This is a genomic window from Halosimplex aquaticum (genome assembly GCF_028747785.1).
Classification (GTDB): Archaea; Halobacteriota; Halobacteria; order Halobacteriales; family Haloarculaceae; genus Halosimplex; species Halosimplex aquaticum.
The window spans coordinates 1790134-1901548 of sequence record NZ_CP118158.1 but is presented as its reverse complement, the minus strand read 5'-3'; the positions used below and the strand labels follow the sequence as shown (position 1 = coordinate 1901548).

120 protein-coding genes, 1 tRNA gene and 2 pseudogenes (2 of these 123 running past the window's edge) are annotated in these 111415 nt (G+C 64.6%); 61 read left to right on the top strand and 62 right to left on the bottom strand.

What is annotated here, in order from left to right:
- On the top strand, nt 1-37 hold the end of the coding sequence (locus PSC72_RS09600; protein ID WP_274325660.1) for a hypothetical protein. It extends 251 nt beyond the left edge of the window; the window shows 37 of its 288 coding nt (coding positions 252-288); its start codon lies beyond the left edge, outside the window; it ends in the stop codon at nt 35-37.
- Nucleotides 38-214: 177 nt separating this feature from the next.
- Here PSC72_RS09600 and PSC72_RS09595 read toward each other — a convergent pair whose 3' ends face one another.
- Nucleotides 215-1135 carry a HEAT repeat domain-containing protein gene (locus PSC72_RS09595; RefSeq protein WP_274325659.1) on the bottom strand — a complete coding sequence of 307 codons (921 nt, stop codon included), beginning with the start codon at nt 1133-1135 and terminating at the stop codon, nt 215-217.
- A gap of 150 nt (nt 1136-1285) precedes the next feature.
- Here PSC72_RS09595 and PSC72_RS09590 point away from each other — a divergent pair, with 150 nt between their 5' ends.
- Both PSC72_RS09590 and PSC72_RS09585 read left to right on the top strand, forming a co-directional pair.
- The gene (locus tag PSC72_RS09590) at nt 1286-2629 is read left to right on the top strand and encodes a DUF7405 family protein (protein ID WP_274325658.1); all 1344 of its coding nucleotides are present in this window, start codon (nt 1286-1288) and stop codon (nt 2627-2629) included.
- A 4-nt stretch (nt 2630-2633) separates the two neighbouring features.
- Nucleotides 2634-4349 (top strand): CRTAC1 family protein, encoded by a 1716-nt coding sequence (locus PSC72_RS09585; protein ID WP_274325657.1) that lies wholly within the window; start codon nt 2634-2636, stop codon nt 4347-4349.
- A 40-nt stretch (nt 4350-4389) separates the two neighbouring features.
- Here PSC72_RS09585 and PSC72_RS09580 read toward each other — a convergent pair whose 3' ends face one another.
- The gene (locus PSC72_RS09580; protein WP_274325656.1) at nt 4390-4752 is read right to left on the bottom strand and encodes a hypothetical protein; all 363 of its coding nucleotides are present in this window, start codon (nt 4750-4752) and stop codon (nt 4390-4392) included.
- A 247-nt stretch (nt 4753-4999) separates the two neighbouring features.
- Between PSC72_RS09580 and PSC72_RS09575 the strand changes: the two genes are divergently transcribed.
- Complete coding sequence (locus PSC72_RS09575; protein WP_274325655.1) at nt 5000-5944, top strand: M48 family metallopeptidase; 945 nt, start codon at nt 5000-5002, stop codon at nt 5942-5944.
- Between the two features lie 153 nt (nt 5945-6097).
- Nucleotides 6098-7117 (top strand): type I glyceraldehyde-3-phosphate dehydrogenase, encoded by a 1020-nt coding sequence (gene gap / locus PSC72_RS09570; protein WP_274325654.1) that lies wholly within the window; start codon nt 6098-6100, stop codon nt 7115-7117.
- Nucleotides 7118-7169: 52 nt separating this feature from the next.
- On the opposite strand, the gene PSC72_RS09565 is transcribed toward gap, so the two are convergent.
- Entirely contained in the window at nt 7170-7469 is a 300-nt protein-coding gene (locus PSC72_RS09565; protein WP_274325653.1) for a hypothetical protein, read from the bottom strand.
- Between the two features lie 185 nt (nt 7470-7654).
- On the opposite strand from PSC72_RS09565, the gene PSC72_RS09560 reads away from it, so the two are divergent.
- Nucleotides 7655-8869 carry a phosphoglycerate kinase gene (locus PSC72_RS09560; RefSeq protein ID WP_274325652.1) on the top strand — a complete coding sequence of 405 codons (1215 nt, stop codon included), beginning with the start codon at nt 7655-7657 and terminating at the stop codon, nt 8867-8869.
- A 57-nt stretch (nt 8870-8926) separates the two neighbouring features.
- Here PSC72_RS09560 and PSC72_RS09555 read toward each other — a convergent pair whose 3' ends face one another.
- On the bottom strand, nt 8927-9082 hold the full coding sequence (locus PSC72_RS09555) for a hypothetical protein (protein ID WP_274325651.1): 156 nt from the start codon (nt 9080-9082) through the stop codon (nt 8927-8929).
- 126 nt (nt 9083-9208) lie between these two features.
- Nucleotides 9209-10045, bottom strand: a complete 837-nt coding sequence (locus PSC72_RS09550; RefSeq protein WP_274325650.1) for an NAD-dependent epimerase/dehydratase family protein — start codon at nt 10043-10045, stop codon at nt 9209-9211.
- A 102-nt stretch (nt 10046-10147) separates the two neighbouring features.
- Here PSC72_RS09550 and PSC72_RS09545 point away from each other — a divergent pair, with 102 nt between their 5' ends.
- Nucleotides 10148-10642, top strand: a complete 495-nt coding sequence (locus PSC72_RS09545; protein ID WP_274325649.1) for a metallophosphoesterase — start codon at nt 10148-10150, stop codon at nt 10640-10642.
- A gap of 36 nt (nt 10643-10678) precedes the next feature.
- Here PSC72_RS09545 and PSC72_RS09540 read toward each other — a convergent pair whose 3' ends face one another.
- The 3 genes from PSC72_RS09540 to PSC72_RS09530 all read right to left on the bottom strand — a co-directional run bounded on the left by PSC72_RS09540 (nt 10679) and on the right by PSC72_RS09530 (nt 13792).
- On the bottom strand, nt 10679-11767 hold the full coding sequence (locus PSC72_RS09540; protein ID WP_274325648.1) for a type II glyceraldehyde-3-phosphate dehydrogenase: 1089 nt from the start codon (nt 11765-11767) through the stop codon (nt 10679-10681).
- A gap of 154 nt (nt 11768-11921) precedes the next feature.
- On the bottom strand, nt 11922-12896 hold the full coding sequence (locus tag PSC72_RS09535) for a DUF7537 family lipoprotein (RefSeq protein WP_274325647.1): 975 nt from the start codon (nt 12894-12896) through the stop codon (nt 11922-11924).
- On the bottom strand, nt 12893-13792 hold the full coding sequence (locus tag PSC72_RS09530; RefSeq protein ID WP_274325646.1) for a hypothetical protein: 900 nt from the start codon (nt 13790-13792) through the stop codon (nt 12893-12895). Before PSC72_RS09530 ends, PSC72_RS09535 begins: the two co-directional genes overlap by 4 nt.
- 185 nt (nt 13793-13977) lie before the next feature.
- On the opposite strand from PSC72_RS09530, the gene PSC72_RS09525 reads away from it, so the two are divergent.
- Nucleotides 13978-14721: a ribonuclease H-like domain-containing protein gene (locus PSC72_RS09525; RefSeq protein WP_274325645.1), complete on the top strand. Its 744-nt coding sequence runs from the start codon at nt 13978-13980 to the stop codon at nt 14719-14721.
- A 209-nt stretch (nt 14722-14930) separates the two neighbouring features.
- Nucleotides 14931-16577 (top strand): aryl-sulfate sulfotransferase, encoded by a 1647-nt coding sequence (locus tag PSC72_RS09520; protein WP_274325644.1) that lies wholly within the window; start codon nt 14931-14933, stop codon nt 16575-16577.
- A 696-nt stretch (nt 16578-17273) separates the two neighbouring features.
- Here PSC72_RS09520 and PSC72_RS09515 read toward each other — a convergent pair.
- The 4 genes and pseudogenes from PSC72_RS09515 to PSC72_RS09500 form a co-directional block, all read right to left on the bottom strand.
- The gene (locus PSC72_RS09515; protein WP_274325643.1) at nt 17274-19214 is read right to left on the bottom strand and encodes an archaea-specific SMC-related protein; all 1941 of its coding nucleotides are present in this window, start codon (nt 19212-19214) and stop codon (nt 17274-17276) included.
- A 149-nt stretch (nt 19215-19363) separates the two neighbouring features.
- A complete protein-coding gene (rdfA, locus tag PSC72_RS09510; protein WP_274325642.1) occupies nt 19364-19984 on the bottom strand; it encodes a rod-determining factor RdfA in 621 nt (206 codons plus the stop codon).
- 458 nt (nt 19985-20442) lie between these two features.
- Nucleotides 20443-22852, bottom strand: a pseudogene (locus PSC72_RS09505) (heavy metal translocating P-type ATPase).
- Between the two features lie 107 nt (nt 22853-22959).
- Nucleotides 22960-23211, bottom strand: coding sequence for a hypothetical protein (locus tag PSC72_RS09500; protein ID WP_274325641.1), 252 nt, complete (start codon nt 23209-23211; stop codon nt 22960-22962).
- Between the two features lie 117 nt (nt 23212-23328).
- Between PSC72_RS09500 and PSC72_RS09495 the strand changes: the two genes are divergently transcribed.
- Nucleotides 23329-24567, top strand: coding sequence for an ornithine cyclodeaminase, nickel-pincer nucleotide-dependent (locus PSC72_RS09495; RefSeq protein WP_274325640.1), 1239 nt, complete (start codon nt 23329-23331; stop codon nt 24565-24567).
- A 349-nt stretch (nt 24568-24916) separates the two neighbouring features.
- A complete protein-coding gene (locus PSC72_RS09490; RefSeq protein ID WP_274325639.1) occupies nt 24917-26092 on the top strand; it encodes a BGTF surface domain-containing protein in 1176 nt (391 codons plus the stop codon).
- A 95-nt stretch (nt 26093-26187) separates the two neighbouring features.
- On the opposite strand, the gene PSC72_RS09485 is transcribed toward PSC72_RS09490, so the two are convergent.
- The 4 genes from PSC72_RS09485 to PSC72_RS09470 all read right to left on the bottom strand — a co-directional run bounded on the left by PSC72_RS09485 (nt 26188) and on the right by PSC72_RS09470 (nt 28256).
- Nucleotides 26188-26451, bottom strand: a complete 264-nt coding sequence (locus tag PSC72_RS09485; protein WP_274325638.1) for a DUF7553 family protein — start codon at nt 26449-26451, stop codon at nt 26188-26190.
- Between the two features lie 57 nt (nt 26452-26508).
- Nucleotides 26509-26814, bottom strand: coding sequence for a hypothetical protein (locus PSC72_RS09480; RefSeq protein ID WP_274325637.1), 306 nt, complete (start codon nt 26812-26814; stop codon nt 26509-26511).
- Nucleotides 26815-27074: 260 nt separating this feature from the next.
- Nucleotides 27075-27713 (bottom strand): NAD(P)-dependent oxidoreductase, encoded by a 639-nt coding sequence (locus tag PSC72_RS09475; protein ID WP_274325636.1) that lies wholly within the window; start codon nt 27711-27713, stop codon nt 27075-27077.
- A 141-nt stretch (nt 27714-27854) separates the two neighbouring features.
- Complete coding sequence (locus tag PSC72_RS09470; protein WP_274325635.1) at nt 27855-28256, bottom strand: universal stress protein; 402 nt, start codon at nt 28254-28256, stop codon at nt 27855-27857.
- Nucleotides 28257-28376: 120 nt separating this feature from the next.
- Between PSC72_RS09470 and PSC72_RS09465 the strand changes: the two genes are divergently transcribed.
- The gene (locus PSC72_RS09465; RefSeq protein WP_382261556.1) at nt 28377-29690 is read left to right on the top strand and encodes a phosphoribosylamine--glycine ligase; all 1314 of its coding nucleotides are present in this window, start codon (nt 28377-28379) and stop codon (nt 29688-29690) included.
- Nucleotides 29691-29816: 126 nt separating this feature from the next.
- Entirely contained in the window at nt 29817-30854 is a 1038-nt protein-coding gene (locus PSC72_RS09460; protein WP_274325633.1) for an alpha/beta hydrolase, read from the top strand.
- 613 nt (nt 30855-31467) lie between these two features.
- Here the strand turns inward: PSC72_RS09460 and PSC72_RS09455 are convergent.
- The 8 genes from PSC72_RS09455 to PSC72_RS09420 form a co-directional block, all read right to left on the bottom strand.
- The gene (locus tag PSC72_RS09455; protein WP_274325632.1) at nt 31468-31791 is read right to left on the bottom strand and encodes a rhodanese-like domain-containing protein; all 324 of its coding nucleotides are present in this window, start codon (nt 31789-31791) and stop codon (nt 31468-31470) included.
- Between the two features lie 120 nt (nt 31792-31911).
- Nucleotides 31912-32160: a hypothetical protein gene (locus PSC72_RS09450; RefSeq protein WP_274325631.1), complete on the bottom strand. Its 249-nt coding sequence runs from the start codon at nt 32158-32160 to the stop codon at nt 31912-31914.
- Nucleotides 32161-32659: 499 nt separating this feature from the next.
- Nucleotides 32660-33058 (bottom strand): response regulator, encoded by a 399-nt coding sequence (locus tag PSC72_RS09445; RefSeq protein WP_274325630.1) that lies wholly within the window; start codon nt 33056-33058, stop codon nt 32660-32662.
- 185 nt (nt 33059-33243) lie between these two features.
- Complete coding sequence (locus tag PSC72_RS09440) at nt 33244-34356, bottom strand: NADH:flavin oxidoreductase/NADH oxidase (RefSeq protein ID WP_274325629.1); 1113 nt, start codon at nt 34354-34356, stop codon at nt 33244-33246.
- Between the two features lie 159 nt (nt 34357-34515).
- Nucleotides 34516-34701 (bottom strand): hypothetical protein, encoded by a 186-nt coding sequence (locus PSC72_RS09435; protein ID WP_274325628.1) that lies wholly within the window; start codon nt 34699-34701, stop codon nt 34516-34518.
- Between the two features lie 228 nt (nt 34702-34929).
- Nucleotides 34930-35799 carry a bisanhydrobacterioruberin hydratase gene (gene cruF, locus PSC72_RS09430; RefSeq protein ID WP_274325627.1) on the bottom strand — a complete coding sequence of 290 codons (870 nt, stop codon included), beginning with the start codon at nt 35797-35799 and terminating at the stop codon, nt 34930-34932.
- Complete coding sequence (locus tag PSC72_RS09425) at nt 35789-36667, bottom strand: prenyltransferase (RefSeq protein ID WP_274325626.1); 879 nt, start codon at nt 36665-36667, stop codon at nt 35789-35791. Before PSC72_RS09425 ends, cruF begins: the two co-directional genes overlap by 11 nt.
- Nucleotides 36668-36715: 48 nt before the next feature.
- A complete protein-coding gene (locus PSC72_RS09420; protein ID WP_274325625.1) occupies nt 36716-38269 on the bottom strand; it encodes a phytoene desaturase family protein in 1554 nt (517 codons plus the stop codon).
- 232 nt (nt 38270-38501) lie between these two features.
- Between PSC72_RS09420 and PSC72_RS09415 the strand changes: the two genes are divergently transcribed.
- Complete coding sequence (locus PSC72_RS09415) at nt 38502-39377, top strand: ZIP family metal transporter (protein WP_274325624.1); 876 nt, start codon at nt 38502-38504, stop codon at nt 39375-39377.
- Between the two features lie 20 nt (nt 39378-39397).
- Here PSC72_RS09415 and PSC72_RS09410 read toward each other — a convergent pair whose 3' ends face one another.
- Nucleotides 39398-39931, bottom strand: a complete 534-nt coding sequence (locus tag PSC72_RS09410) for a YkgJ family cysteine cluster protein (protein ID WP_274325623.1) — start codon at nt 39929-39931, stop codon at nt 39398-39400.
- 34 nt (nt 39932-39965) lie between these two features.
- Nucleotides 39966-40406 (bottom strand): SHOCT domain-containing protein, encoded by a 441-nt coding sequence (locus PSC72_RS09405; RefSeq protein WP_274325622.1) that lies wholly within the window; start codon nt 40404-40406, stop codon nt 39966-39968.
- 102 nt (nt 40407-40508) lie between these two features.
- Between PSC72_RS09405 and PSC72_RS09400 the strand changes: the two genes are divergently transcribed.
- Nucleotides 40509-40784 carry a MarR family transcriptional regulator gene (locus PSC72_RS09400; protein ID WP_274325621.1) on the top strand — a complete coding sequence of 92 codons (276 nt, stop codon included), beginning with the start codon at nt 40509-40511 and terminating at the stop codon, nt 40782-40784.
- On the opposite strand, the gene PSC72_RS09395 is transcribed toward PSC72_RS09400, so the two are convergent.
- From PSC72_RS09395 to PSC72_RS09375, 5 genes are all read right to left on the bottom strand, one after another.
- The gene (locus PSC72_RS09395) at nt 40781-41104 is read right to left on the bottom strand and encodes a transcription factor S (protein ID WP_274325620.1); all 324 of its coding nucleotides are present in this window, start codon (nt 41102-41104) and stop codon (nt 40781-40783) included. The genes PSC72_RS09400 and PSC72_RS09395 overlap by 4 nt on opposite strands.
- An 82-nt stretch (nt 41105-41186) precedes the next feature.
- The gene (locus tag PSC72_RS09390; RefSeq protein ID WP_274325619.1) at nt 41187-41849 is read right to left on the bottom strand and encodes a hypothetical protein; all 663 of its coding nucleotides are present in this window, start codon (nt 41847-41849) and stop codon (nt 41187-41189) included.
- A 5-nt stretch (nt 41850-41854) separates the two neighbouring features.
- Nucleotides 41855-42697 (bottom strand): hypothetical protein, encoded by an 843-nt coding sequence (locus tag PSC72_RS09385; protein WP_274325618.1) that lies wholly within the window; start codon nt 42695-42697, stop codon nt 41855-41857.
- A gap of 124 nt (nt 42698-42821) precedes the next feature.
- On the bottom strand, nt 42822-43664 hold the full coding sequence (locus PSC72_RS09380) for an RAD55 family ATPase (RefSeq protein ID WP_274325617.1): 843 nt from the start codon (nt 43662-43664) through the stop codon (nt 42822-42824).
- A gap of 89 nt (nt 43665-43753) precedes the next feature.
- Nucleotides 43754-44716: a beta-ribofuranosylaminobenzene 5'-phosphate synthase family protein gene (locus tag PSC72_RS09375; RefSeq protein ID WP_274325616.1), complete on the bottom strand. Its 963-nt coding sequence runs from the start codon at nt 44714-44716 to the stop codon at nt 43754-43756.
- 188 nt (nt 44717-44904) lie between these two features.
- Here PSC72_RS09375 and PSC72_RS09370 point away from each other — a divergent pair, with 188 nt between their 5' ends.
- Nucleotides 44905-46101 (top strand): hypothetical protein, encoded by a 1197-nt coding sequence (locus tag PSC72_RS09370; protein WP_274325615.1) that lies wholly within the window; start codon nt 44905-44907, stop codon nt 46099-46101.
- A 26-nt stretch (nt 46102-46127) separates the two neighbouring features.
- On the opposite strand, the gene PSC72_RS09365 is transcribed toward PSC72_RS09370, so the two are convergent.
- Nucleotides 46128-47126: a glutathione S-transferase family protein gene (locus tag PSC72_RS09365; protein ID WP_274325614.1), complete on the bottom strand. Its 999-nt coding sequence runs from the start codon at nt 47124-47126 to the stop codon at nt 46128-46130.
- Between the two features lie 141 nt (nt 47127-47267).
- Here PSC72_RS09365 and PSC72_RS09360 point away from each other — a divergent pair, with 141 nt between their 5' ends.
- The 3 genes from PSC72_RS09360 (at nt 47268) to PSC72_RS09350 (ending at nt 51263) form a co-directional block, all read left to right on the top strand.
- Nucleotides 47268-49571 (top strand): hypothetical protein, encoded by a 2304-nt coding sequence (locus PSC72_RS09360; protein ID WP_274325613.1) that lies wholly within the window; start codon nt 47268-47270, stop codon nt 49569-49571.
- A 160-nt stretch (nt 49572-49731) separates the two neighbouring features.
- On the top strand, nt 49732-50262 hold the full coding sequence (locus tag PSC72_RS09355) for a 50S ribosomal protein L16 (protein WP_274325612.1): 531 nt from the start codon (nt 49732-49734) through the stop codon (nt 50260-50262).
- 137 nt (nt 50263-50399) lie between these two features.
- On the top strand, nt 50400-51263 hold the full coding sequence (locus PSC72_RS09350) for an ATP-grasp domain-containing protein (protein ID WP_274325611.1): 864 nt from the start codon (nt 50400-50402) through the stop codon (nt 51261-51263).
- A gap of 48 nt (nt 51264-51311) precedes the next feature.
- On the opposite strand, the gene PSC72_RS09345 is transcribed toward PSC72_RS09350, so the two are convergent.
- Entirely contained in the window at nt 51312-51821 is a 510-nt protein-coding gene (locus PSC72_RS09345) for a macro domain-containing protein (RefSeq protein ID WP_274325610.1), read from the bottom strand.
- A gap of 101 nt (nt 51822-51922) precedes the next feature.
- Here PSC72_RS09345 and PSC72_RS09340 point away from each other — a divergent pair.
- From PSC72_RS09340 to PSC72_RS09215, 26 genes are all read left to right on the top strand, one after another.
- A tRNA-Ile gene (locus tag PSC72_RS09340) sits at nt 51923-51997 on the top strand.
- Nucleotides 51998-52181: 184 nt separating this feature from the next.
- Nucleotides 52182-52742, top strand: a complete 561-nt coding sequence (locus PSC72_RS09335; protein WP_274325609.1) for an SWIM zinc finger family protein — start codon at nt 52182-52184, stop codon at nt 52740-52742.
- A gap of 169 nt (nt 52743-52911) precedes the next feature.
- A complete protein-coding gene (locus PSC72_RS09330) occupies nt 52912-53367 on the top strand; it encodes a hypothetical protein (RefSeq protein ID WP_274325608.1) in 456 nt (151 codons plus the stop codon).
- Nucleotides 53360-53641, top strand: coding sequence for a hypothetical protein (locus tag PSC72_RS09325; RefSeq protein ID WP_274325607.1), 282 nt, complete (start codon nt 53360-53362; stop codon nt 53639-53641). Before PSC72_RS09330 ends, PSC72_RS09325 begins: the two co-directional genes overlap by 8 nt.
- Nucleotides 53638-54384 carry a DNA methyltransferase gene (locus PSC72_RS09320; protein WP_274325606.1) on the top strand — a complete coding sequence of 249 codons (747 nt, stop codon included), beginning with the start codon at nt 53638-53640 and terminating at the stop codon, nt 54382-54384. Before PSC72_RS09325 ends, PSC72_RS09320 begins: the two co-directional genes overlap by 4 nt.
- A 185-nt stretch (nt 54385-54569) precedes the next feature.
- A complete protein-coding gene (locus tag PSC72_RS09315) occupies nt 54570-55979 on the top strand; it encodes a hypothetical protein (protein WP_274325605.1) in 1410 nt (469 codons plus the stop codon).
- The gene (locus PSC72_RS09310) at nt 55976-56182 is read left to right on the top strand and encodes a hypothetical protein (protein WP_274325604.1); all 207 of its coding nucleotides are present in this window, start codon (nt 55976-55978) and stop codon (nt 56180-56182) included. The genes PSC72_RS09315 and PSC72_RS09310 overlap by 4 nt, the downstream gene beginning before the upstream one ends.
- Nucleotides 56175-56372, top strand: a complete 198-nt coding sequence (locus PSC72_RS09305; protein WP_274325603.1) for a hypothetical protein — start codon at nt 56175-56177, stop codon at nt 56370-56372. Before PSC72_RS09310 ends, PSC72_RS09305 begins: the two co-directional genes overlap by 8 nt.
- The gene (locus PSC72_RS09300) at nt 56365-57009 is read left to right on the top strand and encodes a hypothetical protein (protein WP_274325602.1); all 645 of its coding nucleotides are present in this window, start codon (nt 56365-56367) and stop codon (nt 57007-57009) included. The genes PSC72_RS09305 and PSC72_RS09300 overlap by 8 nt, the downstream gene beginning before the upstream one ends.
- The gene (locus PSC72_RS09295) at nt 57006-57542 is read left to right on the top strand and encodes a hypothetical protein (protein ID WP_274325601.1); all 537 of its coding nucleotides are present in this window, start codon (nt 57006-57008) and stop codon (nt 57540-57542) included. Before PSC72_RS09300 ends, PSC72_RS09295 begins: the two co-directional genes overlap by 4 nt.
- Before the next feature lies 1 nt (nt 57543).
- Entirely contained in the window at nt 57544-58098 is a 555-nt protein-coding gene (locus PSC72_RS09290) for a hypothetical protein (RefSeq protein WP_274325600.1), read from the top strand.
- 3 nt (nt 58099-58101) lie between these two features.
- Nucleotides 58102-58260, top strand: a complete 159-nt coding sequence (locus tag PSC72_RS09285; protein WP_274325599.1) for a hypothetical protein — start codon at nt 58102-58104, stop codon at nt 58258-58260.
- Complete coding sequence (locus tag PSC72_RS09280; protein WP_274325598.1) at nt 58257-59045, top strand: ATP-binding protein; 789 nt, start codon at nt 58257-58259, stop codon at nt 59043-59045. Before PSC72_RS09285 ends, PSC72_RS09280 begins: the two co-directional genes overlap by 4 nt.
- The gene (locus PSC72_RS09275) at nt 59045-59206 is read left to right on the top strand and encodes a hypothetical protein (protein WP_274325597.1); all 162 of its coding nucleotides are present in this window, start codon (nt 59045-59047) and stop codon (nt 59204-59206) included. Before PSC72_RS09280 ends, PSC72_RS09275 begins: the two co-directional genes overlap by 1 nt.
- A 72-nt stretch (nt 59207-59278) precedes the next feature.
- Nucleotides 59279-59578, top strand: a complete 300-nt coding sequence (locus PSC72_RS09270) for a hypothetical protein (protein ID WP_274325596.1) — start codon at nt 59279-59281, stop codon at nt 59576-59578.
- The gene (locus PSC72_RS09265; protein ID WP_274325595.1) at nt 59578-60099 is read left to right on the top strand and encodes a hypothetical protein; all 522 of its coding nucleotides are present in this window, start codon (nt 59578-59580) and stop codon (nt 60097-60099) included. The genes PSC72_RS09270 and PSC72_RS09265 overlap by 1 nt, the downstream gene beginning before the upstream one ends.
- A gap of 3 nt (nt 60100-60102) precedes the next feature.
- Nucleotides 60103-60849, top strand: coding sequence for a hypothetical protein (locus tag PSC72_RS09260; RefSeq protein ID WP_274325594.1), 747 nt, complete (start codon nt 60103-60105; stop codon nt 60847-60849).
- Nucleotides 60850-60872: 23 nt separating this feature from the next.
- Entirely contained in the window at nt 60873-61133 is a 261-nt protein-coding gene (locus PSC72_RS09255; protein WP_274325593.1) for a hypothetical protein, read from the top strand.
- The gene (locus PSC72_RS09250; protein ID WP_274325592.1) at nt 61130-62587 is read left to right on the top strand and encodes a hypothetical protein; all 1458 of its coding nucleotides are present in this window, start codon (nt 61130-61132) and stop codon (nt 62585-62587) included. The genes PSC72_RS09255 and PSC72_RS09250 overlap by 4 nt, the downstream gene beginning before the upstream one ends.
- Nucleotides 62587-63453 carry a hypothetical protein gene (locus PSC72_RS09245; RefSeq protein ID WP_274325591.1) on the top strand — a complete coding sequence of 289 codons (867 nt, stop codon included), beginning with the start codon at nt 62587-62589 and terminating at the stop codon, nt 63451-63453. Before PSC72_RS09250 ends, PSC72_RS09245 begins: the two co-directional genes overlap by 1 nt.
- A complete protein-coding gene (locus PSC72_RS09240) occupies nt 63450-63647 on the top strand; it encodes a hypothetical protein (protein ID WP_274325590.1) in 198 nt (65 codons plus the stop codon). Before PSC72_RS09245 ends, PSC72_RS09240 begins: the two co-directional genes overlap by 4 nt.
- An 89-nt stretch (nt 63648-63736) precedes the next feature.
- Entirely contained in the window at nt 63737-64096 is a 360-nt protein-coding gene (locus PSC72_RS09235; RefSeq protein ID WP_274325589.1) for a hypothetical protein, read from the top strand.
- Complete coding sequence (locus PSC72_RS09230; protein ID WP_274325588.1) at nt 64097-64546, top strand: hypothetical protein; 450 nt, start codon at nt 64097-64099, stop codon at nt 64544-64546.
- Nucleotides 64543-65376 (top strand): hypothetical protein, encoded by an 834-nt coding sequence (locus PSC72_RS09225; protein WP_274325587.1) that lies wholly within the window; start codon nt 64543-64545, stop codon nt 65374-65376. Before PSC72_RS09230 ends, PSC72_RS09225 begins: the two co-directional genes overlap by 4 nt.
- A 14-nt stretch (nt 65377-65390) precedes the next feature.
- Nucleotides 65391-65720, top strand: coding sequence for a hypothetical protein (locus PSC72_RS09220; RefSeq protein WP_274325586.1), 330 nt, complete (start codon nt 65391-65393; stop codon nt 65718-65720).
- Nucleotides 65720-66136, top strand: a complete 417-nt coding sequence (locus PSC72_RS09215; protein ID WP_274325585.1) for a hypothetical protein — start codon at nt 65720-65722, stop codon at nt 66134-66136. Before PSC72_RS09220 ends, PSC72_RS09215 begins: the two co-directional genes overlap by 1 nt.
- A 250-nt stretch (nt 66137-66386) precedes the next feature.
- Here the strand turns inward: PSC72_RS09215 and PSC72_RS09210 are convergent.
- Nucleotides 66387-67377 (bottom strand): annotated as a pseudogene (locus PSC72_RS09210) (transposase).
- Nucleotides 67378-67434: 57 nt separating this feature from the next.
- Between PSC72_RS09210 and PSC72_RS09205 the strand changes: the two are divergent.
- Together PSC72_RS09205 and PSC72_RS09200 are read left to right on the top strand one after the other, a co-directional pair.
- Nucleotides 67435-67845 (top strand): hypothetical protein, encoded by a 411-nt coding sequence (locus tag PSC72_RS09205; RefSeq protein ID WP_274325584.1) that lies wholly within the window; start codon nt 67435-67437, stop codon nt 67843-67845.
- Nucleotides 67846-68045: 200 nt separating this feature from the next.
- Nucleotides 68046-68492, top strand: a complete 447-nt coding sequence (locus PSC72_RS09200) for a hypothetical protein (protein WP_274325583.1) — start codon at nt 68046-68048, stop codon at nt 68490-68492.
- A gap of 1514 nt (nt 68493-70006) precedes the next feature.
- Here PSC72_RS09200 and PSC72_RS09195 read toward each other — a convergent pair.
- On the bottom strand, nt 70007-71263 hold the full coding sequence (locus PSC72_RS09195; RefSeq protein ID WP_274325582.1) for an RNA-guided endonuclease InsQ/TnpB family protein: 1257 nt from the start codon (nt 71261-71263) through the stop codon (nt 70007-70009).
- A 502-nt stretch (nt 71264-71765) separates the two neighbouring features.
- Nucleotides 71766-72209 carry a hypothetical protein gene (locus tag PSC72_RS09190; RefSeq protein WP_274325581.1) on the bottom strand — a complete coding sequence of 148 codons (444 nt, stop codon included), beginning with the start codon at nt 72207-72209 and terminating at the stop codon, nt 71766-71768.
- 104 nt (nt 72210-72313) lie between these two features.
- Here PSC72_RS09190 and PSC72_RS09185 point away from each other — a divergent pair, with 104 nt between their 5' ends.
- The 3 genes from PSC72_RS09185 to PSC72_RS09175 all read left to right on the top strand — a co-directional run bounded on the left by PSC72_RS09185 (nt 72314) and on the right by PSC72_RS09175 (nt 74703).
- Complete coding sequence (locus PSC72_RS09185; RefSeq protein WP_274325580.1) at nt 72314-72673, top strand: hypothetical protein; 360 nt, start codon at nt 72314-72316, stop codon at nt 72671-72673.
- Nucleotides 72673-73299 carry a hypothetical protein gene (locus PSC72_RS09180; RefSeq protein ID WP_274325579.1) on the top strand — a complete coding sequence of 209 codons (627 nt, stop codon included), beginning with the start codon at nt 72673-72675 and terminating at the stop codon, nt 73297-73299. The genes PSC72_RS09185 and PSC72_RS09180 overlap by 1 nt, the downstream gene beginning before the upstream one ends.
- A 165-nt stretch (nt 73300-73464) precedes the next feature.
- The gene (locus PSC72_RS09175; protein ID WP_274325578.1) at nt 73465-74703 is read left to right on the top strand and encodes an RNA-guided endonuclease InsQ/TnpB family protein; all 1239 of its coding nucleotides are present in this window, start codon (nt 73465-73467) and stop codon (nt 74701-74703) included.
- A gap of 639 nt (nt 74704-75342) precedes the next feature.
- Here the strand turns inward: PSC72_RS09175 and PSC72_RS09170 are convergent.
- The 6 genes from PSC72_RS09170 to PSC72_RS09145 all read right to left on the bottom strand — a co-directional run bounded on the left by PSC72_RS09170 (nt 75343) and on the right by PSC72_RS09145 (nt 81134).
- Complete coding sequence (locus tag PSC72_RS09170; RefSeq protein WP_274325577.1) at nt 75343-75771, bottom strand: hypothetical protein; 429 nt, start codon at nt 75769-75771, stop codon at nt 75343-75345.
- Nucleotides 75768-76553, bottom strand: coding sequence for a ParA family protein (locus tag PSC72_RS09165; RefSeq protein ID WP_274325576.1), 786 nt, complete (start codon nt 76551-76553; stop codon nt 75768-75770). Before PSC72_RS09165 ends, PSC72_RS09170 begins: the two co-directional genes overlap by 4 nt.
- Before the next feature lie 434 nt (nt 76554-76987).
- Entirely contained in the window at nt 76988-78121 is a 1134-nt protein-coding gene (locus tag PSC72_RS09160) for a tyrosine-type recombinase/integrase (protein WP_274325575.1), read from the bottom strand.
- A gap of 421 nt (nt 78122-78542) precedes the next feature.
- Complete coding sequence (locus PSC72_RS09155) at nt 78543-79901, bottom strand: aryl-sulfate sulfotransferase (protein WP_274325574.1); 1359 nt, start codon at nt 79899-79901, stop codon at nt 78543-78545.
- A 144-nt stretch (nt 79902-80045) separates the two neighbouring features.
- Nucleotides 80046-80534 (bottom strand): DUF892 family protein, encoded by a 489-nt coding sequence (locus PSC72_RS09150; protein WP_274325573.1) that lies wholly within the window; start codon nt 80532-80534, stop codon nt 80046-80048.
- A 3-nt stretch (nt 80535-80537) separates the two neighbouring features.
- On the bottom strand, nt 80538-81134 hold the full coding sequence (locus tag PSC72_RS09145) for a hypothetical protein (protein WP_274325572.1): 597 nt from the start codon (nt 81132-81134) through the stop codon (nt 80538-80540).
- A 103-nt stretch (nt 81135-81237) separates the two neighbouring features.
- Between PSC72_RS09145 and PSC72_RS09140 the strand changes: the two genes are divergently transcribed.
- Nucleotides 81238-82587, top strand: coding sequence for an MFS transporter (locus PSC72_RS09140; protein ID WP_274325571.1), 1350 nt, complete (start codon nt 81238-81240; stop codon nt 82585-82587).
- Nucleotides 82588-82773: 186 nt separating this feature from the next.
- Here the strand turns inward: PSC72_RS09140 and PSC72_RS09135 are convergent, their stop codons facing one another.
- The 18 genes from PSC72_RS09135 to PSC72_RS09050 form a co-directional block, all read right to left on the bottom strand.
- Entirely contained in the window at nt 82774-83208 is a 435-nt protein-coding gene (locus tag PSC72_RS09135; protein ID WP_274325570.1) for an arsenate-mycothiol transferase ArsC, read from the bottom strand.
- Complete coding sequence (locus PSC72_RS09130; protein WP_274325569.1) at nt 83205-83600, bottom strand: ArsR/SmtB family transcription factor; 396 nt, start codon at nt 83598-83600, stop codon at nt 83205-83207. Before PSC72_RS09130 ends, PSC72_RS09135 begins: the two co-directional genes overlap by 4 nt.
- Nucleotides 83601-83706: 106 nt before the next feature.
- On the bottom strand, nt 83707-83838 hold the full coding sequence (locus PSC72_RS09125) for a hypothetical protein (RefSeq protein ID WP_274325568.1): 132 nt from the start codon (nt 83836-83838) through the stop codon (nt 83707-83709).
- A gap of 5 nt (nt 83839-83843) precedes the next feature.
- A complete protein-coding gene (gene arsB, locus PSC72_RS09120; protein WP_274325567.1) occupies nt 83844-85028 on the bottom strand; it encodes an ACR3 family arsenite efflux transporter in 1185 nt (394 codons plus the stop codon).
- Nucleotides 85021-85419, bottom strand: a complete 399-nt coding sequence (locus PSC72_RS09115; protein WP_274325566.1) for an ArsR/SmtB family transcription factor — start codon at nt 85417-85419, stop codon at nt 85021-85023. Before PSC72_RS09115 ends, arsB begins: the two co-directional genes overlap by 8 nt.
- A gap of 169 nt (nt 85420-85588) precedes the next feature.
- Entirely contained in the window at nt 85589-85867 is a 279-nt protein-coding gene (locus tag PSC72_RS09110; RefSeq protein ID WP_274325565.1) for a hypothetical protein, read from the bottom strand.
- 151 nt (nt 85868-86018) lie between these two features.
- Nucleotides 86019-87086, bottom strand: a complete 1068-nt coding sequence (locus PSC72_RS09105; protein WP_274325564.1) for an Mrp/NBP35 family ATP-binding protein — start codon at nt 87084-87086, stop codon at nt 86019-86021.
- The gene (locus PSC72_RS09100) at nt 87083-87475 is read right to left on the bottom strand and encodes a hypothetical protein (protein WP_274325563.1); all 393 of its coding nucleotides are present in this window, start codon (nt 87473-87475) and stop codon (nt 87083-87085) included. Before PSC72_RS09100 ends, PSC72_RS09105 begins: the two co-directional genes overlap by 4 nt.
- Before the next feature lie 2 nt (nt 87476-87477).
- Nucleotides 87478-88158, bottom strand: coding sequence for a TorD/DmsD family molecular chaperone (locus tag PSC72_RS09095; protein WP_274325562.1), 681 nt, complete (start codon nt 88156-88158; stop codon nt 87478-87480).
- Nucleotides 88155-89444 carry an NrfD/PsrC family molybdoenzyme membrane anchor subunit gene (nrfD, locus tag PSC72_RS09090; RefSeq protein ID WP_274325561.1) on the bottom strand — a complete coding sequence of 430 codons (1290 nt, stop codon included), beginning with the start codon at nt 89442-89444 and terminating at the stop codon, nt 88155-88157. Before nrfD ends, PSC72_RS09095 begins: the two co-directional genes overlap by 4 nt.
- Nucleotides 89441-90316 (bottom strand): 4Fe-4S dicluster domain-containing protein, encoded by an 876-nt coding sequence (locus tag PSC72_RS09085; RefSeq protein ID WP_274325560.1) that lies wholly within the window; start codon nt 90314-90316, stop codon nt 89441-89443. Before PSC72_RS09085 ends, nrfD begins: the two co-directional genes overlap by 4 nt.
- A complete protein-coding gene (locus tag PSC72_RS09080) occupies nt 90316-93066 on the bottom strand; it encodes a molybdopterin-containing oxidoreductase family protein (protein ID WP_274325559.1) in 2751 nt (916 codons plus the stop codon). The genes PSC72_RS09085 and PSC72_RS09080 overlap by 1 nt, the downstream gene beginning before the upstream one ends.
- Before the next feature lies 1 nt (nt 93067).
- Nucleotides 93068-93301, bottom strand: coding sequence for a 4Fe-4S ferredoxin N-terminal domain-containing protein (locus PSC72_RS09075; protein ID WP_274325558.1), 234 nt, complete (start codon nt 93299-93301; stop codon nt 93068-93070).
- Nucleotides 93302-93477: 176 nt separating this feature from the next.
- Nucleotides 93478-93807, bottom strand: a complete 330-nt coding sequence (locus PSC72_RS09070) for a carboxymuconolactone decarboxylase family protein (RefSeq protein WP_274325557.1) — start codon at nt 93805-93807, stop codon at nt 93478-93480.
- Between the two features lie 88 nt (nt 93808-93895).
- Nucleotides 93896-94153 (bottom strand): CDGSH iron-sulfur domain-containing protein, encoded by a 258-nt coding sequence (locus PSC72_RS09065; protein ID WP_274325556.1) that lies wholly within the window; start codon nt 94151-94153, stop codon nt 93896-93898.
- Nucleotides 94153-94815, bottom strand: a complete 663-nt coding sequence (locus tag PSC72_RS09060; RefSeq protein ID WP_274325555.1) for a helix-turn-helix domain-containing protein — start codon at nt 94813-94815, stop codon at nt 94153-94155. Before PSC72_RS09060 ends, PSC72_RS09065 begins: the two co-directional genes overlap by 1 nt.
- A 148-nt stretch (nt 94816-94963) precedes the next feature.
- Nucleotides 94964-95302: a hypothetical protein gene (locus PSC72_RS09055; protein WP_274325554.1), complete on the bottom strand. Its 339-nt coding sequence runs from the start codon at nt 95300-95302 to the stop codon at nt 94964-94966.
- A 394-nt stretch (nt 95303-95696) separates the two neighbouring features.
- A complete protein-coding gene (locus PSC72_RS09050) occupies nt 95697-96356 on the bottom strand; it encodes a helix-turn-helix domain-containing protein (protein WP_274325553.1) in 660 nt (219 codons plus the stop codon).
- A 178-nt stretch (nt 96357-96534) separates the two neighbouring features.
- Between PSC72_RS09050 and PSC72_RS09045 the strand changes: the two genes are divergently transcribed.
- The 8 genes from PSC72_RS09045 to PSC72_RS09010 all read left to right on the top strand — a co-directional run bounded on the left by PSC72_RS09045 (nt 96535) and on the right by PSC72_RS09010 (nt 106926).
- Nucleotides 96535-98535, top strand: coding sequence for a phosphate ABC transporter substrate-binding protein PstS family protein (locus tag PSC72_RS09045; protein ID WP_274325552.1), 2001 nt, complete (start codon nt 96535-96537; stop codon nt 98533-98535).
- Between the two features lie 277 nt (nt 98536-98812).
- Nucleotides 98813-100177, top strand: a complete 1365-nt coding sequence (tnpC, locus tag PSC72_RS09040; protein WP_382261839.1) for an IS66 family transposase — start codon at nt 98813-98815, stop codon at nt 100175-100177.
- 530 nt (nt 100178-100707) lie between these two features.
- Nucleotides 100708-101790 carry a PstS family phosphate ABC transporter substrate-binding protein gene (locus PSC72_RS09035; protein ID WP_274325551.1) on the top strand — a complete coding sequence of 361 codons (1083 nt, stop codon included), beginning with the start codon at nt 100708-100710 and terminating at the stop codon, nt 101788-101790.
- A gap of 20 nt (nt 101791-101810) precedes the next feature.
- Nucleotides 101811-102791, top strand: coding sequence for a phosphate ABC transporter permease subunit PstC (pstC, locus tag PSC72_RS09030; protein WP_274325550.1), 981 nt, complete (start codon nt 101811-101813; stop codon nt 102789-102791).
- Nucleotides 102791-104410, top strand: a complete 1620-nt coding sequence (gene pstA, locus PSC72_RS09025) for a phosphate ABC transporter permease PstA (protein ID WP_274325549.1) — start codon at nt 102791-102793, stop codon at nt 104408-104410. Before pstC ends, pstA begins: the two co-directional genes overlap by 1 nt.
- Before the next feature lie 2 nt (nt 104411-104412).
- Nucleotides 104413-105252, top strand: coding sequence for a phosphate ABC transporter ATP-binding protein PstB (gene pstB, locus PSC72_RS09020; RefSeq protein ID WP_274325548.1), 840 nt, complete (start codon nt 104413-104415; stop codon nt 105250-105252).
- A gap of 5 nt (nt 105253-105257) precedes the next feature.
- On the top strand, nt 105258-105935 hold the full coding sequence (gene phoU, locus PSC72_RS09015; RefSeq protein ID WP_274325547.1) for a phosphate signaling complex protein PhoU: 678 nt from the start codon (nt 105258-105260) through the stop codon (nt 105933-105935).
- A 1-nt stretch (nt 105936) separates the two neighbouring features.
- Complete coding sequence (locus tag PSC72_RS09010) at nt 105937-106926, top strand: phosphate uptake regulator PhoU (RefSeq protein WP_274325546.1); 990 nt, start codon at nt 105937-105939, stop codon at nt 106924-106926.
- 719 nt (nt 106927-107645) lie between these two features.
- Here the strand turns inward: PSC72_RS09010 and PSC72_RS09005 are convergent.
- Nucleotides 107646-108542 carry a CPBP family intramembrane glutamic endopeptidase gene (locus tag PSC72_RS09005; protein ID WP_274325545.1) on the bottom strand — a complete coding sequence of 299 codons (897 nt, stop codon included), beginning with the start codon at nt 108540-108542 and terminating at the stop codon, nt 107646-107648.
- Nucleotides 108543-108635: 93 nt separating this feature from the next.
- Here PSC72_RS09005 and PSC72_RS09000 point away from each other — a divergent pair, with 93 nt between their 5' ends.
- Both PSC72_RS09000 and PSC72_RS08995 read left to right on the top strand, forming a co-directional pair.
- The gene (locus PSC72_RS09000; protein WP_274325544.1) at nt 108636-109064 is read left to right on the top strand and encodes a universal stress protein; all 429 of its coding nucleotides are present in this window, start codon (nt 108636-108638) and stop codon (nt 109062-109064) included.
- A 93-nt stretch (nt 109065-109157) separates the two neighbouring features.
- Nucleotides 109158-111338 carry a heavy metal translocating P-type ATPase gene (locus PSC72_RS08995; protein WP_382261524.1) on the top strand — a complete coding sequence of 727 codons (2181 nt, stop codon included), beginning with the start codon at nt 109158-109160 and terminating at the stop codon, nt 111336-111338.
- Between the two features lie 15 nt (nt 111339-111353).
- Here the strand turns inward: PSC72_RS08995 and PSC72_RS08990 are convergent, their stop codons facing one another.
- Nucleotides 111354-111415, bottom strand: the final stretch of a protein-coding gene (locus PSC72_RS08990; RefSeq protein ID WP_274325542.1) for a hypothetical protein. It continues 592 nt past the right edge of the window; only the last 62 of its 654 coding nucleotides appear in the window; its start codon lies beyond the right edge, outside the window; its stop codon occupies nt 111354-111356.

Here is a 111415-nt window from a genome sequence, read left to right as displayed (position 1 = left end):
GTACAGAGAGGGCGAGAGCGAGCGAGACGACTCGTAGCCGAAGAACAACCGGGTCATTTTCGAGAACGCGACGATCGAGATGGAGAACGGTCCAGACGGAGACGAGAACCAGTGGGACGTATCTGAGAATCGACGAGTCGTTACCGAGAACCGACGGGCCGTTGTCGAGAACCGACGAAATGGAACGGGAGCCGACGAGAGGTCTCGCCGCCGGTCAGGCCGTTTCGAGGTAGTCGGCCGTCTCCGCGGCGAGGTCGCGGACGTCCTCGTCGTCGTCGGTCTCGGCGACCTCGCGGAGGCGGTCGACAGTCTCGGTCGCCCCCGCGAAGCCGAGCGTCCGGACGGCGCGGGCGCGCAGCATCTCGTCGCCGTGGTCGAGGCAGTCGGCGATCGCGTCGACCGCGGGGGCGACCGCGTCGGGGTCGTCCTCCGCGACAGCGTTGAGCGTGTCGAGGGCGGCGCCGACGACGTTCGGGTCGGGGTCTGCGAGGAGGGCGGCCACTTCGTCGACGAGGCCCGCGACCGCGTCGGGGTCGTCCTCCGCGACGGCGACGACGACGTTGGCGAGCGCGGCCCGCGCGACGACGCGCTTCTGGGCTTCCTCCTTGTTGGCTCGCGCGACGTTCTCGGCGGCCACGTCGTCGGCCGCCTGGGCCGCTTCGGCGTGCTCTTCGAGGTCGGACTGGACGTACGTCCCCTCGGCGTCGGCGACGGCGGCGACCAGTCGCCCCACGTAGGGGGCGACCGCGGCCGGGCGGTCGACGACGACGTTCCCGAGGACTCGGGCACCGACCATGCGGACGCCGCCGAGGTCGCTCTCGGCGAAGTCGACGACGGGATCGAGGTCGCCGCGGACCGCCTCGGGGTGGGCTTCCGAGAGCGACACGAGGGCGGTTCCGGCGTGGCGGGCGACCGCCAGGCTGTCGTCGGCCAGGCGAGCGACGATGTCGTCGGCCAGCGGGCGGACCGCGTCGGCGTCGCGGGCCGCGAGCGTCGCACAGACGCGGGTGCCGCGCTGGCGGACGACGGGGTCGTCCGATCCGAGCGCGGCGCGTACCTCCTCGTCGTCGACGTCGGCCGCGGTCAGCGATTCGAGATCGACATCCGCGAGTGGCGCGGTAGACCCGTCAGACATGTCTACTGCTCACCCCCGGCAGTCGTATATACGTGGCGGTCAGTCCGGTGTGGCTTCCCCGAAGCGGCCGGCCGTCGACGCCGCGAAGTCCCGCAGCGGCGGGTGTGAGTTTGGAAAAGAGTTTTGCCGCGTGAATCGTTACCAGAAGTGATGCAATCGGATCGGGAGCGTGGGATACCACGACGCCAGTTTGTCAGATCGGCAGTGGCTATCGGGGGGTCGAGCGCGTTGTCTGCCTGCCTGTCTCGCGAGCGGTCGCTGCTCGGCGACGAGGAGACGGCGGAACCGACGGCGGAGGACTCGGAGACGGACGCGGGGCCGGAGTCGCGGATGGTCCCCCGGGGCGACCCCTCGGCGCTCCCGGATGCCATCCACAAGTGGAGCGAGTACCTCGTGCTAGACGCGCACGGCAACACCGTCCCTCCGCAGCAGCAGCTGGTACTCGGTCTCTCCTACGAGGGGTCGAACCCGCCGACTGCGGAGGAGCGCGAGCAGGTCGACGCCGCCTTCGAGACGCTGGAGCGGGCCTTCCAGTGGGGCACCGGCGGCGCGACGGGCGCGACGTTCAACCGCGGGCTGCTCTACCTGATCGGCTACGCGCCGCGCTACTTCGAGCGGTTCGGCGACGTGCCGGATTCGCTCCTCCGCCCCGAGACGATGCTGGAGGAGGTCGGCGAGGACCCGGAGAAGACCGACGGGTTCGACGCGACGGTCGTCCTCACCAGCGACGTGGGCTCGGTCGTCCTCGCCGCCGAGGAGGCGCTCATGGGGCGCAAGGAGACCGTCAACGGGATCGAGGTGGAGGGGTCGCTCGACGGCGTCTTCTCCGTGGCCGAGCGCCGGACCGGCTTCGCCGGCAAGGGCATCCCCGCCGACAAACTCGACCACGAGGAGATCCCCGAGAGCGCGCCCCTCTCGATGGGCTTCAAGTCGGGCTTCACCGACAGCCTCCCCAGCGAGGACGGCGTGAAGATAGAGGAGGGGCCCTTCGCCGGCGGGACGACGCTCGCCCTCTCGCGTCTGCGCCTGAACCTCGACGAGTGGTACGACCACGACCACGAGGAGCGCACCGACCGGATGTTCTGCCCCGCCCACTCCTCCGAGGAGGTCGGCCCCGACGGTTCCGGGTTAGGGAGCGACAGCGGGATCACCGAGGAGGACGTCGACAACATCGAGGAGCACGCCGAGGAACACGGCGTCGTCGGCCACTCCCAGAAGGTCGCCCGCGCCCGCGGCGAGGACGACTTCTCGCCGAAGATCCTCCGTCGTTCGGAGGGGTTCGCGACCGACGCGCCCGAGCACACGGGCTTCAACTTCACCTCCGTCCAGCGGCGCCTGGAGTCGTTCGTCGAGGCGCGCAAGGCGATGAACGTCGAGGAGTACGACGTGGACGTGGCGCCCGAGGACCACGGCATCGTGAACTACGTCGAGACGGTGAACCGCGGCACCTACGTCGTCCCGACGCGCGAGAACCGCGCGCTCCCGGAGGGGTGAGTCGATGCGCGCCCTCCGTTCGGCCCGCGATTCCGCTGCTGATTCGACCGCTGGTCGCGTTCGCGCCCCCCTGATCCTCGCCGTCGCCGCGCTGGTCGTCCTCTCGGGGTGTTCCGGTGCGCTCGGCGACCTGGGCGGCGGGGGGAACGACTACCCCTCGGAACCGCTCACCTTCGAGAACGCCACCGCCGAGGCCGGCCTGAACTATCACGGGTCGGGCACGGGCGTCGGCGCCGGCAACAACGCCGTCTACGTCCTCGACTACGACCGCGACGGGTGGGACGACCTGCTCGCCATGGGCGGCGAGCGGCCCGTCCTCTACCACAACGCCGGCGGCGAGTTCGAGCGGGTCGCGTCGTTCCCGAACCTGACCGACTGGCACAAGAGCGCCTCCGTCGTCGACTACGACGGCGACGGGTGGGACGACCTCCTCTTCTTCCGGAAGGAGGCCCCGCCGGTCGCGCTCCACAACGACGACGGCACCTTCGAGCGAGCGGACGTGGGCATCGGCAACCTGACCTACCCGCTCGGGGCCGCCGCGGCCGACTACGACGGCGACGGCGACACCGACCTCTTCGTCTACCAGTCCGGCGACTGGCACGAGGACAAGCCCAAGGGCCACTTCTACCAGTCCGGCCACGTCCCGAACGACAACGGCAACCCGAACTTCCTCTACGAAAATACGGGCGACGGCACGTTCGAGCGCGTCGATGCAGAGGGCATCCGGGGCACTCGCTGGAGCCTCGCCGCGAGCTTCGTCGACTTCGACGGCGACGGCCGGCCGGACATCCACGTCGCGAACGACTACAACAACGACACCATCTACCTCAACCAGGGCGACGGCGAGTTCTCCCAGCGCCTGCTCGGCGGCGCGACGGCCCGCAACGGCATGGCCTCTGAGGTCGCGGACGTCAACGGCGACGGTCGGATGGACGTCTTCGTCACGAACATCTACATCCCCATCGACAAGCAGAAGATGGGCGAGGAGCGCTACGAGCGCCTCAAGCGGTTCCTCTCGTTCGTCATCAAGTCCGGCCGGACGGAGGGCAACACGCTGCTGATCAACCAGGGCGGCGGCGAGTTCGTCGACAAGGCGAGCGAGTACGGCGTCCGCCACGGCGGGTGGGGGTGGTCGGCCAGCCTCACCGACTTCGACAACGACGGCCGCCGGGACCTGATCCACAGCACCCAGCACACGGTGAAGGTCGACTACGAGGACCCGAAGTGGACGGTCCCGCAGGTCTGGCAGCGCAACGAGACCGGCTTCGCCCGCGTCAACAAGTCGGTCCACGGCATGAAACACCAGGACAGCCGCGGCATGACGACGCTCGACTACGACAACGACGGCGACCGCGACATCGTCCTCTCGACCTACGAGGGGCCGACGGTCCTCTACGAGAACACCGTCGACGGCGGCGCCGCCGTCCAGTTCGAGGTCGTCGACGGGGCGGGCGCGACCGCCCTCGGCGCGAACGTCACCGTCTCCGCCGGCGGCGAGGAGGTCGCCGTCGTCCGCCAGACCGACCAGAGCGACTTCCTCTCCCAGGAGAGCCGCGCGCTCCACGTCGGCCTCGGCGGCGCGGAGACGGCCACCCTCGACGTGACCTGGCCCGACGGCACGCAGAAATCCTTCGAGGTCGACGCCGGCGCCCGCTACCGCGTCGGCCCCGACGGCGTCGAGGCCGTGGCGAACCTCACGCACGCCGACGACGGGGACTGAGAGCCGTCGCGTTCGCTCCCGACTTCCGTTTCCCCACCGCTTAGACTCGCTCGCTGTGCATCCGTTCGCGGTCGCCCCGACCGCCGTTCCAGACGATCCGGACGAGCGACCCCTCGCTCGCCTGGACGACCGTGCTCTCGTTCTCGGTGACCGGGTCGGTCCAGTCCGTCGACCGGCTCACGCTGTCGACCGTCACTCTGATCTCCTCCGTCCGGACCGGTTCCCCGCCGGCGTGAGTCACGCGGACGGCGGTGTCGTTGATCCGCTCGACCGTCCAGTCCACATCGGGCGCGTCGCCGCCCGACGCGCCCCCGGCGAAGTTGAGCCCGACCACGACGAGGCCGGCGACGATGGCGAGCACTAGCGCCGCCCCGACCGCGTTCAGCGCCGTGTCGCCGTCCATGCTCTCACCTCTCTGCTGCAGCTAAATCAGCGTGCTGGCTACGAGTAGCTGTGATGGGTGGTTCCGACTCCGGTGGAGAACGAACGTGAACGAGGACAGCACGACAGCCTGCAGGACTCCCGTGACCGCAAACGGCGTGAAAGTCCCCGGTCCCTGCGGTTCCGGGGACACCGCGGTAGATACCCCGACCATTCGCGAGTTCATCTAGCCAGGAAGGGTTTTCAGGGACGCAGACGGACGCTCCGGTATGCGCTGGATACTGCGGGGGCTGATGGTCGTGGTCGGGGTGGTGACCCTGGCGGTGTATCTGGCCGGCGCGTACTTCATCTACCTGTTCGCGCGGTCGGTGTGGGCGCTCAGACCCCCGCTGTCGACGCTGGCGCTCTATCTCGGCGTGGCGACGGTCGTGTTCGCGTTCGTGAGCTACCAGGTGGGAACGGCCCAGATCCTCCGCGACCTGCAGGTCTGGCAGCTCCCGGACGGTCGGGCGCCGGCGCTGTATCGGCGGTTGGGCGCCTACAGCGACCGGATGGGGATCGAACGGCCCGACGTGCTCGTCGCGGAGATGGGCCAGCCGAACGCGCTGGCGCTCGGCGGCGGACTGGGCGCGGGCCACGTGATCGTCGACCGACGGCTGTTCGGACTGCTCACCCTCGACGAACTGTCGGCCATCTGCGCGCACGAACTGGCCCACATCGAGCGCAAGGACAGCCTCGTCCAGACGTTCGGGTACAGCGTCATGCAGACGCTGTCCGGAGTGGTGGTGCTCGTCCTGGCGCCGGTACTGGTGATCGGGGCGGGCGTCGCCCGCGGCGTGGCGTGGATCCGCGGGCGGCCGGAGGCCTGGTCGCGGACGGTCCCGGGGCGGGTCCAGCGGGCGGTGGTGGGGTCGGTCTCGCTGGTCTTCTTCGCGCTGACGCTGGCGCTGCTCGCCCACTCGCGCCGGCGGGAGTTCGCGGCCGACGACCGGGCGGCGGAGGTGACGGGCGACCCGCTCGCGCTGGCGCGGGCGCTGCGGAAGATCGAGCGGGCCAGCACGTCGCCGTGGTCGCTGCTGTCGCCGCTGTACGTCAACGGCGAGGACGAGGGCCCGCTGACGCGGATGCTGTCGACCCACCCCTCCACCGACGAGCGCGTCCAGCGACTCGTCGAGCGCTCGGAGGCCATGCGGCAAGTTCGAATCGAGCGGTGACGTCGGAACCGCCTTCAGGGCGGAGGTTCGTCGGCGTGGGGACCCGTCGAGCGCTTCGCTGCCGACGCGGCCCGATCCGCAGGGCCGAACGCAGACTGGCTCTGTTTCGTCTTCGAAAACCCTATACTCGCATCGGGACACTGACTAGCCAGCATGAGCGGATCTAACGAGGGGACTGTTCGGATCGGGTTGAACGGCTTCGGCCGCATCGGCCGCAACGTATTCCGCGCATCGCTGGGCGACCCGCGGGTCGAAGTCGTCGGTATCAACGACGTGATGGACGACGACGACATGGAGTACCTCGCGAAGTACGACACCGTCATGGGAACTCTCGACGGCGTCACTCTCGACGAGGGCGTGCTCACGGTCGACGGGACCGACTTCGCCGCGTCGATCCACGAGGAGACCGACCCGGCGCAGCTCCCGTGGGACGACCTCGACGTCGACGTGGCATTCGAGTGTACCGGCATCTTCCGCACCTACGACGACGCGAGCAAGCACTTGGAAGCGGGCGCCGACAAGGTCGTCATCTCCGCGCCGCCGAAGGGCGACAAGCCGGTCAAGCAGATCGTCTACGGCGTCAACCACGACGAGTACGACGGCGAGGACGTCGTCTCCAACGCCTCCTGCACGACGAACTCCATCACGCCCGTCGCGAAGGTGCTGGACGAGGAGTTCGGCATCGAGGCCGGCCAGCTGACGACCGTCCACGCCTACACTGGCTCGCAGAACCTCGTCGACGGCCCGAAGGCCAAGACCCGCCGCGGCCGCGCCGCCGCCGAGAACATCGTCCCGACCTCGACGGGCGCCGCGCAGGCCGCCACCGAGGTCCTGCCCGAACTGGAGGGCAAACTCGACGGGATGGCCATCCGCGTGCCCGTCCCGAACGGCTCGATCACGGAGTTCGTCGCCGACCTGAACGACGAGGTGACCGAGGGCGACGTCAACGAGGCGTTCCGCGAGGCCGCCGCGGGCGAACTTGAGGGCGTGCTCGGCGTCACCGACGACGAGGTCGTCTCTTCTGACATCCAGGGGACGCCGTACTCCTCGTACGTCGACCTGCAGTCGACGAACATCGTCAACGGCATGACGAAGATCCTCACTTGGTACGACAACGAGTTCGGTTTCTCCAACCGCATGCTCGACGTCGCCGAGTACGTCGCAGAGGACTGAATCGGCTCCGCGGCCCGACTTCTCTTCGCGCTTCGCCGGTACCCGAGCCGGTTCAGACGCCGTTTTCCGAGACGACCACGGTCACCGCGTCGTCGCTCCGCCCCATCGCCTGGACGGTCCAGCCGCGGGCCTCGACCGCTTCCCGCAGGTCGTCGGGCACGAGGTCCGGGTCGCCCGCGTCGCAGTGGACCCGGGGGAGGTACCGGCGCCAATCCGTCTCGGGTTCGCGGCGATGCTCCTCGGGCAGAGGCACTCGGCCGCTCGCCTCGCTCTCGAAGCCCTCGACGCGGTCGACCGTCTCGTAGCCCAGTTCGTGGAGGTCGTCTAGAATCGCGGCGAGTTCGTCGGACATCGGTGATCCCCTCTCCTGCCCGAACGACGTGTGTGTGAGGATACAAGTATTCCGGTACCCTGGGATCCGTCCGCAGGGACGTCTCGGGCCCGGCCGAGGTGGTACGGTAGTCCGAGTCACCGACTGCGACCCGGCCGGACCACGCGGTTTTTTCTCGTCGCCGGGCGACGCTTCGGACACCAACCATGCCCGCGTTCAAGACGCTCGACGACCTCGACGACGGCCAGCGCGTCCTCGTCCGCCTCGACCTCAACTCGCCGGTCGAGGACGGACAGGTCCAGGACAACCGCCGCTTCGACCGCCACGCCGAGACGGTGCGCGAACTCGCAGACCGGGACTTCGCGGTCGTCCTCATGGCCCACCAGGGCCGACCCGGCCGGGACACCTTCGTCTCGCTCGAACAGCACGCCGACATCCTCGCCGACCACGTCGGCCGCCCGGTCCAGTTCGTCCCCGACACGTTCGGCGACCGGGCCATCTCGGCCATCAACGACCTCGACGGCGGGGAGGTCCTCCTGCTGGAGAACACGCGGATGTGCGACGAGGAACTGCCCGAGGAAGAACCGACGGTCAAAGCCGAGACGGAGTTCGTCCGGGCGCTCGCGCCGGAGTTCGACGCCTACGTCAACGACGCCTACTCGGCGGCCCACCGCTCGCACGCCTCGCTCGTGGGCTTCCCGCTGGCGCTCCCGGCCTACGCGGGTCGGGTCATGGAGACCGAGTACGAGGCCAACACCGCCATCGCCGAGCGCGAGTTCGACGGCAACGTGACGATGGTCGTCGGCGGGACCAAGGCCACGGACGTGATCGACGTGATGACCGCGCTGGAGGACAAGGTGAACGACTTCCTCCTCGGCGGGATCGCCGGCGAACTCTTCCTGCGAGCCGCGGACGTGCCCGTCGGCCGCGACATCGAGGGGATGGATCTCTTCGACGAGCAGTGGGAGGAGAACGAGGAGACCATCGAACACATCCTCGACGAGTACCAGACCCAGATCCACCTCGCGCTCGACCTGGCCTTCGAGGACGAGGACGGCGAGCGCGACGAGATCGAAGTCGAGGACATCGCGGAGAAAGACCGGGCGTTCCTCGACGTGGGGTCGAACACCGTCTCGGAGTACGCCGCGTTCGTCGAGAACTCCGAGGCGGTCTTCGTCAAGGGCGCGCTGGGCCTGTTCGAAGACGAGCGGTTCGCCGACGGCACCGTCGGCGTCCTCGAAGCCATCGCCGAGACCGACTGCTTCTCCGTCGTCGGCGGCGGCGACACCTCCCGCGCCATCGAGATGTACGGGCTGAGCGAGGACGACTTCGACCACGTCTCCATCGCCGGCGGCGCCTACATCCGCGCGCTCACCGGCGAGCGGCTCGTCGGCGTCGAGGCGCTACAAAGCGGGAACTGACCGGAGAGCTGTTCGGTTCGATCTTTTGACTCCGACCCGCCGACGATCCTCTCGACGCTACCGCCGACACCAGGCGTGACGGCTCTCCCAGTCGTCCGCCGGTGGGTCCGCTCTGACGACGCTCTCGCCGTCCGCCGGGTCTCCTTCCTCGCTGTCCTCGCTCGCGTCGAGCCGTGCGTGCCGCCGCGTCCAGTCGTCACCGGTGTCTCGCATACGCCTCCGTTGGGCGACTGCGACTAAATTTCTTTCTCTGAGGGGCGAAATAAAATAACTCGGCGGCGAGTTAATCCCTCGGTGCCGGGCAGCCAGCGGAGAGAACGGACGCCCGGTTCTGGGCGGTCAGTTCGGCGGTTCGTCCCACTCGTCGGCGGAGTCTTCGGGCTCGTATCCGAGCACCTCGCGGGCGTGGTCGATGTCGAACCACCGGTTCCGGTTGTCGCTGACGCCGTAGAAGACGTCGAAGGAGACGGAGTCGTCGTCGAGACAGCGCTCGATCAGTTGAGCGCAGTCCCGTCGGGAGTGCCACATGCAGCGCAGTCGGGCGACCTGTTCGTCGTAGGCGTCCGAGTCGCGCTCGAAACTCCCCCTGTCGACGCCGCGCTCGGCGTCGCCGAAGGGGTGGTCGTACTCGGGGTCGCGCACCGCGCAGATCCGGAGGGCGTACACCGACAGGTCCGAGGACTCGGCGGCCAGCCGGCCCAGGCCCTCGCCGTAGACCTTCTCGACGCCGTACATCGAGTCGGGGCGGGGCTGGACGGTGTGGTCTACCTCGACGTTCGCCCCGTAGTAGATGTCCGGCATGTTCGTCTTCTCGTACATCCCGACGGCGTGGTTCGAGGAGGCGTAGACGAACGTGTCCAGCCCCGTCTCCAGGGCGGCGTTGTACACCGAGGCGTGGAGTCGCAGGTTCTCCAGGTGCTCCTCGCTCCAGACGACGGACTGGTCGCTGGTGCCGCCGACCTCCATCTGGACGCGCGCGAGGTGGACGACGGCGTCGGCGCCGGCGACCTGCTCGCGGACGACCTCCTCGTCGGTCGCGTCGGCGACGACCGACTCGACGTCGGGGTCGGGGTGCTCCTCGACGTCGAGGCTGGTGAACGAGTGCTCGCCGTCCCCGAGGTGGTCGGTGATCGCCGTGCCGATCGTGCCCGCGCCGCCGGTGATGAGTACGTCCATACCGCTCGTTCGGCGCGGCTCTCCTTCAATCCGCGCAATGGAGCGGTCGGCGCCGGTTTCCGAGGGGAAGCCTTGATTGGGCGAGTGGCCGAACGGCCGAGCATGGAACTCGGCATCGTCTCCGACACGCACGACAACCTCGATGCGGTCGAGGAAGCCGTATCGGTCTTCGAACGCGAGGACGTCGACGCCGTCGTCCACTGCGGGGATGTCGTCGCCCCGTTCTCGGCGGCCCCCTTCGACTCGGGGGCCTTCGACTTCTACGCCGTTCGCGGCAACAACGACGGCGAATGGGCGCTCCGGTCGACGGTCGACGAGTTCGGCACCTACCTCGACGAAGTGGGCGATCTGACGCTCGACGGGAGCGAGATCGCGGTGTATCACGGCACCGGCGCACCGCTCGTCGACGCGCTGGTCGAGTGCGGTCGCTACGACTACGTCCTCCACGGACACACCCACGAGTTCGTCCACGAGGACCGCGACGGGACCGTCCGGATCAACCCCGGCGGGATCCCGTTCGGGGGCGACTCCGGCGGCCACTACGCGGTCGTCCTCGACACGGACAGCGGCGAGATAGAGCGGTTCGAACTGTTCTGAGCGCGGCGAGAGAACCTCGAAAAGAGAGCGCGACCGTTACTCGTCGGACTCGCGGCCGCCGTCGGTGAGCGTGGGCGCCTGGGCGACGGGGTCGCGGACTGACCGCCCGATCTGGCCGTCGAGGCCGAGGGCGTCCTCGGTCAGGGCCATGCTGTCTTCCTTGTCGGCGGTGTCGACGACGGCGCGGATGGCGTCGACGTTCTCGGGCACCACGTCGGCCTCCTGGTGGATGGCCTGGAAGCAGTACATGTCGCGGCCGTCGACGGTGATGGAGTCGCCCCAGATGCAGTTCTCCCAGCAGTCCCCGCGCGGGCGGCCGGCGTCCTGGACGAACTCCTTGAGCTTGCCTGCCCCGTCGATGTCCAGTTCCGGCGGCAGGACGAACAGCCGGGACTCGGCGTCGAGCAGTTCGCGGACGGACTCGGCGTCCGTCTCCGACTCCAGGGTCACGTTGACCGCGTGGGTGTGCATCAGCGTCGCGGGCACCTTCATGCCCATCGTGTCGACGCTGATGTCCGGGAAGACGGTGTTCAGGTCCGGGCCGTGGTGCGAGGGGATCTCGACGGGGTCCGGCAGGGTGTCGTTGATCGGGCCGCGGCCCGTCTGGGAGGGGTCGCCGCCGCGGCGGACGAGCGTGACCCGGGCCTTCTCGACGCCGTACTCCTCGACGATCGGCGCGAGCAGTCGCGAGAGCCCCGTCGTGTTACAGGAGACCACGCGGACGTAGTCGGCGCCGCGTGCGGCCTCGTAGTTGGCGCGGGCGTTGAAGCTCACCTCGGCCACGTCGGCGTCTTCGCCGCCCTGGAAGAGCGCGGGCGTGTCGTGTTCGCGGTACAGCTCGGCGTTCTCCGCGCCGATTCCCGCGGGCGTCGCGTCGACCACGACGTCGCTCTCGGCGACGAGTTCGTCGACGGTGCCGGCGACATCGAAGCCCGCCTCCGCGAACTCGTCGGTGCGGTCTTCGTCGACCGCGTAGAGGGGGTAGCCGCGTTCGAGCGCGACTTTCGCTTCGAAGTTCGGACTGGTCTTGGCGACCCCAGCGACGGACATGTCCGGCTGAGCGCGCACCGCGTCCGCGACGCGCTTTCCGATTGTCCCGTATCCGTTGACGCCGACGTGGATCATATCCAATCGTTCGGCGGGCACCGGCATAATTCTTTTCACGATATTTTACGAGAAATTAACTCAGATGCGAAAAAGAAGTTCCGGCACGTCAGCCCCTCACGTGGCCAATGTCACGCAATAGCACGCCACGAGAAACCGGCGGTGTCGGTCGCCGTCACCCGGGGTCCGTGGCGTTCGAGACGGCGGGCCGGGAACCGCGCGAGGGGTCGGGACTCTGGGTCGGCCCCGGCGTGAGCGTCAGTTCCGGCGGCGGTCCGTCGATCGTCGCGTCCGCCGGAGTGCGTGTCGTCCCGTCGGTCGGCGCCCAGGGCGGTCGGTCCACCGTCGTCTCGCCGACTTCGGTGTACGCGTAGCGCCACTCGACGGAGAAACTGCGCTCGGTCCCGACGAGGTCGAACTCGTAGTGGACGGCTTGGACGTACCCCTCCGGGGCGATCCAGAGCGTGGCGGTGAAGTTGCGGAGCGCGTACGCGTCGTAGATCTGGGCGAGTTCCGGCGGCGCCCGCGTGGCGAAGACCCGCGCGTAGCGGCGACCGCCCCGTTCGACGACGTCGAGTTCGTCGTACCCGCTCCGGAGGAACGCGCTCACCTCGAAGGCGACGAGGTGGGCGAACCGCTCCCGGGCCGGGTCGTCGTCGCGGACGGATACCGGCGTGACGACGGTCTTCTCGTCGGTGACGACGCGGCGGTAGGCGCCCTCGGGGCCGACGTACGTCGTCGTGACGTTCCGGGAGCCGACACCCCGGTCGCGGCGGAGGTAGGTGCCGTCGTCCGCGACTTCGACGCGCCGCTCGAACCGGTCGGCGACGGACTGGGTCCCCCCGGCGGTCCAGCGCGCCCACTCGACCGTGTACGACCGGGTCGAGAGGTACGCGACGTGGGCCGACAGCAACCGCTCGACGTCGATGCCCGTTCGGGCCGAGACGCCCGGGAACGAGTCCAGGTCCGAGCGGACCGTGGGCGCCGCCGCGGTCGGCGTCGTCCCGGCCGAGTCCGTGGCGGAGGGGACCGGAACCGGCGTTATCGTGTCGGTGGCCGGCGCGTCGGCCGACGGCGAGAGGGCGCTACAGCCGCCGAGGACGACCAGGAGCGTGATCGCGGCCATCGCCCACCGACGTCGGCGAGTCATGGGTTCTCCGACGGCGCCGGGTCGGTTCGGGACCGGGTAGCCGGCAGCGGGGCGGGCCCGGAGGAGCCGTTCGTCGGAAGACCGGTCGCCGTCGCGGCGCGCTCCCCTCTCGACTCGGTCGCCCACTCGGGGCGGTCGACGGTCGTCTCGCCCACGCGGCCGTAGTCGGCCCGCAGGGCCACCGCGACTCGGTCCGTCCGGAGTTGATAGTCGTAGCTGACGACGAGCGACCGGACGAACCCCGCGGGGGTGAGATACGCCGTCGCGCTGTAGTTGTGGATCGTCAGTTTCGGGTGGCCGTCGCGGATCCCGCGCGCCGGGGCGGTGGCGTGCAGGCGGTAGAACGTCTGCCCACCACGTTCGACCCGGGCGACGCTGGCGCCCCGCGTCGGCAGGTAGCGGCGCAGCGACCGCGTCGTCGTCAGGTAGTTGCGGTAGTCGATGACGCTCGCGAGGTGGCGGACCGTCGAGGCGTTGCCGAGGACCGTCCGGGCGTAGGCGTCCGTTCCGTTCGCGTAGAGCGCGTCGCGATGCCCGGGCGACCGCTCCGTCCTGAACAGGTACGAGCCGTCGCGTCCGACTCGCAGCCGCTTCGAGACGGCGTCGACGGTGACGCCGGCGTTCAGGTCCCGCCGTTCGTACTCGACCGACCAGGTGAACGAGCGGTTGGCCAGTGCCCGGCGGTGAGCGGCACCGAGCGCTGTGGGCGAGATCGACCCGTTGGCGGCGACGCCGGGCGGCGGGGAGAGCGCCTCGCCCGGCGCGGTCGTGTCGGTCGGCACGGACAGCGGCGTGACCGTCTCCGCCAGTGTCCCGGCGTCGCCAGTCGGAGCGAACGCGCTACAGCCGGCTAGCACTACCGCGAGCGCCGCCGCGGCGGCGAATCGCCGGCTCATCCGTCGCTCCTAGGGGCGAGACCGACATAAGCGGCGTGCCGGCGCGCTGGCGGGCGCTACTCCCGCACGAGCGCGGTCGGTCGGTCGGCTCTCGGTCGACAGACCGCACGAGAGGGCGAGCGATCGGGGGATGGCGACGGGCCGTGAGCGAAACAGCCAAGAGCGGCGGCGCGAACCAGAGGAGTGTGCGCATCGAGAACAGCTTCATTCCGGTCACGGGCGTGGGCGAGCGGACCGAGCGCTCCCTCTGGGAGGCGGGCGTCACCCGCTGGGAGTCGTTCGCTCCGTCGGCCGTCGGCGCCAAACAGGCCGAGAACATCGAGTCGTTCATCGCGGAGGCGAGCGAGCGTCTGGACGACGGCGACGCCCGCTTCTTCCGCGAGCGGTTCCCCTCCGGGAGCCACTGGCGGTGTTACGAGAACTTCCGCGAGGAGACGTGCTTCCTCGACATCGAGACGACGGGCCTCGACCAGCGCCGTCACGACGTGACGGTGGTCGGGACCCACTCGCCCGGCGACACGGAGGTGTTCGTCGCCGGCCGGGACCTGACCGCCGAGCGCCTCCAGCGCCGCCTCGACGACGCGAAACTCCTCGTGACGTTCAACGGCAAGCGCTTCGACGTGCCGTTCCTGGAGTCGGCCTTCGACGTGGACGTCGACGTCCCCCACGTCGACCTGATGTACCCCTGCCGGCGACTGGGCCTCACCGGCGGCCTCAAGGCCATCGAGCGGGAGACCGGCATCGAACGCGACCGCCAGGACCTCTCCGGCGAGGACGCCGTCCGCCTCTGGCGCGAGTACGAACGCGGCGACGAGGGGGCGCTGGAGACGCTCGTCTCCTACAACCGCGACGACACCGAGAACCTCCGACTTCTCGCCGACCACGTCACCGACCTCCTCGACAGCGACGTGTTCGTTTCGCCGGAGTAACTGCCAGCCCGCCGAACCCTCCCGCTCTGCTCTGCCTGTTCTTTCCTTCATAGCGCTGAGTCGGTTCCGTCGGCGCTCCGCACGCAGGCGGCCCGCGCGGCGGTCGACAGCCCACCGCTGTCGGCCGACTTCCGGACGAACTGGCGGCGCCGAGGTCTCTCTGTCGGTGGATCTAAAGAAACTTAACGAACGCTTGCCAGGGATCTGGTATGAACCGGCCCTCCAAACGAAGCGCTCGCGCGCTCTTCGCCGTCGTGTTGGTCCTCGCGGCGGGAGCGGTAGCGAGCAGTTACGCGACGGCGGAGACGAACGTCGCGCGCGGACACGGGTCGCCCGGAGCCGGCGGCTCCGCCCCGGGCGAGACAGGCGTCGCTGCCCCCGAGACCCGCCCGCCCGACTACAGGGAACCGAGCGAGAACGGGTCGCTGACCACGGGCGCCGTCGACGAGTGGTCCGACGGGGCGGCGAGCCGAGCGGACGGGCGGACGCTCGTCGACCCCGCCGAACACGACCCGGAGAACCTGACTGTCGTCGGGACGCAAGGGTTCTATGCCTCGGACGAACAGGCGGAACTGGTCGCGTTCGACAGGGTGGGCGACGTCGCCTACTACGACGACTCCTACCGCGTGTACTTCGACGTGGACCCCGTCGAGGGGACCGACTACACGGTCGAGTACCTCGCGGCGAAACACCTCGACGGCGAAGCCTGCGCGAACGTCTCGACCGAACGCTGCACGTACAACGTGTTCAAGCGAGTGAACCTGACGACAGGCGAGGAGCGCGAGGTCTACGGCGAGGTGACGCCGCGCATCTACTCGGCGCGCTGGCACGACGTCGACCGGATCAACGACACCCACGTCGCCGTGGCGGACATCCTGCGAGACAGCGTGCGCGTCGTCAACACGACGACCGACGAGACGGTCTGGGAGTGGAACGCTTCCAGTTACTTCGCCCCCGACGTCGGCGGTGCGTCGGGCGACTGGACCCACATCAACGACGTGGAGGTGACGCCCGACGGTCGGTTCATGGTCAGCGTCCGGAACATGGACCGCGTCGTGTTCGTCGAACCCGGTGAGGGGGTCGACGCGAACTGGACGCTCGGGGCCGAGGACGACTACGACGTCCTCTACGAGCAGCACAACCCGGACTACGTCCCGCCCGCACAGGGCGGGCCGGCCGTCGTCGTGGCCGACTCCGAGAACAGCCGCGTGCTTGAGTTCCAGCGCGTCGACCCGGAGACGGGCAACGTGACGACCGCCGCGGACGGCGAGTGGCGCCGCTCGTGGGGCTGGCGCGACAGCCGGCTCCAGTGGCCGCGCGACGCCGACCGCCTGCCGGGAGGGGACACCCTGGTAGTCGACACCCACGGCGACCGCATCGCGCAGATCGCTCCCGACGGGAGCGTGAACTGGTCGCTCACTGTCGGCATGCCATACGACGTCGAACGGCTCGGGACGGGCGACGAGAGCGCCGGCGGCGACAGCATGCGGTCGATCCGCGATGCCCGCGGGACGACCGACGCCGGGTCCGGCGCCCGGTCCGGCGTCGGCGTCCCGATCGTCCAGCCCGCGAACGACGACGCCGACCCCGACGCGGTCCCTCCGGCCGGCCGCATCACCCACCCCGACCGCACCGTCGTCGAGACGGTCTGGGTCGGGCTCAAGGAGGTGACGCCGAGCATCGTCGTCAACGGAATTCTCTACGCCGCCCCGTCGTGGGTCCGGTTCACCGACCTCGCGTTCGGCGCCGTCGCCCTCGTCGCCGCGCTCTGCTGGGCCGGCGCTGAACTGTACTGGTCGCGGTACGCACCGCTCGGCCGCGCTCGGGCGGCACTCCGTTCGGTGCGACCGCGCTGAGTGGCTCGGCCGCATTCACCGTACTCGCCCGCGCCGATCGGGTCTCTCGTCGAGTACGCTCACCAAACCGCCGTGAGCGCCGCTCTCCGTTCGTCGTATCGATATCAAATTTAGTATATAAGTTGATCATTGATGGGTATTCCACTCCCATCTAATCCGTGAACGGGGGAAATAGCTGTTCGGTATACCGAAACATACGTTCGCTCGGCTCGGAGACGGCACTGACAGCCGTCTCGCGGTCGGCTCCGAGGCCGGCCACGTCTCCCGAACCGGCGGTGTTCGTCTACCGGAATTCCGATCTGATTGGGTTCGGGAACTCGAAGTGACGTGATGCGGACGCCAACGCGAGACCATCGACCGTCCGGCGCGCGATCGCTTCCAGAATCATACTCGAATAGACATCACTGACGAGATATCTGGTCATACACCGTTACTACAATTCGAGTAAACTATTGAAGTCGGTGTGCAGGGTCGATAGAAACAGTCTCCGGCGGCATTCGCGGTTTGCACAAATGAGTCACTCGAGACCGAGAATCAGAACCGCGTGGAGGTGTCGGCGACGAGCGGGGCAGGGGGAGTAACTGGACACTGAACCGTTGCGAGGAGTCGGCGGACGGAGACCGACTGGGTCGTTGTGAACGTCGCGGCGGCAGAGAGAAGCGGCGGCGTGAAAGAGAGACGGCCGACCGAGTGCGGTCAGACTTCGGTGACCCGCTGGTAGCTGTCGTCGAGCGCCTGGGCGTCCTCTTCGAGCAGGGCGACGACGACGTACTCGGCGTACTCGGAGACGTAGTCGACGAGGCGGGCGATGCGGTCGGAGTCGATGGCCTCGATGGAGTCGAGCAGGAGGAACGGACAGGTCTCGTAGACGTCGTGGGTGAGGTAGCCCGCGAGCGCGAAGATGAGACCGGTGACCTCGCGTTCGGACTCGGAGAGGTGGTCGATCGAGTCCTCGTAGGTCGTCCCGTCGTCGGTGCTGCGGACGACGTGCAGGTCGAAGACGGACTTCTCGACGCGGCGGCGGCCCTCCTTGACTCGCTGTTGTTTGCGCTCGATCCAGATCCGCTCGAGGTTCTCGTAGCCGAGCATCTCCAGGACCGACTCCATGTGCTCGTTGAACTGCTCGACGGCCTCGATCTCGATCCGGTCGATGCGCGTCCGCAGGTCCTCGATCTCGTCCTGGAGCGCCTCGCGCTCCTCCTTGAGGTCGTCGCGGCGGTCGAGTTCGGACTCGATGTGCTCGATCTCCTCGGAGACGTCCTCGAGGTCGTCCTGCCGGCGGCTGATCTCGAACTCCAGTTCGTTCGCCTCGCGGTGCAGGTCCAGCAGGTCGCTCTGGGTCTCGTCCTGGAGCTGCTCGACCTCCGTCTCGAGTTCGTCGATGCGGTCTTCGAGATGGTCGCGTTCGTCTTCGAGGTCCGTCACCCGTTCGCGGCGCTGTTCGAGTTCGGACTCGGCGCGACCGAGCCGGTCTTCGAGCTGCGAGCGCTGGCGCTTCTGTTCCTGGTAGGTCGCCTTCTCGGTCTTGAGGTCGTCGATCTCGGACTGCAGGTCCTGGCGCTCCGAGAGCTTCTCCTGGCGGAGGTCGCGGATGCGGTCCAGCGTGGACTCGACGTCGGTCTGGTCGACCTCGCTGCCGCACGTCCAGCAGACGACCTGGTCGTCGACGAGTCGGTCGGTCACCTGGTCGGCGTCCCCGCCGCGCAGCGCGGCGACGACGTCGGAGCTCGTGCCCTCGAGCATCTCCTCGTTGAACTGGATGACCTTCTGGAGCTCGTTGACGGTCGAGTCAAGCGCCTGGCGCTGCTCGCGCAGGCGCTCGATGTGGTCTTCGACCTCGGTGACGTCGCCGGAGACCTCCTGGGGGAGGTCCGTGAGCTCGGTCTCCACGGTCTCGATCTCAGATTCCAGCGCGCTGATGCTCTCGCGCTCGCTCTCGATGTTGTAGCGCACGTCTTCGAGGTCGGAGCGCGCGTCGCGGAACGCCTCCAGCGCCTCTTCGAGCTCGGCCTTCTGGTCGCGGGTCGTCCCTACGTCCTGGTCGGCCTCGTCGATCTGCTCTTTCTTCTCCTCGAGTTCCTCGCGCTTCTGCTCGATCTCCGCTTCGAGTTCGGTTCGTCGTTCCTCGAGATCCGGCAGGGTGTGCCGGAGCGACTGGAGGTCGTCCAGGCGCTGTTCGATCTCGTCGCGCTCGGTCTGGAGCTCTTCGATCTCCTCCTCGATGGCGGCCGTGTCCACCGGCCGCATGATGAGGTCGCGCAGGTTCTCGCTCCGCTCGACCGCGCGGCGGGCCTCGTTCGATTCGAGCAGGAAGACGAACAGGTCGGCGATCTCCGAGTCGTCGAGGTACGGGTCGCCGCTGGTGACGACCGTCCCGTTCTGTCGTTCGAGCGTCCGGGTGTAGGTCTCGTCGCCGACGGTCATCTCGACGTGGCCCTCGTCGGCGTCGCCCTTGAGTGAGACGTCGTCGCTCCCCAGGCCGGCCATGATGGCCTGCAGCAGCGATGTTCGGTTGGTCGCGTTACGCCCCGTCAAGATCGTCACGCCGGACGTGAACGAGACCGACGTTCGGTCGATCCCCCCCACGTTCTCCACGGAGACATCTACAGACTTCGCCATGCTATCAGTCGCTCCCATACGTACGGAGTGCGTTTACCAGTCTATAAATGTACTGCAACGTTCGTCTCACGGTCCGCGACGGTCGCTCTCGCTGACTGTTCTCCCTCGGTGCTCGTGCCGATCGATCCCGATCGGCGGAACTGATTACACACATACGAGTGTAAGGGTCACTCGTCGACGTGGCAGCGACAGCCCCCGCGTTCGATGAGGTCGATGGGGTCCTCCTGTCGGCCGCACTCCTGGCAGACCACCTGGACGTCCGCGATGACGTCGACCGGGCCGATGTCGAGGCGGTCCGTCGAGCGGAGGTTCTCCACGTTGCGCCTGGTGACAGCGCTCAGGCGGCTGGTGAGCCGTTGTATCGTCTCGACCGACTTCTCGCGCTGGTTCTCGTCGTCGCCTGCCTCGTACTCGGCGTCGCGGTACTCCCGCAGGTACGTGTGGATGGCGTAGTGGCTCACGAAGTCGCTGCTGAGTTCGTCGACGTCGATGCCCTCGCGTTCGAGACGATTGCGCGCCTGCGTCCGCGCGCCCTCGGTCACGTCGTCGTCGGTGAGCAACTCGTAGATGTTCTCCAGTTCGCCCTGGAGGGTCACCACACCGGCTTCGTCCATCGCGCTCTCGAGCACGCGCCGATTGAAGTAGTGAGCGAGGTCGCGGAGGCTCTGGCGCTCTCGCCCTTCCCCGGTCCACCGTCGCTCCAGCTCCCGGCCCAGGTCGCCCAAATCGTACTTGCGCACGACCCGCTCGACCTTGTTGTCCGGACGCTCGTCCTGTCGATTCGTCATGTACCGGTTGCTACCACGGACTGGCTGATAGGTCTTCCGTTCGTCCAACCCGAAATCCTCGGGTACGGCCGGGTTTCGTCCCGGTAGCCGGTCTCATCGTAGATCGAACCACGGCGACACGTCGCCTCGCGTCCGCTCGCGAACGGCCCGAACCGCGACCGATTATAGGTAACAGCCACATCTAATATGTCGAGTTGATATTTACAGCAGACCGTTATGCGCTGAGTACTACCCAAGTACACTGTGTAGAGGGCGTGATATCCACTATATTCGCGTATAGGCGATCAGTCGAGACTCAGACTAGTACCGAGAGCCTGGGTGCGAAATTCCCGAGAGAGAAGTTATTGATGTGGATAATATGGCGATTCTAGTGAAACACGTCGATATGCAGCCGAAAACGTAAGGTACGTTACCGTAACGGAATAGGATAACGCAGGGATGATATCCAGGGGCCGCCGTCACTGCGACGGGTCGGGCGCGTCGGGTCGCAGGCGCGCGAGTCGCATCGCGTTGCCGGTGACGGCGGTGGTCATCCCGACGTCGCCGGCGAGGACGACGAACCAGAGGGGGACGGCCACGAACGGGAGGGGGATGGCGACGGCCAGCGCCGCCTTGACGAGGAGGCTGCCCCAGACGTTCTGCCGGATGATCCCGTTGCCGGCGCGGGCCAGCCTGTGCAGGTAGGGGAGCTTCGAGAGGTCGTCGCCCATCAGCGCCACGTCGGCGGTTTCGAGCGCGGTGTCGGTGCCGGCGGCGCCCATCGCGATCCCCACCGTGGCCGTCGCAAGTGCGGGCGCGTCGTTGATGCCGTCGCCGACCATCGCCACGTCCTCGTACTCCTCGGTCAGTTCCTCGACGCGCGCGACCTTCTCGTCGGGCAGCAGGTCGGCGGCGAAGTCGTCGACGCCCACCTGTTCGGCCACCGCGCGAGCGGTTCCCCTCGTTGTCGCCCGTGAGCATGACGAGGTGGTCGATCCCCTGCTCACGCAGTCGCTCGAGCGTCCGCCGAGCCTCCGGCCGGATCTCGTCGGCGATGGCGATCAGGCCCTCGATCTCGTCTTCAGTGCCGACGAGCACGACAGTCTTCCCCTCGGACTGCAGCCGCGGGATCGTCTCGTGGAGGTCGACGCAGTCGTCGCGGCCCTCGCAGACGGGGTCGGCGTCAGCGATCGCGACTCCGCCGTCGGTCGTCAGGTGGACGTGGTCGAGGTCGAAGCCCAGATCTGCGAACAGGCCCGGCTTGCCGGCGTAGTGCGTCCGACCGTCGAGGTCCGCGCGGACGCCCTTGCCCGTGATGCTCTGGAAGTCAGTCACCTCGCGGTCGGGCACGTCGCGGTCGTCCGCGTGGGCGACGATGGCGTCGCTGATGGGGTGTTCGCTCCGGCGCTCGATACTGCGAGCGCACTGGAGCACGTCGGTCGCGTCGTTGCCGTTGAGGCCGACCACGTCTGTCACGGACAGTTCGCCCGTAGTGAGCGTGCCCGTCTTGTCGAACGCGACAGCGTCGACGTCGCCCATCGCTTCGAGGTGGTTGCCGCCCTTGATCAGAACGCCGTTTTTCGCCGCGCTCGTGACGCCGGAGACCACGGTCACGGGTGTCGAGATGACGAACGCGCAGGGGCAGGCGATGACGAGCAGGGAGATGCCGCGGACGAACCACGTCGCCCACCCGCCGCCGAAGACGACCGGTGCGACGAACGTGGCGAGCAGGGCCGCCGCGACCACGACGGGCGTGTAGTAGTCGGCGAACCGCTCGACGAACTGCTCGCGCTCGGTCTTGTTGGCCTGGGCGTCCTCGACGAGTTCGACGATGCGGTCGATGGTGGTGTCGCCCGCCAGCGCCGTCGTCTCGACCGCCAGGAACCCCTGCTCGTTGATCGTCCCCGCGAACACCTCGTCGCCGACCTCCTTGTCGACGGGGACGCTCTCGCCGGTGATCGGGGCCTGGTTGACCGCGCTCGCGCCCTCGGTCACCGTGCCGTCCATCGGGATCTTCTCGCCGGGCTCGACGAGGACGGTCTCGCCGACGGCGACGTCCTCGACGGGAACCTCGACTTGCTCGCCGTCACGACGAACGGTCGCCACGTCCGGCGAGAGCGTCAGCAGCTCTTCGAGGGATCTGCGCGCCCGGTCGACCGAATACCGCTCCAGCAGTTCTGCGACGTTGAACAGGAAGGCGAGCGAGGCGGCCTCGACGTAGAAGTGCATCTCGGGGACGACCAGCGAGATGCCCGCGGCGCTGACGATCGCCACCGACATCAGGAAGTCGATGTCCAGGCTCAGGGTCTTCGCCGAGTAGTAGCCGTTCCGGACGATCACCTGGCCGCCCGCGAGGACCGCGACGAGATACAGCACGTCCGCGAGGAGCAACTCCCGGCCAGCGGCCGCCAGCACGGGTCCGTTCAGTCCCGACAGGCCGAACTGGACGAGCACGCCGAGCCCGAGGAAGACACCGCTGATCGCCGTCTTCCGGGCCCGCGCGGTCTCCCAGACGCTCTCCCCGCCTGCGGTTCCGTCCTCGGAACCGGTTCCGTCCGCGTCGGCGACGCCGTAGCCGGCGCTCTCGACCGCCGCGACGACGTCCGCCCGCGAGGTCAGGGACTCGTCGTAGGTGATCGTCGCCGTCCCCGCGGTCGGCCGCAGGTCCGTCGCAACCACGCCCTCGCGGTCGGCCAGCGCGCTGTCGACCTTGCTGGCGCAGGACGAGCAGTCCATGTCCGGGACCGAGAGCCTGACTTCGGTGCCCGCGGCGTCGGCGGACCCGTCGACCGCGGCGTCGTCACCTCCGGTCCCGCCGCCGGCGCATCGGCCCGTCCCCTCCTCGCCAGGGCAACAATCGCCTCTCTGCTTCGGGCCGTCGTCTGTCATTACGCGGACGTAGGCGATCGAGATATATTAACTCCGCTGCTACGAACCGGCCCTTTCTTGTTACGATTTGTTAACTGATCCGGGAGAAATTAATAATACTGCGGCCGCTACCGGTCCGCTTCCGGGGACTCCTCGGAGTCGGCGCCCCACGGGTCGGCGTCGCCGGGAGTCGGGGCTCGCAGGTCGATCGGGCGGATCCAGACGTACCACGCCGCGAGGACGATGCTGCCGTAGCCGATCGGCCAGACGAGGCCGCTGGCCGCCGAGAAGCCGGCGGACCTGACGAGGCCGGCGACCTGGCCCGTGAGCGCGACCCCGACGAGCAGTGCGAGCGCGAGCGCGATGTCTCCGCGGTCCATCTATCGCTTCGAGTTGGGCCCCGACGGACGTAAGCGGTTCGATGCGGTCACGGGCGAGCGGGACGAGGGGCCGGGTACATCCAAAACGACTTACTCGCCGCCGTCGATGCTCCGGGCATGACCGCCGCGCGCGAAGTCGAGTTGGAGGGCCACATCATCGACTCGGGGATGATGGGCGCCGCCTTCGGCATCATCATGGACCTCGGAGGCTCCTTCGACGTCGAGGAGTTCCGGATCGGCCGCCACGAGAACGAGGAGTCCTACGCCCGACTGCTGGTCGAGGCCGAGGACGAGGAGACGCTGCAGTCCATCGTCCACGAACTCCACCAGAACGGCGCGAATCCCTCGGACCCCAAGGACGCCACGCTCCAGCGAGCCCCGAAGGACAAGGTCGTCCCGTACGGCTTCTACTCGACGACCAACCACCCGACCGAGGTCCGCATCGACGGCGAGTGGATCGAGGTCGAGAACATCGAGATGGACTGCGCCGTGATCGTCGAAGAGCGGGACACCGAGGACGGCCCCAGCGCCTACACGGAGGTCCTCAGCGGCGTCGAGGAGGGCGACCGCATCGTCACCGGCGAGACGGGCATCCGCGTGAGCCCGCCCGAGCGACCGCGCAACCGCGAGGGCGCCTTCGGGTTCATGCAGGGCGGCGTCTCCTCGGAGCGCCCCTCCGAGTCCACCATCCGCCAGGTCGGCGACGCCATCGAGGAGACCAAGCGCGAGGGAGGCGACGTGCTCGCGGTCTGTGGCCCCGCGCTCATCCACTCCGGCGCCCGCGAGGACCTCGCCCGCCTCGTCCGCGAGGGCTTCATCGACATGCTCTCCATCGGCAACGGCTTCGCCGTCCACGACCTCGAACGCGACCTCTACGGCACCTCGCTGGGCATGGACACCGAGAGCCTCGACCACCCGCGCAAGGGCCACAAACACCACATCTACACCATCTCGGAGATCATCCGCGAGGGCGGCATCGAGGAGGCCGTCGAGAGCGGCACCGTCGAGTCCGGCGTCATGTACGAGTGCGTCGAGAACGACATCCCGTTCGTCATCGCCGGGTCCATCCGCGACGACGGCCCGCTCCCGGACACGATCACCGACTCGATGGAGGCCCAGAACGCCATCCGCGAGCAGGCCCACGAGGCCGATCTGGTCCTCATGCTCTCGACCTTGCTGCACTCGGTGGCGGTCGGGAACTGCCTCCCGTCGACCACCCGGACCGTCTGCGTCGACATCAACCCCGCGACGGTGACCCAGTTGCTCGACCGCGGCAGCGACCAGGCCGTCGGGATGGTCACCGACATCGGTACCTTCGTGCCGATCCTGGCCGACCACCTGCTGGACGAGGGGTGAGTTGGCTCCCGCGCTGAACGGAGTGAGGCGCCTTTTTGCCCCATCTTTTTGGCCGAGCGGTCGCGAGCGAAGCGAGCGGCCCGAGGCGAAAAAGGTGGATCGCGCACCTTCGTGCCGATCCTGGCCGACCACCTGCTGGACGAGGGGTAGGACTGGTTGAACTGACGACGTTGCAGTCGTGCCGCTTTCGTGCTAAATTTCCCACCCGTCGAAAGGGCCTATCAGCGGCTGATTCTACTTAAAATCGCGTTTAAGCATCCGTCGGGGATACTTACCAGTCGGCTGTAGTCCCGAGCGGGATGCGCCCACATTGCCCACCCCGCGATAGAATCGAGGCGGGCGGACCGCCGTGGTCCGTCCGCAGACAGCCCTCCCGCCGGACAGCGGGGGTGATCCGGTGAAGCGCCGGACGTACGGTACCGTCGGGATCGTCGCGGTGGTCCTCGTGGCCGCCCTCGCCGTCGTCTCCGCGGGCGGCGTCCCGCTCGGCGGCGACGGGCCCGCCGACGCGACGGTGACGCCCGACCGTGCCAACGCGACGACGATCCACCACGACGGGTCGCACCTCTCGCTGGAGGGCGCGGCGAACCAGACGATCAGCGGCGAGACCGACCTCGCGCCCGGGACGGAGCTGGCGGTGCGGGTCGTCTCCGACGAGCCCGCCAGCCCGTTCCTCGTCTCGGAGACGGCGACCGTCGGCGAGGACGGCGCGTTCTCGGCGACCGCCGACCTCTCGCTGGTCGACGCGGACGCCGACGCGTGGGTCACGGTCTACGGCAACGGCACCGAACTCGCGAACGTCAGCGCCCGCATCGCCGCGGTCGAGAGTGAAACCCCGACGGACGGCCCCGACTCCGACGGCGTGCCGTCGCTGGAGTACGAGGGCGACCGCCTCACGCTCGCGGCGCTCGAAAACGAGACCGTGCGCGGCGAGACGAACCTGTCGGCGGGCTCCGAGGTGACCGTCCGACTCACCTCGACGTCCGACGCCTCGCCGTTCCTCGTGCAGAACACGGCGACCGTCGCCGAGGACGGCACCTTCGCCGCGCCGGTCGACCTCGTCGGCATCGCAAACGGCTCGACCTTCGAGGCCGTCGTCCGCCACGACGGCGAGACGCTCGCGTCCGCCGAGGGCATCGTCGTCGGCGGGGTCAACGAGGAACCCACCGGCGACTCGACTCCGACGAACCGCACCGGGACCGTCGAGGAGTCCAGTCGCGTCGCCGAGGAGGACCACAACACGACCCTCGACTACGACGGCGACAAGCCGACCGTCGAGTCCGCGGCCGGTCAGGAGATCGCCGGCGAGACGGATCTCCCGGCCGGGAGTAACGTGACTCTCCGGATCGCATCGAAGGGCGGCGCGAACCCGTTCCTCAAGAGCGCCACCGCCACCGTGAGCGAAGACGGGCGGTTCACCGCCGGGTTCAACATGACCGGTGTCCCGTCCGGGACGACCTTCGAGGTCGTCGTCTACCACGACGGCGAGCGTCTCGCCGTCGCCGACGGCGAGGTGGTCGAGTAAGCCGGTCCCGCCGCTCCCGAATCGCCGTCATCGCCCATCGCTTGCCGTTTCCCCTGTCTCCCGGTCCCACCGGGATTCGTTTTTCCCGTCGTGCTCTATACGCCTTCGACCGTCTCGCGGAAGGCGACGACTGACTCGTGCGCGTCGGTGACCTGGTCGGCCACGTCGGTGTCTTCGAGGTCGTGCAGCGCGTTCTCGATGCGGGCGAGGCGCCCGTGGTCCGGGTCGCGGTCGCGCGTGGCGAGGGCGTCGAGCTGGTCGGCGAGGCTGTCGAGGCGCTCGGCCGCGTCGTCGTCCTCGGTCGCGTCGGCTGCCGATTCGAGTGTGTCGCTCGCGGTTGCGAGGTTTTCGCGCGTCATGATCGACGGTTCTCGGGACCCCGCGTTAACACTTGCGGAGAACGTCTTCGACCGGGATCACTCGCCCTCGGCTCGCCGGCGCGACTCGGCGTCCGCGTGGAAGGCGAAGAAACCGCAGACGAACGAGGCGATGGTGAGGGGGAGCCACATCTCGACGAGGACCGCGGCAACCGGCCGGATCTGGCCGCGTCTGGCCTGCGGGATGACCGGGAGAATCTCGTGGGCGGTCCAGACCAGCCCGTGTAGCGCGTCGAGTAGCGCGTACCGGTTCGTCCGCGCGAGTATCCAGACCACGAGCGAGACCGTCGTCAACGCGTGCCAGGACTCCCAGTCGGCCAGGGTCCGGCGGATATCGGGAGACATCTGTCGGTTCGAGGACTGGACGGTGGTTCGTAGATCGACGGAATCAGTCTTGTGGTCGCCGAGGTCCCCCTCCTGGCGGGACGAAGCGGGCGATGGGAGAGGACGAGTGTCAGCAGTGGGTGGGGGGACGGGAGTCTGGGGTCGGGTAGAGGTTCCGGTGTTGGCGGTCGAATAGGGGGTCGAAGTTGGGTAGGGGTTGGGATCGGGTGGGGGGTTGGGGTCCGTGTCAGCGGTGGGTCAGGGGGGGTAACCGCGGAACGTCAGTAGCCGACGCCGAGGTGGGTGTGGACCTCGTCACCGGATTCGAGTTCGTCGGCGAGCGCGACCGCGTAGTCCTCGGCGGTGATGTAGCTGTCGCCCTCGTTGTCGACGACGAGTTCGCCCTCGGCGGTGCGGTACTCGCCGGTCCGCTCGCCGGGTTCGATGATCCCCGGCGGCGCGAGGTAGGACCACTCGACGTCGTCGGCCTCGCGGACGACCTCGAAGGCGTCGATGTGGGCCTGCGCGAGGGGGACGAGTTCGTCCGGGAACGCGTCGGTCTCGACGAACTGCGTGTCCTCGTCGACGTAGAGGCTGCCGGCGCCGCCGACCCACAGCAGGCGGTCGGTCTCGGCCGCGCGGACGCCGTCGACGACGGCGTCGGCCATCTCGACCAGAATATCGAGGTCCGCGTCGTCGCTGGGGCCGAGCGCGGAGACCACGGCGTCGTGGTCCGCGGCCGCGTCGGCTATCTCGTCGGCGTCGGTCGCGTCGACGGCGACGGCCTCGAAGTCCTCGCCGTCGACCGCGTCGATTTCTCCGCTGCGGGAGGTCCCCGTCACCGCGTGGTCGCGGGCGAGGAGTTCGTCTGCGATACGCTGCCCGATCGTGCCGCTCGCACCGAGTAGGAGTACGTTCATTGTGGTGTCTCCGTGACTCTCGTCACGCGTCGTTCGATCAGACGTATTCGCCCGTAATAGGCGCTCGCGGACGTGAGAGTAATCAGGGGACACGAGTGTAATCGGGTCCGAGACGGGGCCGGCGGTCGGGCGCGACCGGGCTCACTCGACCAGCGGGACGCAGCGGACCGGCCGGTCGGCGGCCAGCAGGAGGTTCTGGGCGGTCGACCCGAAGACCACCTTGCCGACGGGCGTGCGCTTGTGGACGCCGATGACGAACTCGTCGGCGTCGACCTCCTCGGCGAACGCCAGCAGGTCCTCGACGGGTTCGTTGCCGCGGACGAACTGGTGGGTCTCGACCGTGACGGGCAGCTCCTCCATGCGGTCGACGACGACCTGGATGGCCCGCTCGCCCGCCTGGACGTCCCCGCCCGTGGTGTCCTCGCCGCCGACCAGCGAGTTGACGACGTACAGCGTGTCGTCGGTGTCCACGACGTCGGCGAGATAGTCGGCCAGCGCGTCGCTCGATTCGGCCGCGTCCGTCCCGACCACGAGTTCTGTCATACCCTCACGTTCGGCGAGGGGACGCATAAATCCCGGCGCTCAGTCGCCGTCCGCCGCGGTCTCCGGTGATCGAGAGACCGCGCCCTCGCGGGAAACGCTTTCCCCGACGCCGCTCCCCGGATGGGTATGGCGAAGTTCCTCTTCTGTTCGCTGGACGCCGCGCTGATCGGCGACGTTGCGTGGCAGGTCCACCGCGAGGGCCACGACGTGAAGTACTACATCGAAGCCGAGCGCGACCGGGAGATCGCCGACGGGTTCGTCCCGAAGACCGACGACTGGCGCGGCAACGTCGACTGGGCCGACGTGATCGTCTTCGACGACATCTGGATCGGCGACGATGTCGGGACCGGCGAGATCGCTCGCGACCTGCGCGCGGAGGGCCACGCGGTCGTCGGCGGCACGCCGAACACCGACCGGCTGGAGGAGGACCGGGGGTATGCGATGGAGGTCCTGGAGGAGAACGGCGTGAACACGCTCGAACACCGCGTGTTCTCCGACTTCCAGGCGGGGATCCGGTTCGTCGAGGAACACCCGGCGCCGTACGTCATCAAGCCCCTGGGCGAGGTGCAGAACGTGAAACGCCTGCTGTACGTCGGGCGCGACGGCGACGGCAGCGACGTGGTCGACGTGCTCCGCGCCTACGAGAAGGCGTGGGGCCACCGGATGAAGGGCTTCCAGCTCCAGCGCCGGGTCGAAGGCGTGGAAGTGGCGGTCTCCGGTTTCTTCAACGGGGACGAGTTCGTCGAACCGATCAACCTGAACTTCGAGCACAAGAAGCTGTTTCCGGGGAACATCGGCCCGCAGACCGGCGAGATGGGGACCTCGATGTTCTGGACCGGCAAGACCAGACTGTACGAGGAGACGCTCGGGGAACTGGAGCCGTGGCTCGCGACGGAGGGCTACGTCGGGAGCATCGACCTCAACTGCATCGTCAACGACAGCGGCGTCTACCCGCTGGAGTTCACGCCGCGATTCGGCTATCCGACGATCACGCTGCAGGAGGAGGCCTTCGAATCCGGGACCGGCGACTTCTTCTACGACCTGGCGCGCGGCGAGGACCCCGAGCTGGAGGTCCATCAGGGGTACCAGATCGGCGTCCGCGTCGTCCTGCCGCCGTTCCCGTTCGACGACGAGAAGACCTACGACGAGAACTCGCGCAACGCCGCGGTCGTCTTCGAGACCGAGTCGCGCGAGGGGATCCACATCGAGGACGCCAAGCGGGTGGACGGCCAGTGGCGCGCCGCCGGCGAGAACGGGATGCCCATCGTCGTCACCGGGAAGGGCGAGACGATGCAAGCCGCTCGCCAGCAGGCCTACGGCCGGATCGACGACGTCATCATGCCGAACATGTACTACCGCGACGACGTCGGCGAGCGGTGGATCGACGGCGACGGCGACCGGCTGCAAGCGTGGGGGTATCTGGGGCCGGCGTAGACCCGCTGTCCGAGCGGCGAGACAGATCTGCCGACGCGGCCGGCGTCACCGAGGGTACAGGGGCTTCCACTGCGGCGGTCTGCCGCCAGCGATACGTTGTTGTCCGATCCCGACATATCTGCGCGCATGGACTTCGAGGAGCTCCTGCGGGCAGAGCCGGAGCGCGACGGGCCTGGTGCGGCCGATACGCCGGGGTCGTCCCAGCGGCCGCGGCTCGCGGCCGACGAACCGCACCCGGACGTCCAGTCGGTGATGGACTCGCGGCGGTGGCTCCAGTCGGTCTCGATGTCGACCCTGGGCGCCCGCGGCATCCGCCTCCTGACGAAGGTCGGGACGTGGCTCCAGCGGGAGGACCCGCCGGCGGTCGGAGACGCGACCGACCTGACGATCCAGGGACCGGACGGCGAGCTAGACGTTCGGCGCTACCGGCCGGAGGCCGCCGGGCCGTACCCGACGGTCGTCTTCTACCACGGCGGCGGGTTCGTGCTCGGCAGCCTGGATACCCACGACCTGCTCTGTCGTCACCTCACGATCGAGAGCGGATGCGAGGTGGTCTCCGTCGACTACCGACTGGCGCCGGAGCACCCGTTCCCGGCCGCCGTCGAGGACGCCTACGCGGCCCTGGAGTGGGCGGCCGACGACCCCGCAGTGCTGGACCGAGACGGACACCTGGCCGTCGCCGGCGACAGCGCGGGCGGCAACCTCGCGGCGGTCGTCTCGCTGATGGCCGCCGAGCGGGTCGGGCCGGGCCTCGACTACCAGACGCTCGTCTACCCGGCCGTGGGGACCCGCGAGGACCAGGCGTCGATGCGGGAGTACGCCGGCTACGTCCTCTCCGAGGACGACATGCGGTGGTTCGACAGGTGCTACTACGGCAGTGAGATCCACCGGCGGAACCCGTACGCGGACCCCACGCGGGCGTGCGACCTCTCGGGCGTGCCGCCGGCGACGGTGGTGACCGCGGGGTTCGACCCGCTCCGGGACGGCGGCATCGCGTACGCCCGCAGACTCGTCGGCGACGGCGTCTCGGTCCGCTTCCGCAACTACCCGTCCATGGTCCACGGGTTCGTCGGCATGCTCTCCGAGAGCGAGGACGTCGACCGAGCCCACGAGGCCGTGGAGGCGATCGGCGAGGACTTGCGCGTCGCGCTCGGTGGGTCGTGAACGGGGCCGCCCCGAATTTGTAGCTCTGTCCGGCTACCGCAGAAATCGGACTGGCAGTCCACGCGAGCGAGAGCGACTGTCGCGTCGCCCTCACGACTGACGGCCGGTACAGGGGTTCAAACGAGAAGATTCCGGATATCTCCCCGACGTGCTGGAAGAAGCAGTCGAAAGTGCCCGAGGGAAGTGAGACTAATCTGTCCGACTCTGTAGGGAGAACCGGACACTAATTTCAACCAGCTACGTGCCGAATTCTCCATTCACTGCAACCTGCTTATTGGGCAAAGGTTGAATACTCTCACTGGTTTTTAGTCCATAGATGCGCAGAAGCCCCTCGTTTGATCGTCAGCGTGTCATTGTCTATGCTGCGATAGCGGCCATTTTAGGCTTCTTGATTGGATTTCTTGAACAGGGTAGACTTGGTGGCGGTCTTGTACTCGGGCTGGTGGCCGGAGTAGCAGTTCCCCTTGGTCTTCTCCTAATCAACGTGGTTTCTCGCTACATTGAAAGGTAGCTCACCTGTACTGACCAGATCCGGCTCTGTGCGCAGAACTGGACACTGCAATCAGTGAATTACTTGAATAATCATCACTCAGAATACGTGAGAGTCATCAAACTACTTCTGGTTCTGTTTCCAGGCATTCAATCCACCGTCAAGGGCGCTTGCATCTTTCCCTTGGTCTTGGAGTTCGCGTGCTGTTTCTGTCGAGGCGATTCCCGCGTCACAGACCATTACGAGTTCCTCATCGTCCGGGAGGTCGTCCAGTTCCGTCAACGCCTCCTCAACATCCCCCGAGAGAAGGTCTCCTCGAATCGGGCGATTCTCGCTGTGCTCAATGTGGTCTTCTTCGAAGTCCTCCGCTGGCCGAATATCGACTACACGCACGTCCCCGTCGTTCTCTAACTTCGCCCGAAGCGTTTCAGGGTCGATCGTAGTCATCTACAGTGATGAGACACTTCCAGTTCCAAGAAGACGGTGATTTGGGTAACGGGCAGATGATAGCTATACTCCTGGACTGAGCGGATCCGAGTCAGAGACCCGGACACTAATTTCAGCGGATTACTCGATATATTGAACGAACTCGTCCAACGTATCTGTGAGTCCGTCTACCTCCTCTCCATTAACTTCAGCAGAATAGCGGACGATGAACGTATCTCTCTCGTCGGCGTGGTGAGCCTTGTCTACCTGGTTGACACCCTTCCAAATCCCTGTGACTTCAATTTGCCCGTGTTTAGTATGAGAATACGTCTCCCCCCGTTCAATAATCCGCTCAGAATCTGAGCCGGGTAGATCGTCAGACCCGTCCATGCAACGTATGCGTCTGCACGATTCATGTCTCTGTTGGTAGACGCAGAATGTAGGGTAGAGTTAGACTCTACTGTCGCTACAGAGGTGCCAAAACAGATTGGCCAAGAGCCCATTTGAAATCACGACGAATTGGAGAGTACCCCTCCACGGGGAACGAAGCAATCCGCTTCGTTGGGCTGCCGAAGCCCGTCCATTATACCGTTTCACAGACGAACTTGCCGCGTAGTTGTCCATGGTGGAGCGATCGGCGTTAATATTCCGTGTCTGAAGACTATGTGTTCCTCAGAAGACGGCCCTTGATCTGCACTAAGCGATTGAGTTACGCACAGTCCGTGCGAGAACGACGGTATCCGGACAGGGGAGATCCGACTTTGGACGGAGAACCGGACACTAATGTCAGCCGACGACTCGGAGGACCACCTGCTCAGTTTTGTCTACGCGCTCGATACCGGTCTCGTAGAGGCGATACCTCACTACCGCTGAAGGGTTGTAGGCGAACTCACAGAGAGCGGGCCAACGCTTCGAACTCGTCCGGCTGAATCGGCTTCTCGAGGCACGCGTCTACTTGCTCTTCGAGATCGTCTAATTTGAGGACGGCGCCCTGTTGAGACCCCGAGATGGCGATTATCGGGATCTCCCTCATTTCGTCTTCCATCTCCGCTAACACCTCCTCTCCGTCCATCCGAGAGAGATGGAGGTCTAGAAGGATAACGTCTGGCCGCGGGGCATCGAAATACTCGCCTTGCTGTTTGAGAAATTCCAGCGCTTCTACCCCATCGGAGACGACGTGAGTCGTGGGGTCGAGATCGGTTTCCTTCAACATCTCTTTCGTTAACCGAACGTCCCCCGGATTGTCTTCCACCAAAAGAATATCGCCAAAGATGTTTGGGCATTCCATCCTGTAATCGCACGACTCTGCCAGAAATAAGGGTTGCGTCAGATCTCTCTGGTGGTAGTGTAACCGGTGAGAAAACAGAATCTATCTGATCTGTACGGACCGATTGGATTACGCGCAGTCCGTACGAGAGTGGCCGCGACTGACTGGACGGCGTCGGATCGCGCACAGCGATCGGGGGCGCTCGCTCAGAACCCGAACGCGCGGCGGTACTGCGGCGGGCCGGACACCTCGTCGGTGGCGTCGAGGGCGTCCGCGGCGCGGAGTCCGAAGTACGGGTCGCGGAGGAACTCGCGGCCGACGATGGCCAGGTCGGCGCGGCCGTTGGCGACGACGGCCTCGGCCTGTTCGGGCGTGGTGATCCCGCCGACGGTCCCGATAGCGACGCCGCTCTCTGCGCCCTCGCGGACGGCCTCGGCGAGCGGTAGCTGGTAGTTCGGGCCGACCCGGTCGGGGTACGAACCCGGCGCGATGCCCCCGCTGGATACGTCGACGAGGTCCGCGCCGACCTCGTGGAGTCGGTCGGCCAGGCGTGCGGACTGCTCGGCGGTCCAGGCGTCGCGGTCGTCGAACCAGTCCGTCCCGGAGATGCGGACGAACACCGGTTTCTCGTCCGGCCAGACCTCGCGGACGGCCTCGGTGACCTCCCGGGCGAGTCGCGTCCGACCTTCGAAGTCGCCGCCGTAGTCGTCCTCGCGGTGGTTGGTGACCGGCGAGAGGAACTCGTGCAGGAGGTAGCCGTGGGCGGCGTGGACTTCGGCGACCTCGAACCCGGCGTCGCGGGCGCGTTCGGCCGCCTGCCGGAACGAGCCGATGACCTGTTCGATGTCGCCCTGTGTCATCTCCCGCGTCGGCGGCGCGTCGCCCTTGTCCTCCTCGTCGTAGGGCCACGGATCGCCGCTCGGGGCTACCACCTCCCAGCCGCCGTCGTCGGGATACAGGGGGTGGGACCCGTCCCACGGTCGCGTCTTCGAGGCCTTGCGGCCGGCGTGGGCGAGCTGGATGCCCGGGACGGCGCCCTGCTCTTTCACGAAGCGGGTCGTCCGTTCGAGCGCGTCGGCCTGTGCGTCGTTCCAGATGCCGAGGTCCTCCGGGGTGATCCGGCCGCGCTTCTCGACTGCGGTGGCCTCGGACATGACGAGACCGGCGCCGCCGACGGCGCGCGAACCGAGGTGGACGTGGTGCCACTCGGTCGCGAGGCCGTCGCGCGCCTCGCAGGAGTACTGGCACATCGGCGAGACCATCAGGCGGTTCGGGACCGTCGTGTCGCGGAGTTCGAGCGGGGAGAACAGCGCTGTCATCGTCGGGGGTTACGACCGTCCACTGAAGTATCGTGCGGCGGACGCAACCCGTTCCGGCTTCTGCCGGGAATCGGCTCGACTTGCCGACTCCCGGGTCCCGAAAACGCGGTGTCGCGTGCCGGGGTTACCGACTCGTCTTCGTTCGGTGACGGACACGTCTCACGGGAGATACGTCTCCTCACACTCCGCACAGACGTACATGCCGTACGACTCCTGTAGCTGCCGCGTCGTCTCACACAGTTCACACTCCCGGTAGACGCGATCGGTGTGGCTCTCCGTCTCGCCCACGGCGCGACTCGAACGGTGCCGGGCGGGACGGTCTGCGGGGATCTGTGGTCCGTTCACTGTGGTTGGCGATACGTGCTCTGGACGAAAGAGTATTTACTTCTAATATGCCACAAACAGCCTATTCGGGCGCTTAAACCGGCATTTCTGGTAGGTTCAGATCGGCATTCTGACCACCGAGACGGGCCTGCGTCCGCGAACTATGCGGTCCCGGGGCGTCTGCCCCGAGGGCGTATCCGGACCCATCGGATCGGCGTAAGTGGGGTCCGGTGGTCGAAGGCCGGGCGCTCACTTCATCCATCGCGGCCGCGTCGGCACGTCGAAGCGGTCGGTGACGACGAGGCCGGTGCCGAACAGTCCCGCCAGCGCCACCGGGATCCAGTTGCCGAAGGCGGCGTTGACGGCGCCCCAGAGGATCACGAAGCTCACCATGTCGTCGAGCATGAACGGGCAGGAATCGAGCCGTGCGAGCAGGGCCTCGCGGTCGAGTCCCCAGTCGAAGGCCGCGACGGCGACCGTCGCCGAGAGCACCCAGCCCCGGTAGTTCGACCACGGGACGCCGTAGAACGCGCCGCCGCCCTCGTACGACCAGAACCCGAGGGCCACTGCGCCGGGGTCGAGGACGAGGTCGACGGCGACGACGGTGCCGACGACGACGGGCAGGCGAACCCACGGCGAGCGGGCGAGGTCGCCGAGCAGGAGCAGGCAGAGCAGGTAGCTGTTGAGGACGAGCGGGAAGAAGAAGACGGGGAGCGCGAGGGGGACGCCGCCGACCATCGGCCCGAGGGCGACGCCGTACTCGAAGGGGCCGTAGGGCTGGCCGGTCGTGACGCCGACGTATTCGATCCCGTAGGCGTAGGCCGCGAGCGCGACCAGAGCGACTGTCGCCTCGCGGTCGACGAGGGGAGCGACGCCCGCGACGAGGGGCAGGCGCATTACGACGACGCCGACCAGAACGAGCCACGGGTTGAACGCGAGGGCGGGCGGGAGCAACTCCAGCGCGCTGGCGAGCAACAGCGCCGCGCCGGTGACGGGGAAGACGACGGCGATGGTGAAGCGGTTGGTCCGGACGAGTCGGTCGAGGCGGGCTTCCAGCCACTCGCGGTCCATCCGCTCGGGCGCGGGCAGGCCAAGAGCCTCGGTCGGATCAGGTGGCATAGACGATCCTCCAGAGGCCGCCCATCGTCAGGAGGGTCCCGACGGCGGTGTTGAGGACGGGGAACCACCAGTACGCGCGGTCGACCGAGACGTCCGTCAGCGCGACGGCGGCGGTGAACAGCGGGTAGACGGCGAGCAGGCCGCCCCAGAACGGGTGGACAAGCGCGAAGACGGCCGCCGAGAGCGCCCAGACGAGACAGCAGTACGCGTAGGTGCGCCGTTCGCCGAGGACCGTCGCCGTGGTCTCGATGCCGGCGGCGCGGTCGGGTTCGATGTCCGGGATGGCGGAGAAGGTGTGCATCGCCATCGTCCAGAGCCAGGCGCCGGCGACCGCGAGGGCGGGCGGAAACCGACCCGCGACGGTCGCGTAGGCGACGACGCCGGGGAGGACGTACAGACCGTTGGAGACCGAATCGAGGAACGGCGTGGTCTTGAACCGCAGCGGAGGCGCGCTGTACTCCGTCGCGAGCGCGAGGAAGGCGAGCATCGCGACGACGGCTTCCGCCGGGAGCGCCGGGAGGAAGGCGAGGGCGAGAGCGCCGCTCGCGAGGACGGCGGCGAGGACTCCCCGGTCGCCCCGGTAGCGGACTTCCTTGTCCCCTTTCTTAGGGTTCTCCGCGTCGACGTCGGCGTCGAAGATATCGTTGACGCCGTACAGGAAGACGTTGGCGGGAACGAGGAAGTAGACGGTGAGCGCGACGGTGAGCGGCGTGAACAACTCGGCGGTGTCCCGGGTGGCGAAGACCGCGCCGACGGCGGCCGGGCCGGCGAGGTAGAGCCAGAAGCGGGGCCGGGAGACGCGGAGGAGGTACCCGGCGGTGGTGTCGGGGGGCGCGAGCGCGCCGAGGCGGGCGGACACCGATGGCATCGAGTCGTCGGGCATAGGTACGGGAGCGAGTTAACTGCCGCCCTCGGCTCAGTTCGCGTCCTCGACCAGCGCCTCGGCGGTGTGCTGGCCGCTGATGAGACACATCGGGACGCCGATGCCGGGGGTGGTGAACGACCCGGTGAAGTAGAGGCCGTCGACCGCTTTCGAGCGGTTCGGAGGCCGCAAGAGCGCGGTCTGTCGGAGCGTGTGGGCGAGGCCGAGCGCGGTCCCCTGCGTCGCGTTGTACCGGTCCACGAAGTCGGAGACGCAGAACTCCTCCTCGAAGACAATGCGGTCACGCAGGTCCGTATCGGCGTTCTGGGCCACGTCCGTGAGGATCTGCTCGCGGAAGCGGTCGCGCTGCGCCGGGGTGTCTTCGAGCCCCGGCGCGATGGGGGCGAGAACGAACAGGTTGCTGTGGCCCTCCGGCGCGACCGTGTCGTCGGTCTTCGAGGGGACACAGAGGTAGTATGCCGGCTCGTCCGGCCAGTCGGGCTCGTCGAATATCTGCTCGAAGTGGGGGTCCCAGTCGTCGGGGAGGACGAGCGTGTGGTGGGCGAGTTCCGGCACGTCGCCCTCCACGCCGAGGTAGAGGAGATAGGCCGAGGGCGCGTACGTGCGGTCGTCCCAGTAGTCGGCGTCGTACTGCCGCTCGTGCTCGGGGAGGAGTTCCTGCTCGGCGTGGGCGTAGTCCGCGTTGACGACCACGCGGTCCGGACGGCGCTCGGTCCCGTGTTCGTCGACGACGGAGAAGCCGCGCTTGCGGCGAGTGATCTCCGCGACTTCGGCGCCGGTCTCGAAGGTGACGCCGAGTTCGCGACAGAGGTCGACGAAGGCGTCGATCACGACGCCGATTCCCCCGGGGTGGTCGCCGTTCTCGTCGGGTTCGTTCGCGACGGGGTAGTAGACGCCCATGTTGAAGTCGACGTGGCTCATCATGTTGTAGAGCGCGGGCGTGTTGCGGGGCGACCCCCCCAGGAACACCAGCGTGTACTGCATTATCTGCTGGAGTTTGGGGTTCTCGAAGTAGTTCTCGACGTGGCTCTGCATCGACCGAAGGAGCGTGAGACCGACTGGTGTCGCGCGCATCACGTCGAGGTCGATCCAGTCCCGGAGCGACGAGCGGTCCTCGTAGACGAACTTCTCCATCGCGGTCCCGTAGTGGCGCTCGCTCGTCGCGAGGTACTCCTCGAAGGCCTCGCCGGCGCCCGGTTCGATGGACTCGAACAGCTCGCGGTTGGTCGCGCGGTCGGCGGCGACGTCGATCCGTTCCCCGTCGCCGGGCGCGGTGCCCTCTCCCTTGAAGAAGATCCGATAGTGCGGGTCCAGCCGTTCGAGGTCGTAGTAGTCGCCCGGCGTCCGGTCGAAGTGGCCGAAGAAGCGCTCGAACACGTCGGGCATGAGGTACCACGAGGGACCCATGTCGAAGCGGAAGCCCTCGGCTTCGAGGCGACTGGCGCGGCCGCCCAGCTGGTCGTTCTTCTCCACGAGCGTCACGTCGGCGCCGGCGTCCGCGAGGTACGCCGCCGCCGAGAGCCCGCCGACGCCGCCGCCGACGACCGTCACCGACATGCCGTCCGCCCGTTCCGAGGGCCCTGCCATCGTCCCCGATTGCGACGCGACGGGCAAAAAGGGGGTGCCCAACCCGTCCGGTCATCTCGCCGGGTCCTCCCGTCGCCCTCTGCGTTCGTCTCGTCACGTCGGCCCGCACGAGTTCACGCACTCCCGTCCTGTCGGCCGAATCCGGCTCAGCGACGGCGACGCCGGCGTCGCTACCGCCGTTCCCCGGACGGAGCGACAGACTTAATAATAACAGTCGCCGTTTTCATAAACAATGGATATTAACGAAAGTTCCGAGGTTAATAACTCGTCGCGAGGGATCTCGCTCGTGGGTGGCGCGGGCGTCCTCGCGCTGCTCGCGCTGTCGGCGGCCGCGGTCGTGACCGACGCGTGGAAGGTCCTCATCATCGGCTGGGTGGCGTTCGCCGCGATGGCCGTCGGCGCGCTTCTGGGGGAGCGAGCCGATGCGACCGACCCGCAGCGGCTCGTCTGGGGGTACGGGCTCGCGAGCGGTGCGATGGTGACCAGCGCCGCGATGTTTCTGGTCCCGCAGGCCATCAACATCGGTCGGTCAGCCGGCGCGCCGCAGATCGGCGGTATCGGCATCGCCCTCGGCATCGTCGTCGGCTACAGCGGCCACGTCGTCGGCCACCGCCTCACCCACCGGGACCTCCCGATGGACGTGACGACCGCGCAGATCACCGCCCACGCCCTCTCGGCGGGGCTGATCATCGGCCTCGTCTACGGGTCGATGCCCACGCTGGGGCTCCTGCTCGGCCTCGCCATCGTCTCGCACAAGGGCCCCGCTGGCTACGCCGCCGCGCGGCGACTCCGACGCAACGGCAAACCCGTCTCCGCGCTGTTGCTCCCCGCAGCGGGCGTCGGGATCACGGCCATCCCGACGGCAGCGCTGCCGATCCCGGGGATCGACGCGCTCAACGCCGTCGTCTTCGGCTTCGCCGCCGGCATCTTCCTCCACGTCGCGATGGACTTCCTGCCCGTCTGCGAGGCCGGATCGGAGATCGACCAGGTCTGCTCGCTCCACGAGGAGTCCCACGAACTGCTCGACCGGTTGCGCGTCCACGCCGTCGGGAGTACCGTCGTCGGCGCCGCGGCCGTCGTCGTCGCCTGGTTCTTCGTCACTCCGTGACCGGCTGATCGCGCCGAGGCTCAGAGTTCCCGTTTCGTCTCGGGGTCGTCCAGGTCCCAGAGCACGGCGGGGAGGAAGGCGTCGAGGTGGTCGACCACGCGGCGCTCCGAGACGCCGAGGCCGTCACAGTGCTCGTGGGCCTCCTCGCGGACGGAGACGTGGATGTCGCCGCCGTCGCGATCAGTGGCGTCGCCGTCCGCGACGGTGACTTCCAGGGGGAAGACCGAACATCGCGCGGGCTTCCAGTCGTGCTCGTCGTGGAGCGCGCAGAGGCCGTCGTCGCGCAGGAAGAAGCAGGCCGCGCCGTCGTCGCCGACGTGGTCCGCGCGGTCTTTGGTCTCCCTCCGGACGAAGTCCTGCCCGCGGAACTGCGTGGTCGCCTCCGAGAGGTTCGCGACGTTCGCGAGTTCGAGGAAGTCGGGTTCGTACAGCAGGACGCCGTGGTGACAGCACCAGGTGCACTCCTCGACGCACTCGAAGGTGAGGTCGGGGTCGAAGTCGACCACGGCCTCCTTGCCGGGGTGAACCTCGACCGCGCGGGCGTCCGTGGACACGCTCTCCCGTCCGCAGTCGACGGGCAAATGCCTTTCACTCCGGTTCGCGCTCTGGCGTCCGCTCGCGGCCCCGATCTCGGCCGTAATCGCGGCCCGCGGTGTCGTCGGCAGTCACGTGGTCGGGGGCCTCCACGTCCTCCGTTTCGAGGAGGCGTTCGAGGCGGCGCTCGAACTCCACGTCGTCGATCTCGCCGGCGGCGTATCGCTCGCGCAGGCGCTGGAGGGCGTCGTCCCCGGCGTCGTCGCGCTCGTCGGCGGTCGCCTCCGCAGTCGAGGGCCCGGCGAGCCACTCCTGAACGTCGACGTAGTCGGAGACGATGGCGATGACGGGAACGAGGAACAGCCAGCCGACGATGGCGACGGTCGCGGCCGCCGCCTCCCCGAGGAAGATCCCCGCCAGCGCCGTGAGCGGGAGCGTCGCGACCGCGACGACGGCCACGAGCGCCTCCATCGGATCGTCCGTCGCCTCGCTCATACCGTCAGCTACGCGCCCGACGGCATAATTATCGGGGGACGCGGCCGGACGCAGTGAAGTGTGCGCGTCACCGATATGCTCGCTGGCGCCGTAGAGGTACGTATGCCCATCAGTATCGACGAGTTCGAGACGACACCCGAACCGAAACTCCGCCCGCCGGCCGCGGGCGCCGAGAACGCCGACCGCGTGCTCGCTCTCCTCACCGAGCGCCGCGACGAGGCGTTCACGCCGGCCGAGATCTGTCAGCGAACCGGCGTCCCGAAGGGGAGCGTCGGCGTGGTCCTCGCGCGGCTCGAAGACCGGGGACTGGTCCGCCACCGCGGCGCGTACTGGACCGTCGCGCGGGCCGACCGCGCGAGGACGGCGACCCGTCGTTAGTTGTACTCGCGCCAGCGGTGGCCGCACTCCTTGCACTTGAAGAATCGCGTCGGCGGCTCGTCCGCGGAGCCGGTCTGTTTGATCGTGTACCAGGCGACGCCGTGGCCGCAGTCCTCGCAGGTGACGCTGTCGTCCGTCGGCTTGCCCTCGAAGTTGGCCCCCTCCTCGGTCTCGATGACCTCGTCGCCCGCCTGCTCGTCGGTGCTGACGAACTGGTCGGCGCGGTCCCGGTCGACGCCGGCGGTCGCGCCGCAGCTCTTGCAGACCATCTCGTCGCCGTCGGCGTGCATCATCGAACCGCAGTCGTCGCAGAACTGCATGTCACGTCCGTTGTCCCCCCGGCCGTATCAACTTCTCGTCTCCTCGCCGGCGTCGCCCGCCACAGCGTCCCGGGCCGGCCGCTTACACGTCGTCTCCGAGTTCGCGCCGCTCCGCGACGACCGGGCAGTTCGCCACGCGGACGGACTCGACGTCCACGAACTCCAGTATCTCCGTCCCCTCGTGCGCGCAGGCCACGTCCGGCGGTGGCGAGAAGTGTTCGCAGCCCTCGCAGTAGGCGTGTTTCGACACCTCGGCGACGTCCCCGTCGCCGGAGGGCGCTGTCTCGTCCGCCGCCGCTTCCACACCCGCCCCCGATTCCGAGTTAGTTCCGGCCCCGTCGTCGGTAGACTCGCCGGTGAGGCGCGCCCACACCTCGTCGGGATCGATCCCCTCCACGGCGGAGCGTTCGAAGGCGCTCGCCTCAGACTCGAAGGGGTCTCCGTCGTCTACCTCGACGTCTCCGAGCGGGTCGCCTGCGTCCGCTCGGGACGGGTCACCAGCGCGGTCACCGCTGCGGCCGCCGCGCTCGCCGTCTCCGTCCCGAGGGCCGGTGTCGTCGCCGGACCCCCTGTATTCGAACGGGTCGCGGTCGGCCCCCTCACCGGACGAGTCCCGCGGCGAATCCACTTCGAGCGAATCGAACGGGTCTCCCTCGCGGTTCCGGTATCCCTCGAAGGAATCGAAGGGGTCGCGGTCTCCGTCGTCCTCGTTTTCGTCGCGGTCGGGACTGGAATCGCCGTTCACGGCGTTCACTCCCGTTCGGCGGCGTCGGGCACGTTCGAGCGGTCGGTCTCGTCCTCGCCGCCGGCTTCGAGGCGGCGCGCGACGGTGAGCGTCGGTTTGCCGAAGAGGCCGCTGGGCAACTCGACGTCGCTGACGGTCGCGTCGCAGTGAGGGCACCGCGGCTCGTGCAGCAGCGCGATGTCGACGGGCTCCGAGCAGTTCCCGCAGAGCGCGCGGTCCGCGTCGAGCTCCGCGGCGGTGGCCTTCAGCCGCTCGATGGCGTCCGACCCGGTCGAACGGGCCTGTTCGGCCTCCCGGAGGTCGCTGACGACCCACGCGACCGTCCGCAGCCGCTCCTCGATCTCGTCGAGTCGGTCCGTCGCGCGCTCTATCTCGTCGAGCCGATCTGCCACCTCGTCCACGCGGTCTTCGACGTCCGCCGCGTCACTGTCGCCGTCGACGCGGGATTCGAGCCCGGCCAGCGCCGACTCCAGATCGTCGACCGCCGAGGAGAGCGTCGCGAGTTCGCCGAACTCCGGGTGGGAGTGGTCGGCGTCGGCCTTCCGGTCGGTCTCTCGTTTGACCTGGACGACCCGCTCGCGCACGTCGCGTATCTTCTCCGCGAAGTCGGCCTCGACGCGGTCGATCTCGGCGCTGAGTCCCTCTTCGACGGCCTCTACGTCGGTCCCGATCGCCGCGCTCACGTCCGCGTCGCCGAACTCCTCGGCGGCGCGGTAGGCCGCGAGCAACTGGACGACGACGGCCTCGCGGTCGACGCCGAGGTCGTCGGCCTTCCGGTCCAGCCAGGCCTCCGCGTCCGCGGGGAGCGACACGGACACCGCGGCGTCGTCCGACGACTCGCTCGCCATTACCCTGTGTTGTCCGGACGAGGTAGTTAAGGGTTTGCCACCGGTTCTCGAAAATCGAATCTGGGAATCGCCGTCGATGCGGCCGCTCGAACGCGATTCGGGCGCCTCGACGGAGCCGTTCCCGTCAGCGGATCTTGCGCACGTCGCTGATGTCGAAACCGCCGTCGCCGATCTCGGTCTCGAACTGGACGATGTTCTCGTCGTCGATCTGCGAGAGGACGCCCCGGAACTGCTTGACGACGAGCGTCCGGGCGCGGGTCGACCCGCCGCTGGCCCACTCGAACTCCAGGGTGCCGTCGACGCTGTCGACGAGCTGGCCGTACTCGGTGTCCGAGACGGTCTCGCGGCCGACGTGGGCGAGGATGACCCCGTTCCACTGGTTTGCGCCCTTCTGGAGGCCCTTGATGAGGAAGACCACGTCCGACCAGTTGACGTTCTCGTCGCGGCCGGCGGTGCTGATGAGGTCCGACAGCGAGTCGATGACCACGAGGTTCCCCGGCGCGTGCTGGACGAGCAGGCGCCCGAGTTCGCCGAGGATGTCGTCGCGCTCCTGGCGCGCCCGGAGGTCCTTGATGTCGGCGGTCTCCTCGGCGTACCAGTCCCGCGGCACCGGGCTCCGGTGGAAGTACTGCTCGGAGAGGTCGTGGTACCGGACCGCCTCGATGCCGGCGTCGGCGATCTCCTCGCCCATGGTGACGCCCACCTCCTCTGCGAAGCGGTCCTCGTCGGCCGTGAAGGAGACGAAGTGGACCTCGCCCGGCGGCCTGGCGTTCGCCGCGAGGTCGCCGTAGTAGAGGCTGTGGAGCTCCTCGTCGGCCCGCCCGAGGGCGTTCATCAGCGTACTCGTGTGCAGGAACTCCCGCGAGCCGGCGCCCCCCTCGCCGGCGACGAGGACGACGCTCCCCGCCGGCGCGCCGCCGCCGATCGTCGTGTCGAGCTGGCGGACGCCGAAGGGTATCCGGTCCATGCGCCGAGGATTCGTCCCCTCCCGCTTACCTGTTTCGCCGCAGTTCTCGCTCGCTGAAACGAACGACCGCTCGACCCGGGCGCCTACGACTACTCGATCCGGGCGCCCTCGTTGCGCGGGCGAGCGACCGTCACGCGCCCGCCGTCGGTCACGTCGTCGAGCGCGTCGCGGGCCGCTCCGGCCACGTCGTCGGCGTAGTCGGCGCTCGTCAGCGCGTAGACCGTCGGCCCCCAGGAGGACTGACCGGCGCCGGCGACGGCCGGCTCGTCGGCGAGCCGATCGATGACCGCGCCCGCCGGCGGTCGGTAGACGCCGCCCTGCTCGTCGGCGTACCAGGCGCCGTTGAGGCGGCCGAGTCGGGCGATCGCGCTCCCGAAGTCGGCGCGGTCGCCCGTGGCCGCCGCGGGGAGGAGGTGCTGGGTCACGAGCTGCGCGATCTCCTCGGCGATCCCGGGGTCGGCGCGCTCGACGACCGAGCGCATGCTCTCGTCTTCCTCGTCGCCGCTCCGCCCCGGGCCCGCGTCCGGGATCGCGAGGACGAACCGCCAGTCGTCGGGCAGGTCGTGGCGCGCGACGACCGGCGGGACGGTCCACTCGCCCTCTGCGGGCGGGGCGGTGGTGAACCGCTCCGTGGGGTGGCCGCCGTCGACGACGAACCCGCCGCGCTCGAAGGTGGCGACGCCGATGCCGCTGCGACCGCCGCGGCCGAGCGCGGGCGCGAGTTCCCGCGGGTCCACGCCGAGACCGTACGCGCCGGCGACGGCCGCGAGATTCGCGAGCGCGAACTGCGTCCCGCTGCCGAGGCCGGCGTGGCGGGGCAGCCGTTCGTCGACCCGCACGGCGGCGCCGGGCACGTCGAGGCAGTCGACGACCCGTTCGACGTACGGGGTCGCCGCCTCGTCGTCGCAGTCGACGGTGTCGGCGCGCTCGGCGCGCAGGTCCAGGCGCGGCTCGGCGAGCGCGACGCCGACGCCCCCGTAGAGCCGGTTGTGCGCGAGCGAGAGGTTCTGGAAGCCGACGTGGAGGCGGCCGCCGACCGTGACGCGCGTCATGGCCCGTCCGAGGCGCCCCCGGTCCTACGGCCTTTCGACACCGGCGTTCGTCGCCGGAGTCCGCGACGCTACCCTCTCGGGCCCGGGACCGTCGGCCCACGCCCTCCGATCCGGCCGTCCGGAGATCCCCGCTTATCGAGCCGATAAGCTGTCATTTACAATCCCGTCGGCGCGGGCAACTCGCTCCCATGGGAGAGAGACGCACGACAGAGGACCACCGCGACGACGCCGCCGAAAGCCGGGGGGAGGGCGGTGCCGGGTACTCCGCGAACGGGGGGAGCTACGTCGGGACCAGCGCGGACGGGGCGACTTCGGCGTCGAGCGCCGACGGACGGCGACGGACGGCGTCCGATGCGTCGCGGGTGAGCGGCACCCGCGACCGGGTGGGTAACGCGAACGACGGTGGTAGCGCGGCGGGCGACGGAGGAACCACGGCGAGCGACGAGAGTAGCCTGGCGAGCGACGGCGGGGCGAATGCAGTCGCCGAGGCGGTCGAGAGCGCCATCGAACGGCTCACCACGGCCGAAGCGTGGACGCCGGCCTCGGGGGCCGACGGGGAGGCGCGACCGGTCCGGCGGGCGCTCCGTCCGGACGAGTCGCTCCAGCTCGTCGCGCCCGGCGAACTGCTGGGGAACGACGGCGGACCGGCGACGGCGGGCCTCACCGACGACCGGCTCGTCGTCGCGACGGACGACGGACTCGTCAGCGTCGGCTTCGACAGGATCTGTGCGGTGCGCAGTTCCGTCGACACGGCGTTCGGCGTCCGCGGCCGCGACGCGCGCGTGCTCGGCGGCCTCGGCTACGCCCTCTCCGTCGTCGCCTTCCTCGGCGTGCTCGGCGCCGCGTCGAACCCGCTGACGCCGGCGCTCGCGCTCGCGACCGTCGGTGGCGCGCTTGCCTTCGGCCACGTGCGCCGCGAGGGCCTCGCGCTGAACGGGACGACGCCGACGGACCGACTCCGCCGGCACGGCCCGGTCGACTCGCTCGCGGACGCGCTCTCGGGGATCGAACGACGGGTCAGCGGGAGTGCGAGCGATGACCCGCTCGCGCTGTGGGCGGCCGGCGCGCTCGGGGTCGCACCGTTCGCGGCCCTCGTCGGTCTCGAAGCCGGCCTGCTCGCGCCGCTGTTCGCAGTCGCGACCGCAGGCAGTTTCGCGCTGGTGGTCCACGCCGTGCGACGCAGCGACGAGTTCGACGGGCTGGAGGTCGTCCGGACGCGTCGCCGGACGGTCGTCGCGACCGTCGACGACGGCTCCGCCGTGGCCGTGCGGACCCGCCCCGGCTCGCCGCTCGGTCGCGAACTCGCGGCCCGCGTGGGCGGCAGTGACGCGCCGTCGGCGGGTTCGGGGGTCGACGCGCGGTCTGCGGGTTCGGGCGGCGACTGAGAGGACGCGGACCGCTCTCCCGTCGCTTACGCCAGCGGGAGCAACTCGGTCGGCGGGCCGCCGGGGAGTTCGTCCCGGTCGTGCTCGGCGTCGAAGTGCAGGTCGGGCCCGCGGGCGATCAGCCGCTTGGGGTTGACGTCCGGATGGGTCGTGTAGTAGTGCTCCTTGATGTGGCCCATGTTCACCGTCTCGGCGACGCCGGGCGTCTGGTAGAGGTCCCGCAGGTACGGCCAGAGGTTGTCGTACTCGTGGATCGCCCTGACGTTGCACTTGAAGTGGGTGTGGTAGACGTGATCGAAGCGGATCAGCGTCGTGAACATGCAGATGTCGGCCTCCGTCAGGCGGTCGCCGGCGAGGTACCGCTGGTCTCCGAGCACCTCGTCCCAGTGGTCGAGCGCGCCGAACAGGTCGTCGACGGCCCGGTCGTACGCCTCCTGGGAACTGGCGAAGCCGGCGCGGTAGACGCCGTTGTTGATCGGGTCGTAGATGTCCTCGATGATCCGGTCGACCTCGTCCCGATAGCCCTCGGGATAGAGGTCCACGTCGCGCTCGGCGACCTCTCCGAACTCAGTGTCGAGCATCCGGAGGACCTCCTCTGACTCGTTGTTGACGATGGTCTCCTCTTGCTTGTCCCACAGGACCGGGACCGTCACGCGGCAGGTCGCGTCCGGGTCCGCTTCCTGGTAGACCTCGCGGAGATAGTCGCTCCCGTTGACGGTGTCGGGCGTGCACCCCTCCTTGTCGGGGGTGAACTGCCAGCCGTCGTCGTCGCGATAGGGATCGACCACGTCGACCGAGATGGCGTCTTCCAGCCCCTTCAGCGAGCGGATCAGCAGCGTCCGGTGCGCCCACGGGCAGGCGTAGGAGACGTAGAGGTGGTACCGGCCGGCCTCCGGCCGGAAGCGGGCGTCGGGGTCGTCCTCGATCCGGCCCCTGAACGTGGTCTCCTGGCGCTCGAACTCGCCGTCGTCGTTCGTGTAGTCGTCGATGTCCGTCCGCCACTCGCCGTCGACGAGTTTGTTCATATCGCTCAGACGTAGGGGCGCCAGACTCAAAAGGACCCCAGTGACCCGCGCGTAACCCGCCGTTCTCGGGGTCTGGCGGCGCTCACCAAAGAATTTAGTGTCATCCCGTCGATGGTTGCGCCAGTCACGACAGGTGGGCTGATGGAACACGTAATCGAAGTCGAGGACGGCGACGCCGCGGTACTCCGGGAGACCGGCAGCGGGGGGCTCATCGCGCGCGGCCTGCTCGCGGACCGGCCGCTCGGCGAGTACGTCGAACCCGCGGAGACGCCGCGGTACGTCGTCCGGAACAAGAAACGGGGGGTCTCGATCGAACGAACAGACGAAGGGGGCACGGCGGGGGACGGCGAGTCCGAAGGGGACGTCGTCCCCGACGGGGACCACAGCGCGGCGGCGCTCGTGACGGACGTCCGGGTGCTGTTCGCGGTCGGTCGCGCCGACGGCGACCGGACGCGGTCGGTGACGCTGTCGGACGTGGTCGACGCGCGGACCGACGACGGGCTCCTCGGGGGCGCGCTCGTCCTCGACACCGTCGACGGGCTGCAGTACCGGTTTCCGACGCGGGGCGACCTCGATTCGGTCCGGGAGTTCGTCGACGCGGCGGCCGCGACCTGGGCGCGCGCAGAGCGCCACCTCGAAGCCGCGGAAGACGCGCTCGACCGCGCCGACGCGGCGTTCGGATCGGCAGACGCGGACGAGGTGCTGACGGCGCTCGACAGCGCGCGCGAGGCGCTGGCGGGGGCCCGCGAAGCGGCGGCGTCGCTGGACGGCGCGGCCGCGTCGCTCGCCGACCGGTTCGAGTCGGCCAGGGCGCGGCTACGGGACTGCGAGCGCCGTGCCTACGCGAAACGGGCCGAACGGCTCGGCGAGCGGGCGCACGCGTGTCGAGAAGACGGCGACTACGAGGGGGCGCTGGACCTCCTGGAGCGGGCCGACGAGCGCTACGCCGCGGCGCTGTCGGTCGACGCGAGCCTGCCGACCGACCGCGCCATCGAGCGCCACCGCGACCGCCTCGCGGCCGAGCGCGACCAGCTGACGAACGAGCCGCTCGAACGCGCCGAAACCGCCGTCGAGAAGGCGTCTGCGACCGACAACCCGGAGGAAGCGGCCGAGTGGTGGGAGCGCGCGCTCGACCGGTACGAGGCGCTCCTCGCGCTGGACTGGGGACGCGACGAGCGGCGGTTCGCCGGCGACCGCGACCACGTCCGCGACCGGCTCGCCACCGTCGCCGGGCATCTGGTCGCGGCCCACTGCGAGCGCGCTCGGCGCGCCATCGACCTGATCGAGGACGCGCCGCCGGACGCGGCCGCCGCGGCGGACGAACGCGCGGCGTCGGCGCTCGACGCGGCCCGCGAGATCGCCCGCGAGCGCGTCCCGGACGAACTCGACGCAGTCGAACGGCTGCGGGACCGACTCGACGAGCGACGCCCGGTCCGCACCGACACCGGGGACGACGCCTCGGCCGACGCCGCCCGGGAGACCGTGGTGGTCCCGTCCGACGGCGACGGAGCGGACGAAGCGGCTTCCGACGATGCGTCGATAGGCGAAGACGCTGACCCTACGGACGACAGCGACGCGGACGAACCAGTGGACGTCGACGAGGAGATCGCGGACGCGCTCGCGGAGGCGATGGCGGGCGACGTCGACGACACCATCGCGGAGGCTGTCGACGAAACCATCGCTGGCGCGGGCGACGCCGAACCCGACACCGCCGAATCCGACACCGCTGAACCTGATACCACCGAACCCGACACCACCGAACCAGACATCGCGGAACCCGACGCAGCGACGTCGGACGACGAACCCGACACCGAGCGCGAGGGGTGGGTGTTCGTCGACGACGAGACCGACGGCGAGTGGGTCTCGGCCGAACGGACCGGGGAGGCGACTGGCAACTCGGACGAGAGCGACGCGGACTCCGAGGAGGGCGGTGCTGAGCCCGAGGAGAGGAGCGCGGATCCCGAGGGGCGCATCACGGACTCGCAGACGCGTATCGAGCAGTCGGGAGCGGCGGCGAGCGATGCCGGCGAAACCGAGCAGTCCACGGTCGACCTCTCGTCGGTGGGGGCCGACCGGTTCCGGGAGGTCGTCACGGCCCTGTTCGAGACGGCTGGCTGGGAAGTCGAGTCGCCGCGAGAGACGCTGGTCGCGTACGACGTCCGCGCGACGACGCCGGGGCCGGTCGCGGTGACCGCGGCGGTTCTGGCGGTCGATGCGGCGAGCGCGGCGGCGGTCGACACCGAGGACATCGACCGGTTCGCCGCGGCCGTCGAGCGTGCCGAGGGGCTCGACGAGGCAGTCGTCACCGCCGGCGCTCGCGTGCCGGCGCGAGTGCGAGAGCGGGCGACGGACCGCGGCGTCCGGGTCGTCGGCCCCGACGAACTCGCGGACCTGATCGACGGCGCCGACGGCTCGCACCTCGAAGCGAGTCCGCAGGAGCCGTGAACGAGGGCGGCTGTCGCGGGGGCACGTCGTTCGCCGTCTGCCGGAGCCGTTCGGCGGTCGGCGCCGGTCGGCGGGGTCGCGGCGTGTGGCAGGCGGGCTCACACGCCCGTGCGGGTTCGAAGCCCTTTTACCAACGCTAGGCCACGTCTACACCAAGACCATGGCCGAGAAACCAGCCTCGATGTACCGGGACATCGACAAGCCCGCGTACACCCGACGGGAGTACATCACGGGTATTCCCGGTTCGAAGATCGCACAGCACCAGATGGGCGACAAGAACGCCGACCCCGACGACTACCCGGTCCAGATCTCGCTCATCGTCGAGGAGTCCGTCCAGCTGCGCCACGGCTCGATGGAGGCCTCGCGCCTGTCCGCCAACCGCCACCTGATCAAGGAGCTCGGCGAGGGCAACTACAAGATGGTCCTCCGGAAGTTCCCCCACCAGGTCATCCGGGAGAACAAGCAGGCGACCGGCGCGGGCGCGGACCGCGTCTCCGACGGCATGCGCCAGGCCTTCGGGAAGATCGTCGGCACCGCCTCGCGCGTTCAGGCGGGCGAGCAGCTGTTCACCGCCTACTGCGACGTCGACCAGGCCGACGCCGTCAAGGAAGCGTTCCGCCGCGCCTACAACAAGATCACCCCGCCGTGCCGCATCAAGGTCGAGCGCGGCGAAGAACTGCTGATCGCGTAACGCGGCCTTCATCTCGCTTTCTCCGCCTTCCCCACTGACGAGTCTGTTCTCGCCGTCGGCTCTCCCGCTCGGTGTCTCGGTCGCTTCGCCGCCGCGCCAGCGGAGGGGCTAAGTGGGATTCGTCACAACGAGGGGGCATGCTTCGGCTGGCGGTCGCCACCGACGCCGAGACCTACGAGCGCATGCGCGAGCCGCTCGCCGCGCGCGACGTGCGCGTCGACCACGTGCAGTCACGCGAGCGGACGATCTCCCTCACCGACCCGCCGTGGGACGAGTTCGACGTCGGGTTCGTCTACCCGCCGCGGCTCATGGAGGGCGGGGTCGCCGACGCCGCGCTGGGCGTCCCGTGGGTCAACGACCGCGAGGCCATCCTCCGCTCGCGCAACAAGGCCGACGTGATCACCCGTCTCGCCGACGCCGGCCTGCCCGTCCCGGAGACGGTCATGGTCTCGAACCCCGTCGACGAGTCCGCGGTCGCGGCCGCCGCCGAGGACTTCGACTCGCCGGTCGTCGTCAAGCCGAACTCGACCACCCGCGGCGTCGGCGTCGCGAAGGCCCACGATCTGGACTCGCTGCTCGGCGTCGTCGACTACCTCGACCTCGTCCACGACTTCCACGCGACCGGCGACAAGTCCTACCTCGTCCAGGAGTACCTCCCCGGCGCGACCGACTACCGGGTGATGGTCCTCGACGGCGAGTACATCGGCGCCGTCGAGCGCCGCCTCCCCGACGACGCGCTGGAAGCCGGCCAGTGGAAACACAACGTCCACCGCGGCGCCGAGGCCAGCCGCGTCGATCTGGACCCCGAACTGCGCGAACTGGCCGAGCGGACCGCCGACGTGCTGGACGTCCCGTTCCTCGGCGTCGACCTGCTCGTGACCGACGAGCGCGCCGTCGTCAACGAGACCAACGCCCGCCCCACCATCGACGACGCCTCGAAGTACGTCGACGGCTTCTGGGACGACCTGGCCGATCTGATCCGGCGGACCGCCGAGGAGTGAGTGTTCGCGCTGGCCGGATTCGGTACTGCTGAACCAGACCAGACGGAATCATTCGTTCTGGATCCCCTCGGCGATCCGCTCCAGTTCGGCGAACTCGTCGTCCGAGTACGCGATGACGCGCACGTCGGCCACTTCTTCGGCGTCGTACTCGTCGACGGTCTCGCAGACGATCCGGGCGCCCTCGGCGAACTCGAAGCCGGCGGCGCCGGTGCCGAGAACGGGGAGTACGACCGACTCGCAGCCCAACTCGTCGGCGCGAGCGAGGGCGTTGCGGGTCGCGTCGGCGATGGACTCGCGTGTGGCCCGTCCGTCGCCGTAGTGGGGCATCGCGGCGGCGTGGATCACGTACGCTGCCTCGAGGTCGTAGGCGTCGGTGACGGCGACCTCGCCGAGGTCGACTGGCCCCTTCTCCATGGCATCGTCGTTTATCGGCCCACCGGCGGCTCGGCGGAGTGCCCCTGCGACCCCGCTACCCATCCGGAGGCTCGTGCCCGCGGCGTTGACCAGTGCGTCGGCCGACTGCCGGGCGATGTCGCCCTGGACGGTGTCGAAGTCCATGTCCGATGGTCCGGGCGGCTGGGCCTAAAATGCCGTCCCGGGGCCTCTGTGGGAGAACCCGGTAGGCTAAAGGGCCGCCGTCCGAAACCGTGGGATGTAGCGGGCCCGTATCTCAGTCTGGTTAGAGAGAGCGGCTCATAACCGCTTCGTCCTTGGTTCAAATCCGAGCGGGCCCATACCAGTATAAAGGAAAGCGGCCCTCTTTGCCGGTTTTTCGCCGGATGAGGTGGTCGCTGTGACCCCCCTTTCTGACCCCCCTGAACCCACCGACTACCAGGGGCAGATCTGCGACTTCTGCGGGTGCCGTATCGACGCGCCGCTGAAGCGCTGCCCGGCGAAGGAACGGGGGGTGTGTCGCCCATGAGCATCGAGAGCGGAAGCAACTGGCAGCCGAGCGACGATCTTCCGGACCGACTCGGCGGCCCGCCCACGCTGTCGATGCCCGACGACTGGACGAAATCTACCCCCTGGCGGCGCGCTCAAGAGGAGGCCGACGAAGGCGGCCCCATCACCGACGCCGAGCGCATGGTCTACCTCAGCGGCTCAGACCACCCGCACAGGGTGACCTTCGCGCTGAAGGGCCGGACGCTGCTGGCCGACTGTGACTGCAAAGCGCACCGGTTCAACGACGGTTGGTGCAGTCACGTCGCCTCGCTGTGGTGGCAGTGGACCCGCGGACGGATCGATGTTTCGCACCTCGACACCGGCCGCGAGTACCCAGAGCCACCAGCTTGGCTCCGCCTCGACGACGACCCGACCGCCTACGACCACCTCACTCCTGCCGAACTCGACGCGTATCTGACCTGCGACCTCGGAGAGATGGGTAACCGCGAGTACGCCGATCTGTCCGACCGCTCTGCCGGTACCATCGGCAACCTGCTCCGTCGAGCCCGCGACAGCCTCGGAGGTGTCGACCGGTGACCCGGGAGGCCCCCACCCTACCCCCTGAGCAAGATGCGGGGGGGTGTCCGCCACCATACCGTCGACTCGAAACGAACCCAGGGTTTAGCGCCCCCCGGATGCGGGCTAGTCGAACCCCCGTTTCATCTGTGTCCGCAGTCGAACCCCGATCTGCGGACAGGAGGGCGGCATGAGTTCCCGCGGAAGCCGACTCCCCGGCGACTCCGAAGACACCGACCGCCACCGGAGCGAGGAGCGCGCCGAAGCCCGCCTGTCGGGCGACCTGGCCGCCCGGTTCAGCGACTACATCGACGCCCACGGCGCCGCCAAGAGCGACGTAGTGCGCGACGCCCTCGACGATTTCCTACCGTCAGCGGAGCGGTCGAAGTACGTGCTGCCTGCCGACCCGGACCTGGCCGATGCCTACCTCGCTCTCGCCGGAGAGGAACCGCGCACGGTCACCGTCGAGGTGGCCGAGGACATCCTGTGCCGGGAGTCCCACCCGAACACCCCGAAGGAACTGATCCGCCAGGAGGTACTCGACCCGCTGGCCGCGACCGGTCTGGTTTCGGTGAGGTACGGGACGGTGGGGGTTCGCCCGCTGACACCCCGCGACGAGATCCTGGAGGGCACCGACGATGAGTGAGCAGTCCGCGAGCGATACCGAGTATGTCGCCCCTCTGGAGCAGTTGGAGGGAGAGACAGAGGTGAGGTTCCAATGCGGGATTGCGGCGGGCGATCACTTCGAACCGGGCGATCCCGAGTACTGCCCCCACGAACCCGAGACAATCGTACTCAACGAGCCTGCGTTCATCGACGAGCGTGGGAAGATCCACCTTCCGGGACGACCGGGCGAGTGTCCAGAGTGCGGGAACCCCCACGAGTTCCGTTTCAACGGTGTCGGGGTGTTCTTCTCATGAGCGGTGTTGAGCACGGCGACGTGTTCGACCTGCTGCCGTCTCTTGAGGCGGATTTCGGCCACGCGGCCGTCGTCGACTTCCCCTGGCAGTTCAACGCTGACAACGGTTCCGGGCGGTTCGAGTCCACTGGCTCGGATCGGGAGTTCGAGGTCTACCAGACCGAGGAGAACGACCGCCTCGCCGACGTGCTCGACGCGTTATCTCGGGTTCTGGTCGACGGCGCGTGGGTGTTCGTGTTCGCCGACGACGACACGGTGCCCGAGTTCCGCGAGTGTGTGGAGGAATCGCCCTTCACCTACCGTCGGACGTGCGTCTGGGACCGCGAGAAGTTCGGGATGGGCTACTACCACCGCGTGCAGCACTACCCGATCCTGACGGCCACGAACGGCGAGACAGACCGGTACATACAGGGCCGAGGAACGGTGTACCGGGCGCTCAAGCACGACGGCGAAGCATCGGACAGCGACTACCCCACCGGGAAGCCGGTCAAGCTCTACCGGCAGATGCTCGCCGAACCTGTCCTCGACGACGGGGAAAGACTGCTCGAACCGTTCTGCGGGCATGGCCCCGGCGCCGCGGTTGCCGCGGAACGCGGAATCGACTACTGGGGAGCGGACACGAATCCCGAAGCGGTGGAGCAAGCCCGCCAGCATCTCGAACAGACTCGGCTTACGGAGGGGCTTGTTACCGCCACGGACGGCGGTGAAAGCCCTTCTACCACGAGTGGAGGGGCTGACCGATGAGCGACGAAGCCACCGACCACCTGAGTCGGGTTGACGCCCGTGCTATCAGCGCGCTGACTGATCTGCACCAGATACACCTCTCCGATCTCACCCGCGAGTGGCACCGGTCTTAGTCAATCAATCACTTATCCATTCACTGATAGGTTTTATTTCTAGGGTATTCGTTGGTTGGTCCGGAGGCTATTGTGACCACCATCGAGTTTGGGACCAAAACAGCAGCCGACGCGATTCGAGACGAGTACGACGACCACCTGTGCAGCAACGACGACCGGCGCCTGAAAGCGGTCACATTTTCCTCGGACACCCCCGAGCACGTGGTCGACCAGGCCCGTCAGCGCGCTCTCGACTCCCGTGCCGAGCGGGAAGGGGGCGCCGGGCAGGCCCCCCTGAGCGACCAAGAACGGGAGCAAATCGACTTCTCCGAGGGGCGCGCAAACGTGCCGTGGGCGCGCTCTATCAAGGCAATCGCGGCGGATGAGGGGGTATCAGACTGGACGGCCTACGTCGACCCGTCCCTCACCGTCGATGAGCACCGGGAAGTGATGGCCGACGCCGCCCGCGAGGGAGGGGGCAAGCGCCAGGAGGACACTGAGACGGCCACCGAGAAGGCGGGTCGTGCGTCCCGTCGAGCGCAGGCCGAGGGATGCGACCACGCCCGAGGCCACTGCGAGAACGGGGACACCGACGCCTGCGAGTTCCTACAGGAATCGTGCGGGTACGACCCCGAGGAGGTCGACCAGATACTCGGCGACACCCGTCACGTCGAGGACGACGACCCCGAGCAGCGAGAGTTAGTCACGGTCGGCGGGGGCGAGTACCCCGAGATGGAGGTGACGGCCCAGGAAGCGAGGGCGCTTCGCCAGTCGTGGCAGGGGTACAAGGGGGCGGTATCGGACATCGAGGAGGCCCAGGAGAGGGCGCGAAAGGGCGTAATTCACGCCCGCCAGGCGGTCCGGGCTATCAACGCGATTCGAGGCCAGCACGACCAGGGGGAGATCCACCCCAACCGCCTGCACGATCTCCTCGAATCCCTGGCTCAGATGCCGGGAGACATCCCCGAGGTGCGGACCCTCGACCACTTCCGGGGGCGGCAGACCAGGGGGACACCCACCAACGTCCACCAGCCGATAGGCGCCCGACCCATCGAGCAGGGCCACGGCCGGCGGGTCGAGCAGGGCCGTAGCGGCGGCCAGTTCGCCCAGGAGATGCAGGGGACGCTGGGCGGGGATACGACCGTCACCGAAGACCGCCAGTTCACGCTGACAGGCGAGGACGCCAGCGAGGCGACCGGCCCGCTTCCGGCGGACTGGACGCGCCGCGGGACCAACTGGGAGGCCGGCCCGTACAAAGTGCAGGTCGACGGCGACCCCGCGGCCGGGTTGTGGGACGTGAAGCTCTACGGCGACGGCGAGCGGTTCGAGATCGCCGAGGTCCGCGATGCGACCACCGCCGAGCGGATCGCCGAGGAGTTCACCGACCGAGTGGCCCCCGACGAGGTGAGTTTCCACAGCTCCGACTCGACCGTCATGGAGGCAGCGGCAGCGGCGAAGCGAGAGGCGACGAACGACAGCGGCGGACTCTCTCACTACCAATGAGCGACATCCAGACCATTCACCGGAAGGACGACCGAGGCGCACAGATCACCGAGCGAGTCGTGACCGTGACCGACGCGAAGGGCGACGAGTTCGAGCACGTTTTCCGCGCCGTCGACGGCGGCCACGAGTACCAGGGCGACGGCGACCCGCCTGAGTCGGCGGTCGAGGCCATCGAGGCGTTCGAGGAGGGCAGCGATGAGTAACCGACGGTTCAGCTTCTCCGTCGAGGTCGATCTGGTCCTGCTGTACGCCGCGGTGTGCCTGCTGTTCCTGCTGTACCGCGAGCAGCAGAAGACGCGCGCCGCCGCCGAGGCCATCCACGCCGAGCAGGTCGACCCGATCACCATCGAGACCGAGGACCAGGGCGAGAGTGAGGAAGAGAGCGATGCCTGATCCGTACTGGTGCCCGGTCGACGGGTGCGACTACGGCGAGGACGAGGAGAAGGACCGCAGCAGTGTCCAGGGCCACATCAACGCGAGCGCCAGCCCCGAGCACGACTGGAGCGAACTGCGCGAGCAGGTCGACGCGCAGGCCGAGGACGGCGAGGGAAACGGGGATGGCGAACAGCCCGACGAAGCTACTGGCTCAGAGGAAAGCGAGCCATCGGAAAGTAGCGACGCCGAGGACGAGGACAGCGAGGACGGAGACAGCACCGAGGAGGACGACATGGCAAGCCGAGAGGAGTACGAGACCCAGCACACGGACGGGAGTACAGACGCCGACAGCGACGCCGAGAGCGGCGGCAGCGACACCGAGGGGGGCAGCGACAGCGGCGGGTCGCTGTTCCCGAAGCTGTCGACCAGCCAGGTGGCCCTGCTGCTCGGTCTGACGGCCGTGGCGGTGCTGCTGTACGTCCGGTACAAGGACGACGGCGCCAGCACGTCGACCGGCGGCGAGTCGAGCACGTCGACGGAGACGGCGACCGAAGACGTGACCACCGAGACGCAGGACACCGACCCCGATCCGGCCGCGGGCGGCGAGGAGAGCGGCGAGTTCAGCCCGCTCCCGCAGCAGGGGGGTAGCGAATGAGCGACGCTGACTCCGACGCCGAGGAGGTCGAGGCCGAGACGGTCGAAGGCGAGGAGTCCGACCCCGAGGACCAGCCCGACATCGAGGAGGACGAGCGCGCCGATCTCGACATCGGGGACATCGACCCGGACGACGTGGAGAACGAGGCCGGCCGCGACGCCAGCGAGGAGAGCGAGAGCGACGCGGACACGTCCCAGGAGTCGGGCGAAGACTCCGGTAGCGCAGACGGAGACACAGGCGGGTCTACGTCAACGCCCTCGAACGGGAAGACGTGGGGCGACATGTACGTCACCGGCCTGGCGACCATGACCGAGGCGGCGAAGGACGAACTCGGCGAGGGTGGCGAGGTCGAGGAGTCGCTGGCCCGGCAGATCGGGCTGGATGAGCACTTTGACGAGTGGCTGGACTCCCAGGGAATGGGCGAGGACATGCCACCCGGCCAGGCCGTGATGGTCGGCACCTGCATGTTCCTGATGGTCGAACTCGGCACCGACAGCGAGATAGTCAGCAAGGCGATGAACGGGGGTTTCTGAAATGGTATTCGGCGGCGCGAAAGAGAAGATGATGGAGCGCACGGTAGCCAACAGCGACGCGATGAAAGCGGTCTCGACCATCATCGCGGGGCTGGAGGTCGAACTACTCAGTGAGGTCAAGCGCCTGGAGGATGCGGCCGGCGTCGACCACCTCGACGAGGTGCCGACGCAGGAAGAACGTCAGGAGACGCTGCTGGGTCTCGTACAGGCGAAGATCGGCGGCGACGGCACCGACTTCTACGCCGAGGAGGTCATGTCCGAGCACGTCGAGAACCCCGAGGACGCTGCGGCGTACCTCTCCCTCGAACCCGAGGAGTGGGAGGAGCAGATCAGTAACTGGGCGGAGACGTACCGGGCGAAGGGCGTCAGCGAGGACCTGGCCGACCGGGAGATAGCCGACCAGCACGTTCAGCGGAAGTTTGGTGTCTCGCTCGGCGAGTTCGAGACCAACGTAGTCGAGTGGGACCAGCGGGCGATGATGGAGAAAGTGCTGGCCGGCAACGTCTCCAGCGCGGTCGAGGGCGTCCGCCTGGTCCGCGAGTCACTGGAGGACTGACCCGTGACTGTCTTCGACCTGACCGGGGTGGCCTTGGAGGCCGTTCCGGGGCTGGCGGCCGCGGCGGGGAAGCCACTTCTCGCATCGGTCGCGCGGTTCCACGTCCAGCGCGGCGCCCGGCGCGGGATGGCCCTGGAGTCGCAACTGGAGGGCTCACTGTGAATCTGCTGCTGGCGGCCATCTCCGGCTGGGGAAAGAGCTACCACGCGCAGGGCATCATGGAGGAGTCCATCAGCGACTACTCGCATTTCATCGTTCTCGACTTCTGCGACGAATACCGCGGACTCGTGAAGGCCGGACTCGCCAGTCACGCGATTGTCGGTGAGGTCGAGGCAGGGCTGGGGGTGAGCGGCTGGATGGACGTGCTCGAACAGAACAAGAAGGTCGTTCTCGCCCGTGTCGAGTCGATGACCGTGGACGAATGGCGCCAGGTCTGTGCGGACGTTATCGAGGCCGGCCGGCGTCTCGATGATCCGCTGTTCGCTATCGACGAGGCGCACTTCGTCGCTCCGCAGGGAGAGAAGTGCCCGAAGCCCATCACCGGGCTGGCGACCACCGGCCGCGGAGAGGGCGCTTCCGCGCTGTGGATCACCCAGCGATTGAGCACCCTGGAGGAGACGGTGATCGCCCAGTGTCAGAGTCGGATGCTCGGCGGGTTCAACACCGACAGCGACCTGAACAAGATAGAGGACCCGCTGGAGTACCCGGTTGACGCGCACAACGCTGGCGGCCACGATGTGCGGGGCCTGCCCGAGGACCTGCACGCGGACGATGAGGGCGGTATCAGTGTCCGCCGCTGGGAAAACGGGGACGGGGACACGGTTGGGAGCGAGTGGCTGTTTTCGGACGACAGCGGCGACATGAAGCGCATCAACACCCGCGGGATGGACATGCAGACAACCCACTACGGGTCGCAGGGAAATCCCATCAGCCTACCAACCTACTGATGGTGACCAAAATCACGCTCTACGACGATGACTCGGACAGATTCGAGGAGATCCGGGAACGACTGGACGAGGCGTTCCCCGGTTCGACTCCGAACAACGCCGAGGCCGTGCGGATGATGATGGACATGGTCGACATCGAGGAGCAGCGCCCCCGCGCTTAGGAAACTCTATTTCCCCGAGATTCCGCCAGTTCGTTGCTAACTTTAGTGATTTGGTTTTGAACAGTCGGGCGCATGGCAGAGTATGGTGATGCCTTCGACGTGCTGGCCGACTCCGACACCTGGATGAAGATCGGGGTCGCTGCCGGCGCGTTCGCGGGCGCAACTGTCGGACGTAACGTCATCGAACAGCGGTTCGGCTACACGCAGGTTCCGGACGAAGCCTACGGCCTCGGTACGGTCGCCGGTTCCGCGATGTTCCTCGACGGGGACATGAGCAAGTTCGCTATCGTGGGCGGCGGTCTCCACACGGTAGAGGCCCTGGCGCGTCGCTTCAACATCAAGCAGCGGGTCGAGAACGCAGGTGGTAACTGATGGGGGTGAACATCTTCGCGGAGAAGGGCAACACCGCCGAGCACGTCACCACCGAGCAGAACATCGTCGGCACGGACGACGTGGTTCTTCGCGTCGACCCCGAGCGCGGCACCTTCCTGCGGCTGCTCAATCAGGTCCCGCAGGGCAGTGGTGAGGGCATCCCTCACTACCTCGATCTGCGCGACGCCAACGGCGACCCGCTCCCGCCTCAGACCGCCTTCGAGTGGCGACTGAAGGTCGCCGGCCAGTCGCAGGCGCTCAAGGTCTCCGAGGAGGTCGACAACATCGGTGACTGGCTCCAGCTTTCGCTCCAGCAGCAGCGCCACAACGATCACGTCGACTCGACGAAGGTCGGCCTGCGCAACCCCGAGGCGAACGGCGGCGGTCCCCGTGCGCAACTGGACGTTCGGGACATCGACGAACTCCAGTTCGTCCTCACCTGCCCGACCAACATCGACTGGTCGCAGTCGACCGCCTACGTCGAGAGCAACGCGCTCCGCGGGCCGTTCACCAAGGACTGAACCATGAGTGAACAGATCCTCAAGCAGCTGTCTCAGATGGGCCGGAACCCCGGCAACATCGGGGTGCAGACGCTCATCGACCAGGGCGAGACGTACAGCAGCACGACCGGCGAGAACAGCGAGATCGCCGAACTGCCGATCACGACCGCCCACCGGGTCCGCGAGGGCCGAGACAACCCGTTTCGGGTCGCTATCCCGGCCTACGAGAAGTTCACGACCGACGGGACGGCGGGCAACACGGAGACGTTCAACCTCTCGCACGACATCATCAAGTGTCCGAACACGCAGGACATCGTGGTCTGGGAGGGCGGCACCTACGTCGGGCAGCCGGACGCGGTCGACTACGCCAACGACTCGTTCGACTACACGGACGACGCCACAGCCAACAGCCTGCACGTCTGGTACATGCCGGACGGGGGCGCCACGCTGGAGATCCAGAAGGCAGTCCCGTCGGGCGGGTCGAGCGGGTCCCAGCGCCTCTACGAAGGCTCGCTGTCGCTCATCAACAAGACCGACCAGACCGAGCAGCCCGAGTTCTTCAGCCTCGATGAGACGCAGCTACACGGCTGGCTGCCGACGGACATCAAGCTGGAGGTCTACATCCGAGCACCGTACACGGTCCGTTTCACCGACCCGGACGGCGACGGGGCGCAGGCGTCGAACGCTCGCCTCTCGATTCCTGTCTTCAAGGGGCAGGACTCGGTGTCTGGCTTCGCCGGACTGGTGAAGACGGACATGAGCCAGGCGTAGGGTAGCCTTCCTCACATCCACTTATGGCAGAATTTCAATCCCTTTGGGAGACGCAGACGAACGGCCAGCAGGGCCAGAGCGGACCGCAGATCACGACCACCGAAGATTCCGGTGATGCCGACGTGACTGCGCCCACCAGCGACGGCAGCGGTGCCGTCGAGGGCGGCCCTGTTGCGGGCGCTATCGAGGGCTCGAACTACACGGTCGAGGAGGTGCAGGTGATCCTGTTCGCGGCGAACGTGGCCATCCTCGCCTACTTAGCGTACAAGGAGGCGAACCGATGAGCCCCTGGGTCGACGCCACGGACGGCAACACCACCGACGGCGGCAGCAGCGAACCCGCCACCAGCGATGACGTGGACAGCGGCAGCAGCAGCGGCAGCTACCAGTGGGTCGACGGTCAATACCGCTGGGTCGAGGACAGTTCGAGCGGCAGCGACTCGGACAGCAGCGACTCCAGCAGCGACTCGGATAGCGACTCGGGAAGCGACTCGGGCGGCCTGCTGGACAACGGTTTCGTCAGCGGCGACACGTCCGACTCGGACAGTAACGACTCGGACAGCAGCGACTCGGACAGCAGCGACTCGGGCGGCCTGCTGGACAACGATTTCGTCAGTGGCGAAACGTCTGACTCCAGCACCGACAGTTGGGAATGGTCGTCCGGTTCGTCCGACTCCAGCGGCGACTCGGGCGGGTCCGACAGCAGCGACTCCGGTAGCGACTCGGGGAGCGGAGGCGTCCCCGACCCGGTGCCGGTCGGCGAGCAGGTCAGCGGCGTCGACGTGCCCGGCAGCTACGTCAACGTGGTCGACGTGACCCGGCTGCACATCGAGGAGTCGAACCCGACGCGAGGCGGCTACGCGACGGTTCAGGCGGAGTTCACCAACCGGATAGGCCAGTCGGTGAACATCAGCGAGGCGGTCACGGTCAACGGGTCGCAGGTGGCGACGGTCTCGGCGTCCCTGCCGGCGAACGGGACCGAGAGCGTCACCATCGACGCGCCGGTTCCGCTCCAGGCCGATGCCGTCAAGGTGACGATCGCCGACAACTCCGTCAGTCGGAACACGTCGGACTACCTCGAAGGCCAGGGTATCAGCATCTCTCCCGACCCCCCGCAGGTCGGCAACGATGTCGAGCTTTCGCTGACGTGGGTCAACAGCATCGGCCAGCAGATCAACCGGACGCTCCCGGTGATGGTCAACGGCCAGCAGGTCGACAGTCGGACGCTGACGCTCGGTCCGCACGAGTCGCAGCACATGACCGTGAAGGTCAACGTGCCCGCCAGCGACCGCTTCGACGCCTCTATCGGGCCGGCCTCGTGGTCGGTCAACACCGACCAGAGCAGTTTCTACGGCGGTGACGGCGGATTCACGACCAGCCCGGACCAGCAGGGGCCGGATGCCGTCGAGGGCGACAGCGGCGAGACCACCAACGAGGACAGCCGCGACGTGCTCGACGGGAGCGGCGGCGACTCCGGTAGCGACTCCAGCGGCGACTCCGGTAGCGACTCCAGCGGGTCGGACGGCGGTGACTCCGGCGGCGATCCGCAGGGTTCGAGCGGCGGAAACGGCGCTGACTCGGTTGTCGACACCATCACGAACCCGTTCGCAGGCTTCGGCGGTGGCAACGACACCGGGGGCGGGTCCGATTCAGGATCTGGCTCCAGCGGCCCGCCGGTCGAGATGGTCGCCCTGGCCGCGCTGGCCGGTGCCGCGATCCTGCACAGGAGGGCCAACTGATGCCGTGGACAGACGCCCCGGACGGCAACACCACGGACGGCGGCAGCAGCGACCCCGAAACGACCTGGGACGGGACGGATCCCAGCACGACCGCTGAGGACGCCGCCGATTCCACCGAAGACACGAACTCGTGGATCGACTGGTCCGACTCGGACGGCGACGGCGCGCTGTACGAGGGGAGCGACCCGCTCAACCTCGGCGGTAGCGACTCCAGCGGGTCGGACGGCAGTGACTCCAGCGGCGACTCCGGCAGCGACTCCAGCGGGTCGGACGGGTCGAGCACGACCGACCCCTGGCAGGGCGGCGACAGTGACCCGTCGACCCAGATCAGCATCGGGTCGCCGCGCGTTCCGAACCGCGCCCGGCCGGGCGAGAACGTCGACGTCTCCGCGAGCGTCACGAACAACGCCACGTTCATCGGCCCGGAGGACCGCTGTGACAGCTCTGCCATCGGTCTCGAAGGCATCGAGGTGCGCCTGGAGGTGCTGGTCGACGGCCAGCGCGTCGATAGCTCCAGCGCGTGCATCGCCGGGACGGGCTACACCACCGAGTTCAACCTGACGTGGACCACGCCGAACGTCTCCGAGGTGCAGACGAAGACGGTCGAGTACGTGGCGAAGGGCGCCCAGTCCGGGGAGGTGAAGGACCGCCTGGAGCAGACGATCACGCTCGACCCCGACGCCCCCGAGCAGCCGGACGACAACAACGGCGGGAACAACCCGCTCGGCAACCTGCTCGGCGGCATCGGCGGCGAGGGCGGCGGCCCCATCGAGAAGATCGCGATGATTCTGGCGCTGTACATGGTCGCCCAGATGGTCATGCAGATCATGGCGACCACGAGCGGCGCGGGGATGGTGAGACGATGAGTCTCGGCGTCCTCGATGTCGTGGTCACGCTCCAGGCCGCGAACCTCGTTATCTCGGTGGTCAACGCCCGCCAGGTCGGTGAGGACAGCACAGCGCGGAAGAAGGCCGAGAAGGCCCGAGAGACCGCAGGAGACGCACACGAGCGGCTGGACCAGCACATCCGGCAGAAGCACGCCGAACGGAGGGCAGACTGACATGGCAAAGATAGAGGTCGAGGTCGAGGAGATGGAGGTACAGGAGCACCGAGAGCACGCGGACAAGGCGCCGGGAGGTGTGGAACCCGATGCAGGTGGTGCCTGAACCGGACGAGGGGGATATCCCCATCAACGAGGCGCTGACTCGGATGGTGACGGGCGGCAGCAAGCTCATCGCCACGTTCAAACCGGAACAGCAGACCACCACGTTCCGCCTGCCGTCGCTCGGTATCTCGAAGCACCCGAGCACGACCTACGAGGTCCGAGCGGACGGAAACAACGTCTACGGCCCGGCGCCGATCCCGCCGACGGACGTAGACGATCTGGTCACTACCTGGTGCCCGGCGCTGACGTTCCAGCGCAAGCTCCAGGTCATCGTCCGAAACGTTGGCGATCAGGATCGGTACTACACCATCCAGCCGGTCGGGTACGAGGAGGTGGATGCGTAGATGCCCCTGGACACTGACACCGAGGTCGACCAGATTCGGCGCGTCCGGGACTCCAACAACGACCCGAAGGCGGCCGCCAACGAGGAGCAGCAGCGCCAGCAGACCACGCTTCTCGGGACCATCAGGGACCGCCTCACGACCATCCGCGACACGCTCTCGACGCTGCTCTCGGTCCAGCAGAACAAGAGCGGCCTTCAGACCGCTCGGCACACTACGAGCGGCACCACGACCGAGCAGCTACCGAGCAACGCCGTCGCAGACGGCGGGACCGTGCTGGTCTGCGGTCTCCGGGGTAACTCGGGGAGCGTCTACGTCGGCGACGCCAACAACCAGCCCGTCACCCTCGAATCGCACAAAGACGTGTTCGAGGCGAAGGTCGACAACACCGACAAGATCCACGTCAGAACGCCGACCGCTGGCGACGGTGTGGGGGTGACTTGGGAGGCATGAGTCCCGCTTTCTCCGGTGCCCCTGCGCACCAGTTCGACTACGTTCAGAGCGCAGAGCCGTCGAATCCCGAGGGCGGTGAAAGCTGGTTCGACACCGACACCGCGGAGACGAAGGTGTACGACGGCAGCGCGGGGACGTGGGCGCTGATGACGGTGACAGATCACGGCGAACTCGCCAGCGTCGCCGCGGGCGATCACTTCAGTCCCGGCAACGTGCTCACGTTCAACAGCGGCGTCCTCGACCTCGTGTTCGGGAACCCGCTGTCCAACTCGAACGGGACGCTTGGTCTGTCGCTCACCGGCCCGATGACCCTCACGAACGGGTCGCTCGACGTGTCTCTCGGCAACGCGCTGGGCCTCTCGGCTGGGTCCATTGCGGTCCAAGAGGGCAACATCAGCCACGACAACCTTAGCGGCATCAACTCCGCTGACCACCACACGCGCTACTCCGACAGCGAGGCGCGCACCGCCGTCGACGGCGCGAACGTCTCCATCGCGGGCGACGCGGACACGGTCGACGGCAAGCACGCCAGCGACCTCGGCATCACGACCGCCGCGGAGAGCGGTACCACGACCGGGAACATCGCCGCAGACACCTCGAAGACCATCAGCGTCAGCTTCACGAACACGTACGCCGCGGCCGGCGGCGGGGCCTTCGCCTACCAAGACGGCACGAACTCCAACAGTACGGACGTGAAAGGCGGGTTCGAGGGCTGGCAGACGGACAGTAACGGCAACATCACCGGCATGGCCATCCGCGTCAACAACGCGGACAGCAATTACGAGCGGTCCTACGTGGCGAACTGGAACGTTTTCGGTGAAATCGCATGATTGAAACGCTACAGATGACGGTCCCGGAAGTACCGACTCCCAGCGCGAAGGTGCTGGGCATCGTGCTGCTCGCGTTCCTGGGCGGAATGGCCGTCCCGACGCGCTACGGCCTGCTCCGGCTGCGGGGCTTCGGCCGCCTGTTCGCTTCGAAGATCCCGGCCAAGCCCCCGGCGGGCATGGAGCGCGAGCAGTGGCTTCGACAGGCCGACGCGCCGCTCGCTCGGGGTCATCCCGACGGCGGCGCCGAGGTCGAGGCCGGCGCCGACCAGGGCGACGCCGACTCCGGCAGCGGCCAGACTCCCCCCCGGGATGAGACCGGGAAGTTCACCAGCGGGGGTAACTGATGAGGCGCCAGTTCCCGGCCGAGGCGCTGCCTGACGGGAACCTGGCGGTTCCCCATCACTACTACCTCGGGGCCATCATCCTGCTCATCGCGGTGATGGTGGTCTGGGACAACTACCCGGAGCGCGAACCCGTGTGGGCCGGCGCCGCGGTGCTGTTCGGCCTGTACGGCTTCCTGTCGGCCTGGCCGCGGTACCCGCCGCTGGGAGCCGGCATCGTGCTGGCGTCGACGGCGGTGGCCGTCACGGCGCCGTTCCGGCCGGCCTGGTGGCGGCGCTACCCGTACCGCTGGCAACTGGTCGCGGTGCTCGGCGCGCTGATCATGCTGGATGACGCGGTGTCCCATTCGCTGGGCGTGTGGACACCGCTTGACGCGGTGTGGAAGTCAGACATCCGGCCGGCGCTCGGCCTGGGCTAATCTTTCTCCCCCTGTCCGCATACCGTCGTTTCCGTTCAGGCTATATGTTACTGCTTGCTGTTATCTATGCGAGATAGTGTCCGCTTCTTAGTACAGAGATGGCATAGTGGTTCAAGTGGATCAAATTTCACGGTTACCAATAACACCAAATGAAAGCGGTTCACAGGAGTCAATATGGGCAGTTCTGACGGCCCCCCAGATTCTAATTCTGATCGAGTTATCCAAAGTGGAGGGTGTCATAGAACTCTTCTCACACCGTGATGATCGTGCTTCCCGGATTGTCTCCACGTTCGTAGTTGGTGATCGCGATGACAAGGCGAAGGCACAGCGCGAGGAACACCTGCGCTCGTGCGTGGACGCGGCCTCGGGCGTGGGTGCGCCCGAGGCCGCAGTCCTTCACTGATTCGTTGGTTCGTTCAACTCCCGTGCGGCGGTTGTACGTCTCATCTAGCGTCGGTTGCTTCAGCTGAACGTCTTCACTGTGTTCCTCGATGCGGTCTTCGACCCTGTACTCGATATCGAGCGGGTCGTCGGTGTTTCGCGCGTTGTACGGAGCGACTGGCACGACCCCTGCGGCCAGCAGGTGGTCGTGCCAGTCGAGCGTGTCGTAGGCGCTGTCACCGACCATCCAGATCGGTTGCTCGACGGCGAGCGCGTCACGGGTGACGCGCATCGCCGTCTCTTCTGGTGCTTGTTTGCTCTCGGTGAACTCCGCTGCGATCGGTATCTTTTGCCCGGTCGAGACGATTGTACAGCCGTAGCCGTAGTAGTACTCGTCCTTGGTTGGATCGTAGCACTTTGACGCATCTGGGTCGGCTGGCATCGCCCTCACGTCGGTCGAATCGATACAGTAGGTCAAGTCGAGCAGGCCGCGGCGGGCGGCCTGCTCGACGAGGTGATCGAACACCTCGTTAGCGACGTGTTCGAGGTCGGTGAGGAAGCGATCGACCGCGTCTCTCGACGGCGGTCGATCGAAGCCAGCTCAACCAGACGACCGTGTTCCGAAGCTCTCGTTCGACGGGGCGGATGCCGTAGATATCTTTGTAGTAGCAGTGGAGAAAGCCACGCATCAGCTCTGGTGGTTCGTGGTCTCGTGTTCGCCCCGTCTGCGCCGGGGCGAACACGTCAAACTCTTCGAGAAATTCGAAGGAGAGGTGCTCGAACAGCGCTAGCGTCTCTGTCTCCACGACATTGAAGAACGACTCTACCGAAGGATCATCTTGCAGGGTCGCTGAACTCATCCACCTCAGCGTTCACCCTGCTCTTTGGTGTGCTAATCGTTCTATGACACCCTCGTCATGGAGGCTATCCGGACGTGGTCGTATTCCCGGCTGGATAATCGAGACGTATGGGACTCGGAGCCGGGCGAACACGGGGAGAATGAGTGGCCAGCACCGATTAGCAACTGGGCTACCGCGCTGTACGAAGACAATGGATACCGTGTTCTTGTACGCGGAATCTTTCTGGGCGGCTCACCCGACAAACAGGTCGTTCCACAGCGAATATACGTCGTCGAAGACAGTCTACACGTCGAACTTGAAAAAGTCCGTAGCGACGCTGAACTCATCTTTGATGTGGAGGAATTCGTCCCATACGAGGTCAGCGTCGAATTTAACGAGCAGATCGATAAACCCAAACTTCCCCGACAAACAGTCGTCGAGCACTATCGTAACGACTCGTCCATTTTCCAGACCTCGATCGAGCGGTGATATTCTATTCGCAGGCGTACTGAGCAGGTGATTCATCCTCGACAGCCCTGAAATCAACAACCTTGTGAACTGTTCTACGACAGCGTGCTGGGCTGTGTATCTGCGATCTTTCAACGGGTTTGTATCCCCCCGAGACGATGCGGGAGAGATCTGCTCGTCTCCCGTCTGTCGTTGTTCCCAAAACGACGGCTTCGAAGTCCATGGTGTCAGAAATGAAAAAACAGTCAGAAGTCAGTAGTACCGCCCACTCGTTTTCAGTGCATCACCAAGCAGTCTTTTCCGACTCCGGAACTGCCCACGATGACGGGGACGAACGTACCTCAATCGGCGAGAACGGCTTCCTCGAACTCGATGATACCCCTTCCGAGACAACGCTGTTCGATCACGGAGTGGACATCGATACCAGAACCCCGACTCCTCGTATCGAAACAGGTGGGAGTGACGAGTTCGTCGACGATCGTCCCGTCTCTGCCGTTCGCGAACGGTTAGGAGGAGATAGTCAGGACTCTGAATACCCTTCTCAGCAGGGGATGCTCTTCGCCAGTACGGATGCTGACCAGCGAACGCTCGACGGAGAGCAAGCGAGTGCTCGTTTCATGTTCGACCATCGGCGTCAGCGGGGTCGGATCGACGAGCAGGAGTACTAATCCCACTCTATCGCCTGGTCGGGTCAATTCGGAAACTATTCTGCGTTCTCTCCTCGAAGTCACTTAAATAGGATGGTGGTCAACCCAGTGTGAGTCTCTCCAATGACTGCCGATGACGAACGCAGATATAACCCGTTCTACGATCCCGACGATTGCGATACCGGGATCTTTCCGGACCACAACGGGACCTCGAACGACGAGGTCGACGAGGTCCATCCACTGGATGATGAGTTTGGAGACCGCTATGATCCTCCGTCGCCGGAAGATATCCGGCGCCACAGCGTAGGGTGTACCACTTGCGGAGCCACTCTCTCGAGTGACCGAACTGAATGCGCTGTTTGTTCGACTTCAGACCGTTCAGGCCCCGCTGCGCAGAACGAACAGGCATCTGGAAACGACGGAGGAAGTCTCGTTTCGCTCGTCGATCGATTGATCTTCGCAATAGTACCTGCCTCTTCCCGGTTCGAAGCAATCGTCCGTGGAACCCGAGGTTTACACCGGCGCGATACGAGTGGTACCTTTCCGAACGACTTCGGCGGTGAAACATTCGAGCTTGTTCATAACCTCAGCCGCCGAGACCTCATACCGTACGCTCGTAGATGGGGTGCTCTCCCGGATGCAGTACCAGTCGCCACCAAGACGGGCCTCCAGCTGTTCACGCAGGCCAGAAAGCGGACATCATGGACCGATGGAGCGGAGGCCTCCGTCGACGGACCGGCTGAGCGGGCGTATCTCTTCAGTGAAGCGGGGACTGCAATTCACGATCGAACTCAACTAGTCCCTCTCTTGGCTGAATATCCTGCTCCGAGCGATGAAGCAGATTGCTCAGTTCCAGATATGGGGCGTGGAGAAGAGGAACTCTGGCTGGTTCCCGCACTCGGTTTTAAAGCAGTTCCCAGGACCTCCCAGACCTCCCTCGACGCTTCGAAAGATGACCGCGAGCGTCTCTATTGCGACGTGTGTGCGAAACCGCGGATTCACGAATATTGCGATCATCACCGGCTTACTCCAGACAATGTCGAGGGAGACCACCCCGAAGGAAACCCCACTGATCTCTATTCTGAGGCCGATGCGGTCACTTTCTTCATCTGGTCTTGTCGTAGATGTCGGACGGACAGATACGGGCCGGATCCCTACGAAGCGGCGGAATGAACCATCCGGCCCACCAGTCTGGGCTTCTCCGCTGCTCTCGCTTGATTTGTTTCTCCTCGAGGAGGTGGAGGAGAAGAGAATTGCGTCGATTCACGTCTGTAACCCAATGCACCAGCGACCTCATGGTCCCGTTCCTGCTCCACTGTACCAGCACAGTAGCAGACATCACGTCATCGAGTGGCATTGCCACCTCTTGCTTGGGAGGTGACCCCTGGTGAAGGCGGAGACCCAGTCTGCTCAGTTACTCGTCTGGGGGGCCTGTAGCGGTGAACGGTTCTCCTGGATAGTCCACCAGGTACAATACGGGACGGTCCATCGCTTGCCGGATAGCGAGCCGTGTCAACTACTCCACCCTACTTCGCTCACCCTGATGGGTTCGCTCGTGGAGGGTGGGGTTTGTCCATGAACTCGGCCTCGAACCCGTCCGGGTGGGCGGTGAATCCACCGCTCGGCGTCACTGTTCCGGACTTCAGGGCAAGCTGACTGTTGCCCGTCCGCCGAGACGACTGTTGACCTCGACGGACGTACCGTAATCCGATATTCTTCGCCGCGTTGTAATCCGCGTTTGCTTCCGCTCCGCACTTCACACACCGGAAGTCATTGCGAGTCGGACGATTCTCGTCGGCCGTGAATCCACACTCAACGCACCGTTTCGACGTGTACGCCGAACCGACTTGTTTCACCGAGATACCGACTGCTTCGGCTTTGTACTCGACTTGCTCGTACAGCGTTCGGAACGCCCACATATGCCCCCACGATGCCCCCGTCCGGTCGCGGATGTGGGTGAGGTCTTCAAACGCTATTACGTCGCAGTCGTACCGGCGTGCTTCTGCGACGAGAGCGTTCGACGCTCGGTGTAGTACGTCACGGACGTATCGAAGCTCACAGCCACTTGACTGTTCGAGCGTCCGGTGGGCGCTTCGCGTTCCTGTCTGTTGGAGTCCGGCGCGGACCTTCTCGAACTCACGGAGGTTGTGGGTCAGCTCCCGCCCGCTGAAGAAGGAGGCGGTACTGGTGACGGCGAGGTTTTCGACACCGAGGTCGATCCCGAGGACCGTTCCGTCCTCGGCGGTGTTCCGCTCGGTATCGGTCTTCGGTCGGCGGAAGCCGATGTGTAGGAAATAATTACCGTCACGGGCGGTGAGCGTGCTTTCTGTGGCGCTCCACGCATCCGAGTCGAGATACTGCCGTTGGTACCCATCGTCGGCGTCAGGAAGAGCAAGTTCACACCGGACGCGACTTTCCGTTGTGGAGAGCGACACGGTATCGTCGTCGAACACTGTCATAGTCCGAGTGTCGTACTTCACCGTGGGGGCGGTGAAGGTGGGCTTGCTCACCGCATTGCCGTTGGTCCGGCGTTCGAGACAGCCGGTGATGGCCTGGGCGGCCTGGTGGGTGGCGAGAATCGCGTGCTGACTTCCGAGGTCGGTGTCCTCACGCACGGTGTCGTAGGCGAGGGGCTGGACGTCGCTTTTGGCGTTGCACTTGCCCCACGCCATGTCGGTGGCGAGTTGGCAACCAAGCTTCCACTCGGAGATGGTTTCTTCGAGGAGGTCGCGTTGCTGGTCCGTAACCTCCAGACGAGTGATTGCTGTCCGACGCACGTAGTCGTCTGCCACAATTTCAATGTAGGTGGGTGGCTACTTATATACTCGTGTTTGTGACCAATGCGCGTGCTCCTCCTCTCCCTACTCGCTCCCTATGGTCTCTCCTTGAGGGGGACTCCGCGCTACCGCAGCAGTTGTGCACCAATCCATTGCCAAGTAGAACAGCACTGAGCCACGCAAATTCATCGTCTATTGTGAAATCGGGGTCTGGGCCGTGGAATCGTTCCTTGTCCCAAGCTACCTCATTTGCACTGCTGTGATCTCGTACGAGGTCGAGAGAATCCAAGTACCGATAGAGAGATTTCCGGTCGATATCGAACTCAGCGGCGAGCATTCTAAGGCTTGCGCCATCAAGATACTGTTGGCGTATCCCTTCTGCGTGTTGACAAACTTGGCTTTGCGATTGATGAATGGCCAAAGCGCTATCATTACTAAATTCTCGCTGGCACTGGGAACAGATGGGCACGAACTGCATAGGCCCCGTCTTCGTACTTAATTTAGAGCGTGCAGAGAATCATGCTTTTCCAGCGTACTTCGAAGTCACAGTGCCACTATCATCTCGATACTTAACGTACCGGTAGTCGCCATGGGGGCAACCATCGCACCCCGGCCCGCAGGGAATTTTTCTAATCTCGACGGTCCCATACCTCCGCAATTCTTCGTCGCTGAGCTCTTTCATATCCTCTTTCGATAACTGTTCGACCTCTTCTTGCGCTTCGCGCCGTTCCTCCGGAGACTGGTCTTTCTGGGGTTTCTTCTCGACAGTTGTTCCTTCTGTGTCGTCTCCGTCTTCGGCGACCGGTCTCGTCTTGTGCTCGATCAGCTCTTCACAGTAGGCGATGATCTGGTCTAGCGCTCCGACGTTCTGCGCTTGGAGTGGCTCAACGACCCAGTTTGCGAGATCTTCCGGAGGCTCAGGTGGCATGTCACCCGTAGAGTCCGAGTCATCAGTGGTCATCGTTCTTCCTACGCTACGGTATGAACGCATTCATCATAGTAGTAGCGTAGGAGACAGCTGATTCCGCTGGTTTGTCTCCCCCGAGAACGGCGAGGGTTCTACACATGAATACCGATACAGCAGCCTCACACCCGATTGAGACACTTTCGGGGACGGAGATGGAGGCTGTCGTAGCCGACGTCCGTCGCGTGCAGCATCTGAGCGCAATCGTCCTCGAGTCCCTAGGTCCAGACCCCGATCGTGAGACACTGGTGCGCGAGGTACTGGTCGAACTCTACGAAGCTCATCCAGCCATTCGGTTGGAGGACAGCCTTGAGCTCGTCCATCTCATAGAGTGTCCCGCCGGTTGTTCAACGAACACCGCGATTCGCACAGTCATCGAGGAGGCGTGTGAATATCTCGTCGAATGGGGGCGTCTCGGTCACCATCAATTCGCGAGGCGGACATCTCCTTCTGACAGCTAATGGCACACGATCAATCGGTCTTGGAGGATCTACCGCCCGAAAAGCTCCTCGCCGCAACGTCACTCTGCGTAATCACGCCAGCAATCCAGATGATGGACCAGGTGGAAACCCTCGAACGTTATCTGGAGTACGAGCGCGACCATCGGGATCGACCAGCAGTCGTCCGTGAACTCTCAAACCGGATCTCCGAATTACAGACGGCAAACGGAAAGAGTGGAGCTGACGATGAAGAATGCTCAGGGACTGATTCGAGAGAGATGGAACGTCTACCCGGGGGATCCCCTCGAGCTGACCGATCACGCGGTGGTTTAGATTCTGCGTGGCTCAAGAACGACTCCAGGAGACGAGAAGAGCGTGCACAGTCACAGGAAATGGACGTCGCGCTGTATAAGCAAGGAGGTATCTACGAAGTACGCTCCGATTCTGGCGGCGTTTACATGGTGGATGTCCTTGAGAAGGAATGTTCCTGTCCAGACTCGGTCGATGTCGGCGGCTGTAAGCATTATCGGAGGGTTCGTACGGATATCCTCGCCGGGCTCGTCCCTCGACCAGATGGAAAACTTCCCGAGACGACGAGCGGCAAACGGAAAAACGAACTATCCGGTGGAGGTATCCAGGCCATCTGAGTTACCCTGGCAGCAACTGTTGAACTACAGGTCCTCAACTGAAGCGGTAGCGCGGAGTCCCCTTCCTCAATGAGCGACCGAAGCGAGTGAGTCGGGAGGGGAGGAGCGCGTTTGTATCCGTCACAAACACCGATCTATAAGAATCCTCCAATCCACATTGAATACGTGGCAGACGACTACGTGCGTCGGACCGCAATCACCCGCCTCTCGGTAGATGACGAGCAACGCGAGTTGCTTGAGGAAACTATCTCCGAGTGGAAGCGTGGTTGCCAGATCGCCACGGACATGGCGTGGGGCAAGTGCAACGCTAAGAGCGACGTCCAACCCCTCGCCTACGACGACGTGCGCGAACACACCGACCTCGGGAGTCAGCACGCGATCCTCGCTACCCACCAAGCCGCAGAAGCCATCACTGGTTGTCTCGAACGCCGCTCGAACGGCAAGACGGTCAGCAAGCCCACCTTCACCGCGCCAACGGTTACATACGACGCGCGGAGTATGACACTGTTCGATGACGACACGGTGTCGCTCGCCACGATGGGGAGTCGAATCCGATGTCCGCTCGCCCTCCCCGACGCCGACGACGGCTATCAACGACAGTACCTCGATTCAGACGAATGGAGCGTCACGGAAAGCACGCTCACCGCCCGCGACGGCGAGTACTTCTTGCACATCGGCTTCCGCCGACACAAGACCGATACCGAACGAAATATCGCCGAGGACGGAACGGTCCTCGGGGTTGACCTCGGTATCGAAAACCTCGCGGTCACCAGTACCGCCTCCTTCTTTAGCGGGCGGGAGCTAACCCACAACCTCCGTGAGTTTGAGAAGGTACGCGCCGGACTCCAGCAGACCGGGACGAGAAGCGCCCATAGAACGCTCAAACAATCGAGTGACCGCGAACTTCGGTACATCCGCGACGTACTCCACCGTGCGTCGAACGCCATCGTAGACGAAGCACTCCGATACAACTGTGACGTGATCTCGTTCGAGGATCTGACCCACATCCGCGACCGCACGGGCGCGTCGTGGGGGCACAAGTGGGCGTTCCGAACGCTATACGAGCAAGTCAAGTACAAAGCCCAAGCGGTCGGCGTCTCGGTGAAGCAAGTGGGGTCGGCGTACACGTCGAAACGGTGCGCCGAGTGTGGCTTTACAGCCGACGAGAATCGCCCGAATCGAAGCGATTTCTGCTGTCAGAAGTGCGAGTCGGAAGCGAACGCGGACTACAACGCGGCGAAGAACATCGGTATGAGGTACGTCCGCCGAGGCCAACAGTCGTCTCGGCGGACGGGCAACAGTCAACTTGCCCTAAAGTCTGGAACAGTGACGCCGAGCGGCGGATTTACCGCCCACCCGGCCGGGTTCGAGGCCGAGTTCATGGACAAGCCCCACCCTCCATGAGCAAACCCGTCAGCGTGAGCGAAGTAGGGCGGGGTAGTTGACTGCCTTACTCTCTCGCTATATGAACGACTTCGTCTCGGCAAGGAATAGCTGGATTTCGAGTTCTTAGTTGATCTACTCCAGGAACTGAACATCGAACATGACTCTTCTGAGGAGTCGTAGACTGAGGGAGGGTCTTCGCTATTCGTGTCGGTATAGTGAACATGGATACACCGCTTTCCGGGGCACCCACATGGCGTGCTTGCACTCCTCCAAAAGTGCGTACACGTAACACCCTCCAATGGCTTTGAAGTGACTGCTGTCACTATCACATGTGAGCGCCCTTACCGGGCCGTGTAGCCAGTTCGGGTATTCCATAAGATTATGACTCACTTAGCCTTTGGCCTCCCATTCTCACTCCATAATTGGCTACTCGTTTTTAAATGGACTATTTCCACCCATCTATCACTAACTGTCAAAACACAGTCATGGATAGTTGCGGGATAACACCCTGAAGATCCACCTCTCAGTTACCACCGTTCAATATTCACGGCCGTTATGACTAGTCTCGCAATCCGAGTGCGATGGCTCTGACTCTTCCAGGATGTCGAACTCATACTCCAATACTGGGGCCTGTCGGACAAGAATTGAACTTCGACGTTACCCGTCGCGCTGGTCTAGGACGATTTCTTCGAGATCGTCGTTCTCGAGCCCTGCTTTGAGGAGACCCTCGTAGAAGTGCTTGTGTTTCTCAAGGGGCTCCTCGCCATCTATCATCAGCTGGCCGTTGATTTTATTGAATCGCTCCTCAACTCTGTCAACGAGTTCTTCGCTGACATAGAGGGCTGTATGTGGTCGATTTCGGCGGGTGTCCTCATTCGATCCCTCGGAATCATCGGTCTTGTCTGTCTCTTCTGGTTGGCTCGCCTGTGCTGCATTATCCGCATTATCCGTATTATCCGACTTGTCCGTACTATCCGGACTATCCGGCTCATCAACTTGCTCTTCTGGCGTCTCCTCCTCAGAATCAGCATCGTCCGGATCCGGCGGGTCGAACCGGTCCATCATCGGGTTTTCTTCGCCGCTCATAGGAACTCCTCCAGGTAGTTCGCAATGCGATTGTAGGACGCCATGACGTCTTTCTGAGCGTCTTCGTCCCACGGGTAGCCCGCTTCATCGGGGTCGTACTGGAAGATTGACGTTCGAAACTCGATCGCGTGCTCGACGACGTCCCACTCTGGGACTTTAAACACGTAATCTTCACCGAAGGTGTCGAAGAACCAGTCTTCTACCTCGCGTGCGACGTTCCCTTGAGACGGCACTTCGTTCAATACGGCGCCCATCGTTTTGATGTCGTACTGGTCGAATTTCGTTTCGATCGTCTCGATTTCGTCAAAGAGGATCTCGAGACTGTCCCTTGCAATCGTGTTCGGATGGCTGGGGAAGAGGACATTCTCGCTTGCTATGAGTGCACCATCTGATAGCGGCCCCAGGTTCGGTGGGCTATCGATTAAGATGAGATCGTATTCTGTATCCAGCCGGTCTACTGCCTTCCTTAGGGCCTCGTGGCCCCCCGCTTCGGAGTAGAGGTACTTCTCGAGGTTGAAGTTCTGCAGGTGGGATGGAATGATGTCGAATTCATCGGTTTCTACGATGAGTTGATCGAGGTCATCGTACGTGAGCTGGCCCATATCACTCAGTATGTCGAAAAGGGCATGCTCTGAATTACGATACTCATCTCTCAAGCCCATCTTAAGCGTCGCGCCCCCCTGCGGGTCGGCATCGACGACGAGCACGTCGTGACCTCGATCGCTCAATGCACCGGCTATATTGATCGTCGTCGTCGATTTTCCGACGCCGCCTTTCTGCATCGCGATTGTCACTCGAAATGTCATGGATTATCCGGCTCAGATGGATTATCCGGGTTATCCATCTTACCTTCACTATCCATCTGGTACGTCTTTGCCAATAAAGCCTTGTCAGACGAAGCGGCTCAGATTATGTGGATAATGTGGGTAATAAGGGTTATTTGGATAATAGTGGTTACCCATATAGTGCGAATAACCAGAATTACACGAGTAATCCATGTTGGCCGGACAAGCCTATAGAAGACGTCTAAACCATGTTCTCCGAATTTTCTGGATTACCTGGGGAAGGTGGATGTGGTGGATTGTCTGGATAATACGAGTAATATGGGTTCTATGGATAATCCGAATTATACGGATTGTCTGGATGTTATGGGTTATCTATACTATCTGGGTTATGTCTCTGGTGCGAATTGAGCTGGAATATATCCGGTGGCGTATTACCCGTCTAGTAACTGTTCTAAACGTTTGCGGCGCTCAATGACGTTCTGTTCGCGGTAGGACTCGTGTGTGGTCTCGATGGACTCGTGTCGGAGCGTTTCTTGTGCCAGCTCGGCGTCCTGGGCGTAGAGATCACTGCCGAAACCTCTGCGCCCTCCGTGCGGCTTCAGATACTCGCCGTCGATATGGATCTCAGCGGCCTCACAGAGTCGCTTCATCATGGAACGGGCACCGTTCTTCGAAAGCGCCGGTGGCGCGATCTCGTGCTCTCGGAGGAGTTCCATAGAGGTCGCCTCATCCACGACAGACTCGATGTCATCTTCATCCCAGCCGCGCTGTTTAAGCCCGGTCTCGACGGCGTCCGCGAGTGAAGGGTGGTGGCGAGTCGGAAACACCGGCCAGTCCACGGTTGGTGGGTTGAGAACAGTTCGGTACCGCTTCAGGCTATCGACTACCTGGTCGGTCAGGGGAATGGGCTGCTGTTCGCGGGTCTTCCCGAAGACCTCGGCGACGCCACGGTTGAGGTCCACATCGCTCCACTGGAGTCCGTCACGGTGCTCGTCGCGCGGGTCGTTGAACAGTTCGGCGCCGCGGGCCCCGGTGAGGGCCAGCATCGTCACGATTGCTCGGTCTCGAAAGGCTCGCTCTCGAACGTCGGCTGATTCGTCGAGTGCGTCGTGTGCCCGTTCGTTCACGAAATCGAGCAGTGCGCCGCGGGCCTCGGCGGACCAGAACTGGCGGTCGTGATCGCCGTGATGTTCAGGGAGTTCCTGCTTCACTCGGTTTGGACGAGCTGGGTTAGAATCGAGACGCTCGTCGTCGACGCACCAGCCGAGGAAGGCCCGGACGATGGTGAAGTACGGGCCGTTCGCGTGAGCCGAGGCCGCAAAGAGGTCGTCTTCGTCGTCGTGGACGCGCTCGCGGAGCCACTGAGCGTATCGGCGACAGTCGAGGACGTCCAGCGCATCGAGGGTCGTCACGCCGCGGTGGTTCTCCAGGTACTCAGCGAAGGTACTCAGGACGAGTTTGTTGTTCGCGCGGTAGTTCCCGGAGTCGAGGCTGGCGAGTCGCGCGTCGATCGCGACCTCGATGTCGGTCTCGGCTCCTGAACCCCCGGTCTCGGCGTCCGTCATCGGTTCGGATGCGGAGACGGCGGCCATCCACTAATACTTACTGTGTCTTTGTGTTCTAAGGCGCACTAAACGATAAATCCGGCTATTCGGCAGAAATTGGCGTTCTTGAACCCCAAGCACCCCAATTTCTTAGTTATAAACTGTATGTCGCAATACTATTTCCGCGGGCGGAAGTTGCGACTACACCGGGCATAGTGGTGGACCTGTGGGCGCCGTCGTCGAACCAGACGGTCGCGAGGGTATGGACAACTTCTTCGAGTTCGCCCGTCGAATCTCGGTCGTACAGCGGCGTCGCGGTGTAGGCCGGCCAGTCGTAGTAAGACATCTGGGCGATACATCGGAAGACTGCGCGTCGAGAAGACCGTGTCGTTGTTATCGAACTGGATGAGAATTTGGAGGGACGAGCTGGCCGAGGACCGTATCAGCGGCGGACCCAGACAAAGCCGAGGATGACCACCAATCCGACCACGGCCGCCAAGATGAATACGACAGAGTGACCGCCGTCATCATCGGTTGCACCTAATGCTGCGATCTCCGTGGTATTCCCTGCTGTCTGTTGGTTGGTATCCGTTGTCGCTGCTTGTCCGGCTACGAGACGTTGGGAGGTAACACTCGTCAGGTAGTCATAGCACGCTTCGACATCAGTTGTAGCAAAGTCCGCGCTCCCATTGACTTCGTAAGTGCCTGTTGTCCCGACATCACGCATCGTCGGGCCGGTTGATTCGTCACCTGTCCCCATTCGTTCGACGTCGTAGGGCTGCCAAGGCGCATAGAATTCCCAGACGACCTCGCTCTCGGGCGTAATCTCGACGATACGATCACCGCGCCGGTCAGCGATGAGCGTGTTGCCGTTGGGGAGGCGATCCGCGTCACGCGGTTCATCAAGTCCACCTCCACGGGCGACCCAAGTCTGCTCCCAGCCCCCGTCTGTCCGGGCGTACTCGACCACGCGGTCGTTGAGGCTGTCCGCGACGAGCAGCGTCGCGGTCCCGTTCTCACTTTCGATGTAATCGGGATTGTGCTGTTCGTTGAGAATATCATACTCGTTATCCTCGCCAAGTGTCCACTCAAGTTCCTTTGTCGAACGATTGATCGCGATGACCTGGTCGAAATTCCGTACTGACACCATGAACACCCCATCATCGATCTGTTCGACATCGTTGTTGTGAGTCCAGTCTTCAGAGTAGTTCCCGCCACCATCGCTTGGGAACAGCTCTGGATGGTTGGCGAATCGATATTCCCAGACGATCTCGTCCTGCGTGAGATTGTAGACGACGACCCTGTCCTCGCCTTCTTTGCTCATGTCGTTCATAAGCAATTCGTCGCCGTTGATCAGGTCAGCGTCGTGGGAGTCGTGAATATCCTCGAACCGCCGGGCGGATATCGATTCGCCGGTTTCGGGATCGAGTTCCTCGACGATAGAGATTCCTGGCTCGGTCGACGAGAGCAAGAGATTACCGTTCCCAAGTGGGTCGATATCGTATACCCACCATCGGTCCTTCGCGGTTCCGTTGTAGATGCCGGTAACTTCACCATCGGGCTGGACACTAGCGAGCATCGCGACCGTCTTGTCGGATCCCCGCGCTCCCTGAATCGTGAACATGGTCGGCTGATCCGGTTGTTCGCCCATCGTCCCGATGCAGGGGTTCAGATTTCCTTGTGGATCGATAGCCGACGAACCGGTTTCACCGTCGTACGTTCCTGTCCCGCTTACCGCTCCGACTGCGGCGACTGATGAGAACAGGAGTACACCGACGATAAGTCCGACGAGTGGTCTCATCGACAGTCTCCAGTCAACTTAGAGATACATGTATTCGGACGAGAAACGGTAATCCGGGTGATGCTGGAGGGAAGCGACGGAATGAATGTCGTCATGATGGCTTCGGATGTCAAGGTCGATAGTGGGATCTGGTATCGGGTGGTGTTACTCTTCGGATTCGCGGCGCTGGTTGAGGAACTGTTGCATCCGTTCGAGGGCGGCCTGAGCTTCGGCTCGGTTTGCTTCGAGGTGGGGGATCGTCGGGTCGGGCAGGTCAAGTTCCTCGGCAAGGAGAAGCAACCGATCAAGCAGTGTAATCTCCAAGCGTTCGTTGATGAGACCAATACTGACCACGTCGATGTCCTGTAGAATGTCGTCGGTGACTGCACTGACAGACTCGTCCTTTTCGGCGATCAGTCCTTCCATGATCGAACTACCCTCTTCGCGGGGTTCCAGATCGAGCACCTCGAAGATCTCTTCGATGCGGTCAATCTGCTCGACCGTGTCGCCCTCGTGGCCACCGAACAGTTCGACCACTTCACGGCTTGTGGCCGCCGCGGATAGGTCGCTATGGAGGTCCAGAATCTCGACCTCGGCATGATACAGCTTTCGGAGATCTCGGTCGAACATGTCGCGTTTCGTCTCGATCGCCATCGGTCACACCCCCTCCTCGTCGTTCCGCTGGGCGTGGAACTGCTCGCGCAGACACTCTTGGACACCGTCGGCGTCGAGTGCGCCACTCTCCATGAGCTGATACAGCCCCGCAGGTGAGATGTCCTCACCCGATTCAAGCGCATCTAGCAATTCCGGAACTGCGACGTCAGTTGCCTCCACGTCGAGCTGGGCATCCTCGACGAGGAACCCGTCTTTCTGTCCGGCTCGTTGCAGACCCGATTTGATCATCCACTCGGGGACAGTAGCCGTCGGTCCTGAGTCATCACGCATCAGCGCGGCAACGCCCACTGTGTAGAAGAGGAACGCGAGACCATCTCGGACGCCGTCCCGTAAGGCAGCATCGTCGTTCATCCACTGGCGCCCATCGTCGCTCACGTCGCCGAATATTTCGCGGTGCTCTTCGATATCGAGCTCCTCGAACACGATTGAGAAGTCGAGGATCGAGTTGTAGATCCGCTCGCGGATATCCCGGCGACGTTGGTAACGTTGTTGCTTCGCGTGCTGGCCTTCGTATGTCTTCTCCCCCGTCAACCACTTCCGATCCTCTGTGGTCAGCATCGCGTTCTTCCGACTGGACATATGACTGGCCCTGGAGCGGGAACGGTCCTAAAGATGTTGATAGATATCTCTTAATAGTACGGTAAAATCTATTTACTCCGCTCTCAAACCACCGGCACCAGCAATGGCGACAGAAGACGAATCCGTGGACATCCTCGACCCGTTCCGGCAGTTCATCTCACTAGAGCGCGATGTCTTGGTGCTCTCGCTAGCGATGTTCGCGTTCAGTCTCGGCTTCCAGATGACGAATCGGTTTCTCCCTGACTACATGGTCGCGATGGGCGCTTCGGGGTTCGTCGTCGGTCTGTTTGGCACGCTCGGGAACATTATCTCCGCTGTCTATCCGTACCCAGGTGGTGCTGTCTCCGACCGCATCGGGTCGCGGTACGCGCTCACTCTCTTCGGGCTCATCTCGACGCTCGGATTCGCCTTCTGGCTTGTTGCTCCACAGGTCGGGACGATCGACCTCGGCGCGCTGGTTCTCGAGCCCTGGATCTGGGTCTTCGTCGGACTTCTGCTGGCGCAGGGCTGGAAATCGTTCGGTCTTGGCGCGACGTTCGCCGTGGTCAAGCAGGCGACCGACCCCTCACGGCTCGCCGAAGGGTTCGCCAGCACGGAGACGTTCCGCCGCACCGCGTTCCTTATCGGCCCGGTCGCCGCTGCCGTCCTCATCGGCCTGCATCCGGACTTCACGGTGAGCTTCCAGTACGTCCTGGCAGTCGGCGTGGTGTTCGGGGCCGTCGGAACCGTCGTCCAGCACCTACTCTACGACGCCAGCGAGGACGAGATCGGCGACTCCTTCGAGGGAATCGACCAGATCAGGCGCGACCTCCGCGACATGCCCGAACCGTTGCGACCGTTACTCGTCGGGGACACGCTCGTGCGCTTCGCCAACGGGATGGTGTACGCCTTCTTCATCCTCGTCATCACTCGGTTCTACGAGATCGGCCTCGACACCACTCTCACGCTGGGTAGCTTCTCATACGCTATTGACCTCTCGCCACAGGCCTTCTTCGGGTATTTGCTCGGCGTCGAAATGCTCATCGCACTCCTGACGATGATCCCTGCCGCGAAGCTCGCCGAACGGGTGGGTCTGAAGCCTGTCGTCGCCTTGGGTTTCGCTGTCTACGCTATCTTCCCGGTGGTGCTCATTTTCGCTCCGGAGATCTTCGGATCGGTCCTCCCGCTCTGGGCGGTCATGGTCCTCGTATTCGCATTCTCAGGCCTTCGGTTCGCTGGCCTGCCGTCGCACAAAGCATTGATCGTCGGGCCGGCAGAACAGGGTGCTGGCGGCCGCGTGACCGGGACGTACTACCTGCTCCGAAACACCGTCGTCATCCCGAGCGCCGCCCTCGGGGGATACCTCTGGGATTTCGTGAGTCCTGAAATCGCCTTCTCCGTCGCCGCCGTCATCGGCGTCCTCGGCACTGGCTACTTCCTCGTCTTCGGCGAAGAGTTCCAAGCCTACGCGTGAGTGAATCCAAGTACCAGATATCGGCCTCAATCACTCCGTCAATCTCCGATATGAGGTCCGGTAGTTATCATCCGACAGCGCGATCTAGCAGCAACAATGGCGACTACTCGTAGCACTCTTCTTTACGTAGTTTCATCGGCAACCGAACCGAAGCCTAACACCAGTCAAACCACTGTTTCGGACGATCTACGGGAGTTCTCGTTCGATTTCGTCGAAGAGAGCACTCACTCGCTGTCGAACCTCGTCACGAATCTCGCGTACTCGGTTGAGGTCTTGTCTGTCGGGATCCTCAAGCGCCCAGTCACGGACGTCGACGTCGTCCTCGTCTGCATCCAATTCGAGCGTCGAGCACCCCATCGTCATAACGTAGTCACACGATTCGAGTTCCGCGGTCGTGATCTCCCGTGGCGTCCGGTCTGAGAGGTCGAACCCTTCCTCGTCCATGACCTCGATGACGACGTCGTGGACGTGGTCGGCGGGATGGGTTCCGCCGGTGAGAATTTCGACTGACTCTTCGAGACCGCGTCGCTCGCGCTCACGTTCCGCGAAGGCGGTCGACATCTGGGAGCGACCGGCGTTCTGGACGCACACGAACGAGACGCGGATCGATTCTCCACTCATCGGGATCCCTCCGTCGCGTCGAGTGCGTCGATTACCGCGAGTGCACGGTCGCTGGGCTCGTAATACCGCCACTGTCCCTCTTTCCTGCGGGTCACCAGGCCGGCGTCCCGCAAGTCCGAGAGTGCGTGGCTGACTGCGCTGTCGCTCACGTCGACGACCGGGGTAATCTCACAGACGCACAGTGCCCGGTCGGCCTCGGCGAGGAAGCGAACGATACGGTATCGCGTGCCGTCGCCTAGCGTCTGTAACGCAGTGACGTCCCCGTCGAGGTCAGCGGAGAGGTTCGAGGCGTATCCCTCAAGCGTCTCGACCCGTGCGTCGATATCGACGTCACAGCAATCACCGAGTTTCTCGGTCAGGAGTCGTTCTAGCCGTTCCGACTGTTGCACCATATCTGGTTACTTGAACATCTTTTCATATATCTGTTCCGGAGTTCGTTGTCGACCAGCCCGTCAGAGACGGAAGTGGAGTCAGCCATCGTCCGCCGGCGAAGCATCGTCAGTATTCGGTTCGGACGAACGAACGGTCTGGGGTTTCCATCACGTCCATACTGTTCCCCGTGCCGTCGTCCACGATCGCCTTGGCCGGGTCACTTCTATCGGTCGGGACGAGAATCGTGTCGAAATCCACGGGCGTCAGTCGTCGTCAGTCGCAGGGTCGCTCGCCTCTGCTGTTGGGTCGGCTGTCGGGTCTTCGAGACTGCCGGTCGTGTACCCGGCCCAGTCGTAGCGCCGCTGGAAGTACAGCGCGACGTTGACCAGCGCGAGCAGGACGGGCACCTCGATGAGCGGGCCGACGACGGTCGTGAAGGCGACGCCGGAACCGACGCCGAATACGGCTACGGCGACGGCGATGGCGAGTTCGAAATTGTTCGAGGCGGCCGTGAACCCGATGGCCGTCGTCGTCGAGTAGTCGGCACCGATCTCCCGGCCCATGCCGAAGCTCACGAAGAACATCACCACGAAGTATATCGTCAGCGGCACCGCGATCAGCAGGACGTCGCTGGGCTGGCCGACGATCCGTTCGCCCTGCATCGCGAACATCACGACCACGGTGAACAGCAACGCGATCAGCGTGAGCGGACTGATCGTCGGTTCGAACCGCTCCTTGTACCACTCGACACCCTTCGTCCGCGTGCCGACGTACCGCGAGAGGATGCCGGCAGCGAACGGGATCCCGAGGAAGATCGCGATGGCCTCGAACACTTGCATCGGCGTGATGCCGAACTGGTCGATCTGTGATGCGACCGCTTCGAGGCCGATCAGATCCGGGACGACCAGGGCGAAGAACCAGACGTAGACGCCGTAGGTGAGGATCTGGAAGACGCTGTTGAACGCGACTAGGCCCGCCGCGTACTCTGACGACCCCTCCGCGAGTTCGTTCCAGACCAGCACCATCGCGATACAGCGGGCCATCCCGATGAACAACAGCCCGAGGAAGAACTCCGGGCGGGCAGGCAGCCCGGGCACGGCCCCACTGAAGAATATCACCGCCAGCCCGAACATCAGCGTCGGGCCGATCAGCCAGTTCTGAACGAGACTCAGTCCCAGTATCTTTACGTTCTTGAATACGGTTGGGAGCTGGCCGTAGTTGACCTTCGCCAGCGGCGGGTACATCATCACGATCAGACCGATCTCGACGAGGTGGAGGTCCTGTATCGGCTGCGTCACTGACGGCGCGACGTAGCCGAGGCCGACGCCGACCGCCATCGCGCCGAAGATCCAGACGGTGAGGTACTTGTCCAGGAAGTCTATCGACCGCGGGTCCCCGCAGTCCGGACAGTCGCAGTTCGGCCCGTGGTCGTGTTCGACGTTACTCATCGGTGACGCTCCCCTCGAGGACTGTGACCAGTGCGACTGCGCGGTTAGTCGCCCGGTACTTCTTCCACCGGCCGTCCTTGTACCCCTCGGCGAGCCCCGCGTCGACGAGCTGCGAGAGCGCGTGACTGAGTCCGCTCTCGCTCACGTCGACGACCGCGTTGAGTTCACAGACGCAGAGCTCCTCTCCAGCCGCAACGAGGACGCGCACGAGTGTATAGCGCGTCTCGTTTGCCAGCGCCGAGAGGACATCCAGTTCGGCCTCGGCCTGCTCGCTCCCGATCGCGGCTTCGAGCGTCCCGAGTTCGTCGAGTCGGCGCTCGACGTCCTCGTTGCGACATTCACCCAGCTCGTCGTCGAGGTACCGCCGAAGTCGTTCCGTGGCTTGTGCCATCAGTACTTGATTGAAAATACGCTCAATTATATGTTTCGCTCGACGGCTGCAAGCGCTCCATCGTGCGTCGATTTACCGGTAGAATAGCGACTAGAGCGGAGAATACGAAATCGTGGACACCTGTCCGTTCCGAACACAATTGTCTATATATTAAAACTATCTCGGCAGTTCAATCGTCGGCTTCGGCGGGATGACAGGTGGGACAGGTCCGGGGGTTCGCACAGTCGTACGCGTCTGAGGCCCGCGGCAGCACACTCCCGGGCATGTCGCCGTCCTTGTCCCCGTCGTAAGCGGCGTAGGTGCTCACGCCGGACTGCGTACTCGTGATCGAGAAGTGTCCGCCTTCCGACCGCGTATCGGCGTAGATACCACGTTCCGTTGTCTCGTCCGAAGTGACGGCGTACAGTGCGTCGAACGACTTCCGGAGTAGGTCGGTGAGTCTGCTCATTTCCTCTCTACCGCATAATTTAGAATCTATTCAATTAAATCTTCCGGGTAGATTCGGAATTCTCCCCTTTATGGCTTGATTGGCCGCAGAATAGGGATATATGCCCTCAAAAACGAATCCGGGAAGATAATACGGTTGATAAAATACTAAACTATATCTGTTGTGCGGGTGGTGAGTTCTGCCCGGTTGCAGTCAGCCGGTGGGACTCTCGTCTGATCTCGCCGACGCGGTCCATCACGTTCCCCGCGACGTCTTCGAAGGTCGCCGCGGACTCCGTGTCGGCCAGGACAACCGGTTCGCCCGTCTCACCGGACTCGCGGACGGCGGGGTCTAACGGGATCCGCCCGAGGAACAGGATGTCGTACGCGTCGGCGAGTCGTTCACCCCCGCCCGTATCGAACACGTCGTGCTCGTTCCCGCAGTCCGGACAGACGAACGTGCTCATGTTCTCGACGACGCCGAGAACGTGTGCGTCGTGCTGGTCGTACATTCGCACGCCCTTCCGTGCGTTGTCCAACGCGACGTCCTGTGGGGTCGTCACGACGACGGATCCGACGACGGGCATCTGCTGGAGCATCGTCAGCTGTGCGTCACCGGTCCCCGGCGGTAAGTCGACCACGAGATAGTCCAGGTCGTCCCACGCCACGTCGTGGTAGAGCTGCGTCAGGACCTTGTCGACCATCGCTCCGCGCCAGATGACGGGGTCGTCCTCGCCGACGAGAAATCCGATGCTCATCAACTGGAGGCCGTAGCGCTCCAGCGGAATGATCGTCTCGTCGTCGTCAGCCATCCCTGGATGGCCGTGCACGCCGAGCATCCGCGGGATGTTCGGCCCGTACACGTCGGCGTCGAACAGCCCGACGCGAGCGCCGCGGTCCGCCATCGCCGTCGCGAGGTTCACCGCGACGGTGCTCTTGCCGACGCCGCCTTTCCCTGAGGAGACTGCGATCACGTTCGGGGCGTCCTCGACTATCGCCGCCGGCGTCTGATCGTCGATCTCGACGGAGAGCGACGGCTCGTAGCCCGCCTCGTCGACGACTTCCCGGACCTGGTCTGCGATCTCCGTCTCTGCCGGCGAGTGAGGGGCACCCAGAGCGAGCGGTATCTCCGCGACGCCGTCCTCGACGGTAATCTCTCCGACCAGACCAGCAGACAAGATGTCTTCCTCGATGATCGGATCCTCGACGTCTCGTAGTGCTGTGCTGATTGCTTCTGTCATTGTGATAAGACCGCGTCTGCGCTGTGTCGTCCGTTCTTCCGAATCGTACCCCCGTCACCGACTGGCCGATCGAGGGTGTCGTCGAGTTTGACCGATGCGCGCTGCCACAGAACCGCCTCACGGTTCTCTGCGAGCACGCTGAGGCTGTCGATTGCGGCCTCGTGTGCGTCGCTCCCGACGAACGTCGCCCACTGTTTCAACGTCTCGAACCCGAAGACGAACTTCACTTCGGGGGACATTCCCGTGTCGTTCTGGAAGACCTCGAAGAACGCGACCGTCTCGTGGCTCACCCACTCGACGACGTCCTCCGACAGCCAGTCCTCGAAGGACTCCCGGTTGCGTGCGGGCACGTCGAACTCAATCTCGTAGATGTTGTGCGCATCGAGCATGGTTATCTGTTCTCTGCGAGGCGTTTGTGGTGAGACGTGACGACCGCTAACGCTAGGTCGAGCAATCCCCCGTAGTACTCGTGTGGCTCTTCGCGCCGTATGCGGGCGTGGTAGGTCGGCAACCACTCGGTCAGGTGCTCGTCCAGCAGCCACCACAGTGCGTCGTCGAGGTCGGGCTCGTCGGGGTCCCTATCGCCGTCGTCCATCGCGACCAGTTCCCCGAGGAATTGCAGTTCGAGCCCCAGGTGATCCGGGGGCTCGTTGCCGCCCGCGTCGTCGACGTCGAGGCCGGCCCAGCGGTAGCCTTTCCGGATCTCGGTAGTCGTCCCGCTGTAGAAGCTCCCGTCGACGTACATCGACTCGTAGGGGGGATCGGGCGCTCGTTCGGAGACGCCACGGAAGAGGTGGGTGTACGCCGTCCGGAGCGTCTCCGCGTCGGCGGTCGCGCCGTCCTCGATTCGTTCCAGCGCCGCGTCGAACTCCGGCGGGAGGCGCTCGGCGTTGCCGCGCCACTCGCTGGCCCAGATCCCGACGGCGTCGACTCGCTCTCGGTCGGGTCGTGCCAGGAACTGCTCGCCCAGCACCCGATAGACGCGCGCGTCTATCTCGCGGGCCGTCTGGTCCGTGTGACCGTCGCTTCGCTCGGCCACGACCGATCCAGTGTCGGCGTTCTGGTCGGTCATCGGTCTGGTTCGACTCCGTTGGTGGCGACGACCGGGAGCGTCTTGGCGAACACGAGCAGTCCGAGCGCGACCAGCGCCGTCGTCCCCATCAGGTTCAGCCACTCGTAGATCGACGGCGTGTACTCGCCGACGGGGTACATCAGATCGGGGTACAGCAGGCCGCCGACGGTCAGCCACGTCTCCTGGTGCAGGACGCCGACGAGCATCACGCCCGCGAACACGACCGTCCCGGCGAGGCTGAACCGACCGAGCGCCTGCTGGACGACGAGGTAGATTGTCGGGAGGACGACGGCCGCGATCGCCAGCCACAGCAGCGGGGCGAGCGGGCCCTGAAAGACCAGCGATGAGACCGTCGGATCGGCCATGTCGGCCGCGAACGTCCCGGTCTGGACCTCGTAGAAGACGCCCAGCAGATACGTGAACGCGAACGCGCCCGTGAACACGCCGAACCGTCGGAGCGTCACGTCGGTGAACACGTCGTCCAGATCGTAGGCGAACCGCAGGACCCCGGCGACGAACAGCAGCGTCGCCGCACCGACGGTCATGCTCCCGGCGAGGAACGTCGGCCCCTGTATCGCCCCGAACCAGTTGATGTTCACGCCGAACGGTCCCCAGACGAACGGGACGAGTCCGCCGCCCACGACGGGAATGAACACGAGTACGGCGGCGGCGAGCCACCACTGGACGTCCCGACCGTCGTTCGCCGCTGCCGGCTCGTAGCCGATCAGCAGGGCGTCGTAGACGGGTGAGAGAGCCGACGGGAGCACGCCGTCGTGGTACAGCTCGTGCAGGTCCCGGCGGATCGACACGAGCAGGTAGGCGATCGAGAGCACGCCCAGTCCGCCCAGCAGGAGCACGTCCCAGGCGATCGGCGACTCCAGCGGCAGGTACAGCAGCGTGTTGAACACCCGGAACGGCTGCCCGAGGTCGAACAGGATGTGCAGGAAGCTCGCGAGGAACGCGAGCGGCGTCACGAGTTCGCCGATGCGGGCATAGGGCTCGTAGTCGTCCATCCGGAAGACGCGGATGATCGCCGACAGCGCTATCGCGCCGACGCCCATCAGCGCCCACCAGGTGAACGCGCCGATGTCTAACCCCCAGGGGACGCCCGCGTCGGTCCCCCAGTTGTTCAGTCCGGTGACGGCGTGGCCCTGCGTGAGGACGGTTACGAAGCTGTACAGCATTCCGAGGACGAGCACGAGTGCGACGCCGACGAGGGCGTAGTACACCCTGCTGGTGTCCTGGAGCGGTTCGGTGAGTCGGGTTCGGGCGGATGGGGTACTCATTGGTTCACCTCCACGTCGGTCGAGCGAGTCTCGGGTGGGTTCCGTTCGACCTCGATGGCCTCTTCTGGATCCTTGAACGAGTCGGCGTCCTCGATGGCGCGGGCGTCGTCGCCCGGCTCGTCGCCGATGTAGACGACGTTCGGTTCGGTCCCGCGGTCCTCCAGCAGTTTGAACGTCGACGAGGAGGACTTCTCCCGGAGGTGCTGTCGGGGTTCGCTCTCGGGGTCCTCCATGTCGCCGAACTTGATGGCGTCGACGGGACAGGTCTCCTGACAGGCCGTCGTCCCCTGCTGGCCCCGTTCCTCGTTGTCCTGTCGGTGGACACACATGGTACACTTACTCATCACGCCCTCGGGCTGGGGGCCGGACATCTGCGTGCCACGCGGCTCGACGCCCCGGTCGTGGATCGGGTCGTGCCACGGCGGTCTGCCCCCGTCGGGGTTCTCGTCGCCGAGTTCCTCGGCGAGACTGCCGGACCCGAACGTGTCGTCGCCGGCGCTTTCGGAGTGGCCGTAACCGTACTGCGCTTCGTCCGGATGCTGGAACTGCGCGTAGTTGACACCGTACGGACAGCCGATCTCGCAGTACCGACAGCCGATACACCGGTCGTAGTCGGTGAGGACGATGCCATCCTCCTCGCGCTTGAACCGTGCGCTCGTCGGGCAGGCAGACGCACACGACGGCTCCGAGCAGTGCTGGCACGGCCGTGGCATGTTGGTCTGCTCGGTGTTCGGGTACTCGCCTTCCTCGTAGCGGAAGACGTGCATCCAGAACGCCCCGCGGGGCGTGCTGTTCTCGACCTTGCAGGCCTCCATGCAGGCCCGGCAGCCGTAACACCGCTCCAAGTCGATCGCCATGCCGAGTTGCGTCATCAGTTGTCACCTCCTTTGGGTTCGACCTTCGCACGGACCTGGAACGCCTGTCCGTTGTCCAGCCCGAGGTAGCCCGGGCCGCTCGGAATCGCTTTGTTGATGCTTGGCCCTTCGTCGAGCGCCTCGCTCTCGGGATCCTTCCAGCTTCCGTGGTGGTGGGGCACACCAACCGTGCCGGGTTTGACGCCGTCCTGAATCATCACGACCCCTTCGACCTGTTTGGCCTCGTCGTTCTGGGCGTCGTGCGTCTTGAGGACGACCTCGTCACCGTCCTCGACACCGATGCGCTCGGCGTCCTCGGGGTTCAGCCGGAACGCGCTCTTGGGCGCGATCTCGTTGAGGAGCTTGTTGTTCGCCGTCCGGGTCTGCTTGTGCTCGATCTGGTGCCAGCTGAACAGCGTCAGGTCGTACTCGTCGGGGGAATCGTACATCGTCGGCTGGCGCCAGGTCGGGTACGCGTTGTAGTCCTGGAGGTAGGGGAACTCCGACTCGGGGTCGTCGAACTTCGAGTCGGCGAACAGTTCCTCGACGCGCTCGCCGAGGCGGAATAGCGTCTCGCTGTAGAACTCGTGCTTGGCGTCGTAGGGGTTGAACTCGCCGTAGCCGTTGTCCATGCCCCAGGTGTAGGCGTAGCGGTTGCCGCCGCCGATGTCCCACTCGTTGGTAATGACGTTACCCTCCCGGAACCACTCCAGGCTCTTGCCCTTGGTCTTCGCCCAGCGGTCGAGGCCGTCACGGAGGAACTCGCTGGGGTCGTCGGGCGTCTCGTCGGCACCGGCGTAGGCATACTCGGTCCCCTCGAGCCCGAGTTCAGCGTTGATGTCCGCGACGTACTCCTCGTAGGCGTCGACGGCCTTGGCGAGCTGGATGTATATTTCGGCGTCGGGCTTGGTGTTCCACAGCGGGTCCATCGAGGGGAACCGGATGTGCTCGATGTCGGCGTAGCCGTCCCAGCCGCCGGTCGGACCCTGGAGTTTGTCGGCGGTCGCCGCCGGGAGCACGTAGTCGGCGGCGACGTCGGCCGTCTCGCTCATCCAGGGGTCGCAGACGACGGTCGTGTCGAGCCTGCTCATGCTCTCGATGACGGTGTCGACCCCCGGGGCCGACGTGACCGGGTTGGCCATCTGGACGATCCACGCCATCTCCTCCGGTTCGTAGGGGAGGTTGTACTTGTCGGGGTTCGTCTGGCTGACGTGGGACTGCGAGTAGGCCGTCGAATCGATCGGGTGGAACATGCTCCCACCCAGCGACGGCCCGTCGGGTTCTTTCGTGATCTTCTCGGGGTGGAACGCCTGGTCGCGGAACGGCTCTCGGTAGTCCTTGGGACCGTCGTACTTGGCCTTCCGGACGCGCGTGGAGCCGACGACGTCGACTGCCCCCACCAGCATCGCAGCGTGGTAGTGAGCCATCGTCGTCGGGACGCCCATCTCTTGCTGGGCGACGTGGTAGCCGTGCATCCCGACCGGCCGATACGGTATCTCGACGCCATCGACCTCGACGGTCGCGCCGATCTTGGCGTTCTCGCCCCACTTCTTGGCGAGTTCGTCGATGGTGTCGGCGTCGATATCGGTAATCTCGGCGGCCCACTCGGGGTCGTACTGGGAGATCTGATCGAGGTAGAGGTCGAAGGCCGGCCGCACTTCGACGCCGTCGACCTCGTAGGTCCCTTCGAGAGCGACGTTCTCCGGGGCTGAGGCCTCTTCGTGTGCGACGGGCTCGCCGGCCTGTTCGTCCCAGACCAGTTCGCCGTCGGCCCAGGTGTACTCCTCGCCGGGGTCCTGGGCGTCGTCAGTCCGGAGGATGTGGCCTTCCTCGGGGCCCTCGGTCGCGACGAGACACGGGGCGTTCGTGGCAGTCGTGAGGTACTCCTCGTCGATGTAGCCCTCGCGGACGAGCACGCTGTTGAACGCGAGCCAGAACGCCATGTCCGTCCCGGGTTCTATCGGGAGCCACTGGTCAGTGTAGGGACCGGAGTTACGGCGCTGGGGGTCGATCGCGACGGTCTCCATCCCCTGGTCGTCGCGGGCGTCTGCGATCTGTTTGGGCCACGTGATCTGACAGAGGTGTGCCCCACCGCCCTGAGTCATGTTGTGTCCCCAGCCGATGAAGAACTCGCAGTTCTGGAAGTCGGTCTCAGAGACCCCGTGGGTCGCGAACATCAGCTCCTGGCCACGGTACCCCGAGTCCGAGCACGTCGCGCCGTGTCCGTACTTCTCGATGCTGCCGTACTTGTTGCTCGTACCGGTGACCCAGGCGTCTTCCTGCCACTGCGGCGATTTCTTCCGGCCGACCTGGAAGACGACCCGCCGCGGATCGTCCTCCAGTTTCGTCTTCAGGTCCTCGCCGATCTCGTCCATCGCCTGGTCCCAGCCGATCTCCTGCCACTCGCCGTGCTGGCCCTTCTCGTTCGTGCGCTTCAGCGGCGCCTTGATTCTGTAGGGATTGTACACCTGCTCGATCTGGGCCTGCCCCTTCGGACAGAGAGAGCCGTCCGTTCGCGGGTCCTCTGGGTTACCTTCGTACTTGACGACGCGATTACCGACCTTCTTGGCCGTCGCCGAACAGTCCATCTTCCCGATCCAGCAGGCCGTCGGCACCTCTTCGTACTCGAGTTCCGTCGACTGCGCCTCCCCGAGCGACGTGAGGTGAGAGGCCGACCCGCCGAGGCCGAGCGCCACCGCCGCCGCCCCGCCCGCTTTCATCGCGTCACGACGCGTCAGCTCGAGATTGTCGTCGTCGTTCCGTAACATGTTATTGCTCCGGTTTCGTCGGTCGTTCGTCGACGCCGAACTCCGCTTTCACCTGTTCGTGGTACTTCTCGTGGAACTCCTCCTCACTCAACTCGCCACGGGCGAGCCGAATCGCGTCCTTGCCCATCTCTTTGCCGAGTTCCGTGTCGTACTCGACGTCGCCGAGCTGGTCGTCGGCCCACTCGTCGAACTCGTCGTCGTCGATGTCCGGTGGCTGGTCGGTACTCCGATTCATAGATAATCGTAGGGCTCACTCCAGCATCCGTCCCCCTCTGAATAATTCAGACCTTTATATACACGTGGTAGAAACGCACGGAAACGAGGGAAGAAGTCGATCGTTCGGTGCTCCCGGCGAGCATGTCGTCCGATCGATGGTCGGTCACAGCGGTAGCGAGGCGAAAGCCAACCCGTTCACTCTGCTAGGTCGTCGATCCAGCTCATGGCGGCCATCGCCTTCGGGAACCCGATTGTCGGGATCGAGAGGAGCGCGACGTGCCGGAGCGCCTCTGGATCGATGTCCTCTTCGAGGCCTCTGCGGACGTGCGAGTGGACGGCCCCCTCCGACTGGGAACCGACGGCCAGCGCGAGCTTGACGAGCCGTTTCGCCTCGTCGTCGATGGGGCCAGCCTCTGAACAGGCCTCTCCGAGGTCGGCATATTCGTCCCACACCTCGGGATATTCTTCGGCGAGTTCACCTGCGGTCGAGGGCAGTTCTTCTGGGGAATCTATTTCGTCCGCCATAGTGAACCGTCTCGAAGTGACGAATTAATCCTTGGGACGATTCTGAACCAGCGAAAATTCAGTGACTGCCGGCCCTCGTTCGTGGCGGTCAGTCGATCGCTTCGGTCGTTCCGTCCTCGTATACGATACGAACGACTGTCTGTAGCTGCTGTGACATCTCATCTTCGACATAGCGATAGCACGTGTCCGCATCTTCGGTTTCGGTACAACTGTGCGATCCATCACAGAACGGGAACTCCTCCGAAAGCCCACACTGGCAGACGGCGATATCTCCTTTCTCCGGGTCGAGATCCGATTCGTCGAGCTTCCTCGGCCCCGTCGCGTCGAGCTCGACTAATCGGCTCATCAGTCCGCACTCACCTCCGCGAACGCGGCAGTGGCGAGTTTCGACTCGACGCCGTTGAGTCGTTGCGTGAGTGCAGACTTCGAGATGTCGAGATCGTCCGCGAGTTCGCCGAGTGACGTCTCCCGCGGCGATTCGTAGTACCCTGCCGTGACGGCTTTCGTGACCGCTTCGCGCTGTTTCTCAGTGACCTCGAAGAGGTCGAGGGTGACGGTGTCCCTATTTCGCTCGGCAGTTCCGTTCTCGATGCGCTTCAGTTGCCGGAGCCGGAGCCCGTCCGCAACCCCCTTCAGCGCGTCGACGAGCTCCGACAGGTGGTCGCGGTCCGGCAGGTACGTCTCCAGGACGATTCGTCCGTCGCCGACTGCACTCAGTTCCGGGACACAGCCGAACTCACCGAAGACAGCACAGGGACACGAATCCTCGACGGGACTCGTCGTATGCATGACTTCGGTACATTCGCTCTCGGGCTCGCAGTCACAGTCGCTCGTGCGCACTGTCGTATCGGTGTGACAGTCGTCGCCGGCGAACTGTTGCCTGATCTCGTCGACCCTGCCGTCGAAATCACCGAGGGGACAATCACTCTCCGGAGAAGGTTCCACCTCGAAGACGACGTACAGGTCCCGCGTTGTGCTCCCGCGGTCGGAGGCTGTCTCCTCGGTCATTGGTCTCGGTTTTCGATTCTCCGGCTGTTATAAAAAGACTGCTGGCGTTTCCAGCGGATTGAGGATCCCCTGTGTTGAACATCTCGGTGAGACCGACTGCTATCGTACGTGCCATGATCACGGAGCAGGTATCGCTATCGGCAGGTCGCTACGGGGAGTCATCGGAGGCGCTTCGGGCATCGTCGGAGGTTCCGCTCCACAACCCGCCGGATATCCCGTCCTCACTGACGATCGCGACGTACCCGTTACAACCGTCGAAGGCAGAGTCCTCGGGCGCATCCGCCGTGTCGTACGTTGCGGGCTCCGACGCCGTTTCCGAAGAGACCGCGGTCTGGTACCGGCCCCGATCGCCAAGCCAGTCGATTCCCTGGTCGTCCGCGAGAATGAACCCGGCTTTGCGGGTGTCGTCGTACACCGTCTCGCAGTCCCGTCTGACGGTCACCGTCACGTCGAACCGATACGGATCCGAGTCGGCAGGCTTGAGCACTTGGATTTCACAGAATCTCGGCAGCGCGTCGGCCGTGTGGTCTCCCTCACCTGATGCCTGTCAGTCGAATTTTCGGGGAGAACCGCTCCACAACCTGCCAATCCGACCGTTCCGGCACTACTGAGTATCCGAAGGAGACGTCGTCGAGTGAATCGCTTCCGATTCTCTTTCAGAGACACACTATCGAAGTGGTATCTTCAGCGATACCTGATTTGTGATATTGCCACGCGAGATACGAGCTCTGTATGCAGTAAGACTGCCACAATCTATCATCAACGGAGGATTTCAGCAAGGCCATATCTTCCGCACAGGCTGGACGAATGGCAACGGGTACGTCGTCGGGAGATCTCGTCAAAATTCCGTCAAAATAGCCAATTAAAGCGTCCTTCGTTATTCAGGAGATCTCATTGACCGATCTGACGACTGTGTTTTCGATAAGATTCCGTTCCCCTTTGCGGATACGAGCCAGTACCGCTTCGGGAGTAATCTCGAGAGTTTTAGCCAACTCCTCGAGTGTAGTCTCGCGTGGTTCCTCGAAGTATCCCTGCTCGTACGCCAATGCGAGCCCTGCTCGTTGTTCAGCAGATAAATTGTATTCCGGACTATTGAATACTTGTACGAGAGTCGGAAACCGGGACATTCTCATTTTGAATCCGTGCTCAAGACAGTAGTTCTGGAACACTGAAAGTGGTTCGGCAGTGTCTGCCCGCAGTCTGATAGACCACCCGTCCTGACTCAGAATAGCTGATTCCAGAATTACGTCAGCGGAAAAGATACCCCGTAAAACACCTTCTCGTTCAGGATTCCAGTGGGCACGGACGAAGACTTCATCCCCGAGTGTGTCAACAACGTCTACCGACGTGAAGAGGCCCAATTCTGTAAACTCGGACTCTACTGAATTGGGAGCAGGACTCGTTATCCAAAAGTAGACCGCAAACGATTGATCGAACTCTTTCAGTCGTTCGATTTCGATGGTCTCATCCGGAAATTGGGCCAATAGCTCTCCTATTGGGGAATCAGCAGCCTTTGCAGTAAATTCAGCGATAGTGGCCATCGTTTGAGGTCATTCTCATCACCCTGCTTTTGTCTTTTGTCCCTGTAGGTCGTGAGACTACGTCCAACTATGTAGACGTACATATCACACATTTCCAAAATACTGGTATAGCTCCTACTGTACCCTCTCGTACCACTCATATCAAGGCCCTTATTAGTGCTTCACCCCCGTTCAGGTGATGTCACAAGATTCGGAGCCTCTCTCCGATGTCGTATCGCGGCGAAGATTCCTGCTTACATCCGGTGCGGTTGGAGCTACGAGCCTCGCTGGTTGTACCAGCGGTAGCGACTCGACGGACACGCCAGACAGTGGCGACGGGAGTGGCGACGGGAGTGACGGAGGGAGTGACGGCAGCGACGGGAGTAGTGGGTCACAGAACCTGTCGGGCGATATTCGGATCTCGGGGAGCAGTACGGTCTACCCCGTCGCCCAGGAGGTCAGCCGCCGGTTCCAGAGCCCGGACTTCGCAGGCCACGATCAGGTCAGCTTCAACCTTACCCGGGACGGGAGTTCCGGCGGTTTCGAGAACGTCTTCATTCCCGGTGACTCCGACATCAACAACTCGAGCCGACCGATCTCCCAGAAAGAGGTCCAGCGCTGCCGGGACAACGGGTTCGAGCCGGTCGAGTTCTTCATCGCCCAGGACGCGCTCACCATCGTCGTCAACAACGACGCCGACTGGATCGACTCCATCAGTCTCGAAGACCTCAAGACGATCTGGTCGCCCGACACCGCCCCGGAAACTTGGTCCGATGTCAACTCCGACTGGCCGGACGAACCGATCGACCTGTACGGTGCTGCGACGACCTCCGGCACGTTCGATTACTTCACCGAGGCCGTCGTCGGCGAAGAGGGGGAGATCCGCGAAGACTTCGAGGGCACCGAACAGGACGACCTCATCGCGCAGGGCGTCTCCGGCAGTGAGTACGCGATGGGGTACCTCCCCTTTGCCTACTATACGAACAACCCCGATACGGTCAAAGCACTCAGCATCAGTGAAAGCGGGAGCGGCCCCGTCGAGCCGAGTCTCGAAGGCGCTCAGAGCGGAAACTACCCGTTGGCGCGCCCGCTGTTCTTCTACGCCAACATGAACAAACTGCAGGCGAAAACGCACCTGCAGGAGTTCATTCGGTACTACATCAACGAAGCCGAGAAGGACTACGTCGCAAACGAGATTGGCTACGTCCCGAGCAGTTCGGACATGGTCGAGCAGAATCTGGCCAACCTCGAAGCGGGCATCGCCGGCGAGTACGAATTCGGCAGTGAGAACAGTGGTGGTAGTTCAGAGACGCTGTCGGGTGACATTCGGATTTCTGGAAGTAGTACGGTCTATCCGGTCGCCCAGACGGTGAGTCGCCGGTTCCAGAGCCCGGACTTCGCTGGCCACGAGGACGTCAGCTTCAACCTCACCCGGGACGGGAGTTCCGGTGGCTTCGAGAACGTCTTCATCCCTGGCGATTCCGACATTAACAACTCGAGTCGACCGATCTCTCAGGAGGAGGTCCAGCGCTGCCGGGACAACGGGTTCGAGCCGGTCGAGTTCTTCATCGCCCAGGACGCGCTGACTATCGTCGTCAACAACAACGCTGACTGGCTGGATTCGATTAGCCTCGAAGACCTCAAAGCGATCTGGTCGCCCGACACCGCTCCGGAAACATGGGCGGATGTGAATTCGGACTGGCCCGATGAACCGATCGACCTGTACGGTGCTGCGACGACCTCCGGCACGTTCGATTACTTCACCGAGGCCGTCGTCGGCGAAGAGGGGAAGATCCGCGAAGACTTCGAGGGCACCGAACAGGACGACCTCATCGCGCAGGGCGTCTCCGGCAGTGAGTACGCGATGGGCTATCTGCCGTTCGCCTACTACACGAATAACCCCGATACGGTGAAAGCTCTTAGCGTGAGTGAGGGTGGGAGCGACCCCGTCGAGCCGAGCCTCGAAGGCGCTCAGAGCGGGAACTACCCGCTGGCCCGACCGCTGTTCTTCTACGCCAATATGAACAAGCTGCAGGACAAGAATCACCTCCAGGAGTTCATCCGGTACTACATCAACCAGGCCGACGAGGACTATGTCGCAAACGAGATCGGCTACGTCCCGAGCAGCTCTCAGATGGTCGAAGACAACCTGAGCAATCTCCAGCAGGGGAGCGCCGGCGAGTACGAGTACAGCGGCTGAGCGCCCGTCCCGACTTTTTTTCCTGGCGATTGGCGACAGTATCGTTTCGGGTCGGAAAATCGAAGGTACGTGTTTAGCCCCAATGAATTTCGCCACTGTCTCGTAGCAGGCGACCAACCGGGGGGTATATGAACCCTCAGCAAGGGCTAATTGAACTTCTCCAGGGATGGTCTCCGCTCGGAGACCATCCCGGTGACCCTGCTGAGGGACCGCTGAGGTGGTCATAGTGGATCGAGATGACCTCAGCAAAGACGAACTTCTCTCGCGGTTTCTCCAGATGGAAGAACGAATCAACGATCTTGAGGAGAAGCTTCAGGAGAAAGACGAACGGATCGAAGAACTCGAAACACGGCTTCGCAAATACGAGAATCCACATACACCACCGAGTAAGCGACGGTCGGGGACTGACGAGTCCCCGACCTCGCAAGATGACGAAGACGACGATGTCAGAACTGACGGCGGCACTCCCGGACGAAAAGACGGTCACGAGCCAGAGTGGCGCTCTACCGCTGATCTGGACGAAGAAGTTGAGGTCACCCGTGACTGCTGTCCAGAGTGTGGCCAACACTTCGACGAGTCGGTGGGCGTCAGCCCCCGACTCGTCGAGAAGATACCAGATCCACAACCACCAGAACTCACGCAGTACAACCGCCACTGCTACCGATGCGACTCCTGTGGAACCGAGACAGTCGCTACACACCCCGACTGCCCCGATGAGGGGCAGTTCGGGGTGAACGTTATCGCCCAATCAGCACTATCGCGGTACGATTACCGCCTTCCCTATCGGAAGATTGCAGACCGTTTCGAGCAGCTACACGGACTGGAGTTGTCAGGTGCGACTGCGTGGCACGCGACCGAGCGCGCTGCGCGCGCCGGTCGCTGTGAATACGAACAGATCCGTCGCCAGATCCAGCAAGCCGACGTTGTCCACATCGATGAAACAGGCATCAAGCGAGATGGTGAGCAAGCATGGATCTGGACGTTCACCACCGAGAACCACACGCTCTACGCGGTTAGAGAGAGTCGTGGAAGCGATGTTCCCGCGGAAGTCCTCGGCGAGGACTTCGCGGGAACGGTCATTTGTGATGGGTGGACAGCCTATCCAGCCTTCAGCGACAATCTCCAGCGGTGTTGGGCTCATATTTTGCGAGAGGCTGAAGATGCCGCTGAGAAGCAACCGGAAGGCGAACCGATCTACGACTCTCTCAAACAGTTGTACGTCGCTCTCCAGACCCGGCTGGAGAGCGACTTGACCATTCGTGAGCGAGCAGAGCTCCAGCGTGTGGCGCGGAGAGAGCTTGAATCACTGATTGAACGGTCAGTTCCCGACGGACCAGTGGCAACACTACTCGGAAAGATCGAAGGTGGCCTCGACCACTGGCTCACCTTCGTCGGTGAGCCAGCGGTCTCTCCGACGAACAATGCCGCCGAAAACGCGCTTCGTGAGCCGGTGGTTCTCCGGAAACTGATCGGAACGCTCCGCAATGACCGCGGGATGTTCGTTCATGAGACGGTGCTGTCCCTGCTGGCGACATGGCGCCAGCAGGGACGCAATCCATACGACGAGCTCAAGCGAGTCTCCCGGAACAACGAGATGATTTCACGAGATCAGGCTGTGCCGGCCGTTGAGTCCTCGGGGTAAACACGTACAATCGAAGAAACCCCGAACGAACGAGGCGGTCGTTAGACCCGAACGACGAACTCGGCGCAAGTTACTATCGTCTCGCAAACACCCTGACCGTCCAGACGAAGAGTGCTCTCTGGGCTCACGATAACGACCGCGCCCGAGCGATATATTTAGATACGTGAGTACGTGTCGAGAGACGTAACGTGATCGGGACGTAGACATGGACTAAATCGGAGTAGTCGAGGGGCATCTGGAACTACATAGTTCATCGCTGAAATACGTCGAATGTAGTACTCGATCCAGCCAAGTCAGTTCCTTCGCTCACGACCTGTGTGATGATCTGGTCCCCAGGTCGCTGTACCAGTACCAATTCCGTTCAGAGTCGGAAAAACGGAGAAATAGCCGGGATCCATCGATCACCGTCTCGAAGAGTCCTGAACTTCAGATACAATCTATATATACCAACGTAGTACAACATACTCATGGCCAACAACCTATATCAAACATACTAAGGGATATAGTTGTACTTCGCCCTCTCCCAAGTGATGGCACAAGATTCGGGGAATTTCTCCGAGGGTGTACCGCGGCGTGAATTTCTGCTCACAGCCGGTACTATCGGAACCATCGGTCTCGCTGGATGTACCAGTGGGGGCGATAACACAGAGACGCCGACCGACGGTGGCGGAGCGAGTGACGGCGGCGACGGAGGGAGTGGCGGCGGCGACGGCGGGTCACAGAATCTGTCGGGGGACATTCGGATCTCGGGGAGTAGTACGGTCTACCCCATCGCCCAGACGGTGAGCCGCCGCTTCCAGAGCCCGGACTTCGCAGGCCACGAGGACGTCAGCTTTAATCTCACCCGGGACGGGAGTTCCGGCGGTTTCGAGAACGTCTTCATTCCCGGTGACTCCGACATCAACAACTCGAGTCGGCCCATCTCGCAAAAAGAAGTTCAACGCTGTCGGGACAACGGCTTCGAGCCGGTCGAGTTCTTCATCGCCCAGGACGCGCTCACCATCGTCGTCAACAACAACGCTGACTGGATCGACTCCATCAGCCTCGAAGACCTCCAGACGATCTGGTCGCCCGATACTGCACCAGAGATGTGGAGCGACGTCAACTCCGACTGGCCGGACGAACCGATCGATCTGTACGGTGCCGCGACCACCTCGGGGACGTTCGACTACTTCACCGAAGCCGTCGTCGGTGAGGAAGGCTCTATCCGCGAGGACTTCGAGGGCACCGAACAGGACGACCTCATCGCGCAGGGGGTCGCCGGCAGTGAGTACGCGATGGGGTACCTGCCGTTCGCCTACTACACGAACAACCCAGACACCGTCAAGGCACTCAGCGTCAGTGAGGGCGGCGGTGAACCGGTCGAGCCGAGTCTCGAAGGTGCCCAGAGCGGGAACTACCCGCTGGCCCGACCGCTGTTCTTCTACGCCAACATGAGCAAGCTGCAGGAGAAGAACCACCTGCAGGAGTTCATCCGGTACTACATCAACCAGGCCGACAACGACTACGTCGCAAACGAGATCGGCTACGTCCCGAGCAGCTCTCAGATGGTCGAGGACAACCTGACCAATCTCGAAGAGGGGATCGCCGGCGACTATGAGTACAGCGGGTAACGGTCGCTGGAGTTACCACCATGAGTAATAGAACGGAACCCGATCCGGGCCCGCTGCAACGGGACGAGTTTGTCGTCCGGAAAGAACAGCTGTACCGGTACTTGATCGCCGGGTGTGGGATCTTGACGATTCTCGTGACGGTCGGAATCGTTCTCTCCCTGTCTGGTAAAGCGTTCACGTTCTGGACGCAGGTTTCGCCGATCGACTTTTTCACCGGAACGAGCTGGAGCCCGATCATCAGCCAGTCGTACGGGGTACTCCCGCTGGTGAGCGGGACGCTCATCGTCACAGTCGGTTCGGCACTGATCGCGTTACCGATCGGCCTGGCCGCCGCGATCTATCTGAGCGAGTACGCGAGCGAGCGGGCGCGGTCGATTCTCAAACCCGCGCTGGAGATCCTCGCCGGCGTCCCGACGGTCATCTACGGCTACATGGCGCTCGTCTACATCACGCCGTTGGTCGACGGCTTTTTGCCGATATCGGTCCGGTTGACTTCAGGATTCACGTTCGTCATCCCGTCGCTGCGCACCTTCAACGCGCTGTCGGCGAGCATCGTCGTCGGGATCATGATCATCCCGATGGTCTCCTCTATCAGCGAGGACGCACTCAGCGCCGTCCCCGATAGCCTCAGAGAAGCAGCCTACGGTCTCGGGTCGACGAAGTTCGATGTCTCGACGAAAGTGGTCGTGCCGGCTGCGACTTCGGGGGTCGTCGCTTCGTACGTACTGGCGCTCTCACGGGCTATCGGAGAGACGATGGCCGTCACGATGGCGATGGGGATGAGTCCGCAGATGCCCTATTTTCCGAACGTCCTCAAAAACCTCGCCGAATCCAGTCAGACGATGACTGCGGCCATCGTCCAGATCGCGAGCGCCGACCAGACGCCGGGCGCGACCTACGAGGCGATGTTCGCCATCGCAATGACGCTGTTCGCGATCACGCTGGCGATGAACGTCCTCGCTGAGATGGTCCGCCGGCGCTTCAGGGAGGAATACGAATAATGGCGACCGAAGACAACACTAGCGATAGATTGCGGCAGACTTCGGGATTGCGCCTCGAACATCTAAAAGGACAGCTCTTCGAGGCCGGGCTCGTCGTCGCGACACTGCTCGGGATCGTCTCGCTGCTCGTACTGTTCGGATACATCGCGTTCGACGCCTTTCGGCCGCTGACGGCGTCGGCGCAGTGGTACCTCCTCTACTTCGGGACGCTCGTCACACCGACGGCCGCGTTCACGCTCTACGCCCGTCGTCGTCCTGCTGTCAGGGCCGCCAACACGAAGGCGTTCGCGGCCGTCTTCGGCGGCTTAGTCGTAACCTGTGTCTCTTACGTCGTCGCGGACGCACTGAGCCCGTACGACGTTTTCATTAACTTCCTCTTCGCGGCGATCCTACCAATTCTCGTGGCAGCGTACGCGCGAACGAACGACAGTAAATACACGGGACCCGCAATCCCCGTCGCGATACTGGGCGGTCTCGCTCTCGCAAGCGTCCTCTACGAGACGATCCGTCCAATTGTCGGGATCCTCGCAGAGTGGATCGCGTACTTCGGGATAGTGACGCTCCCGGTCGCAGCCGTACTCGGTCTGGTCGTTTCCCGCCGCTTTTCGCCTCGGCGCGGCGCGTACGCGGCGGCAACGGTCACCGTGAGCACGCTGGGAGTCGCCGGTGGTGCCATCGCGACAGGTATCGATCCGTCGTTCTGGGTCGTCCTCTTTTCGGCGTTCGTGGTCCCAGTCGCGTACGTTATCGGCGATACAATCGTCACGCGACCGGAGGGTCGAATCGGCGTCCTCGGTCCGTTCGTGATTGTCGGCGGAATCCTACTGGGCGCTCTCCTCGAACGACAGCTGGGAATTCAGGGGCTAGAGGGGTACCTCACGCCAACACTCCTTCTGACCTCGTGGAACGGGTTGGACGCAGGCCAGGCAGGCGTCTACCCGCAGATCGTCGGTTCGATAATCGTCGTGGGAGTGATGGCCCTCATGGCGTTCCCGGTCGGCGTCGGCGCCGCAGTCTACCTCGAAGAATACGCGGCAGAGACCGGCTGGAGCGGGCGACTCGCGACGCTCCTCGAAGTGAATATCTCGAATCTGGCTGGCGTCCCATCTGTGGTCTACGGGATTCTCGGGCTGGCACTGTTCAGGAACACGCTCGGGTTCGGAACCGGAATCGTCGTCTCTGCGGCGGGGACGCTCGGCTTGCTCATCCTCCCGATCGTGGTCGTCTCCGCTCAGGAAGCGCTCCGGTCAGTGCCCGATTCGCTACGCCAGGCCTCGTACGGAATGGGGGCCAGTCGGTGGCAGACACTCCGCAACGTCGTGCTTCCGGAAGCGGTACCGGGGATACTCACCGGAACCATCCTGGCGCTCGCTCGGGCCATCGGCGAAACGGCCCCGCTCGTCGTCATCGCTGTCGCGACGACGACTTACTCACCGCCCACGGGGCTGTTCTCCTCGGCGACCGTGCTCCCGCTGCAGATCTACGCCGCTCACAGTAACTTCGATGCAGCGTTTAGACACGGTGTCGTTCCAGCCGCTGCGGTCGTTCTGCTGACTCTGATGTTGTTGATGAACACCACTGCGATCGTGATCCGAAACCGGTACGAACGTGACCACTAACAATGAGTGACACTGACGCGACCCCGACGATATCGACGACGGTCGAAGAATCGACATCCGAACGAGAGGCTCAATCGAGTACGGGCACGGCGCGGGCCGTCATCGAGTCCCGGAACCTGGACGTCCGCTACGGAGACGTAGAGGCGCTTCAGAGTATCGACCTCCGGATCCCGGACCAGCACGTGACTGCGATAATCGGCCCATCGGGCTGTGGCAAGTCGACGTTCCTCCGATGTATCAATCGGATGAACGACCTCGTCGAGGCCGCGACTATCGATGGTGAACTCCTCTTCAACGGGACTGACGTGTACGGCGAGGAAATCGATCCCGTCGCGCTCCGGCGTCGGATCGGAATGGTCTTCCAGCATCCCAACCCGTTCCCGAAGAGCATCTACGATAACGTAGCCTACGGCCTCCGGATTCAGGATATCACCGACGATATGGACGAGCGGGTCGAACAGGCACTCAGACGAGCAGCGCTTTGGGACGAAGTCAAAGACCAACTCGACAAGAGCGCACTGGATCTGTCCGGTGGCCAGCAACAGCGCCTCTGTATCGCCCGGGCGATCGCTGTCGACCCGGACGTGCTTCTGATGGACGAACCGGCGTCGGCACTCGACCCCATCGCCACCTCGAAGATCGAGGACCTCATCGAGGAACTCGCCGAGGAGTACACGGTCGTTATCGTCACGCACAACATGCAACAAGCCGCTCGAATTTCGGACAAGACGGCTGTCTTCCTCACCGGAGGCGAACTCGTGGAGTTCGACGACACCCAGAAGATCTTCGAGGATCCCGAGAGTGACCGCGTCGAGGACTACATCACCGGCAAGTTCGGGTGACACTGATGCCACGTCGTGAATATCAGGAGTCGCTCAACGAACTCCGCTCTGACGTTCAAGAATTGGGAGTTTCAGTGCTGGACCGACTCGAACAGAGTCTCATCGCTCTCGAACGCGGGGACACGGACCTCGCAACGGAGATCATCGAGAGCGACGACGAGATCAACGACCGATATCTCGAACTGGAATCGGACTGTATCGACCTCTTTGCCCTGCAACAGCCAGTCGCGAGTGACCTCCGGTTCGTCGCAGCCTCGTTTAAGATCCTCACCGACATCGAACGAATCGGCGATCTGGCGACGAATTTCGGGCGGTATACGCTCGCAGCAGACACAGAACGAACGTACGAGGTCGACATCGTCGAGATCGGCACGGACGCCCGTGCGCTCGTCGCTGACGCCCTCGACGCATACGTGACAGCGGACGCCGACGTGTGCCACGAGATCGCAGGACGCGACGACGAAATCGACGCACTGTGTCAGCGTGCCAGTGAACGAGTCGTCCGTAACCTGATCGAACGGGAAGCCGCCGGTGACGACCCCTGGAGTATCGAACAACTAATGGACGACGTCTCTCGGTTGCTCCTCACGATCCGCGACCTCGAACGGGTCGCCGATCACGGAGTGAACATCGCCGCACGGACGCTCTACATGGTCGAAAACGATCCGGAGTTGATCTACTGATATGGAGACGCGCAAAGTCCAACAAGTCGGTGGCGGCACGTACACGGTTTCGATGCCCGTCGACTGGGCCGACGAATACGACATCGAGGCGGGTGAGTCGGTGTATCTCTACACGCACCTCGATGGCTCTCTCGTCATCCGGCACAACGAGCGAGAGCAGAGTGAACTCGCAACTGTCGAGATCGCGCTTGCTGACACGGATGCGGCGACTGTCGAACGAATGCTCCGGGCCGCATACACTGCCGGGTTCAATCAGATCGACTTCCATCCCACAGAGGAGTTCACGACGGAACAGCGACAGACGCTTGATAGGGTTTCCCAGAGCCTCACCGGGGTCGAGGTCGTCGAGGAATCCGAATCGCAAACCACAGTCCAAGTGCTACTGGACACGAGCGAGGTCTCTCTGCGCCAATCGATCATCCAGCTGCGATTCATTACGCTCTCGATGCACGAGGCGGCGATCGAGGCCGTCGTGGGAGAGACGACCGAAGTAGAATTCATCGCGCAACGAGACGACGAAGCGGACCGAGTCTTCCAATTGGTTGCCCGTCATCTGAATCGGGCCCTCACCGATTTCGAGGAACTCAACCAGCTCGGTCTCTCCCGACGGGAGATATTCGCGTACTATTTTACGGCCCGCCAACTCGAACGAGTGGCGGACCACGCCGTAACCATGGCGAATATCGCCAGCCGGTACGATACCGCTATCGAAGGCGACGTTCGAACGGAAATCAAATCGCTTGGAGGTGATGCTCGTCGCGTCGTCGAAGAATCTACAGATGCTGTGATCAACGGTTATGCCTCCGAACCCGCTCATTCGGCTCTCGACTTCTGTGACCAAGTCTCCCGAGAGGTTGCGGCAGTGGACGAGGTTCTAGCAGACCGAACTCCTGAAGAAGCGATAGTCGTGGCCCGCATTCTCGATAGTATCGATCGGACGGCAAAATACGGAAAGAACATCGCAGAATGTGCGCTTCAAAATTCGCTGTGATGTCGGCTCGCGTTACAGTAGAGAGCAGGTATCCCGTCACTGGTAATCTAATTCGATCCCGACACTTCTGCCGATACTGTAGGGGGCCGACGGTTGAGCGCTCAGTCTCCGGATAGCTTGTCGAAAAAGCATCTGACTGTTGGAAGGTTTCATCAAAGCCGCAACCGTACCGAGTATTTAGATTGCTGTATCCGTTGTTGAAATAAAGGCACGCATCATTTCTATCCTCCGAGGTTGTGACGGTACGATTCGTTCGCCCGTCCCGATGGCAAGTGATCCGGTGCCCCAGATCGCTCCGTGCCGAGGTGCCTGTACGATTTGGATTACGTAGCCGAGTGGGGTATTCACAGACCTGAGGGTGTTCGCTGCCACGGCGATCAACGAGACAGCGACATTCCATCCAAACAGCGTCAGGAACTCCCGCGAAACACTTCCTGTGTAGTCCGCAGAAGCGGCGGGATTTCCACCGTGCAAGAGCCCCTGTGAGAGAAGATAATAGCTGAGGATCCATGCCACCGTGAAGACGCCTGCGACGACGAGCCACAGGGAAACGAATCGGATGAGGACACCGTCGTGGTTGATGACTGCCCGATCCGCTTTGAGATCCTACCGACCGCCCCAGTCCCGTTCGACGCTACCATATGAACAGACAGTGATGTGCTGCCGACAAATGCGTTAGCGAGCCATACTGTTCCAGCAAAGCGACGCACTGAAAGTTGTCACGTGACCGTTTTCGATTCGGTCTTCTGTGGGAGGCCAGCGTCTTGAGGAGTTGGTGGGTCGCGATTCGAGAGATGGTCACCGCCGTAGATGGCTACCAAGAGAACGGCAATCAATACGAGAGGGATAGCACCCGTGACCTCGGCGAGTAGATTCAGCCAGGGGTCCGGCACTCTGTTGGGAATGAGCGCGTCTTGGTCGGCGGGATGGAAGATCCCCATCGCATTGACGCCGGCGTGGAACACCGCGACGGCGAGGACGCTGCCACCGGTGCTGTTGTACATCCACGTCCAGAGGATGGAGCCAGCAAGGATGGAGATCATCCAGAGGAGTTGCTGGGAGAGCGGCCAGCCTCCGTGGGTGGTCGTCGCGTTCAGGAACAGCGGGAGGTGCCAAGTGGCCCACATGACGTCCACAATGGCACTTGAGGTCAGCGCACTGTAGGAGTCCTGCAGGATTGGCAGCATGAAGCCACGCCAGCCGAGGTCCTCCTGGCCGCCGCCCCACACGGTTCCCCAAGCCATCGCGAACAGGTAGATGAAGGGTGATTCGAATTCGGTCAGGTTGATTGGGCCGCCAGCTAGGACGAACAGCAGGACGCCTAGCGAGAGAATAACGAACGGGAGTCCGAACGCGAGTGCCCACCATTTCGCGCCGATCTGCCACTTGAACATCTGGCCGACCCACCTGCGGAGGCTCCCACCGGAGGCCCAGATGACAACTGCGGCACCAATTGGCGGGCCGAACCCGCCAAAGCCGATCAGGATCGAGTGCGTCCAGGAAGCTTCCATACCTGAATACGCGAGTGCACCCTGGATCGACCACGTGAAGGCATACGCGATAGCGACGAAGCTCAGGAGACAGTGCTGATCGATCCACATACGGATACTAGACATACTAGCGGTTGTGGCCACATCGAAGTTAACGGTACTCCCAGACACCGAGTTTTCGGCAGTACACTCTTCTCAAACCGTCTCGAATCTATTCATATGCCCGACAACGTTCTCGTCGCCTTTGACGGTTCCCCGCTTGCCGAGCGTGCGCTCACCTACGCTCTCGAGAACTTTTCCAATGCTACCATCACCACGATTTACATCATCAATCCGATCGACTCCGTGATCGACGTGGAGGCTGGGGGGTTGCCAGTCGCAGAGGACTGGTACGATACTGCCCAAGAGCGTGCCACAGAGATTCACACAACGGCTACAGATTTCGCAGCTGAGCACGATATTGTTCTCGACACCGTCACAGAAGTCGGTAAACCGGCGCGTGAAATCCTTGACTACGCTGACAGCCACGGCACCGATCAGATCGTCATGGGTAGCCACGGCCGGTCAGGAATTGACCGGACACTCCTCGGAAGCGTTGCCGAGACAGTCACCCGCCGAGCACAGATCCCGGTAACAATCATTGGATGAGATTCTCGACTCGAGTACCGATATCGGGATCGGACCAAGGCTTGTGGGCACACCTAAAACGTGAAATCAAACCAAATCATAGGTTTCGAGAACGTGGCTGTTACTGAATCACAATTTCTCTCGACGTGTACTATCCACATTGAACGACGGGGTGGTCGTGGCGACGCGGGAGCTCGAGCACTCGAACGCCACCTCAAGCGTCTCTCCGGCGTCCACGATGTCGACGTCTCGTTTCGAACAGGGGACGCCCGGATTACCTACGACGGGAGCGTCACCTCGGAAAAAGCGATTCGAGACGCTGTCCGCGACCGAAATGTGACGATTCAGGAGGAATCTGAGACGGTAACGGATGACGTGAGCACCCGCTCGGAACTTAGGCGGGAGGCCGTGTTCGTCGGCCTGACGCTCCTCGGGATGGTGACTGGTCTCGTGACGGGATGGCTTGAGGGACCACAACTTCTCATGTGGGCTGGCTACGGCGTCGCATACGTCTTCGGCGGCTGGTACGGGCTCAAAGGCGCGATCGAGACGCTGCGTCACCGTGCGGTCGACATCGATCTGTTGATGATCGTCGCCGCGCTCGGCGCCCTCTCCATTGGCGCCCCGTTCGAGGGCGCGATGCTCCTCTTCCTGTTCTCGCTATCGAACACGCTCCAGCACTACGCCATCGGCCGCTCGCGCCGGGCGATCAAGTCGCTCGTCGAGATGCGGCCGGACGAGGCACAGGTCCTCCGCGACGGTGAGGAGGTCACCGTGCCTATCGACGAGGTTGCCGTCGGTGACGTGTTCGTCGTTCGGCCTGGCGACAAGATCCCGCTCGACGGCGTCGTCACGTCCGGTGAGGGAACCGTCGACCAGGCGTCGCTCACTGGGGAATCAGTCCCCGTGCCGAAGGAACCCGGTGACGAGGTGTTCGGCGGGACGATAAACGAGAGCGGCAGCCTCGAAATAGAGGTCACGCGACAGGCCCACGAGTCGGCGATCAGCCGCCTCATCACCATGGTCGAAGAGGCCCAGAGCGAGAAGGCGCCGACACAGCGACTCATCGACCGCCTCGAACAGCCGTACGTGCTCGGCGTGTTTGGACTCACGGTCGCAGCGATCGCGATTCCGCTCGCGCTCGGTGGCGAGTTCACGGGCACGTTCTACCGGGCGATGACGCTGATGGTCGCGGCCTCGCCGTGTGCGGTCATCATCTCCACGCCGGCAGCAGTGCTGTCGGCGATCGCCTCCGGCGGGAGACAGGGCGTTTTGTTCAAAGGTGGCGAACACGTCGAGACCGCGGCGAAGATCGACGCGGTCGCGTTCGACAAGACGGGCACACTCACGCGGGGTGAGACAGAGTTGACGGACGTGTTCGTCCGGGACGGCCTTGCAGACGAGTCACTGACGTCGGACGAACTGCTCTCGCTCGCGGCCGCCGTACAGGCCCGCTCGGAGCACCATCTCGCTCGTGCGACCGTCTCGGAAGCCGAAGACCGTGCACTCGACGTTCCCGACGCGCGGCGGTTTCAGTCGGAGGCCGGGAAAGGCGTCCGAGCCGACGTCGACGACGGGCTCGTCCACATCGGTAATCAGAGTTACATCGAGACTGTCCTCGACGACACAGCGATCGAGGGGATCGAACCGGGTCTAGACCGGCTCCATTCCCTGGAGGCAGAAGGGAAAACGAGCGTCGTCGTCGTCCGCGAACACGGAAATGACGTCACCGTGTTGGGGTGGCTAGCGTTCACCGACACAGTCCGCCCTGGGGCTGCAGAGATGATTGAGGACCTCCGCTCGCTCGGCGTGGAGCACATCGTCATGCTGACCGGCGACAACGAGCGTGTCGCACAGCAGATCGCCGACGAGGTCGGCATCGACGAGGTGCAGGCAGAACTGCTTCCGGAGGAGAAGGTGGCTACCATCGAAGAGCTGGTCGAGCGGTACGAGAACGTGGCGATGGTCGGTGACGGGGTGAACGACGCACCTGCACTGGCCACGGCGACGCTCGGCATCGCGATGGGTGGTGCCGGGACTGACGTCGCGCTCGAGACCGCCGACGTGGTATTGATGGGTGACGACATCGGGAAGATCCCCTATGTGCTCGGACTCGGTCGCCGGACACGCCGGACGCTGAAAGTCAATCTCGCCATCGCCTTCGGTGCGATCGCGTTGATGGTTGGCACGATTCTGTTGCGGGGGATTCCATTACCGCTGGCCGTGGTCGGCCACGAGGGGTCGACGGTCCTCGTGTCCCTGAATGGCCTTCGATTACTTGGCTTTCGCGAGTAGGATGCCAAGGGGCAGTCACACTGTCTCGACGGTGAACAACGAGTCGTCGCTGAGAACGGCCTGCACGCGGCGGTGCC

Coding starts and splice junctions, on each gene's coding strand:
- PSC72_RS09565 (WP_274325653.1), bottom strand. CDS start 7,469: ATGTCCGACGAACTCGCCGCGATTCTAGACGACCTCCACGAACTGGGC.
- PSC72_RS09225 (WP_274325587.1), top strand. CDS start 64,543: ATGAGTCCCGCTTTCTCCGGTGCCCCTGCGCACCAGTTCGACTACGTT.
- nrfD (WP_274325561.1), bottom strand. CDS start 89,444: ATGAGTACCCCATCCGCCCGAACCCGACTCACCGAACCGCTCCAGGAC.
- PSC72_RS09300 (WP_274325602.1), top strand. CDS start 56,365: ATGCCTGATCCGTACTGGTGCCCGGTCGACGGGTGCGACTACGGCGAG.
- PSC72_RS09290 (WP_274325600.1), top strand. CDS start 57,544: ATGGTATTCGGCGGCGCGAAAGAGAAGATGATGGAGCGCACGGTAGCC.
- PSC72_RS09545 (WP_274325649.1), top strand. CDS start 10,148: ATGGAACTCGGCATCGTCTCCGACACGCACGACAACCTCGATGCGGTC.
- PSC72_RS09035 (WP_274325551.1), top strand. CDS start 100,708: ATGGCACAAGATTCGGGGAATTTCTCCGAGGGTGTACCGCGGCGTGAA.
- PSC72_RS09480 (WP_274325637.1), bottom strand. CDS start 26,814: ATGTCTCCCGATATCCGCCGGACCCTGGCCGACTGGGAGTCCTGGCAC.
- PSC72_RS09345 (WP_274325610.1), bottom strand. CDS start 51,821: ATGGACTTCGACACCGTCCAGGGCGACATCGCCCGGCAGTCGGCCGAC.
- PSC72_RS09595 (WP_274325659.1), bottom strand. CDS start 1,135: ATGTCTGACGGGTCTACCGCGCCACTCGCGGATGTCGATCTCGAATCG.
- PSC72_RS09250 (WP_274325592.1), top strand. CDS start 61,130: ATGAGCCCCTGGGTCGACGCCACGGACGGCAACACCACCGACGGCGGC.
- PSC72_RS09130 (WP_274325569.1), bottom strand. CDS start 83,600: ATGGTGCAACAGTCGGAACGGCTAGAACGACTCCTGACCGAGAAACTC.
- PSC72_RS09420 (WP_274325625.1), bottom strand. CDS start 38,269: ATGGCAGGGCCCTCGGAACGGGCGGACGGCATGTCGGTGACGGTCGTC.
- PSC72_RS09160 (WP_274325575.1), bottom strand. CDS start 78,121: ATGACGGACGCCGAGACCGGGGGTTCAGGAGCCGAGACCGACATCGAG.
- PSC72_RS09455 (WP_274325632.1), bottom strand. CDS start 31,791: ATGACTACGATCGACCCTGAAACGCTTCGGGCGAAGTTAGAGAACGAC.
- PSC72_RS09320 (WP_274325606.1), top strand. CDS start 53,638: ATGAGCGGTGTTGAGCACGGCGACGTGTTCGACCTGCTGCCGTCTCTT.
- PSC72_RS09330 (WP_274325608.1), top strand. CDS start 52,912: ATGAGTTCCCGCGGAAGCCGACTCCCCGGCGACTCCGAAGACACCGAC.
- PSC72_RS09305 (WP_274325603.1), top strand. CDS start 56,175: ATGAGTAACCGACGGTTCAGCTTCTCCGTCGAGGTCGATCTGGTCCTG.
- PSC72_RS09400 (WP_274325621.1), top strand. CDS start 40,509: ATGCCCATCAGTATCGACGAGTTCGAGACGACACCCGAACCGAAACTC.
- pstB (WP_274325548.1), top strand. CDS start 104,413: ATGAGTGACACTGACGCGACCCCGACGATATCGACGACGGTCGAAGAA.
- PSC72_RS09190 (WP_274325581.1), bottom strand. CDS start 72,209: ATGACCACTGATGACTCGGACTCTACGGGTGACATGCCACCTGAGCCT.
- PSC72_RS09105 (WP_274325564.1), bottom strand. CDS start 87,086: ATGACAGAAGCAATCAGCACAGCACTACGAGACGTCGAGGATCCGATC.
- gap (WP_274325654.1), top strand. CDS start 6,098: ATGAGCGGATCTAACGAGGGGACTGTTCGGATCGGGTTGAACGGCTTC.
- PSC72_RS09495 (WP_274325640.1), top strand. CDS start 23,329: ATGACCGCCGCGCGCGAAGTCGAGTTGGAGGGCCACATCATCGACTCG.
- PSC72_RS09575 (WP_274325655.1), top strand. CDS start 5,000: ATGCGCTGGATACTGCGGGGGCTGATGGTCGTGGTCGGGGTGGTGACC.
- PSC72_RS09240 (WP_274325590.1), top strand. CDS start 63,450: ATGAGTCTCGGCGTCCTCGATGTCGTGGTCACGCTCCAGGCCGCGAAC.
- PSC72_RS09100 (WP_274325563.1), bottom strand. CDS start 87,475: ATGCTCGATGCGCACAACATCTACGAGATTGAGTTCGACGTGCCCGCA.
- arsB (WP_274325567.1), bottom strand. CDS start 85,028: ATGAGTAACGTCGAACACGACCACGGGCCGAACTGCGACTGTCCGGAC.
- PSC72_RS09550 (WP_274325650.1), bottom strand. CDS start 10,045: ATGGACGTACTCATCACCGGCGGCGCGGGCACGATCGGCACGGCGATC.
- PSC72_RS09295 (WP_274325601.1), top strand. CDS start 57,006: ATGAGCGACGCTGACTCCGACGCCGAGGAGGTCGAGGCCGAGACGGTC.
- PSC72_RS09475 (WP_274325636.1), bottom strand. CDS start 27,713: ATGAACGTACTCCTACTCGGTGCGAGCGGCACGATCGGGCAGCGTATC.
- PSC72_RS09535 (WP_274325647.1), bottom strand. CDS start 12,896: ATGACTCGCCGACGTCGGTGGGCGATGGCCGCGATCACGCTCCTGGTC.
- PSC72_RS09075 (WP_274325558.1), bottom strand. CDS start 93,301: ATGAATCGGAGTACCGACCAGCCACCGGACATCGACGACGACGAGTTC.
- PSC72_RS09450 (WP_274325631.1), bottom strand. CDS start 32,160: ATGGACGGGTCTGACGATCTACCCGGCTCAGATTCTGAGCGGATTATT.
- PSC72_RS09255 (WP_274325593.1), top strand. CDS start 60,873: ATGGCAGAATTTCAATCCCTTTGGGAGACGCAGACGAACGGCCAGCAG.
- PSC72_RS09065 (WP_274325556.1), bottom strand. CDS start 94,153: ATGAGCCGATTAGTCGAGCTCGACGCGACGGGGCCGAGGAAGCTCGAC.
- PSC72_RS09440 (WP_274325629.1), bottom strand. CDS start 34,356: ATGACAGCGCTGTTCTCCCCGCTCGAACTCCGCGACACGACGGTCCCG.
- PSC72_RS09335 (WP_274325609.1), top strand. CDS start 52,182: ATGAGCATCGAGAGCGGAAGCAACTGGCAGCCGAGCGACGATCTTCCG.
- pstA (WP_274325549.1), top strand. CDS start 102,791: ATGGCGACCGAAGACAACACTAGCGATAGATTGCGGCAGACTTCGGGA.
- PSC72_RS09005 (WP_274325545.1), bottom strand. CDS start 108,542: ATGTCTAGTATCCGTATGTGGATCGATCAGCACTGTCTCCTGAGCTTC.
- PSC72_RS09530 (WP_274325646.1), bottom strand. CDS start 13,792: ATGAGCCGGCGATTCGCCGCCGCGGCGGCGCTCGCGGTAGTGCTAGCC.
- PSC72_RS09515 (WP_274325643.1), bottom strand. CDS start 19,214: ATGGGAGCGACTGATAGCATGGCGAAGTCTGTAGATGTCTCCGTGGAG.
- PSC72_RS09380 (WP_274325617.1), bottom strand. CDS start 43,664: ATGGACCGGATACCCTTCGGCGTCCGCCAGCTCGACACGACGATCGGC.
- PSC72_RS09205 (WP_274325584.1), top strand. CDS start 67,435: ATGGAGGCTATCCGGACGTGGTCGTATTCCCGGCTGGATAATCGAGAC.
- PSC72_RS09085 (WP_274325560.1), bottom strand. CDS start 90,316: ATGACGCAACTCGGCATGGCGATCGACTTGGAGCGGTGTTACGGCTGC.
- PSC72_RS09485 (WP_274325638.1), bottom strand. CDS start 26,451: ATGACGCGCGAAAACCTCGCAACCGCGAGCGACACACTCGAATCGGCA.
- PSC72_RS09585 (WP_274325657.1), top strand. CDS start 2,634: ATGCGCGCCCTCCGTTCGGCCCGCGATTCCGCTGCTGATTCGACCGCT.
- PSC72_RS09415 (WP_274325624.1), top strand. CDS start 38,502: ATGGATATTAACGAAAGTTCCGAGGTTAATAACTCGTCGCGAGGGATC.
- PSC72_RS09045 (WP_274325552.1), top strand. CDS start 96,535: ATGTCACAAGATTCGGAGCCTCTCTCCGATGTCGTATCGCGGCGAAGA.
- PSC72_RS09235 (WP_274325589.1), top strand. CDS start 63,737: ATGCAGGTGGTGCCTGAACCGGACGAGGGGGATATCCCCATCAACGAG.
- pstC (WP_274325550.1), top strand. CDS start 101,811: ATGAGTAATAGAACGGAACCCGATCCGGGCCCGCTGCAACGGGACGAG.
- PSC72_RS09145 (WP_274325572.1), bottom strand. CDS start 81,134: ATGTCCAGTCGGAAGAACGCGATGCTGACCACAGAGGATCGGAAGTGG.
- PSC72_RS09180 (WP_274325579.1), top strand. CDS start 72,673: ATGGCACACGATCAATCGGTCTTGGAGGATCTACCGCCCGAAAAGCTC.
- PSC72_RS09405 (WP_274325622.1), bottom strand. CDS start 40,406: ATGAGCGAGGCGACGGACGATCCGATGGAGGCGCTCGTGGCCGTCGTC.
- PSC72_RS09275 (WP_274325597.1), top strand. CDS start 59,045: ATGGTGACCAAAATCACGCTCTACGACGATGACTCGGACAGATTCGAG.
- PSC72_RS09325 (WP_274325607.1), top strand. CDS start 53,360: ATGAGTGAGCAGTCCGCGAGCGATACCGAGTATGTCGCCCCTCTGGAG.
- PSC72_RS09470 (WP_274325635.1), bottom strand. CDS start 28,256: ATGACAGAACTCGTGGTCGGGACGGACGCGGCCGAATCGAGCGACGCG.
- PSC72_RS09460 (WP_274325633.1), top strand. CDS start 29,817: ATGGACTTCGAGGAGCTCCTGCGGGCAGAGCCGGAGCGCGACGGGCCT.
- PSC72_RS09185 (WP_274325580.1), top strand. CDS start 72,314: ATGAATACCGATACAGCAGCCTCACACCCGATTGAGACACTTTCGGGG.
- PSC72_RS09000 (WP_274325544.1), top strand. CDS start 108,636: ATGCCCGACAACGTTCTCGTCGCCTTTGACGGTTCCCCGCTTGCCGAG.
- PSC72_RS09360 (WP_274325613.1), top strand. CDS start 47,268: ATGGAACACGTAATCGAAGTCGAGGACGGCGACGCCGCGGTACTCCGG.
- PSC72_RS09135 (WP_274325570.1), bottom strand. CDS start 83,208: ATGAGTGGAGAATCGATCCGCGTCTCGTTCGTGTGCGTCCAGAACGCC.
- PSC72_RS09365 (WP_274325614.1), bottom strand. CDS start 47,126: ATGAACAAACTCGTCGACGGCGAGTGGCGGACGGACATCGACGACTAC.
- PSC72_RS09385 (WP_274325618.1), bottom strand. CDS start 42,697: ATGGCGAGCGAGTCGTCGGACGACGCCGCGGTGTCCGTGTCGCTCCCC.
- PSC72_RS09245 (WP_274325591.1), top strand. CDS start 62,587: ATGCCGTGGACAGACGCCCCGGACGGCAACACCACGGACGGCGGCAGC.
- PSC72_RS09370 (WP_274325615.1), top strand. CDS start 44,905: ATGGGAGAGAGACGCACGACAGAGGACCACCGCGACGACGCCGCCGAA.
- PSC72_RS09465 (WP_382261556.1), top strand. CDS start 28,377: ATGGGTATGGCGAAGTTCCTCTTCTGTTCGCTGGACGCCGCGCTGATC.
- PSC72_RS09395 (WP_274325620.1), bottom strand. CDS start 41,104: ATGCAGTTCTGCGACGACTGCGGTTCGATGATGCACGCCGACGGCGAC.
- phoU (WP_274325547.1), top strand. CDS start 105,258: ATGCCACGTCGTGAATATCAGGAGTCGCTCAACGAACTCCGCTCTGAC.
- PSC72_RS09010 (WP_274325546.1), top strand. CDS start 105,937: ATGGAGACGCGCAAAGTCCAACAAGTCGGTGGCGGCACGTACACGGTT.
- PSC72_RS09110 (WP_274325565.1), bottom strand. CDS start 85,867: ATGAGCAGACTCACCGACCTACTCCGGAAGTCGTTCGACGCACTGTAC.
- PSC72_RS09230 (WP_274325588.1), top strand. CDS start 64,097: ATGCCCCTGGACACTGACACCGAGGTCGACCAGATTCGGCGCGTCCGG.
- PSC72_RS09375 (WP_274325616.1), bottom strand. CDS start 44,716: ATGACGCGCGTCACGGTCGGCGGCCGCCTCCACGTCGGCTTCCAGAAC.
- PSC72_RS09150 (WP_274325573.1), bottom strand. CDS start 80,534: ATGGCGATCGAGACGAAACGCGACATGTTCGACCGAGATCTCCGAAAG.
- PSC72_RS09540 (WP_274325648.1), bottom strand. CDS start 11,767: ATGATCCACGTCGGCGTCAACGGATACGGGACAATCGGAAAGCGCGTC.
- PSC72_RS09500 (WP_274325641.1), bottom strand. CDS start 23,211: ATGGACCGCGGAGACATCGCGCTCGCGCTCGCACTGCTCGTCGGGGTC.
- PSC72_RS09520 (WP_274325644.1), top strand. CDS start 14,931: ATGAACCGGCCCTCCAAACGAAGCGCTCGCGCGCTCTTCGCCGTCGTG.
- PSC72_RS09590 (WP_274325658.1), top strand. CDS start 1,286: ATGCAATCGGATCGGGAGCGTGGGATACCACGACGCCAGTTTGTCAGA.
- PSC72_RS09310 (WP_274325604.1), top strand. CDS start 55,976: ATGAGCGACATCCAGACCATTCACCGGAAGGACGACCGAGGCGCACAG.
- cruF (WP_274325627.1), bottom strand. CDS start 35,799: ATGCCACCTGATCCGACCGAGGCTCTTGGCCTGCCCGCGCCCGAGCGG.
- PSC72_RS09555 (WP_274325651.1), bottom strand. CDS start 9,082: ATGCGAGACACCGGTGACGACTGGACGCGGCGGCACGCACGGCTCGAC.
- PSC72_RS09265 (WP_274325595.1), top strand. CDS start 59,578: ATGGGGGTGAACATCTTCGCGGAGAAGGGCAACACCGCCGAGCACGTC.
- rdfA (WP_274325642.1), bottom strand. CDS start 19,984: ATGACGAATCGACAGGACGAGCGTCCGGACAACAAGGTCGAGCGGGTC.
- PSC72_RS09425 (WP_274325626.1), bottom strand. CDS start 36,667: ATGCCATCGGTGTCCGCCCGCCTCGGCGCGCTCGCGCCCCCCGACACC.
- PSC72_RS09115 (WP_274325566.1), bottom strand. CDS start 85,419: ATGGCACAAGCCACGGAACGACTTCGGCGGTACCTCGACGACGAGCTG.
- tnpC (WP_382261839.1), top strand. CDS start 98,813: ATGGAAGAACGAATCAACGATCTTGAGGAGAAGCTTCAGGAGAAAGAC.
- PSC72_RS09220 (WP_274325586.1), top strand. CDS start 65,391: ATGACGGTCCCGGAAGTACCGACTCCCAGCGCGAAGGTGCTGGGCATC.
- PSC72_RS09050 (WP_274325553.1), bottom strand. CDS start 96,356: ATGGCCACTATCGCTGAATTTACTGCAAAGGCTGCTGATTCCCCAATA.
- PSC72_RS09165 (WP_274325576.1), bottom strand. CDS start 76,553: ATGCAGAAAGGCGGCGTCGGAAAATCGACGACGACGATCAATATAGCC.
- PSC72_RS09070 (WP_274325557.1), bottom strand. CDS start 93,807: ATGGCGGACGAAATAGATTCCCCAGAAGAACTGCCCTCGACCGCAGGT.
- PSC72_RS09355 (WP_274325612.1), top strand. CDS start 49,732: ATGGCCGAGAAACCAGCCTCGATGTACCGGGACATCGACAAGCCCGCG.
- PSC72_RS09560 (WP_274325652.1), top strand. CDS start 7,655: ATGCCCGCGTTCAAGACGCTCGACGACCTCGACGACGGCCAGCGCGTC.
- PSC72_RS09095 (WP_274325562.1), bottom strand. CDS start 88,158: ATGACCGACCAGAACGCCGACACTGGATCGGTCGTGGCCGAGCGAAGC.
- PSC72_RS09170 (WP_274325577.1), bottom strand. CDS start 75,771: ATGAGCGGCGAAGAAAACCCGATGATGGACCGGTTCGACCCGCCGGAT.
- PSC72_RS09060 (WP_274325555.1), bottom strand. CDS start 94,815: ATGACCGAGGAGACAGCCTCCGACCGCGGGAGCACAACGCGGGACCTG.
- PSC72_RS09215 (WP_274325585.1), top strand. CDS start 65,720: ATGAGGCGCCAGTTCCCGGCCGAGGCGCTGCCTGACGGGAACCTGGCG.
- PSC72_RS09080 (WP_274325559.1), bottom strand. CDS start 93,066: ATGTTACGGAACGACGACGACAATCTCGAGCTGACGCGTCGTGACGCG.
- PSC72_RS09350 (WP_274325611.1), top strand. CDS start 50,400: ATGCTTCGGCTGGCGGTCGCCACCGACGCCGAGACCTACGAGCGCATG.
- PSC72_RS09580 (WP_274325656.1), bottom strand. CDS start 4,752: ATGGACGGCGACACGGCGCTGAACGCGGTCGGGGCGGCGCTAGTGCTC.
- PSC72_RS09270 (WP_274325596.1), top strand. CDS start 59,279: ATGGCAGAGTATGGTGATGCCTTCGACGTGCTGGCCGACTCCGACACC.
- PSC72_RS09445 (WP_274325630.1), bottom strand. CDS start 33,058: ATGGAATGCCCAAACATCTTTGGCGATATTCTTTTGGTGGAAGACAAT.
- PSC72_RS09140 (WP_274325571.1), top strand. CDS start 81,238: ATGGCGACAGAAGACGAATCCGTGGACATCCTCGACCCGTTCCGGCAG.
- PSC72_RS09155 (WP_274325574.1), bottom strand. CDS start 79,901: ATGAGACCACTCGTCGGACTTATCGTCGGTGTACTCCTGTTCTCATCA.
- PSC72_RS09260 (WP_274325594.1), top strand. CDS start 60,103: ATGAGTGAACAGATCCTCAAGCAGCTGTCTCAGATGGGCCGGAACCCC.
- PSC72_RS09200 (WP_274325583.1), top strand. CDS start 68,046: ATGGTGTCAGAAATGAAAAAACAGTCAGAAGTCAGTAGTACCGCCCAC.